Here is a 111005-nt window from a genome sequence, read left to right as displayed (position 1 = left end):
CCACTCGGTGTCGGCCAGTTCCGAGCCACCTCGGGGCAGGCGCGCCGCGACCGCCACCTGACGACTCAGGCGCTGGCGCCGTGCCCCGCCGAGCCGGGCGATGCAACTGGCCTTGCCGGTGGCATCCACCACGAAACGTGCCTGCCCGCGCCAGGGGTGTTCACCTCGCCGACCGCCCAGGGTAATGCTGTCGTCGGCAAAATCGGCATGGGTCACCCGCACGTCGTCTTCACGGGTGATCCCAAGCGCCGCCGCCCTTTCCCGCAGCCGGGCGTCGAACACCCGTCGTTCCAGGAACGCGCCATGGGCGGCGCGCTCGCAGAAGTAGTCGCGAAATACCGGCTCGCTGGTCAGCCAGATCGACTGCACGCCGCAGCAGCGTCGCGCCACGGTGCTGTCGTCGAGCAGGTCGGCGTGCCCCAGTGCGGCAAGTGCAGGCAACGCCTCGGGGGACAGGCACTCGCCGGGGCGCAGCGCAGCCTCGGGTTCACGCTCCACCAGCCCCACCTGCAACCCGGCCTGCGCCAGGCGGATGGCCAGCGCCGTGCCGGCCGGCCCGGCGCCCACCACCAGCACGTCGTGCACGGGGTTCAAATTTCGTCCCTGCGCAGCCGACGACGTGGCCGTACCTTCTGCCTGGGTGGCTCCAGTTCGGTCTCGCCCAGCAACGGTGGCGGCGAATCCAGGGCCTCGATCACCGCCAGCAGGTCGAGCTTGGCATTGGAGCCGGTGACCCGCTCGGGCCGCCCGCTTTCGATCCAGGCCCGCGCCGGCAACCCCAGTGCGGTCGCCTCGGGGGTGGCGTCGTGGGCCAGCAGAATGCCCAACTCCCACCAGTGGCTCACCATCAGGTTGATGCGCGTGAAGTAGCTGCCCTTCAGGTCGCGCAGCCAGTCCTCGCGGTAGGAAAAGTGCTTGAGCTGCTGCGCCGGCGTAGTGCGTCTTGCGCCCACACGCTCCCACGCCTCGCTGCTCAGTACCTGGTTGGGCACGCGGGCCCCCCAGTAGCTGGGGAACGACAGGTAGGTACTGGGCTCGTACTCGGCATCCGACAGGCACGAGGCCTCGTCGGTCTGCCACGGCACGCCCAGCGCGCGGGTCAGCGAACCCGGGCCCACGCCGTCCAGCGGGCCCTGGGGTGCCAGGCACACCTGTGGCGTGAGTTCGTCACCGAAATCCTGGCGCACCGCCTGCCCCTGGGGCAGTACCGCCAGGCGATAAGGGCTGCGCCACACGCTGGGCACACGCATGAACCAGGTCAGTTCGATGCCCGGGTGGAACGGGCCGCCCAGGCATTCATGCAGGCCGGCGCGGTCCAGCGCCTGGGCCTGGGCGCGCGGTTCGAGCGTGTCGAAGTCTGCCGGCACCGGCGCGCCCTGCCAGTCGGCGACGAATTCGCCTTGCACCCACTGGCTCAAGGCCTGGTACATCAGCGGGGTGACCGCGAGCCCGACCGCGGATGGCGGCTGGGGGTCGAGGTCATAGTCGCCGTAATAGTCGCCGTACAGGGGCAACAGCGCCGGGGCGAACTCGGCGGTGCTGGCGGGGTCGCGAAACAGCGCGAAGACCTTGCGCCGAAAGTCCGCACTGGCCTCACCGGGGTCGGCCAGCCGGGCCACCACGTCGGGGTTCTGGGTATCGAGTGGCGAACCGTGGCCGCTGAGCATGAACAGGCCCTGGTTGGTCCACTGCATGTGGGTCATGCGCTCGAAGATCGGCCAGATATCGCGGGTGAACGAACAGCTCGGCTCGGCCGGCAGCTGACCCTGGCGCACGAACAGGTCGCGCACCACCTCTTCCATGGTGACTACGCCGAACAGCCCTGGCGCGTAGTTGGGGGGCGTCACCACCAGGTAGCCGGGCTCGGCATCCAGGCGCTGGCCGTTGTTGAACGTCACCCGTGCGTACACCGGGCCGTCCGACACGTCGTCGTGCCAGTCGTCGTTGTTGGCGAAGGTTGTCGGTGGGGTCTTGTCCACCCGCGGTGCGCTGTGGCCGTGCCCGCCGAGGGCGATCAGGCGCCCGGCCTCGTCGGTGCGCAGTTCGCCCAGGTACACGGGTTTGCCGTGGAAGGTGCCGGTGTCGAAATGGAAGGGCTTGCCTTGCTGGCGGCGGCCGCTGATGGTCCTGGGGCCGGGGCGGATGTCCAGGGCCTGGCGCTGCGCACCGGTCACGAGCGGGTTGCGTCGTTTTTCGGCGATGGCGTACTGGCCAGGCAGGTCCATGGCGTTTTCGAAGGCGTACCAGCCGGCCTTGAGGTTGGCGACTTCCACGGTCCATTCGATCTGCACGCCGTCGTCCAGGCTCAGCTCCTGTACGGTGCCGTCGTGCAGTTCGGCATAGAGGCGAAAGCGCACGGCCTGGCGCCGCACCTGGCCCCTGGCATCGCGAAATTGCCCGTCGGCGCTGCTGGCCAGTGCCCCTGGCACCTGCGCGGCGAGTACGTACTCCTCATCGCCATCGGCGTTGCCGACACGGGCAACGCCGAGCCCTGGGTGCACACGAATGGATTTGATCGATGCCGGGCTGATCATGGCCGTCTAGCCTCCTTGCCAGTGGGGTCTGCGCGAATGCGCAATTTCGCGCTCAACGCTAGATGGCGAATGGAGGGGTGTCAAATGGCCATGTCAGCCAGCAATCCGAAGCTCAATTTGCGCCGTTGAGTCAGCCGTTGCGAGAGGCCGCGTTGTTGTTGATCGCCTTGGGCCCCGCCACGCCCCACACGATCAGGCCGACCAGCGGCACGAACACCACCAGCACGATCCACAACATCTTGCGGTCGGCCTTGCTCTTGCTGCCGATGATGCTCTTGATGGCCCACAGTTCCACCAGGGCCAGGATTACCGCCAATGTGATCCAGATATAACCGTTGTTTTGCATGCGTCATCTCCCGAATGGTATTGCGTTAGGTCAGGCGACGCCGCGATGGTTCAGTGAATCTGCGCCCAAAGGCGCCAGGCAGACACCTCACTGCACCGGCAGAAAGTTCATCAGCAACAGGCTCTGCGCATAGTTCAGGCCGATGCGCCGGTAGCGCTCGTCGAGCATCTGGGTCAGCAGGTCCAGGCGCGCGACGATCTTGCCGAACTCCACGGCAAAGCTCAGGTTGCTGCCCGCCTCGGAGATTTCGTTGGAGAACAGCAACAGCACGCCATTGGCATCCTGGCGCTGGCTCAGCAGCCAGGTGGCCTTCTCGATGTTGCGCGCTGCGTTGCTGACGAACTGCGGGTCGATGGTGTCGGTGATGAAGAATTCGGTACGCCCGCCATGGGCGGTCACCAGCATGCTGCCGATGGCGTAGATGAACGCGCCAACGCGATCGCCCCTGAACTCCGGGCTCAGGGCATAGCTCAGTGCCGCCAGGTCGCGGCGCTCGCCCAGCTGCGGCAAGGCCTGGCGCTGCTCGATGGCCTGGCGGATCTGCCGCTCGGCACTGGCAGCATCGAGAAAGCCCGATTCGCGCCACTGGTTGGGGTTGCGCAGGTACAGCTTGCTCATCAACAGGTACAGGCTCTGCAGGTTGTCCTGCATCGACAGTGTGGCCATGCGATCGACGCTGGTCTGGAACAGTTCCTGGGGCCGGCCGTTGCCCAGCTGGGTGGCGATATCGCGCCCCTGCTGCTGGGTACAGCCAGCGGCGCAGGCCATCAGCGTACCCGCCAGCAACAGCCGGCGCAGCACGCGCTGGGGTGGAACGCAAAGCGGATAAACCATCGGCACCGGGGTCTGGATTCACGGGCCGCGTTGGGGATCGACGCGGCCTGGCGATGAATAGAGCCGAAAAAACGCAAAAAGTGCGATAACCGCCAGACCGCAGTGGCGCCACGCCGCACTATTGGAGCACCGCGCCCCGCTCCTCCAGCAGTTTCACGAACATCGCCAGGCTGCGCGATACCGTGCCGCTGCGCCATACCAGCCAGGTGCGCAGGTAGCGAAAACGTTGCGACATCGGCCACACGCTGACCGTGGCGCACCCCGGCATGCTCTCGAGCATGCTGCGTGGCATCAGCGCCAGCCCCGCCCCTGCGCTCACGCAGGCGAGCATGCCGTGGTAGCTCTCCAGTTCGAAGATCTTGCCCGGCACGGCGGCATCCTGGGTGAACCAGCGCTCGAAATGATGGCGGTACGAACAGTTGGCCCGGAACGCATAGATGCTCTGCCCGTTGACGTCCTGGCCACGGTGGATCGGCGCATGGTTGAGCGGCGCGATGATGACCATCTCCTCCTCGAACACCGGCACGCCCTCCAGCGAGGGGTGCAGCACCGGGCCGTCGACGAAGGCCGCCGCCAGGCGTCCCGACAGCACGCCCTCGATCATGGTGCCCGACGGCCCGGTGGAGAGGTCCAGCTCGACCTTGGCGTACTGCTGGTTGTAGGCCGCCAGCAACGCGGGGATGCGCACCGCTGCGGTACTTTCCAGCGAGCCCAGCGAGAACGCCCCCTGGGGTTCCTCCCCCGCCACGGTCAGTCGGGCCTCCTGCACCAAGGCCAGGATGCGCTTGGCGTACTCCAGGAAGGTCCAGCCGGCCGGCGAGAGGCGCAGGCGCAGCTTTTCACGAATGAACAGCTCCACCCCCAGGTCGGCTTCCAGCTGCTTGATCCGCGTGGTCAGGTTCGACGGCACGCGGTGGATGTGCTGGGCGGCTGCGCTGATGCTGCCGTGCTCGGCCACGGCGGTGAAAATCTCAAGCTGTACCAGGTCCAAAAACATTCTCCAAACGTGAAAGAAACCGTTTTTATTATTCAGTTTTCGAAAGATTAGCACGGCATTACGCTGGGCCCCTGTTTCCCTTCTGACAGGAACGCCCGCCATGACCGACATAACCAGCCATACCCATGCCCTCTCGATCAACCCGGCCACCGGTGAACGCATCGGCCACTACGCCTATGAAACCGACGCACTGATGGACGCCGCCCTGGGCCGCGCCGCTGCCGGGTTTGCCGGCTGGCGGCGTACCCCGCTGGCCACCCGCTCGGCCCTGCTGGTGAAACTCGCCGGCGTGCTGCGCGACAACGCCCAGGCCATGGCGCGGATGATTACCCTGGAAATGGGCAAGCCTGCGGCCCAGGCCCGCGGCGAAGTGGAAAAGTGCGCCCAGCTGTGCGAGTGGTACGCCGAGAACGGGCCGGCCATGCTGGCCCCCGAGCCGACCCAGGTACCCGACGCCAAGGCCCACATCGAATACCGCCCACTGGGCCCGATCCTCGCAGTGATGCCGTGGAACTTCCCGCTGTGGCAAGTGCTGCGCGGTGCGGTACCCGCGCTGATCGCCGGCAACACCTACGTGCTCAAGCACGCGCCCAATGTGATGGGCTCGGCCTACCTGCTGCGCGATGCGTTCCAGCAGGCCGAATTCCCCGAAGGCGTGTTCGAGGTGCTCAACGTGACGCCTGAGGGCGTATCCAGGGCCATCGTCGACCCGCGCATCGTCGCCGTGACCCTTACCGGCAGCGTGCGTGCCGGTGCCGCCATCGGTGCCCAGGCCGGTGCCGCGCTGAAAAAATGCGTACTGGAACTGGGCGGCTCCGACCCGTTCATCGTGTTGAACGATGCCGACCTGGATGCCGCCGTGCAGGCTGCCGTGATCGGCCGCTACCAGAACACCGGCCAGGTGTGCGCGGCAGCCAAGCGGCTGATCGTCGAAGCCGGCGTGGTCGAGGCATTCACCCGCAAGTTCGTCGAGAAAACCCGCGCGCTGGTGATGGGCGACCCGTTGCTGGCCGACACCTACCTGGGGCCGATGGCGCGTCATGACCTGCGCGACGAGCTCGACCAGCAGGTCCAGGCCACCCTGGCCGAAGGCGCCACGCTGCTGCTGGGCGGGCACAAGGTCGAAGGCCCGGGCAACTACTACGCGCCCACGGTACTGGCCGACGTCACCGACCAGATGACCTCGTTCCGCCAGGAGCTGTTCGGCCCGGTGGCCTCGATCATCACTGCCCGGGATGCGCGCCACGCCCTGCAACTGGCCAACGACAGCGAATTCGGCCTGACCTCGACCGTGTACACCCGCGATGCGGCACTGGCCCGACAACTGGCCGACGAACTGGAGTGCGGCGGCGTGTTCATCAACGGCTACAGCGCCAGTGATCCGCGCGTGACCTTCGGTGGGGTGAAGAAGAGCGGCTTTGGCCGCGAACTCTCGCACTTCGGCGTTCGCGAATTCTGCAACGCGCAGACCGTATGGTTCGATCGCCACTAAAGTACGAAGCACATTCCTATAAAGCGCAGGATAAAAAAATAGGCTTATCCTGCGTTTAATAGATACCCATGGCAGCGCTTATCCATTAGCCTCAACTCACTCTCAAACACAGCAGGCACCTTGCCACTATAAAAATCAGCACCTTTCATCTATTTTGCGCCCGCTTGCAACTGCCAAACATAACTCGAAATAACAGTCTTGATTGGAGCGTTCGAATGTCGAAAAAACTCTTCACCCTCACCGTGCTCGGTGGCCTGATGCTGGCCAACAGTGCCTTTGCCGACAAGCTCACGGTGATCTCCTATGGTGGCGCGAGCAAGGCCGCGCAGGTCACCGCGTTCTACAAGCCCTACGAAGAAAAGACCAAGACCCAGGTGATCGCTGGCGAGTGGAACGGTGAAATCTCCAAGCTCATCGCCATGAACGACACCAAGACCGTGACCTGGGACGTGCTCGATACCGAAGACACCGACCGTGCCCGTGGCTGTGAAGAAGGTCTGTTCGAAAAACTCGACTACGAACGCCTCGGCACGCCGGGCGACTGGATCGAAGGCACCAAGAGTGACGACGGCTGTGGCGTCGGTATCTTCGTGTGGTCCAACGTGCTGGCCTACAACGCCGACAAACTGAAGGTCGCCCCTACCGGCTGGGCCGACTTCTGGGACGTGAAGAAATTCCCGGGCAAGCGCAGCCTGCGCAAGTCTGCCCGTGGCTCGCTGGAATTCGCCCTGATGGCCGACGGCGTGCCGCCTGCCGAAGTCTACAAGCTGCTCAGCACCAAAGAAGGTGTGGACCGCGCCTTCAAGAAACTGGACGAGATCAAGCCGTACATTCAGTGGTGGGAAGCCGGTGCACAGCCGCCGCAGTACCTGGTGGCTGGCGATGTGGTGATGGCGTCCTCGTACAACGGCCGCATCCACGCTGCACAGCAGAGCGGCAGCAACCTGAAGATCGTCTGGAACCAGAACCTGTACCAGTTCGACGAGTGGGCCATCCCACGCGGCACCAAGAACCTGGACAAGGCCTACGACTTCATCAAGTTCGCCATGCAGCCTGAGCAGCAGAAGCTCTACACCGAGCAGATGGCCTACGGCCCGTCCAACACCAAGGCCGCCGAAATGCTCGACAAGTCGCTGGCTGACGACCTGCCCACCGCGGCAGAGAACCAGAAGAATGCACTGCGGGTAAACGTCGAGTTCTGGCTCGAGAACGCAGAAACGCTTGAACAGAAGTTCAACGCCTGGGCTAGCAAGTCCTGATTTCCCCTCCCTGTGCGCCTCATGGATGATCAGCGCACAGGTTCTATTCTCCTGTCCAGGGCCCTCCCCGCAGCCATGTCCAGTCCGCTAGACTGCGATCCTCTATCGTGTCTGGATCGTGGATTGCACATGAAACTCGCCACAGCCCTGGAACAGACCTCCCTCAGCCAGGCCACCGTGGTCGCGGGCAGGCAATGCCTGGACCGCGACCTGGCGTGGGTGCATATCGTCGATCACCCCGACATCTTCAACTGGCTGAAAAAGGGCGACCTGCTGCTGACCACCGGCTACAACTGGCCGCAAGACCCGCAAAAATGCCGCGACATGGTTCGCCGCCTGGCCGAGCTGGGCCTGGCCGGGGTCGTGATGGCAGTCCCGCACTTTCACGAACACTTCCCCCAGGCGGCCATCGAAGAGGCCGACCGCTGCTGTTTCCCTTTGCTGGAACTGCCCTGGGAAGTCGCCTTCAGCGACATCACCCAGCAGGTTCTCGAACAGATCATCAACTTCCAGACCCGCATCATCCGTCGCTCCGACCTTATCCACCGCATGCTCACCCGCGCTGCCATCGAGGCCGACAACCTGCAGAGCCTGGCCAGCGCCCTCACCAGCGCCCTGGAACTGCCGGCGCTGATCGTGGCCAGCTCCGGCAGTGTGCTGGGGGCCAGCGAGCCGGCCAATGACGCCGTGGAGCTTGCCGTGATGCGCCACCTGAACGAGCAGGCCAACCTGCTGCAGGGGGTCGAGCCGCAGGTGCTGGAGCTGGACGCCGATGCCGGCGCATTTCGCCTGGGCTGCCCCATCCGCCTGCAGGGCGAGCGGGTCGGGGTGGTGTGGCTCAAGGGCCAGCGGGACAGCTTCGAGGAGCTGCACTGCCGCGCAGTGGAACATGCTGCGCTGATCGCCGCCTTGCAGCTGTCCCATCAACGCGAATTGCTGGACCAGGAAAACCGCCTCGGCCATGCCCTGGTGGCAGGGCTGCTGGAAGGCAAGTTCCCCGAAACGCCACGCGCCATCGAACGTGCGCTGGTGTCCGGCTGGTGTCATACCCGCGACTACCGCGTGTGCCTGGTGTTGCTGGACGAGCCGATTCCCCTCAGCCGCGAGGGCTTCCAGCGGCGCAAGGAACAGGCCGAGCGCATCACCGAGATCATGCAGGGGTTGGGTATCGCGCCCCTGCTGTCGGTGTCGTTGAACCAGATCAGCCTGATCGTGCCGGCCGATGTGGTGCCCGAGTCGATCTGGAAGCATATTCGACTGGACGGCGGCGCCATGGCCGCCAGCCGCGTGCACCGGGGCGTGGCAGGTATGGCCCAGGGCGCCGGAGATGTGGCCACCCTGCTGCCGCTGCTGCGCCCGGGCAAGCTGCATGGGTTTGACGAAGTGCTGTTTCCGCGGGCGCTGATGGGCGACGACGATGCACGGCGCATGCTGCTGGAGCGCCTGGTGACCCCGCTGACCCGGCACAAGAACGGCGCCATGCTCATGGAAACCCTGTGCACCCTGGCCAGCGAAGGCTTTCAGCTGGCCAGCAGCGCCCGCTGCCTGGACATCCACATCAGCACATTACGCTACCGCGTGGAGCGCATCGAGGAGCTGCTGCAGCTGTCGATGGAGAACCCGCAGGCGCGCTTTCAGCTGCAGGTGGCGACCGAGATGTACCGCCTGCAGAACGACGCCTGACAAACAATCTGCTGCCTGTACCGCCCGTGGCGGGCCAGGCCCGCTCCAGCAGGCCGTCAGTGGCCTTGCGGGAGCGGGCTTGACCGGCGCTGGAGACACCTCGACCACCCCCGCAGCATAGTGTGCTGCCAACCCCCTCAATACGGCATTTATGCCTGGCCCAAGCGGCCATCTCGGCATCGGTCACTGCGTGCCTGTTCTTACAATCGTGCCATTCACCGGACCCGTAGAAGGCACCCTCTCCATGTTGAAAAGCACACTGCGTGACCCCTCGCTGCTTGTCGAACGCGCTTACGTCAATGGCAGCTGGATCGATGCCGACAACGGCGAAACGATTGCCGTGATCAACCCCGCCGACGGCAGCGAAATCGCCCGGGTCCCGGCCCTCGGCGCCGCCGAGACGCGACGCGCCATCGAGGCCGCCCAGGCCCGTTTCGAAAGCTGGCGCGAAGTCCCCGCCGCCACCCGCGCACGTCACCTGGAAGCCTGGTACAGCCTGATCCTGGAAAACCAGGAAGACCTGGCGCTGATCATGACCGCCGAACAAGGCAAGCCCCTGAGCGAGTCGCGCGGCGAAATCGGCTACGGCGCCAGCTTCGTCAAATGGTTTGCCGAAGAGGCCCGTCGCATCTACGGCGACACCATCCCCGCGCCCACCAACGACCGCCGCATCCTGGTGCTCAAGCAGCCGATCGGCGTGGTGGCGGCCATCACCCCGTGGAACTTCCCCAACGCGATGATCACGCGCAAATGCGCGCCGGCCCTGGCCGCAGGCTGCACCGTGCTGGTCAAGCCCTCCGAGATGACCCCGCTGTCGGCCCTGGCCCTGGCGGTACTGGCAGATCGTGCCGGCATCCCGGCCGGGGTGTTCAACGTGCTCACCGGCCTGCCTGCCGGCATCGGCAGCGAAGTGACCGCCAACCAGGCCGTGCGCAAGTTGTCGTTCACCGGCTCCACGCGCATCGGCAAGCTGCTGATGAGCCAGTGCGCCGACACCCTCAAGCGCCTGAGCCTGGAGCTGGGTGGCAACGCGCCGTTCATCGTGTTCGACGACGCCGACCTCGACCTGGCGATTGCCGGGGTGATGCTGAGCAAGTTCCGCAACGCCGGGCAGACCTGCGTGTGCGCCAACCGCATTCTGGTGCAGGACGGCATCTACGACCGCTTCGCCGAGCGCCTGCGGGCTGCGGTGGCCGAGCTGAAGGTGGGTGATGGCCTGGGCGAGAACGTGACCATCGGCCCGCTGATCAACGCCGCCGCCGTCGCAAAAGTCGCCAGCCACATCGGCGATGCGGTGGAAAAAGGCGCCAGCATCTCGATTGGCGGCATGCCTGACGACACCGGCCTGTTCGTGCAGCCGACCGTGCTGCTGGACGCCACCACCGACATGCTGCTGGCCACCGAAGAGACCTTCGGCCCGGTTGCCCCGCTGTTCCGTTTCAAGGACGAAGCCGAGGCCCTGGCCATCGCCAACGCTACCCCGTTCGGCCTGGGCGCCTACTACTTCACCCAGGACATGCGCCGCGCCTGGCGTGTGGGCGAGCGCCTGGAGTTCGGCATGGTCGGCCTGAACACCGGGATCATCTCCATGGAAGTGGCCCCGTTCGGCGGCATGAAACAGTCCGGTACCGGCCGTGAAGGCTCCAAGTACGGCCTGGACGAGTTCCTCGAAATCAAGGCCTGGCACATGGGCGGCCTCGACTGAATACCTGCGTTCCCGAACCCCTGACACCATCGTTAGTTAATGGAGCTGCACCATGAATTCTGCACTGACTGAAAATCAACGCCTGCTGGCCCTGCGCGAGCAGCACGTACCCCGCGGCATCGCCACCGCCCACCCGATCGTGGTCAGCCACGCCCAGGGTTCGGAGCTGTGGGACGTGGACGGCAAGCGCTACCTGGACTTCGTCGGCGGCATCGGCGTGCTCAACGTCGGCCACAACCACCCGCGTGTGGTCGAGGCCGTGCGCCGCCAGGTGGGCGAGATCTCCCATGCCAGCTTCCAGGTGGTGGCCTATGCGTCGTACATCGACGTGGCAGCGCGCCTGAACGCCATGGTCGGTGGCGGCGAAGCCTACAAGAGCGTGCTGTTCACCTCCGGCGCCGAAGCGGTGGAGAACGCCATCAAGATCGCCCGTGGCTACACCAACCGCCCGGCGGTGATCTCGTTCCGCGGCGGCTTCCACGGGCGCACCCTGCTGGGCGTCACCCTGACCGGCATGAGCCAGCCATACAAGCAGAACTTCGGCCCGTTCCCGGCCGAGATCTACCACGCCACCTACCCCAACGAATACCGCGGCGTGAGCAGTGACGACGCCCTGGCCGAACTCGACCACCTGTTCGCCACCGACGTGGCCCCCGACCGCGTGGCGGCCATCCTGATCGAGCCGGTGCAAGGCGATGGCGGCTTCCTGCGCGCCCCCGATGCCTTCCTGCGTGCCCTGCGCGAACGCTGCACGCGCCACGGCATCGTGCTGATCCTGGACGAGATCCAGGCAGGCTTCGGGCGTACCGGCAAGCCGTTCGGCTTCCAGCATTCGGGCATCCAGCCTGACCTGGTGACAGTGGCCAAGAGCCTGGCCGGCGGCATGCCGCTGTCGGGTGTGGTGGGGCGTGCCGAGATCATGGACGCGCCGACCCCGGGCGGCCTGGGCGGCACCTACGGCGGCAACGCCGTGGCCTGCGCGGCTGCACTGGCGGTGATGGACCTGTTCGAGGAAGAAGACCTGCTGGCCCAGGGCGAGCAGCGTGCGGTGCAACTGCGTGAAGGCCTGCTGGCCCTGCAGAACCGCTACCCGTGCATCGGCGACGTGCGTGGCCTGGGCTTCATGCAGGCCATCGAGATCGTGGCCGACGACGCCGCGCAGACCCCGGACGCGAACCTGGCCCAGGCCATCATCGACCAGGCCCGTGAAGCCGGCCTGCTGGTGATCAAGTGCGGCGTGTACCGCAACGTGGTGCGCTTCCTGGCACCGCTGGTGACCACCGAGGCGCAGATTTCCGAAGCGCTGCGCATGCTCGACCAGGCGTTGACCCGCGCTACGGCCTAATCCGCCCCTCTGCGGCGCCACCTTCGCTGGCAATGCCGGCTCCCGCCGGGAGCGGCCTTGCCAGCGAAGGCCCCGTGGGTGAAAGTGTGTTTTTTTGTCATCCCGCATTTCAGGAGTTAGGAATGGAAGCGGCAACCAAGCTCGATCGGATCGATATCAACATCCTGGTCCAGTTGCAGAAAGACGGCCGCATGACCAACGTCAGCCTGGCCGAAGCCGTGGGGCTATCGCCCAGCCCGTGCCTGCAACGGGTCAAGCGACTCGAGGCGGCAGGCTATATCAGCGGCTACGAAGCCCACCTGAACCTGGCCAAGTTCGCCAACTCGGTAACCATCTTCACCGAAGTCACACTGAGCGACCACAAACGCTCCGACTTTCAGAAATTCGAATCGAGCATCCGCAACATCGACGAAGTGCTCGAATGCCACCTGATCAGCGGTGGCTACGACTACCTGGTGCGCTTTCTGACCAGCAGCATCCAGCATTACCAGGAGCTGATGGAAACCATCCTCGACCAGAACATCGGCATCGAGAAGTACTTCAGCTACATCGTGATCAAGTCGCCGGTGATGAAGAACAAGGTGCCCCTGCGCAGCCTGCTCGCCGCCGTCTAGCGCCTGGCCTCGGCCTGCTGTTCATGCAGGCTGTCGAACAACGCCTGGGCCGCAGCCGACAGTTCGTGGCCCGGCTTGCTCAGCACCCCGATGGCACGTTCCACCGGGTCGCGCAGGGTGATGCAGCGCGCGCCCAGCTCGTGCATCTGGCCGGCGCACAGGGCCGGCACCGCGCTGACCCCAAGCCCGCTGGCCACCATGCGACCCACTGTCACCAGTTGATGGCTCTCGAACTCCACCGCCAGCTTCATGCCGCGCGCCTTGAGGTGTTCTTCGAGCATCACGCGCACGTTCGAGGGCCGTTGCAAGGTAATGAACGGCTGCTGCAGCAAGGTCTGCCAGTCGATTTCATCCAGCGCGGCCAGGGGCGAATCCAGCGGCACCACGGCAGTGAACCGGTCGACGTACAGGGGCGAGAACACCAGCGATGAGCCTTCGAACGGCTCGAACGCCACCCCCAGCTCCACCTGGCGGTCACGCACCATCTCCAGTACCTGTTCGTTGATCACGTCGTTTACCGTGACCCCGATGTTCGGGTAGCGGGTGCGAAAGTTCTTCAGGATGGGCGGCAGCAGGTTGCCGGCGAACGACGGCATCGCCGCAATGGTCACGCGCCCGCGCTGCAGGGTGAAGCGCTGGCGGATCTCGTCCTCGGCGTTGTCCCAGTCGGCAAGCAGGCGGCGCGCCAGGGGCAGCAGCGATTCGCCTTCCGGGGTCAGCGTGACGTTGCGCGTGGTGCGCGTGAACAGCCGCCCGCCCAGGCCCTCCTCCAGCGACTTGATGGTCAGGCTCAGTGCCGACTGCGACAGGTGCAGACGCTCGCAGGCCACCGCAAAACTCAGGCTCTGGGCCACTGCCCAGAAGGCACGCAGCTGCTTGACGGTCATGCTGACTCCGGCAAAACGGGGAATTGTTGAGGTTTATCGATCAATCCATCTCAAAAATCAACTTAACAAATATATGTAATGGCGCAACACTCACGCCACTGGACCACTAACAAGGAGAACATTCCATGCAAGACGTCGTCATTGTCGCGGCCACTCGTACCGCCATCGGCAGTTTCCAGGGTTCGCTGGCCGCCATCCCGGCCCCGGAGCTGGGCGCAGCGGTGATCCGCCGCCTGCTGGAGCAGACCGGGCTGGCCGGCAGCGAAGTGGATGAGGTGATTCTGGGCCAGGTGCTCACCGCCGGCAGCGGCCAGAACCCGGCGCGCCAGGCCGCGATCAAGGCCGGCCTGCCCCATGCGGTACCGGCCCTGACCCTGAACAAGGTCTGCGGCTCGGGCCTCAAGGCCCTGCACCTGGGCGCCCAGGCAATCCGCTGTGGCGACGCCGAGGTGATCATCGCCGGCGGCATGGAGAACATGAGCCTGGCCCCCTACGTGCTGCCTGCCGCGCGTACCGGCCTGCGCATGGGCCATGCCAGCATGATCGACAGCATGATCAGCGACGGCCTGTGGGATGCCTTCAACGACTACCACATGGGCATCACCGCCGAGAACCTGGTGGACAAGTACGCCATCACCCGTGAGGCCCAGGACGCCTTTGCCGCCGCCTCGCAGCAAAAGGCCTGCGCGGCCATCGAAGCCGGCCGATTTGCCGACGAGATCACCCCGATCCAGATCCCGCAGCGCAAGGGTGAGCCGCTGGTGTTCGCCACCGACGAACAGCCCCGCGCCGGCACCACCGCCGAGTCGCTGGCCAAGCTCAAGCCGGCGTTCAAGAAGGACGGCAGCGTGACGGCGGGCAACGCCTCGAGCCTCAACGACGGCGCAGCGGCGGTGCTGCTGATGAGCGCGGCCAAGGCCAAGGCCCTGGGCCTGCCGGTACTGGCGCGCATTGCGGCCTATGCCAATGCGGGCGTGGACCCGGCGATCATGGGTATCGGCCCGGTCAGCGCGACCCGTCGCTGCCTGCAGAAGGCCGACTGGTCGCTGGATCAGCTGGACCTGATCGAAGCCAACGAAGCCTTCGCGGCCCAGGCGTTGTCGGTGGGCCAGGAGCTGGGCTGGGACGCGAGCAAGGTCAACGTCAACGGCGGCGCGATTGCCCTGGGCCACCCGATCGGTGCCTCGGGTTGCCGGGTGCTGGTGTCGTTGCTGCACGAGATGATCAAGCGTGATGCGAAGAAGGGCCTGGCGACCCTGTGCATCGGTGGTGGGCAGGGTGTGGCGTTGGCCATCGAGCGCGCCTGACCCTCGATCTGCAGCGCCTCGTCGCGGGTCAAGCCCGCTCCCACAGGATTGCCGTGGCCCCTGTGGGAGCGGGCTTGACCCGCGATAGCGTCGACACCTTGCATCGCCTGGCTACTGCACCTGCACCATCAGTTCCACCTGCACCTTGGCCAGCATGTGCTCCATCCCCCCGCCCCGGCGCATTCCGCGCACCGGGCACGCATCCAGGTAATCCAGCCCCACCGCCAGCTTCAGGTGGCGCTCGGGCCTGGCCAGCCGATTGGTGATATCGAAACTGTACCAGCCCTCCCCCAGCCAGGCTTCGGCCCAGGCATGGCTGGCCAGGTGCGTGGCGTCCTCGGTGCACAGGTAGCCCGACACATAGCGCGCCGGGATACCCAGGCTGCGCACACAGGCCAGAAACGCATGGGTATGGTCCTGGCAAACCCCCGCCTGCCTGGCGAACGACTCGGCCGCGGTAGTGCCCACCTCGGTCGCGCCGGGGCTGTAGGGCATGTGCTCGGCCAGCGCATTCATCAGCTCGATCAGCGCCGCCCTGTCGCGCCGCTCGCCGCAATGCTGCGCGGCAAACGCCAGCAGCGCCTCGTCGGCGGCGGTCAGCGGGCTGCTGCGCAGAAACGGCAGCGGCGACTGCAGGTCCGGCTCCACCTCGCGGGTGGGGTCGATTTCCACCTGGCCGTGGGCGCACAGCACGATCTCGCCGTGGGGCTCGTCCAGGGTCAGTACATGCAGCACGTTGCCATAGGGGTCGAGCTGGCTGCGCACCTTGCGCGGCATGTCCACCTGCCAGTCGATGACCCGCTGGCGCTCGCTGTCCTGGGGCGTGAGGCGCAGGAACTGGATGCTGGTGCACACCTCGTTGGCATAGCTGTAGGTGGTGTCGTGGCGAATGGACAGTTTCATACCACCTCCAGGTAGGCGTCGTGAATGGCCTGGCCCAGGTCGCGGACCTGATCGATGAACTCGATCAGCCAGGCGTGCAGGCCTGCATCGAGGATCTCGTCGATGCCGGTGTAGCGCAGGCGAGCGTTGAGGCCGGCGGCCAGGCGCTGCGCCGGGCGGCCGTTGATGCCGGGCAGGTTGGACAGTTCAAGGTCCAGCTCCTGGATGCAGGCATGCAGCGAGCGCGGCACCTCGGCGCGCAACAGCAGCATTTCCGAAACCTGCTCGGCGTTCGGTGCGTTGCGGTAGATCTCGTTGAAAGCCTCGAACGACGACAGGGCGCGCAGCAAGGCGCTCCACTGGTAGTAGCCACGGGCCGACTTGTCGCTGACCTCCTCCGACTCCTCGCCAAACATCTCGTAGCGCGCATCCAGCAGACGCAAGGTGTTGTCGGCGCGCTCTATGAAGGTGCCCAGGCGAATGAAGCCATAGGCCTCGTTGCGCATGATGGTGCCCGAGGTGGCCCCGCGAAACAGGTGCGAACGCTCCCGCACCCATTCGCAGAACTGGCTGATGCCGTAGCGGCCCAGGCCGTTGCCGGCAATGGCGCGCATCTCCAGCCAGGTGGCATTGATGTTCTCCCACATGTCGGCGGTGATGCGCCCGCGCACGGCGTTGGCATTGCTGCGCGCCGCACGCAGGCAGCAGTAGATGCTGCCGGGGTTGGCCTCGTCCAGGGCAAAGAAGTGCAGCATGTGCTCGGTGTCGAGCGCGCCGTGGCGGGCCTTGTAGTCTTCCAGCGTGCCGGCCGCCAGCAGCGACATGGCCAGCTCCGCGTGGCCGTCGCTGCGCCCGGCCTGGGGCATCAGCGACAGCGAATAGCTCACTTCGAGCATGCGCGCGAGGTTTTCCGCGCGCTCCAGGTAACGCGACATCCAGTAGAGGTCTGCAGCGGTTCTTGAAAGCATGGTTCAGTCCTCCACCACCCAGGTGTCCTTGGTACCGCCGCCCTGCGACGAGTTGACCACCAGCGAGCCTTCGCGCAGCGCCACCCGCGTGAGGCCGCCGGGCACCAGGCGGGTCTGGCTGCCCGACAGCACGAACGGGCGCAGGTCGATATGGCGCGGGGCAATGCCGCTTTCGACAAAGGTCGGGCAGGTGGACAGGCACAAGGTGGGCTGGGCGATGTAGTCCTGCGGCCGGGCCTTGAGGCGCAGGCGGAATGCTTCGATCTGCGCTGCCGTCGACGCCGGCCCCACCAGCATGCCGTAGCCCCCGGAGCCCTGGGTTTCCTTGACCACCAGGTGCTCCAGGTTGGCCAGCACATGGGACAGCTCGGCCGGCTTGCGGCACTGCCAGGTGGGCACGTTCTTCAGAATCGGCGCTTCGTCCAGGTAGAAGCGGATCATCTCGCCCACGTAGGGGTAGATCGACTTGTCGTCCGCCACACCGGTGCCGACCGCATTGGCCAGCACCACGTTGCCCAGGCGGTAGGCGGCAATCAGGCCGGGCACCCCGAGCATCGACTCGGGGTTGAAGGTCAGCGGGTCGAGGAAGGCGTCATCCAGCCGGCGGTAGATCACGTCCACCGGCTGCGGGCCGCAGGTGGTGCGCATGAACACGCGGTCGTCACGCACGAACAGGTCGGCGCCTTCCACCAGTTCCACCCCCATTTCGCGGGCCAGGAACGCATGCTCGAAGTACGCACTGTTGAAGCGCCCCGGGGTCAGCACCACCACCGTGGGGTTGTCCAGCGGGCTGGCGCTCCTGAGCGTGTCGAGCAGCAGGTTGGGGTAATGGTCGATGGGCGCGATGCGCTGGGCGGCGAACAGCTCGGGGAACAGGCGCATCATCATCTTGCGGTCTTCGAGCATGTAGCTCACGCCGCTGGGGGTGCGCAGGTTGTCCTCGAGCACGTAGTAGCTGCCGTCGCCATCGCGCACCAGATCCACCCCCGCGATATGCGCATAGAGGCCCCGGTGCAGCCCCAGGCCACGCATGGCCACCTGGTAGCCCTCGTTGGCCAGCACCTGCTCGGCCGGGATGATGCCGGCCTTGAGGATGCGCTGTTCATGGTAGATATCGGCCAGGAACATGTTCAGTGCCTGCACCCGCTGGATGCAGCCACGCTCGATGACCTGCCATTCGCTGGCCTTGATGCTGCGCGGAATGATGTCGAACGGGATCAGGCGTTCGGTGCCCTGCTCGTCACCGTAGAGCGTGAAGGTGATGCCTGCGCGGTGGAACAGCAGGTCGGCTTCGCGGCGGCGTTGCGCCAGCAGTTCCAGCGGCGTGCCCGCCAGCCAGCGGGCAAACTCGCGGTAATGCGGGCGACACTGGCCCCCTGCGGCATACATTTCGTCAAAAAAAGCTCCGGACATACCCCACTCCTCGCCGTGTTCGTAACGGCTTCTTCTAATTGGCTGCTGTCTTCCAGTACCCGGGCCTTTCAACAGACTTTAGCAAGGGCTGTGCCCAACGCCCGGGAATCGCTCTGCCACGCCCCTTGAGCGCGGCGGGCGACCCGAGCGGTGCATGCATTTGCCCCATAACGGTGCGCGCAACCTCCCCGGTGCACGCTGCGCACCTTTTCGTAAAGACTTGTATCTACGGGGCCTCCCCAGCAGCACATGGCGATCTGGTGGCCTAGAATGCCGACACCTCTTTTCTGCGAGTTGCTGCCATGACCGCTTCGCCATTGCTGACCGCCTTCCTGCCCGTTGCGCTGGGCATCATCATGTTCGGCCTGGGGCTTTCGCTGACCCTGGCCGACTTCGCCCGGGTGGTGAAATACCCCAAGCCGGTGGTCATCGGCCTGGTGTGCCAGATCCTGCTGCTGCCCTTCATCTGCTTTCTGATTGCCAACGGTTTTGGCCTGGCACCGGCCCTGGCGGTCGGCCTGATGCTGCTGGCGGCCTCGCCCGGCGGCACCACCGCCAACCTGTTCAGCCACCTGGCGCACGGTGACGTGGCGCTCAACATCACGCTGACGGCGGTGAACTCGCTGATCGCGATCCTGACCATGCCGCTGCTGGTCAACCTGTCGCTGAGCTACTTCATGAGCGCCGACCAGGCCATCCCGCTGCAGTTCGCCAAGGTGCTGCAGGTGTTTGCCATCGTGCTGGTGCCGGTGGCGCTGGGCATGCTGGTGCGGCGCCTGACCCCGGCCTTCGCGGCGCGCATGGAGAAGCCGATGAAGCTGGTGGCGGCGCTGTTCCTGGCCGGCACGGTGATGCTGGCGCTGATGAAAGACTGGGCCACCGTGGTCGAGTACGCGCCCCTGGTAGGCGCAGCCGCGCTGTTGTTCAACCTGGTGAGTCTGGGGCTGGGCTACTATGTGCCGCGGATGCTGAAGATTCCGAAGCGCCAGGCCATCGCCATCGGCATGGAGATCGGCATCCACAACGGTACGCTGGCGATTGCACTGGCGCTGAGCCCGACCCTGCTCAACAACTCGACCATGGCCATTCCGGCGGCGCTGTACAGCCTGATCATGTTCTTTACCGCCGCCGGGTTTGGCTGGTGGGTGAGCCGCAACCCGGAACCGGTGGCAGTGCTCGACTGACTGCACGGCAAGGCCGGCTGCTACGGGGTTCTGTGAACGGCGCAACCCCCTGTAGGCGCCGGCCTTGCCGGCGAAGCAAGCCAACACCGTTCAATTGCGTTGCTCCAATCGCCGCTGCCGTCTGCCCAGCCAGCCCCCGGTAGCCGCCCACCCCAGCGCAATCCCCGCCCCGATCAGCATCGCCAGTTGCGGGTGCTCACCCAGCACATCCAGCCCGCGCTTGACCCAGCCACTGAGCGCATCGCCACCGCGATAGACCACCGTGTCGATGAAGTTCTTGGCGCGGTACTTCTGCTCGGCCGGCAGCACGGTGTACAGCATCTCGCGCCCCGGCCGCACCAGCGCATACTCCCCCGCACGGCGCACCACCATCACCACCACGAACACCGCAAACACCGGGGCCAGGGCCAGCCACAGGAAGCCGGCCACCATCACCAGCGGCACCGCCACCAGCAACACGCCCACCCCCATGCGCCGCGCGATGCGCCCTGTGAAAAACAACTGGGTGAGGATCGCCAGCGCCTGCACCACGGTGTCGATCAGGCCGAACACCTGGGTCTGGCGGGTGCGATCGGTAAAGGTCTGTGCCACCAGCCGCGCCTGCTCGAAGTACAGGAAGGTACTGATGCTGGCCAGCAGCACCACGAACAGCGCCAGCATCAAGAGGTAGGGCGAGCGCAGCACCTCGCCGGCCCCGGCGAACGGGTTGCCGCCCAGCGGCCGGGAGCGCGGGTGTTCGGCCTCCGCCGGCAAGGGCGCACGGTCGCGCCAGCGCTGCAGGTAGGTTGCCGCGCCGATGCTGCCCAGCAGAAACAGCGTGGCCAGCAACACCAGCCCGGCATGCCCGACCACGCCCACCAGCAGGGTACCCAGTATCGGCCCCACCAGCCCGCCCAGGCTCGCACCGGCTGCGAGCAACCCGAACAGGCGCTTGGCCTGCTCGTTGCTGAACAGGTCGGCCAGTACGCTCCAGGCCAGCGAGATGCTCAGCAGGTTGAACACCGACAGCCAGATGTAGAACGCCCGGGCCACCCACAGGTTGTCGGGCTGCACCGCGAACACCAGGGCGAAGGCCAGCAGGTTGCTTGCCAGAAAGCCGTAGGTCCAGGGCAGGATCCTGCGCCGACGGGCCCGCGCCACCACCCAGCCGAACAGCGGCAATGCCAGCAAGGTGACGATGAAAGTGCCGGTGAACAGCCATTGCAGGTTGTCGACGCCGCCGGCCACCCCCATGGTCTCGCGTACCGGTCGCAGCATGAAATAGCCGGCGAACAAAAGGAAGAACAGCGCAAGGCCGCCCACCACCGCCGGGGTTTCGTCGTCGTGAAAGGTGAACAGCCGGCCCAGCAGGCGCATCAGCCGAACATCTTGATCAGCGCCTGCTGCCGGGCCGTGTCGAGCAACGCGCCACTGCCGGCCTTGAGCTGGTCGCGTTGACGGTCCGGGCGGCTGGTGGCCGGGATCACGGTCGTCACTGCCGGGTGACTGAGGGCAAATTTGAGAAACAGCTGCGCCCAGCTGCCGATGCCGGCTTCGCTGGCCCAGCCCGGCAACGGCTGGCCCTTGACCCTGGCAAACAGCCTGCCATCGTCGAAGGCGCGGTTGATCAGTACCGCCACGCCCTTGTCCTGCGCCAGCGGCAGCACCGTGCGCGCGGCGCCAGGCGCATTCACCGAATAGTGGATCTGGATGAAGTCCAGCGGCTCGCGGCGCAGGATGCGCTCCAGTTCGTCCAGCCCGCCATCGGTGTAATGGGTAACGCCCACGTAACGGGTCTTGCCCTGGGCCTTGAGTTCACGGGCGTAGGGCAGTTGGCGCTGCCAGTCGCGCAGGTTGTGCACCTGCAGCAGATCGACCTTGTCGGTGCGCAGGCTGCGCAGCGTCTGGGCCCATTGCGGCTGCGCCGCAGCCTGGCTGTCGGCGGCGATCTTGGTGGCCAGGAAGGTGCGCTCGCGCCAACCGCCCTCCTCCAGCAACTGGCCCAGTATCGCGTCGGCGCCGCCATAGTTGGGCGAGGTATCGATGACCCGGCCGCCACCGTCGAAGAACACCTGCAGCACCGCTTTGAGCTGCTGGTACTCGGGGGAACCCGCCGTCACCTCGAAACTGCCCGAGGTGCCGGCGCCGATCACCGGCAAGGCCTCGCCGGTGGACGGCACCTTGCGCTCGAGCAGCGCCGTGTGGGGCTGCGCCAGGGCGTGCGGGCGGCTCAGCAGCAGCCCCAGGCCAGCGGCCAGGGCAGCACTGGTGGCGAGAAAACGGCGACGCGTAGGCATGCGCAGGCCTCCTGCAAAGCGGCGTTGGAAGGGGTCAAAGGGTCAAGCATAGACCATGGCCCAACGGCGCCGATTTGCTCAATTGCCATGCGCTTCTATATTGAGCTAGTCCCTGTTGCGAGTGCCAAGCGTGGCCAGCACCGATCGGTTGATCATCTGCGAACACTGCGACTGCGTGTATGAACGGGTCGAGCTCGCCAAACACCAGAAAGCGCTATGCCTGCGTTGCGGCGCCGTGCTGCAGCGCCATAACGGCCTGGATGTACAGCAGCGCCTGGCGCTGAGCCTCACTGCAGCGATCCTGTGGATGTTCGCCAACTTCTACCCGGTGATGAGCATCAGCCTGCAAGGCCTGCACAACAGCGCCACGTTATGGGACTCGGTGCGCGCCCTGGCCACCGGGCCGATCACCTTCATCGCCCTGGTGGCCGCCATCGCGATCATCATCGCGCCGATGTTCCAGCTGTTGCTGCTGCTGTGGGTGCTGGTGCATGCCCTGGGCCGACGCCGCTCGCCGGCCTTCAGCCTGTGCATGCGCTGGCTGGAAACCCTGCGCCCGTGGAGCATGCTGGAGGTGTGCCTGCTGGGGTCGATGGTGGCGGTGTTCAAGCTGGCCGGGCTGCTCGATGTGCTGCCAGGCCTGGGGTTGATCGCCCTGGCCGCCCTGAGCCTGCTGATGATCCGCCTGGCCGGGCGCGATATCCGCGACCTGTGGGTGTACCTGTCTTGAACGCGCCGCCGCTGGCCAGCGAGCTGGGCCTGGTGCTGTGCCATGCCTGCGGGCTGGCCTGCGACAACCGCGACCACCCCACCCAGTGCCCTCGCTGCGCAGCGCCGCTGCATGAGCGCAAGCCCGAGTCGCTGACCCGAACCTGGGCGTACCTGATCGCCGCCCTGGTGTTCTACATTCCGGCCAACCTGCTGCCGGTGATGAACACCAAGCTGTTCGGTGCCGGCGACGACAGCACCATCATGAGCGGCGTGCTCGAGTTCTGGGCCCATGGCTCATGGGACATCGCACTGATCATCTTCATCGCCAGCATCGCGGTGCCGGCCACCAAGTTCGTCGCCCTGGGCCTGCTGCTGGTGACGGTGCAGCGCGGCAGTACCTGGGCCCAGCGCCAGCGTTCGAAGCTGTTCCGCTTCGTCGAGCTGATCGGCTACTGGTCGATGCTCGATGTGATCGTGGTGGCGCTGGTTGCCGCACTGGTCAAGTTCCAGGCCCTGGGCGACATCGAGCCGCGCCTGGGCATTCTGTTTTTCGGCATGGTGGTGGTGTTCACCATGCTCGCGGCCATGAGCTTCGACCCCCGCCTGATCTGGCAACCGCCCAACGGCAAGGAACCCGCGCATGAGTGAAGACAGCAACCACAGCGCGGCACAACCGGCTCGCCCGGCGGTGCAGACCCGGCGCTTCAGCGTGTCGCTGGTGTGGATCGTGCCGATCGTGGCAGTGCTGGTGGGCATCTCGCTGGTGGTGCACAACTGGCTGCAGGAAGGCCCCAGTATCCAGGTCACCTTCAAGACCGGCCAGGGGCTGGAGGCCAACAAGACAGCAGTGAAGTACCGCAACGTGGTGATCGGCCAGGTCAGCGAAGTGGAGCTCAGCCAGGACCAGAAGAGCGTCACCGCCACCATCAAGCTGGTCAAGCAGGCCGAGAACTTCACCCGCCAGGACTCGCTGTTCTGGGTGGTGCGCCCGCGCATCGGTGCGGGCGGCGTAACGGGTATCGACACGCTGTTCTCCGGTGACTTCATCGGCGCCGATGCCGGGCAGTCGGACACCCGCGCCAAGACCTTCACCGGCCTGGAGACACCACCGCCAATCACCTACGGCGAACCCGGCAAGCGCTTCAACCTGCATGCCTCCGACCTCGGCTCGCTGGGCGTCGGCTCGCCGGTGTACTACCGCAAGATCCAGGTCGGCCAGGTGGTGTCGTACGCGCTGGACGCCAACGGCAAAGGGGTCAATGTCGAAGTGTTCGTGCACGCCCCCAACGATGCCTTCGTCACCGACAACACGCGGTTCTGGAACGCCAGCGGCGTGGATGTCGAGGTGGGTGCCAACGGCTTTGCCCTGCGCACCGAGTCGCTGTCGTCGCTGATGGTCGGTGGCGTGGCCTTCAGGGCCCCGGACTACAGCCCCGACGACCAGCCGGCGGCCGAAGACAAGACCTTCGAGCTGTTCGATGACCGCCCCTCCGCCCTCGCCCCGCCAGCGGGCAAGGCGCAATACCTGGCGCTGCGCTTCGACCAGTCGCTGCGCGGGCTCAAGGTGGGCGCACCGGTGGAGTTCCTGGGCATGGAGTTCGGCCGGGTAGTCGCCATCAACCTCGACTTCGACGCCAAGACCCGCACTTTTCCGGTGAATGTGGGCATCGTGATCTACCCGCAACGCCTGGGCCAGGCGCATACCAAGATGCTCAAGGTGCTCAATCACAACCCTGACGATGAACAGGCCGGCGTCCGCCTGATGGGCACCTTCATCGACAACGGCCTGCGCGCCCAGGCCCGCAGCGGCAACCTGCTGACCGGGCAGTTGTACATCGCCCTGGATTTCTACCCCAAGGCGCCCAAGGTGACCTTCGACCCGAGCGCGCGCCCCATCACCATCCCGACCATCCCCAGCAGCCTGGAGCAACTGCAGGAGCAGTTCCAGGCCATGGTCGAGAAGATCAACAAGCTGCCCATCGAACGCATCGCCGGCAACCTGGACGCCAACCTGGTGGAGCTGCGCAAGGCGCTCAAGCAGTTCAACGGCAAGACCCTGCCCGGCATCGAGGGCACGCTGCAGGACATGAGCACCACGCTCAAGAGTGCCAATGCGACCCTGGCCGACGACTCACCACAGCGCGAGCAGCTGTCGCAGACCCTGGACGACCTGGGCCGCATGACGCGCTCGATGCGCGAGCTGGCCGACTACCTCAAGCGCAACCCCGAGTCGCTGCTGCGCGGGCGGCCCGACAATGCCCCTGCTGATGCCTTGCAACCTTCCTCGCGCCAATGAGCACTGGAGCCCGCCCCATGACCTATCTGCTCAAACCTTCGCTGCTTGGCATCGCGCTGTTGCTGGCGGCCTGTCGCAGCGAGCCGGTGCACTACCACACCCTGGTGCCTGCGCAGCTGCAGGCCGGGGCGACCCGTGCGGTAGACGTACGCATAGAGTCCATCAGCGTGCCGCCCCAGGTCGACCGCGAGCAGATCGTCGTGCGTCACGGCGACAGCGGCCTGGCGGTGCTCGACAGTGAATGGTGGGGCGCCAGCCTGGTGGATGAACTGCGCAGCGCCTTGAGTGGCCAGCTCAACAGCAATGCACCGCGCACCCTGGGCCTGCGCCTGGAGGTGCAGCGCTTCGACTCGGTACCCGGGCAATACGCCCTGCTGGAGGCGCGCTGGCGCCTGCGTACGCTGGGCGGCGATGCCAACCGCCCCGCCCTGCGCTGCCACAGCCTGGTACGCAGTGCGGCGGGCACCGGGATTGCCGAGCTGGTAGCAGCCCAGCAACGCAACGTGGCGCGCCTTGCAGGGCTCATAGCCCAGGCGGCCGATGACACCCGGGCCGGGTGCCCGGCCTCCGGTTCCTGAGGCATCGGGCCGGTCAGCTTACTGGGCCGAGCCCACCGGCATGCCCTGCGGCCCCGGTGTGACCACCACGTCCAGGTCGATATGCTTGAACTCGGGCTTGGCACCAAGGCGTGCATTGAAGCGGTAGTTGAAACTGAACGGATCGTTGGTCGGCACGTTGAGCGCGTGTCCGTAGATCGGCTCGACCGCCGCGGCGTCATACCCCAGCAACTGCAGCAGCGTGGGGAAGATGTTGTAGTGGCTTGAGCGGTCCTTGTTGGTCGCCAGTTGCGCCTGCCAGTCCAGGGTCTTCAGGCCCTGGCCCTGGATCACCACCAGCGGCACCAGGCCCTCTTCCTCAACCGGGTTCTCGCCACAGTGGGTGTTGAGCCCCGGGTTGCCGCGTTCATGCAGGTCCTGGCCATGGTCGGAGGTGTAGATGATCACCGCCTGGCTCAGGTCGGCCTGGGCAAACAGGCGCTTGAAGAATTCGCCCACGCTCCACAGCACGCTGTTCTTGTACGAGTTGCGATACAGCACCCAGTCCTGCGGGGTACCACTGAACCCATCGCGCTGACCGGTATCGGCGATGTCGGCATAGTGGCCCCGCGGCAACGCCGGCGTGTAGGTCATGAACGCATCCGGGTACTTGTCGTGCACCGGAAAATGCACCCCCACCTTGTTGATCACGATCAGTTGCGGCTTGCCATCGCCCAGCAGCTCCACGAGCTTTTGCAGTGCGGCCATGTCGCGGTCGCGCACCGGGGTGGTGTCGAACTGGATGAACTGGTCGATGTCGCGCTTTTCGGTGGCATCCATCAGGTTCTGCAGGTTGCCGCCGGTGCGCTGGCTGTCGATGTAGACGGTGCCAAGCCCGGCCTGTTTGGCGTACTGCCAGATCGACGGCAGGGTCGAGTTGATGCGCAGGTAATCGCTGCGGGTGCCGCCGTAGCGCAGCGTGACGTTGGTGTCGGCGCTGCAATTGGCGATGGAGGCGGCATAGCCGTAGTTGAAGATGCTGGCACCCGGCTGGGGGTGGGTGAGGTTGCTGGTGACCCCGTTGGGGGTATTGAGGTCCAGGTAGTTGCCCGAAACGCTCTCGTCGATGATCAGCACGATATCGCGCGCCAATGGCGGGCCGCTGCGCGCCAGCGTCACTGGCTGGCGCGGGCCCACGCTGTCGTGCAGCGATTCGTAGAGGAACAGGTTCAGGTAGGCCAGCGGCGTGTACATCACCGGCAGGCCGCGTGCGCCCTCGCCGGCACGCACGAACAGGATGCCGGTCAACAGCGCCAGGCCCAGCAGCGGTGCGGCCCACGCCAGGGTGCCGGGCAGCCGCTGCACCGGGTCCGGGCGCAGGCCCAGCCCCAGCAGCAACAGCAGCCCCTTGGCCGCGACCCCCAGGATCACGCTGTGGTACTGCTCAAGCGCCTCGCCGATGAACCCACCCGAATACACCATCGAAACGAAGGCGCTGTAGGTGAGGTACTCGGCGGTAATGCGCGTATAGGCGTCGAAAAACACCGCGCTGGCACAGAACCCCACTGCAAACAGCCAGCGCACCAGGCCCTGGCGTATGTTCGCGCACAGCCACAGGGCAGCCACCAGCAGCACGAATACACCGGCATACAACACCAGTGCCACCCCCAGCCCGATCGCCTCGAGACGCTCGAGGTAGTACGCATGGAAACTCAGAAGGTAGACCAGCAGCAACAGTCCCTTGATGTAAACGCGCATGACTTCCCCGCCAGAAATGTTTCCCCCCAGCCCACTGAGGTTTCCCACACGGTAGCAGGATGCCGACAAAGCGCAAACCACAGTTTGTCAAAAAAATGACGAAATGCAGGGCGCCGATTATGACGCTTTTCAAGCGGGAATCTGATGCATTCGCGAAACAACCCACATTCCACGAGCCACGTTTTACGCGGGCTACGACCGTTCATCGCATTGACAACCGGCCAAGTGCCAGCCCATTTCGACGCTAAGGTACGGATTGGAAAAGGGTTGATGGCAAAACAGTGGAACTCCTACCACCTGTAACTCTACAGATACATGCCATAGGTTTGACACAAACCGGCTCAGCTGGTCTATACCGAATTCACACCCGCTGTTTCACTTTCATTACTCCATACGAGGCACGCCAGCATGGATGTGAGCGTATTTGGCACCGGTTATGTCGGACTTGTGCAAGCTGCCGCTTTGGCTGACGTAGGTCACCGGGTACTTTGTGTCGATGTAGACGCCCATAAAATCAGTCAGTTGCGACAAAGTGTTCCACCTATTCATGAGCCTGGCCTGTCGGGCATGCTCGAGGAAAACATCAAGGAAGGTCGGCTGTCGTTCAGTACCCAGGCCAGCGATGCCGTCGCCCACGCCGAGCTGATCTTCATTGCGGTCGGCACCCCACCGGACGAAGACGGCTCGGCCGACCTTTCCCACGTGCTGGGCGTCACCCGGCAGATCGCCGGCCTGATGGCGGCGCACCGCACCCTGATCATCAAGTCCACCGTGCCGGTGGGCACCGCCGACAAGGTGGCCGCGCTCGCCCGCGAGGAGCTCGACCGGCTGGGCAAGCATCAACTGCAGGTGCGGGTGGTCTCCAACCCCGAGTTTCTCAAGGAAGGCAGCGCCCTGGCCGACTGCATGCGCCCGGATCGGATCATCGTCGGTACCGCCGATGACCAGGCCCAGCAGCAGTTGTCCGAGCTGTACGCGCCGTTCTGCCGCAATCATGAAAAGCTGATGTTCATGGACAACCGCAGCGCCGAGCTGACCAAGTACGCAGCCAACGCCATGCTCGCCACGCGCATCAGCTTCATGAACGAACTGGCCAACCTCAGCGAGTTCCTCGGTGCCGACATCGAATCGGTGCGCAAGGGCATCGGCTCGGACCCACGCATCGGCTACCACTTCATCTACCCGGGCTGTGGCTTTGGCGGGTCGTGCTTCCCCAAGGACCTGCGTGCGCTGCTGCATACCGCCGAACACAGCGGCATGCCGCTGCGCCTGCTGCAGAGCGTGAGCGAAATCAACGACAGCCAGCGCCAGATCCTGTTCAGCAAGCTCAAGCGCAGCTTCCCCGGCAGCCTGAAGGGCAAATCCATCGCCCTGTGGGGCCTGGCCTTCAAACCCAATACCGACGACATGCGCGAAGCCCCCAGCCGCTACCTGATGGAGGCGCTGTGGGCCGAGGGCGCCACGGTGCGCGCCTTCGACCCCGAAGCCATGGCCGAATGCCGGCGCCTGTATGGCTACCGCGACGACCTGCAACTGTGCGCCACCCGTGACGACACCCTGGAGGATGCCGATGCGTTGGTGATCTGCACCGAGTGGAAGACCTTCCGCGTGGTGGATTTCAACCTGCTGGCGCAAAAGCTGCGCCAACGCCTGATCATCGACGGACGCAACCTCTACAGCCCCGAACAGGTGGCAACCTTCGGCCTGACCTACAGCGGCATCGGCCTGCGCCAGGTACAACCGCAGGTATCGGCGCCATGAGAATACTGGTCACCGGTGCGGCCGGCTTCGTCGGCGCACACTGCACACTGCGCCTGTTGCGCGACGGCCATCAGGTCGTGGGCCTGGACAATTTCAACGACTACTACGACCCCGCGCTCAAGCAAGACCGCGTGCGCTGGGTCCAGGCCCAGGCCGGCGATTTCGACCTGCGCCGCCTGGACCTGGCCGACGGCCCAGGCATCGAGGCGCTGTTCGCCGAGTTCGCACCCGAGGTGGTGATCCACCTGGCCGCCCAGGCCGGGGTGCGCTATTCGCTGGACAACCCGCGCGCCTACGTGGACAGCAACCTGGTGGGTTTCCTCAACATGCTCGAGGCCTGCCGCCGCCATCCGGTGCAGCACCTGCTGTATGCCTCCTCAAGCTCGGTGTACGGCAGCAACCAGCGCACACCCTATGCTGTGCAGGACGCAGTGGACCATCCGCTGTCGCTGTACGCCGCGAGCAAGAAGGCCAACGAACTGATGGCCCACAGCTACAGCCACCTGTTCGCCATCCCCACCACCGGGCTGCGCTTTTTCACCGTGTACGGCCCCTGGGGGCGCCCGGACATGTCGCCCATCCAGTTCGCCCAGGCCATCAGCCAGGGCCACCCTCTCAAGCTGTTCAACTACGGCCAGCACCAGCGCGACTTCACCTACATCGACGACATCGTCGAAAGCCTGGTGCGCCTGATCCCGCTGGCCCCGGTCAGCGACCCGGCCTGGGACCGCCTGGCCAGCGACCCGGCCAGCAGCCACGCGCCCTGGCGCATCTACAACATCGGTGGGCAACGGCCGGTGGCCCTGACCGACTACGTGGCGCTGCTGGAAAAACACCTGCAGCGCACCGCCCAGGTCGAGTTGCTGCCCCTGCAGCCCGGTGACGTGCTGGATACCTGCGCCGATGCCAGTGCCCTGGCCCAGGCCACCGGCTTCACCCCGTGCATCTCGCTGGACGAAGGGCTGCGCCGCTTCGTCGCCTGGTTCGTCGATTATTACGCGCACACGCCCGACGACGCTGTGCGGTCCATCGGGCAAACGCCGGTTGCCGCGCCCGAGCATCAACGGAGGGTGGTATGACAGGCCAACAGAAAAGTGCTGAAACCCAGGCCCTGCGCCAGGACAAACGCATGGACCCCAATCACCGCATGCGCATCGATGCGGCGATTCACATGCAGGGCCGTGGCTGGATGACCGGGCGCGCCGGCGGGCGGCCGTGGACGCTGTCGCGCACCAACCGCGTGCTGTCGTTCATCGGCGCGCTGATGATCGTGTTGTTGATTTCACCGCTGCTGCTGGTGCTGGCCGTGCTGGTCAAGCTGAGCAGCCCCGGCCCGGTGTTCTTCGTGCAGCAGCGCACCGGCTACCGCGGGCGCAGCTTCGGCATGTACAAGTTCCGCACCATGGTCGCCAACGCCGAGGACCTCAAGGAGTCGGTGCGCCACCTGAACAAGCACGGCGCCGACGCCATCGACTTCAAGATCGACAAGGACCCGCGCGTAACCCGCATCGGCAGCTTCCTGCGGCGCAGCAGCCTGGACGAGCTGCCCAACCTGTTCAACGTGATCCGCGGCGAAATGCGCCTGGTGGGCCCTCGCCCGACCTCCTTCAACGCCTATCGCTACAAGGACAGCCACCTGGCGCGCCTGAGCATCTACCCCGGCATGACCGGCCTGTGGCAGATCTCGGGGCGCAGCAACATCGACTTCGACCAGCGTGTCGAGCTTGACCTGAGTTACATCGCCGAACAGAGCTTGAGCCTGGACCTGAAGATCCTGCTCAAGACCCCCTTCAAAGTCTTCAGCGGCCACGGAGCAAGTTGAATGGACGGTTCTACTTCGAGAAGTCTGACCATCGCCACCCCCAGCGAAACCAACCTGACGTCCACCGTGCTGGACCAGGAGCAGCGCGTGCTGCTGCTGACCGCGGCCAATACCGGCAGCGGTACCAGCACCAGTGCGCTGGCCTTCGCCAAGCAGCTGACGCTGATGAGCGGCGGACCGGTACTGCTGGTGGACAGCAGCCCTACCAGCAACAGCCTGACCCAGCAGATGGGCCTGCAGAAGCTGCCCGGCTTTCGCGACCTGCTGTTCGAGCAGGACACCCCGCCCGTGCTGCAGGACTGCCTGGTGCGGGTGTCAGACCAGCCTTTCGACATGTTGCCGTGCGGCCAGTACCGGCGTGGCAACGAACGCCTCAACCCGGACCGCCTGCGTGCCCTGCTGAGCCAGCTCAGCGCGCACTACCGCTTCGTGGTCATCGACGGCGAGGCGGTGTACTCCAGCGTCGACAGCCTGGTGATCGGCACCCTGGTCGATGGCGTGATCCTGGTGGTCACCGCCGAGGACACCCGCTGGGAGGTCGCCCAGGCCGCCGCCCAGCGCCTGACCCAGGCCGGCGCCAAGCTGATCGGCAGCGTGTTCAACCGACGCCGCTACTACATGCCCAAATGGCTTTACAACAATCTCTGAGCAGCCAGGCTAAGGATGACGCTATGAATGTGAAACTGTTCGCCCTGCTGGCGCTGCTGCCTCTGGCAGCCTGCACCAGCCAGGAGCCACGCCAGATGCCGGTGCAGATCATGACTGCCAACGCGGCCAACGCCCAGGACACCGAGCTGCCACGCGGCGAGCAGGCGCTGCGCCCGGGGGACGTGCTCGATGTGATCTTCCATATCAGCACCAGCGGCTCGCAGGCCTATCGCATCCAGCCCGGTGACACCGTCGGCCTGGGCTTCCTTGCGGCCAGCTCGCTCAACGGCAACCAGCTGGTGCTGCCCGATGGCACCATCGAACTGCCACGGGCCAACACCTCGGTGAACGTCGCCGGGATGACCCCGGACGAAGCGCGCCAGGCCATCCAGCAGGCCTACCGCAACAAGCGCCTGTTCCAGCCCAACCGCGACCAGATGACCGTGCAGGTGATCAGCCCGCTGACCAACGAACAGAACCTCAAGAGCGCACTCAACCACCCCGCCACCGGCATGAGCCGCGAGATCACCGTGGGCACCGATGGCCAGGCCAGCTTTCCGGAGGTGGGCGCCGTGCCGCTGCAGGGCATGACCGTCACCCAGCTGCAGACCTTCCTCAACAAGCGCTACGCCGACCTGCCCGGGCGCATGACGGTGGACGTGATGCTCAAGTCCACTGCGGTCAACGAGATCTATGTGCTCGGTGAGGTGGCCCAGCCCGGCGCCTATCCGATCCGGCGCCCGGTATCGGTGCTCGAAGCCCTGACCCTGGCCCGCGGGCCCAGCCTCAAGGCCCGGCTCGACTCGGTGGTGATCATGCGGCGCAACGGCAACCAGGTGCAGGCCGTGCCCTACAACGTCGACAAGGCCCTGGACGCCAGCGCCGCGCAGGTGGCCTACCTGCAGCCCGACGACATGCTCTACGTGCCCAAGACCAAGCTGGCCAGCGCCGGCGAACTGGCCCGGCAACTGGCCGACGTGGTGCTGTTCCAGGGGGTGGGCTTCAGCTTCTCCTACCGCGTCGACAACAAAGACAGCGATAACTAAACCCAGGCAGGTGCACGCGCATGACTACCAAAGAAAACTACCTGCATGAATTCTTCAGGATCCTCTTCGCCAACCGTCAGTTGGTGAAGCGGGTATTCCTGGTGTTCGCAGTGATTGCCCTGTTGCTGCCGCTGGTGCTCAAGCAGAGCTTCGACATCACGGCCGAAGTGATCGTGCAGTCGAAAAAGCTCTCCCAGAGCGATACCAACACCGCCCTGGCCCAGGAGACCGACAAGTTCATTCCGCCTTCGCTGGCCGACATGGAGACCGAGAGCAACATCCTGCGTTCACCCACGCTGATCCGCCAGACCATCACCCAGCTGCGCGACGAGGGCCTGTATGACGTGCCCCCCGGCCTGCTGCAGCGCCTGGTGTTCGGGCCGATCCGCAGCCTGATCGTCAACCCGCTGCGCGAGTATGTGGTCAACCCGGTGCGCAGCCTGTTCGGGCTGGAGGTCGACCCGGTACGCGATACCCAGCTCGACACCCTGACCGACGACGCGATCAAGGACCTGAAGATCGAGACCCTGCCCGGCTCCAACGTGGTATCGATCACCTACAGCTTCCCCGACCCCAAGGTCGGTACGCTGTTCGTCAGCCGTCTGCTCGACAACTACCTGCGCAACCGCCAGAACCTGCAGTCCAACGAACTGCCGCAGGAGTTCTACGAGCAGAAGAAGATGCAGTACCAGGTGCGCATGGATGACCTGGAAAGCAAGCGCCTGGGCATGCTCGAAGGCATCGGCTCGTCCGACCCCAAGGAAGAGATCACCTTCCGCCTCAATGCCATCAACACCGAGGAACAGGCACTCAACCAGTACCGCGATCGCCTGCTGCAGAGCCAGCAGTGGCTGGAGTACCTCAAGACCAGCCTGGCTGCGGCCAGCAACGCCAACATGCGCGACTTCGCCTTCCCCTTCACCTTCACCCAGACCGTCGACAACGTGGCCTTCGAGGACCGCGAGATCAAGCAACTGGGCGAGCAGCTGACCACCCAGGTACTGACCTACGTCAGCGACCTGGCAGTGTTCCAGCCCGGCAGCGAGCAGATGCTGCTGCAGCGCGAGCAGATCGCCAAGACCCGTCAGCAGTTTCTCAAGATCGTCGCCAACCGTATCCAGGAGCGCGAGAAGGACCTGGCCGTGGTGCAGAACGTGATCGCGCAGAAAACCCAGCGCATCGCCGACTACAAGAGCCGCGTGCACCAGTTGCAGGAAACCCAGAGCAAGGCGCGTCAGCTGGACACCGAGATCGATGCCCTGCACAAGGCGTTCTTCACCTACACCCAGCGCTACGAGGAAGCCCGTGGCGAGCGCCTGCTGTCGGGTGACGTGTCCAACGCACGGATTCTCAGTGCGCCCTATGAGCCCGCCGAGCCGGCCTTTCCCAAGCCGATGCTGATCATTCCGTTCGGCATGCTGACCGGCCTGCTGCTGGGCATCGCCCTGGTGTACGTGCGCGAGTTCTTCGACCATCGCTTCAAGCACCCGGCGCAGATCACCCAGCAGCTGGGCTTGCCGGTACTGCTGGTGATCAACGACCAGACCCCGGAAACGCACAACCCGCACAAGGGCTGGTCGCTGCCACGGCTGGTGCACTGGGTGCGCAATTGAACGCAGCCATGAGCCCGCAGCGGCCGATCATCCACCTGCTGGGCAGTGGCGGCTTCTATGGCGCCGAACGGATGTTGCTGGACCACTGCCAGGCCACCCCGGGACAGCACGTGGTGCTGTTTCTGGGCGCGCCGCAGACGCTGGTGGCGCGTTTTGCCGCCGCCGGCGTGGACTGTCGCACCTGCAACGGGCTGGGCGAGGTGCTGCGGGCGCTGGACCAGTACCGCAGCCAGCAGCCGCTGATCAACAGCCACAACTTCAAGGGCCTGCTGTTCGGCTGGGTGGGCGCCACCCTGTGGCGCCTGCCGATGGTCGCCACCCAGCACGGCTTCACCCCCAGCAGCCGCAAGCAGCGGCTGTACACCTGGCTGAGCCTGCAACTGTGCCGCACCGCCACCATCGGCAAGGTGGTGTGCGTGGCCGAGAGCATCCGCCGGATCCACCTGCGTGCCGGCGTGGCGCAGCGCAAGCTCGATGTCATCCCCAACGGCCTGCCGGATGCTGGCGCCCTGCCCGCCCATGCCCACGGCCACGAACGCTGGCTGGCCGGCTACGTGGGGCGCCTGAGCAGCGAAAAGGGCCCTGACCTGTTCCTCGATACGCTGATCCCGCTGTGCCAGCGCCACCCGCATCTGGACGCGGTGATGCTCGGCGACGGCCCGGAACGCGAAGCCCTGCAGGCCCGCGTCGATGCCGCCGGGCTGCACGAGCGCATCCGCCTGCCAGGCTTTCAGGAAGACATGCGCCAATGGATGGCGCGCCTGGATGCGCTGGTGATCAGCTCGCGCACCGAAGGCACCCCGATGATCCTGCTCGAAGCCATGCAGGATGGCGTGCCGGTGGTGGCCTTTGGTGTCGGCGGCATCCCCGACGTGATCGAGCACGGGCGCAGCGGGCTGCTAGCACCACCCCTGGCGGTGGACGAACTGGCCGCCCAGCTCGAAGCGCTGATGCTCGACCCGGCCCAGGCCGGCGAGCTGATCGCCCAGGCACGACGCACCCAACGTGAACGTTATCACCTGCCGACGCTGGCGCAACGCTGGGCCCAGGTCTATCGCGGCACGGCAGGTGCGGCCAAGGAGACCTGCGCATGATCATTCCCCTGTCCCTGATCGGCCTGCTGGCGATCGTCAGCGTGGTACTGCTGGCCAGCCCCTACCCGTTCCTGGCCCCCGGCGCGGTGATCGGCCTGGCCGGCGTGCTGGTGCTGTACCGCCGCCCGGCGTGGGGCCTGCTGGCCATCATCACCCTGGTGCCGCTGGAGGGCCTGTTCAAGGACAGCGAGCTGACCGCCTCGAAATTCATCGGCGCCGCGCTGGCCATGGTGCTGCTGCTGCAACTGGCCGTGGGGCAGCTGCCGGGCGAACGCCTGCGCAGCTCCATGTGGCGCCTGCTGCTGGCCTTTATGGCGCTGTACCTGCTGAGCTTTCTGGCCAGTGAAAGCAGCGAGATGTCCATGGGGCACTTTCGCGAACTGGCGGTGGGCCTGGTGCTGTTCGTGCTCACCCTGCTGATCGGGCGCGAACTCAACCTGCCGATGATGTACCGCCTGGTGACCCTGAGCGTGGGCGTCACCTGTGCCATGGCGATGTTCTCGGCCAAGTACCAGGACGAAGGCCGCGCCTCGGGCCTGCTCGAAGACCCCAACGTGTTCGCCATGCTCATCGCCATCGCGGTGCCCATGGCCCTGTGGCTGGTGTTCAGCAGCCCCAACCGCCTGCAGCGGCTGTTCTGGCTGGCCTGCGTGGTGCTGTTGCTGGCCGGCATGACCAAGACCAACTCACGCTCCGGGCTGGTGGTGCTGGCCATCAGCCTGGTGATCGGCCTGGTGCACTACCGCGAAAAACTCACGCACCTGCGCCCGCGTCACCTGGGCTTCGCCATGCTCGGCCTGGCCATCGTGCTGCCTGTGGCGGTCGCGGTGATGCCGGCCAGCTACATCGAGCGTATCCAGTCGCTGGCCTTGCTCAAGTCCGGGGTCAATGCCTACAAGGACGACTCCCTGGGCCGGCGTTCGTCCTACATCGTGGTGGGCAGCAAGATGATCCGCGAACATCCGCTGCTGGGCACCGGCCCCGGCACCTTCCCGCTGGAATACGCCACCACCGGCTACGCCAAGGCGTTCTCGGCCAACCGCAAGGTCGGCGACCTGTACCGCCGTGCCCACAACACCTACCTGGAAATCTTCAGCGAAGTCGGCGTACCGGCGGGCCTGGCATTCGTCGGCATGGTCATGCTGGCCCTGTACAACCTCTGGCATGCACGGCGCCTGTGGCTGCAAAAGGGTGATCAGGGGCAGGCCGACATGCTCACGCACCTGTCCACCAGCATGCTTGCCATCGGCCTGTTCCTGATGTTCCTCAGTGCGCCGAACCACAAGTACCTGTGGATTCTGCTGGCGCTTTCCAGCGTGCTGCGCCTCAAGGCCGAACAGGCGCGCCCCGTGCAGGTGGCCGGATGAAGATCAGTATCGTGATGCCGATGTTCAACGAGGCACGCCATATTGCCCGCACCCTCCACTCGGCGCGTCGGGCCGCCGACCTTGCCGGCCTGGACTGCGAGCTGATCGTGGTGGACAACGGCTCCAGCGACGATGGCCCGCAGATTGCCCGTAACCTCAGCGCCAAGGTGCTCGACCTGCCGGGGCTGACCATCGGCGCCTTGCGCAACCGGGGCGTGCAGGCCAGCTCCGGGGAATGGGTGGCGTTTCTGGATGCCGACATCGAGGTGCCGGAGCAGTGGCTGAGCCTGCTGCTGGACCTGCACGCCCAGGGCCGTGGCGATGTATTCGCGCTGGACTGCGACACCCCGCGCCAGGCGCCCTGGTTCGCCCGCGCCTGGCAGCGACGCACACTGCGCGCCGGCCGGCCGGCGCTGCACAGCATGCAATGGCTGCCCACCCCCAACCTGCTGATGCGCCGCGACTGGTTCGACCGGGTGGGCGGTTTCAACGAAACCCTGCGCACCGGCGAAGACAAGGACTTCACCTGGCGCCTGGCCCAGGCCGGTGCCCGCCTGCTGGCCCTGCGCGCACCGGTGGTGCTGCACTGGGGCTACGAGGGCAGCTGGAGCGAATGGCTGGGCAAGGAGCTGTGGCGCCAGGGCAGCAACCTGCAACTGCTGCGCAGCAATGGCGCGAGCCTGCGCCTGCTGCGCTTCCCGTTGCTGTCCCTCGGGGCCTGGGTGCTCGATGCGCTGGCATTGTCCGCGCTGCTCGACGGCTTTCCGCATCTGGCAATGCTGCTGCTGTTCTTCACCAGCCTGCCGGCGCTGGCGCTGAGCCTGCGCCAGAGTCTCAAACACCGCGACCCGGTGTTCACCCTGCAACTGTGGGGCCTGCACTGGGTTCGCCTGCACCTGGCTGGAGCGGCCTTCGTGCTCAGCCTGTTCAACTGGAACGCAAGGAGGCCCGCACGTGGCTGAGTTCATTTTCTGGCTTTGCCTGCTGTTGCCTTTCTATGCCTGGCTGGGCTACCCGCTGCTGCTCACGCTGGTGGGGCCGTTGTTCCCGCGGCACACCCCGCCGCCGCTGCCGCCGCAACGGGTCAGCGTGGTGGTTGCGGCGCACAATGAGGCGCGCAACATCGAGAACAAGCTGCGCAACCTGCTGGAGCAGGACTGCCCGCTCGCCAGCCTGCAGATCGTGGTGGCCAGCGACGGCTCCAGTGACCAGACCGTGGCCCTGGCGCGCACCTTCGACGATCCGCGCATCCTGGTGCTGGACCTGCCACGGATGGGCAAGAACCGCGTGCTCAATGCCGCCGTCGAGCACTGCAGCGGCGACATCCTGGTGTTCACCGATGCCGACGTGCACTGGGTGGAGGGCACCTTCGCCGCACTGCTCGCGCCCTTCGCCGACCCCGAGGTGGGCGGCACCGTGGGCAACATGACCATCCCGGTGGCGGGCAAGGGCCTGAGCCTGGGCGAGAGCCTGTACCGCCACTACGAAGCCTGGCTGCGCCGGGTCGAAAGCCGCACCGGCTGCACGGTGTCGGCCGACGGTGCGCTGCAGGCCCTGCGCCGCGAGCTGTACCAGCCGATCCCGGACCGGGTCAACGACGACTTCTTCATCAATACCTGCGCCCCGGTGGCACACAAGCGCGTGGTCTACGTCGACCAGGCCAGGGTGCTGGACTACGGCGTGGACGAGGCCGAGCGCCAGTTCAGTCGCCGCCAGCGCGTCACCGTCGGCGGGCTGATCAGCCTGGCGGCCCGGCGCGAACTGCTCAACCCGCTGCGCCACGGGCTCTACGCCATCGCCCTGATCAGCCACAAGCTGGTACGCCGCCTGGCCCCCGTGCTGCTGGTGCCCCTGCTGCTGGCCAACCTGTGGCTGCTCGACGGCCACGGTTTCTATCGCCTGACCCTGGCCGCCCAGCTGCTGGGTTATGCCATCGCCGTGGTCGGCCTGCTGGACAAGGGCCACCGCCTGCCCAAGCCGTTTCGCCTGGCCGCCTTCGTGCTGGTGACCCTGGCCGGCATGAGCGTGGGCCTGTGGCAGTTCCTGCGCGGGCACAGCTACAACCAATGGAACCCCGACCAGACCCGATGAGTGCCTTCATGCCGATCAAGACCAGTCTCAAGCGCGCCAGCGGTTGGTTGTACCTGCACTCCCCGAAGGGCCGCAGCCAGCTGCGCGGCGCCGGGGTCATCCTGATGCTGCACCGGGTGCTGGCCGACGACGCCAGCGCGGCCCTGCCCCATCGCAACGAACTGTGCGTGGGCCCGCAGGCCTTCGAGCGCCTGCTGCGCTGGCTACGCCAGCACTTCGATTGCGTGCACCTGATGGACCTGCTCAAGGACCATCAGCAGCCCAGGGGCGACAGCCGCCCCAAGGTTGCCCTGACCTTCGACGACGGCTGGCGCGACAACGCGCTCAATGCGTTCCCGTTGCTGCAGCAGTACCAGGTACCGGCCAGCATCTTCCTGTCCACCGACTACATCGGCAGCCGCCAGCGCTTCTGGTGGGAAAGCCTGGGCGAAACCCTGTGGGGCAGCCATGGCGAAGGCCCGCGCCACACCCTGATCGAGGCGTTGCGCAAGATCGGCCGGCCGCTGCCGGCTGCCTACTTCATGAACCAGCGGCCCAACGCCCGCAGCCAGGCGCTGGCCGGCTACCTGCAAAGCCTCAAGACCCTGAGCCCGGCCGCCCTGCACCAACTGACAGACGCCTGCCCGGCCGAATCCCTGCCCCAGGCCCTGGACTGGCAGCAGGTGCGCGAACTGGAAGGCTCCGGGCTGATCAGCTTCGGCCCGCACGGGGCCAGTCACGCGCTGCTGCCGGGGCTGGACAACCAGCGCCTGGATGAAGAACTCAGCCGCAGCCACCACGCCTTGCAGCAAGGCTGCCAGCAGCCGCTGCCGGTGTACTGCTACCCCAACGGCGACCATGACGCCCGGGTACGCGCGCGCCTGGCCGCCCATCGCTACCCCTTCGCCCTGAGCACCCGCGCCGGGATCTGCCAGGGTCATGACGACCCACTGGCGTTGCCGCGCATCGGCGTGAGCCAGCGCAACGCCAGCCGCCCCTCGCTGCTGGCCTGGCGCATCAGCCGCGGAGGCCGCTCATGAGTCGAGGCAACTACCTGCGCCACCTGCTGCTGAGCATGGGCACACGCCTGGCGATGATCGCCCTGCGCCTGGCGCGCAACGTGCTGCTGGCGCGCATCCTGGGGCCCAGCGAGCGCGGCCTGTTCGCCCTGCTCAGCACCCTGCCCGACCTGATCAGTGCCGCCACCAGCGGCGGGCTGAACACCGCGGTGGGCTATCAGGCGGCGCAGCAACGCTCGATGGGCCTGCTGCTGAGCCAGGTGCTGATCTACGGGTGCCTGCTGGCCGGGGTGCTGACCCTGATCTGCGTGGCGCTGATGCGCGAATTCGGCACTGAACTGGAAGTGACCCTGCAACTGGGCCTGCTGGCCTGGCTGTTGCTGCTGGCGGTGCCGCTGACGGTGCTCAAGAGCGGCCTGCTCACCCTGCACAACGCCACCGGCGGGGTGGGCGCATTCAACGCACTGCGCCTGACCGAATCGCTGGTGCCGCTGCTGCTGTTCGTGGGCATGTTCTGGATGTGGCAGCACGCCGCGCTGGAGGCCGCGCTGATCAGCTGGCTGCTGGGCCTGGGGCTGGTCGCGCTGCTGGGCCTGGTGTGGCTGGGCCGCCAGCACGACATCACGCTGTGCTGGAACCGCGGCGGGCAGCGCGAGCTGCTGGCCTACAGTGCGCGCAGCCACCCGGACGTGCTGTTCCAGCAGGTCATACTGCGCTCGGACTACCTGTTCATCAGTGCCTTCCTGGGCAGCGCCGCCCTGGGGCACTACGCCATGGCCAGCGCCGCCGCCGAACTGCTGCTGATCATCCCCGAGGCCGTCACCACCCCGCTGATGAAGCGCCTGCTGCAGCAGGATGCCGGCATGGACAAGCTCACCCCGCTGGCCCTGCGCCTGACTGCCACCGTGATGCTGGGGGCCTGCCTGAGCATGGCCCTGGTGGGCGAATGGCTGATCGTCACCCTGTTCGGCGCGGCCTACCAGCCGGCCTACCCGGCCCTGCTGGCACTGCTTCCCGGCTTGTTCGGCCTGTGCTACGCAAGCATCCTGCGCCTGGACCTGCTGGGCAAGAATCGCCCCGGCGCGGTCTCGCTGATGATGGGGGTGGGCGCGGCGGCAAACCTGATTCTCAACGTGGTCCTGATTCCCCGTTTTGGCATCGCGGGTGCGGCCCTGGCCTCCTCCATCGCCTACCTTGGGGTGACGGTGGCCATGCTCGTGCTGTACTGCAGGCTGAGCGGCGTACCGTTGCTGCGGACCTTGTTTGTGTTGCCTGGCGATCTGTTGCCTTTGCGCCAGATGCTGCAACGGAGAACGGTATGAAACGTACATGGATGTTGTTACCCGGCCTGCTGCTGGCCGCCACTGCCCACGCCGCCACCCTGCGCTGGCCGGACATTCGCGACGGCAGCCTGTACCTGGCGCCGCAGCGCAGCGCCCCGCTGCAACTGAGCTGGGTGCCGGCCTGGCAGGCCGATGCCAACCAGGAACAGGTGTACCTGCTCGACGCCACCGGCAAGCTCGATGCGCAACGCATCATTGCCCCCCATGAAGGCCGCGGCCAGCTGAGCTGGCCACTTACCGCCGGCACCGGCACCTACCAGGTGGCCATCCCCGGCTACAGTTTCAGGCGCTACCGCCTCGAATACGACGACACCACCGGCGCCCAGTTCGCCCCCGCCAAGGTGCACTTCAGCCTCGAACTAGACCGCGCCACCACCCTGTACTTTCGCGTGAAAGCCGGTGAAACGGCGGTGCTTGCCGGCAAGTATCACGACGGCGTGCGCAACCTGACCCTGGAGCGCGTGGACGATGGCAAGCGCCTCAGGCTGGCGCTGCTCGAACACCGGGCCTATTGGCAGTTCGATCAGGTGAATCTGCCCGCAAGCGCCCAGGACCAGACATGGCGCCTGAACTTCGAAGGCACCGGCAAGGTGGCCTTCTGGCTGGACGGCAGCGCCAACCTGTTCGCCCTGCGCCCCCAGGACCTCGCCCCACTGGTGCACCGCGACGGCCAGGTAAGCCTGCGCAGCAGTGCCAAGGTACTGGGCCCCACGCCCAGGCTGGGCAACAACCTGCCCTACGTGATGCCGCCACCGTCCAGCCATGCGGTGATCGATGCGCTGCAACTGCAGGCCGCCGGCTACTACACCTTTGCCGACGTGCTGGCACGCAAGCCGCGCTACGAACTGCCGTTTCGCCAGCTGTACCAGGAGCGCTTCGGCATTCACCACGACATCACCCTGATGGCCGCCACCGGGCGCAAGTCCGACCTGATGCGCAGCCGCGCCAACGATGGCGCGCTGGACGACTGGCTGGCCACCAGCGTCGCCCTGGGCGGCAAGGGCCTGCATTACATCGCCTTTGCCGACGAACCCAACCTCAACTACGCCGACTACGCCACCTACCGCACCTTCTTCGCGGCCATGGCCCAGCGTGTGCGCGCCTACCCCGGCGCCCATGAAGCCGGCGTGCGCATCGCCATGCCGGCCAGCTCGCGGCTGGTCAACGGCCCGTTGCGCGGCGATGCGGCGCAGCGCGTCGGCCTGGACTGGGCACGGCGCCTGCTCAAGGAATTCGAACCGCAGATCGACGCCATGGCCTGGCACGAGTGGATGGTCCGCGACCTGCTCGCCACCCGCACCTACCGCGACTCGGTACGCCGCGCCGCCGAACTGGTGGGGCTGGACGCCAACGGTCGCCCGCGCAAGGCGCTGCTGCTCGACCAGACCAACCTGTCCAGTGGCTCGACCCTGAGCCTGTACGAGCAGAACACCCACTATGCCGGCGTATGGTGGGCCTCGGTGGTCATCAATGCCTCCCAGGACGGCCTGCTGGACATGCTCAACTGGTTCCACATCGCCGACGAGCCCGAATGGCCCAAGGGCATGGTCAAGGTGCTGGGCAACAACCGCTTCGAGCTCAAGCCGGTGGGCCTGGCCCAGCAGTTCATCGCCCAGCACTGGCTCGACCAGGTGCTGCACCTGGACAACGACGCCTTCGAGGTCGATGCACTGGCCATGGCACGCGGCGCACAGCGCAGCCTGCTGGGCGTCAACAAGGGTGAACGCCTGCAACACGTCAGCTTCGCCACCCCGGCCAGCCGATGCCCGCAGGCCGCTGCCACGCTCACCCTGTTCGGGCCGGACAACCAGCCGCGCGCCGCGGCACTGGATTGCCAGCACGGCCAGGTACGTTTCGAACTGCCCGGGCAGACCCTGTTTGCCCTGCGATGGAGCGCCTCATGAACACAGTGCCGAAGATCTCTTCCCCTGCCGGATACGGGAGCCACCATGAATATCGTCAGCAAGTTCAGCCAGCGCGTACACCAGAAAGGCCTGCGCGCCACCCTTCGCAGCGCGTACAAGCGCTACGTGTTCTTTCACTGGGAGCTGCTGTGGATGGAGCGCGACCTGGTCAGCCCGGTGCCGCCGCATACCCTCAAGCCCTATGCGCCGCTACGCGTGGAGCGCATCACGGTGCACAACGTGCAAGGCTTTGCCAAGCACTTCGGCGACCGAGTCGAAACCATGCGTGAACTGGCCGCCGAAGGGCATACCGGGCTGATGTTCCTGGACGAAGACAGCCACGTGGTGGCGTTCATCTGGGGCAGCCCGCGTCACTACCACGACCGTCATTACTATGGCTGCTGGTTCCCGGTCGAGCCGGGCGAGTTCTTCGAGTTCGGCGGTGAACTGGCGCGCCAGTACTGGGGTACGTCGCTGTCGGTCGACCTGCAACTGGCCCTGTGGCGCGCCATGGCCGAACAGGGCTGCGACAAGGTGGTCGACGTGTGCGAGACCCACAACATTCCGGCGCTCAAGCTGCACCTGCGCATGGGCTACGTCGAGCAGGGCCGTGTGATGCACGTGTACTGCCTGTTCGGTCGCTGGAAATTCTTCCGCGAAACGCGCTACAGCGGCTCGCGCCTGGATGCCTTGCGCAAACCGGCGCCGCGCAGCACTACTGCCACGGTGTCCTGAACCGATGACCCTGACCTTTACCTGGCACGCCTCGTTGCGTGCCGACGACTTCCCCGCCGACGCCTACGAGCAGTTGCGCGAGCGGCTGCCCGATGCCACCCCCTTCAACAGCCTGGCCTGGCTGCGCGCCGCCGAGGCTGCCTTGCCGGCCAGCCAGCACCTGCAGGTACTGCTGGGACACGCACAAGGACGCCTGGTGCTGTGCCTGCCGTTGATCCGCACCCTTGAGCGCCACGGGCCGCTGGACTTTGCCGTGGTGCACCACCTGGGCTACCCCATGAGCGACCGCATCGGCCTGCTCATCGACCTGCCGACCAGTGCCGCCGGCCAGGTACTGGCAGCCATTCGCACGCGCCTGCCCCATGCCCTGCTGCAACTCAACGAGGTAACGGGCGATTCGCCCTGGCTGCAGCAGTGGGCACGCCGTAGTTCCACCCACCAACAGCGCACCGCCTGCCGTGCGCCGGTGCACCAGATAAGCGAGGCCGACCGCCAGGAAGTCAGTGGCGACCCGCGCTACAAGTTGCGCCGCGCGCGCAAGCGCATCGCCGCCTGCGGTGCACAGGTGCGCCGAGTAACCCCCGATGCCGCCAACGCAGCTTCCTGGCTGGAAGCCGTCAGCGCGGTCGAGGCCGTGAGCTGGAAAGGCGACGACGGGGTCGGCATCTTCTCGGTGCCCGCACAGCGCCAGTGGATGTTCCAGGCCTTCACCGCGCTGGCGGCCGATGGCCGTCTGCGCCTGGTGGTGCTGGAACTGGACGGGCGCTGCATCAGCTACCGCCTGGGCCTGCTCGAACGGGGCCGCCTGTACGACTACAACCTCGCCTTCGTGCCGCAGTATGCCGACCTTGGCAGCGGCCGGGTGCTGCTGCAGGAATGGATCGACTGGGGGCTGGACGAAGGCTGGACGTGGATCGACGCTTCAAGGGTGAGCCTGGAGAACTCCAGCCACCAGCTGCATGAGCGCATGACCGGCCAGGTCGAGCACCTGCGCCACAGTTTCTACAGCTGGCGCCCGTCGGGCCTGTGCCTGGGCATGGCGCTGCGCCTGTGGCAACGCATCAAGCCCTGGATCAAACGCCGCCAACAGCAGCCCGTGCCGGCACCTGCCACTTCCCCCACTGCCACACCCACAGCACAGGAGCGCCCGGATGCCGTCCCAAGTCATAGTCAACGCTGACGATTTTGGCCTCAACGAACACACCAACGCGGTGATTCTGCGCGCGTTCCAGTGCGGCCTGATCAGCTCTGCCACCGCCATGGCCAGCATGCCGGCATTCAAGGCCGCCTGCGCGCTGGCCCAGCAACCGGCCCTGCGCGGGCGCGTGGGCCTGCATTTCAACCTGACCTACGGGCGCCCGCTGAGCGAGCCGATCCGCGCGCTGGCGCAGTTCTGCAATGCCGAGGGCGAGTTCGACCTGGGCCTGTCGCGCAAGCGCCTGTGGCTGGGGCGCGCGGCCCGCCAGGCGGTGCACGAGGAACTGGCCGCGCAATGGCAGCGCTGCCTGGACCATGGGCTGACCCCCAGCCACCTGGACTCCCACCAGCACGTGCACAACCTGTGGCCCATCGGCGAAATCGTCGCCCGCTTCGCCGCCCGCGAAGGGGTGCCGATACGCCTGGCCCGCAACGTGGGGCACAACATCGGCCCGGCAAAACGCCTGTTCAAGACGTTGCTCAACCAGCGCCTGCGCCAGTTGGCCAGGCTGACCGCCGACCATGTGTGTACCCCGGTCGACCTGCGTGACGGTCTGGCCCCACGCCATGGCGTGCTCGAAGTGGTGGCGCACCCCAGTGCCCTGGGCAGCCACGACTTCGGCGATGCCTACCTGGGCAGTGGCGAGTCCTTGCAGGCCTTGCTCGACCAGCGCCTGGCGGGCGTGCCCAGGGTCGGCTACGCGTCGCTGCGCGAGGCGCGCCAGAGCACCCTGGGCACTGCCTCCAACAGATAACTACCACCGCTTCGCCCGGCTGTTCGGTTGTGCTGTCGGTCCACCGACCGGAGCACGACCATGCCTACCTCCCCTTCACGCATTCCCCACTCACCGTTCATCGTCCAGCGCCTGCCCACCTGGCTGAAACACACCAGCGCCCAGGACGCCGAAGACATTCGGCGCCATCTGGCCCTGACCCATGTCATCCCCGATGCCGAACCGGACTGGCTGGCCAACGGCCTGCCCGATCAGCGTGACGCCGTGCGTGCAGCCAGGCGTCGCTATCGGCGGGCCAGCCAGACACTGGCAGGCACCCTCAAGGCCTGCCAGGGGTTGCTGGCATTTGCCGAGCCGCTGCTGCAGGCGCGCCTTGACGCCGAACTTGGCGAAACCCTGAACCTGCACACCACCGACCTAGTGCAGTTTCACGAAGAGGCCGACCTCTGGCAGCTCGCCACACGTACCACCTACCAGAAGCAGAGCCTGCTGCAGGCAGCGCTGCAGAACTTCGGTGACGACGTGACCTTCCTCGGCAAGAGTGCGATCACCCTGCAAGGCCATTTCCACCTCGACCTGACCGACGCCGGCCTTGCCTACCGCTATACCCGCCATCGCCTGTCACCCGCCGTGTTCGCCCGCCTGTGCCGCGAACTGGACCTGGGCGCCCGCTACCAGCAGCACCTGCAGGCAGTCTTCGAAACACCTGCCACGCAAGACAGGGTGCGTCGCGACTCGATCGATGCCAATCGCCAGTTGCTGCGCCTGGAGGTCACCGTGGCGAAAGCGCGCCAGCGCATCGGGCCAACCGCCTGCCGCCGGTTGCTGGCGCTGCTGGACGCGCCCGCCGCAGCAGGCGCCGAGGCCCCGCCAGTGCAGGCGAGCCTGCTGAGCATGAGCGGCGTACCGTTGCACGACATCCTGCTGTTTGCCCTGGCATCTGAGCAGCAGGCAGACAGCCTGCTGCTGTACTTGCCCGGCGACCCGGACGATGCCCTCACCGAGCATGCGTCGATGCCGGCGCTGGAGCGCTACCTCAAAGGGCGCCTCAACCACCCCGGGTTTCGCAGGCTGTTTCAGCGCTACGTACCGCTGCAACAGCAGCAACACCTGTTCGATGTGCTCGGACACAACCTGGCCCGGCAGGTGGTCGACAAGGACGGACCGTGGCACTCGCAGGAGCAGGACAGCCTGTACCTGAGCCTTGCCCCGGTTGCCGGCGAGCTGTTCGGCGTGCTGCAGGACCGCCACCTGCAACGCCTGAAGGATGAAGCACGGGTACTGATGGTGCCCACCGCTGAAGCCGACGAGAAAGCGCGCAAGGCCCGCCTGGAACAATGGGAGACACGCGCGCTGAACGTGCTCAATGCCGCGGCGATGTTCGTTCCCGCGTTGGGCCCGGTCATGCTGGCGGTCACTGCGGTACAGCTGATCAAGGAGGTGTATGAAGGCGTGGAGGACTGGCAGGACGGCGACGTCGAGGGCGCCATGGCGCACCTGCAGTCGGTGGCGATCACTGCCGGCATGCTGGCCGGTTCGGTGCTGGCGCTCAAGGCAGCACCAGCGCTGGTCGATGCGTTGATCGAAGTGCCACTGCCCGATGGCAGTACGCGCCTGTACCTGCCCGACCTGGCACCCTACCGGTTGGACACGTCGCTACCCGCCGAGGTGACAGCCAACGACCAGGGCCAGTACCGGCACGCGGACCGGCACTACATCAGGCTCGGCGCCGACCTGTACGAGCAGCAGTTCGATGCGCACCAGCAGCAATGGCAACTGCGCCACCCCGAGCGTGAAGACGCCTATCGCCCCGCACTGGAGCACAACGGCCAGGGTGCCTGGCGCAGCGTGCATGAACAGCCTCTGAGCTGGTCGCGAGCCACCCTGCTGCGCCGTCTGGGCCCGCTTGCGCAAGGCCTGAGCGATGCAGAACTCGAACAGGCCTGCCAGGTCAGCGGCATCCGCGAAGACGCGCTGCGTCGGTTGTACGCCGCCAATCTGGGCCTGCCACCCTTGCTGGCCGATACGCTGCAACGGCTCAGGATCGTCCGGCAACTGCGCGCCGAAAACGTCACGGGCAGCGTCGGCAAGGCCCTGTTCGAGCAGCGTTACCTGGCCCTGGTGCCCCCGCAGCCGCACATCACGGCCCTGTGCGCACGCTTGCCCGGGTTGAGCCCGGTGCTGGCCCGCAGCCTGCTGGACACAGTCGGCCCGGCCCGGCTGGCACGCTGGGTGCCACCGGCAGCCATCCCCACCAAATTGCTGGAAGAGGCCGCCACGCTGGCCGCCCGTGTTCCCCTGGTACGCGCGACCGAAGGCCTGTACTGGCCAACCCTGGCAACGCCGCAAAGCACGCGCCTGGCGCTGTTGTGCCTGGAGCACGCCCCCGGCTGGGACACCTCGGTGGTGCTGGAAGCACGCACGGGTGGCCCGCGCGGCCCCCTGCTGCAGCGCGTGGGTCGTGCCACCCAGGCGCAGCGCAGGGTTCTGGTGCACGGTGCAGAAGGCTACCAGACCTTCAAGGACGACCTCCCGCTGCACGCGCCCGGCGACGACCTGTTCGCGGCCCTGCATGACAGCATCGCTCCCCGCTATCGCCAGGTGCTGGGCCTGGACACCAGGGCGGCGCTGCAGCAACGCGTGCTGTCGATGCTCGAACGCCCCCGCGGCGAACTTGCCACCTGGCTGTGGTCGGGCGAGGTCCGCGGCTGGGCCAGCGAAGCACGCCTGCTGGGGGGCAGTGATCGCCCCGGCTACCCGCCGGTGTCGGCTGCCAGCTCCTCACAGGAGGCCCGCTACCGCACGCTCTACCCGCATGCCAGCGGCGAAGAGGCGCGTGCCACACTGGCGGCCTGGGAGGCCAGCGAGATTCCGGCACAGGCGCGGCTGCGCACGCTCGAACAAACCCTGCAACGCCTGAAAAGCGCGTTGACCCTGTGGGCCCTGCCCAATACAGCCCGGCAATCGGCGCGGGAGGAAATCATCGCCGCCTGGCAGCGCGTGTCGGTGCGCGAGGTCGCCGACGGCGAAGCCATCATTCAACTGAACCTGGACTTTCTAGACCTGACCGACGGCGACCTGGAAAGCTTCCCTGTGCTGGAGGCCAACTTCGATCACGTGAATGAGCTGTCGCTGGAGCAGAACTCCCTGACCCGGGTGCCTGACGCCTTCCTGCGCCACTTCACCCAGCTGCAGCGCGTCAGCCTGAACGGCTGCGAACTCACCAGCCTGCCCACCGGGCTGGGTGATCGGCTCAGCGTGCTGGACCTGGCCAACAACCGCCTGGTCTGGGACGAGCACCTGCAGCACGCCCTCGAAGGTTACCCGCAGTTGCGCGACCTGAGCCTGGCGAACAACCCGCTGGCCACCCCGCCCGACTTCGCCCGCCTGAACCGGCTGCAGGGCGTGGACCTGTACAACTGCAGCCTGGCGACCTATCCGGCAGGGCTCGATCAGCTGGACGCGCCGAACCTGGTGGACCTGTCCGGCAACCAGCTGCAGGAGCTGCCACCGACCGCCATCCTCTCACCTCCGCTGGCCCGGGCGCTGCGCCTGGAACACAATCCGCTGAGCGATGCTGCCCTGCAGGCGGCCGATGCCTACTACACCACCCACCGTATCGACCTGCTGGTGGCCGAGATCGATTACAACGAACTGCTCGACGACGCCACGCCACAACAGCGGGCCAGCTGGCAACGACTGCAGCAGAGCCTGCCGTCGGGGTTCTTCCGGGACCTGCGTGCCATGTTCGACAGCCCGCCCTACATCGTCGCCCCCCTGACCTACCGGCGCCGCCTGTGGCGCCTGCTGACCTGGATGGACGCCAATGCGCCTCTGCGTGAGCAGATTCTCGCCCGCACAGGCGGCACCCTGCTCGACCTCGAACAGTTGGGCGAGGTGTCACAGGCCCTGGCCATCCCGGACCTGGCAACCCGCTCGCGCACCCTGCTGGCGACCATCGTCAACCACGTGCGTCTCAGAAAGCTCGGCTTCGGCGTGCTGAGCCTTTCTTTCAACATGTCCGAAGACAGCTACGCGACGCTCTACCAGTGGGCGCTCAAACGTATCACCCGCCTGCCGGGCCTGGACCTGGCCCAGGCGGCGCGTGCCGACGAGCCGGTGATCATCGACGCACTGGTCGATGTGATGCCGCTGCCGGGCGAAGCCTGGATAGAACAGCAGCGCAACCTGCTGCTGGCGGTCGACCCGACCACCTCCCACGGCCTGGACGAAGTACTGGCCATGAACCATGAAGAGGAACCGGTCTACCCTGCATGGGAGCACCACTTGCGCGAACGCTTCGCCGCACAGTTCGCCGCCTCGCGGGCAGCGCTGGACGACAGCCTGGAGCAGGCAGCCGAAACGCTGAGCGAAGGTGAACTGCTGGTGGAGGCGCAGCGCTTGCGGCAGGTGTACGAACAACGCCTCGTCGACCTGCGCAGAACCCTGACCGAGGGAGTGGCGCGAGGCACCATCGACTGACAGGCGGGCGCCGGCCCGGAGCGCACCCGGGCCAGGCTGGCTTTTGTGCCGGGGCCGGCGTTATGCTCGGCTGAACCGTTTCATTCACCATGGAAAAGAGGTATTGCGTCATGGATCGTCTGGACTCGCTGTTTCCCGCTGCCACGGATATCCCCGAGGCCTATCGCCTGGGCGACCCGCTCGAGCAGCGCGACTACCTGGTGGATGGGCAGCTGCACCGCTGGGAAGGCCCGCTGGCCACGGTGCGCAGCCCGGTGTGGCTCAAGACCGACGACGGTGAGCAGCAGGTGATACTCGGCAGCGCCCCGCTGCTGGACGCCGATACCGCCCTCACCGCCCTGGACGCCGCCGTGCGTGCCTACGACAAGGGCCGCGGCGTGTGGCCGAACATGCGCGTGGCCGAGCGCATCCAGCATGTCGAGGCGTTCCTGGCCCGCATGCGCGAGCAGCGCGCGGTGGTGGTCAAGTGGCTGATGTGGGAAATCGGCAAGAACCTCAAGGACTCCGAGAAGGAGTTCGACCGCACCTGCGACTACATCGTCGAGACCATCGGCGCCCTCAAGGAACTCGACCGGCGCTCCAGTCGCTTCGAACTGGAGCAGGACACCCTCGGCCAGATCCGTCGCGCGCCCCTGGGCGTGGCGCTGTGCATGGGCCCCTACAACTACCCGCTCAACGAGACCTTCACCACCTTGATCCCGGCGCTGATCATGGGCAACACCGTGGTGTTCAAGCCGGCCAAGTTCGGCGTGCTGCTGATTCGCCCGTTGCTGGAGGCGTTTCGCGACAGCTTCCCGGCCGGGGTGATCAACGTCATCTACGGGCGCGGCCGCGAGACCGTCAGCGCGCTGATGGCCAGCGGCAAGGTCGACGTGTTCGCCTTCATCGGCACCAACAAGGCCGCCAGCGACCTGAAGAAGCTTCACCCGCGCCCGCACCGCCTGCGCGCCGCGCTGGGGCTGGACGCCAAGAACCCGGGCATCGTGCTGCCCGAGGTCGACCTGGACAACGCGGTCAACGAGGCGGTCACCGGCGCCCTCTCGTTCAACGGCCAGCGCTGCACGGCGCTGAAGATCCTGTTCGTGCACGAGCAGGTGGTGGACGCCTTTCTCGACAAGTTCCAGCGCAAGCTGGCCGACCTCAAGCCCGGCATGCCATGGGACCCGGGCGTCAGCCTGACCCCGTTGCCCGAAGCAGGCAAGGTCGACTACCTGGGCGGCCTGGTAACCGATGCAGTAGGCCACGGTGCCAAGGTGATCAACCAGGGCGGCGGCCAGAGCCGCGGTTCGTTCTTCTACCCGGCGCTGCTGTACCCGGTGAACCCACAGATGCGCGTGTACCACGAAGAGCAGTTCGGGCCGGTGATCCCGGTGGTGCCCTACCGCGACCTGCAGACAGTGATCGACTACGTGCTGGATTCGGATTTCGGTCAGCAGTTGAGCATTTTCGGCACCGATTCGGCCACCGTGGGCCGGCTGGTCGACACCTTCGCCAACCAGGTCGGGCGCATCAACCTCAACGCCCAGTGCCAGCGCGGGCCGGACACCTACCCCTTCAACGGGCGCAAGAACTCGGCCGAAGGCACCCTGTCGGTGCATGACGCATTGCGCGTGTTCTCGATCCGCACCCTGGTGGCCACCAAGTTCCAGGAGGCCAACAAACAGCTGATCAGCCAGATCATCCGCAACCGCGAGTCAAGTTTCCTGACGACTGACTACATCTTCTGATTGCGTGGTGGGCAAAACGGTACAAGCATAGGCTTGGATCGCGGCGCACCTATCGCGGGTCAAGCCCGCTCCCACAAAGGCAGTGATGAACACGTGGGAGCGGGCTTGACCCGCGATAGGGCCCGTGTAGGCAACACACTTTTTGCGTACCAATGGAGGAAAAAATGGCCACCCAACCCATCCCCGACGGTCAGCACAGCATCACCCCCTACCTGGGCATCAAGGACGCTGCCAGGGCCATCGACTTCTACAAGGCCGCCTTTGGCGCCACCGAAATGTTCCGCCTCGACGCCCCCGATGGCCGTATCGGCCATGCCGAGCTGAAAATCGGCGATTCCTCGCTGATGCTGGCCGACCCCTGCGACCAGGCCGGCGGGCTCACCAGCAGCCAATCCCTGCAGGGCAGCGCCATCGGCCTGCACCTGTACGTCGAAGATGTCGACGCTACCTTCGCCCAGGCGCTGAAGGCCGGCGCCACCCAGGTCAACGCCGTGCAGAACCAGTTCTACGGCGACCGCAGCGGCACCCTCAAGGACCCTTTCGGCAACCTCTGGTTCGTCGCCACCCACGTCGAAGACGTGTCGGTCGAGGAAATCCGCGCCCGCGCGGCAAAAATGTTCAGCCCGCAATGAACGCCACCTGCACGCGGCGATGGTCGCGTGCAGGGCTTTGAATTAAGGTGGCAGGCACAGGAAAGCTGGCCAGGATCGTCCATGCGAATCATCGAGAAAAACGCCGCGCTGGTGCGCACCCTTACCCCCGCCGAAGAGGAACTGCTGCGCGGGTTCGTGCTGGGCGCCCTGGAGGGCCCGCGGCTGCTGCAGGCCAACCAGTTGCTGATGAAGGTACGCGCCGCCGGGCAGTGGCTGGCCTGCGACTGCCAGCCCAAAAGCATGCCGGTACTCAACGTCAACCTCAACGGCAGCACCGGCACGCTGTTTCTCAAGAACAACCCCGGCACCGCCGAACATGCGCCGGGCTGTGCCTTCACCAAGGACGAACGCGACACCGACGCCAGCCACAACGAGGCCGACACCCCGCCGGCGGCCTGGCTGGCACCGGACGCGCCGTTGCGCCTGATCGGCGATTTCCAGCGTGCCGCTGCCGGCAGTGGCGACGGCAGCGGCAGCGGCGACAGGCGCGAACAGCATCGCCTGCTCTCGCTGCTGCTGACCCTGATCGAAGCCAGCGGCCTGAACGTCTATGCCACCCACCTCAAAAAGGACCTGACTGCCCAGTTCGCCGAACTGCGCAGCGTCGCCACCCGCTACCCGCTGATCGACCGCGTGCCCGCCAGCAACTACCTGGAAACCCGCCTGGACATGAAGCACATGATGATGCTCAAGGCACGTCTGCGCGACGCCACGGTGTTCGGCACACATCGGCGCCATGGCCTGCTGCTGGACTGCGTCAGCCAGATCAAGGCGCGCAAGGTGCTCACCGAACGCAGCGAAGACGGGTTCGACTTCCAGGGCCACCACCTGCTGTGGGGCGGTAGCCGCACCCCCGGCCCGCTGCTGGCGCTGGCCATCTATTCCCCCGCCACCGCCGGCAGCCACTTCTACGAGCTGATCCATGTGGCCAGCGTGCCGGTGCTGTCGCGCGCTCACCTGTTCCCGGTGTACCGCGACGAAGAGCGCGAACCGCTGAAGATGCTCGTCTCGCTGATCGACTGGATGGCCGGCAAGGGTGTGAAGGTGGTGATGCGCCGGCCGGTGATCGGCGGTCGAGTGATGGACGAACTGGTGCTCAGCTCCGACCAGGACCGGGTGCTGTCCGTGTCGCTGACCGAACAGCCGCTGGGCCCGGAGCCCGAAACGGAAAACTTCAGGCGCTTTGCCGATTTCAAAGGCCTGGACACCTTCCGCAAGTACGTGGCGGGCTTCTTCATGCGGGGTCGCGACTAGACCGTCCGTCGCTCACGCCGCACCCTCGGCGCATGACGACGGACCAATGTCAGGTAGCCCACATGAAAGGAGTTCGACCATGACCCGCACCCCGATCACCGCTCTGCTGTTCGCCGCGCTGCTGGGCGCCCAGGCCACCGTGGCCCTGGCCGCAGGTACCGGCCCGACCAACCCTGCCCCCGGCAACGGCGTGCCCAACTCCACCCTCCCTGGGGCCGGGGTGGATGTACCGGCCCCGTCCAACGAGCCGTCGATGCCCAACGGCACCGACCCACGTACCCAGGGCAACGACGACGGCCGCCAGGGCGGCATGAACACCGATGACACCCGTGGGCAGATGCCCGAGGGCACCGGTTCCGAGAGAAATGGCCACGAAGGCTCCGAAAGCAACAACAGCGGCGGTGTCAGCGGCCCGGCCGGCAGTTGACCGCTGCGCCCGCAAGCTGGCTCCTACCGGCGATACACACCCTGTAGGAGCCGGCCTTGCCGGCAAAGGCCCAAGCACTGCAACCGCTTGAGTGCCGCCCCTGCTGCCCCTATCATCCCCAGCCTCTTCCACCTGGGGCTACCCGTGTCTGACCCTCGCCTGAAACGCCTTGGCGCTTGCCTGCTGGCAATCCTTGGCAGCGCCTACCTGGCGCAGAACATCGTGCCGTGGCGCCAATTGATGGCCGATGAACGCACCGGGCCGGCCCAGACACGCCTGCTGCAATTGAGCGATGGCAGCCAGCTTGCGCTCAACCACGCCACCCATGTGGACATCCGCTTCACCGCGCAGCAGCGACGCCTGGTGCTGCACGACGGCGAAGTGCTGGTGCAGGCCAGCAGCGACCCGCGCCCGCTGATCGTCGAAACCCCGAGCGGTGAAGTCCGCGCACAGTCCGGGACGTTCAGTGTCGATCATCTGCACAGGGGCTCCCAGGTCAACGCCTACGCGGCTGACGTACAGGTCCTGCCACGGCTGGGCACCCCCAGCCTGCTGCCCAGCGGCAGCGGGCTATGGCTGCGCCGCGCCGGCAGCAGCTGGCAATGGCCAGCCCGGCCCAGCCGAATCAACACCCGGGCCTGGCCCGCCGGTAGCTAGCAGTCGAAGCGGTCCACCGCGCGGCGCCGCTCGTTGTCGTCGCGCATGTCGTAGTTGGCCGTGGTCTGGATGTTGCTGTGATGCGCCAGCTTCTGCGCTATCGACAGGTCGTGCTCCTCGATCACCCGGGTGATGAACGAACGGCGAAAATCGTGGGGCATGATCTTTACGCCCACCTGGGTTCCGCGTTGGCGGGCGATGTAGTAGATCGCGTGCTTGGTGATGCGCTCGCGGGTGATATGGCTGCCGCGGCGGATGCGGTTGAACAGGAAGGTATCGTCGGCCTGGCCCTCGGGCAGCTGCGAGCGGCGAAACTCCAGCCAGGCATTGAGCTTGTCGAAGGCCCACACCGGGGCGTACTTGATCAGCTGCTTGTTGCCCTTGCCCAGCACCTGCAGGCTGCGCTCGGCAAAGTCGATCTGCTTGAGGTCGAGGTTGACCGACTCGCTCTTGCGCATGCCGGTGCCGTACAGCAAGGCGATCACCGCCGCGTCGCGCAGCCCCTGCGGGCGCGGGTCGGCAGCGCAGGCCTCCATCAGTTCGCGGATCAGCGTGCGCTTGAGGTTGCGCCCCACCGGCAGGCGCGTGCCCTGGGCGGCCTTGACCGTGCGCATGCGCAGCAGCTGGTCCTGGCTGATCAGGCCCAGGCGCCAGGCTTCGTTCATCACCCCGCGAATCGCGTTGACGTACAGCGACGTGGTGTTGGGCGCATAGCCGTCGGCGCGCAACGCCGCCACCAGCGCAGTGACATGCCCCGGTTCGAGCAAGTGCCAGGGCACCTCCTTGATGTCGATGTCCTCGAAGTCCAGACGGTCGGCGGCGTCCTGCAGGATGTACTTCATGGTCAACTGGCTCGACGGGGCCAGTCGGGCGAGGTATTGCAGCAGGGGGTTGTGGAGCGATGCGTGCAGTGAATCAGGCAAACCGTGGGGTTCCTCTAGCGCAGTAGGGCAAATTCAGCCGGGGATGATACCCCTAGTCCACCAGGTAAAGCTTGATGGTTTCCCGGGTCAGCGAGATCACCTCGTGGGTGTAGCCCTCGGCATCGCTGGTGCCGTATTCCAGATACCCGTCCTTGCGCTGGATCACGTAGGCCACGCGTGGCAGCGGCCTGCCGGTTTCGCTGTCGGTGATGGGCAGGCGTGCACTGTAGAGCGGCGCCTCGACCTGCCTGGCGAAGGGTGCCAGCGGCGTGGCGTCGTCCAGCGTCGGCGCGGCCCACACAAAAGGTGGTATGTACGGGCTGTAGTCGTGCTTGTTCACTTCGGCCAGCAGCACCGAAACCGGGATACGCATCACCAGTGAAAAGTACGCGTGATACGGGAACGCGGTGATGTACAGCTTGCACGGGATTGTGGTTCTGTTCTCGAGCAGGCGCTGGATGGTTTCGCGGGTCAGTTCAGTGCTGCTGGAGCGGCTCGGCAGGGTCTTGTCGAAGCTCATCTGCGCCAGGTAGTTGAAACTGCCATCGGGCGCGCGGCTTTCGAACTCGGGCGAGCCGGACAGGTTGTAGGTGATGACGTGCTCGAGGTCGAAGTTCTCGTCGCCGTCCAGCGCGCACACCAGCCGCTCGCTGATCTGGCCATTGCCGGTGTGGCGTTCGAACAGGCTGAGCAGGTCTTCGTCGGCCTGAAAACGCAGGTCGTAGCGATACGGGTTGTCGCTGAACGACACAAAGCGCAGGGGCAACGGGTCGATGCCGTGGTCCTTGACGCAGCCACTGCTCAACAGTGCACCGGCGGCCAGCGTGAAGCCGAGGGCGAAGCGGTGAAACACAGGCATGCGCCCTTCTTCCATGAGTGTGGCGGGCGCGCAGGATGCCCTAGCAGGCACTCTGCGGCAAGTGTCACGGCGCTTTGTGCGATGCCTCGTGAACCGCTGGCGCAGCGTGACCAACTGGTGTATCAAGGCGCCCTCCCGCCCCCATGGATGACACATGCGCCTGCTTCCACTGATCGTACTTGGCCTGCTGGCTGCCCAGCTCAGTGCCTGTTCACTGTTCATCCCGCGCGCCAAGGCCACGGTCGAACCGATTTCCCTGCAAAAGCAGCTCGACAGCAACCACAGTGTGTACACCCTGACCTTCGCGGCAGATGTGGATGTGCTCGACGCCTTCCGGGGCAAGACCAGCCAGTTGGGCACGCGCATCGAATGCTCGATCACCGAGGATGAGAACCTCGCCTATGACCACCGCATGACGTATTCGCTGATCGGTGAGATCGAACGCGATGACCGACCGCCCCGTGATGGCCTGTTCACCTCGAAACTGAGCTTTCAGAAAAAAGACCAGTACCGCGACCTGAGCGACGCAGCGGCCCTCGACATGCTGGCAAGAAAGCCGGTACTGCCATGCACCATGAAGGCGTCCGGCTTCTTTGTGGGCTACTACTATTCGAAGCCGTTCACCTTGCAGGCCAGCGACCTGATCCGACTGATCAAGGGGCCGGTGCCTTCGCAGCGCCTATTTCTCAAACACTACTGAAGAACGTGCGGCGCCCTTGAAAACAGGTGCTTGACCTCAACCTAACTTGAGGTTTTACCCTTGCGCCTCCCTTGAGTGGAGTCGCCCCATGAGCACCAGCCAACCCGCTGTATTTGCATTGTCCAACCCCGAAGGCCTGTACGACCCCAGCGCCAATGCCTATTCACACGTGGCCGAGGTCAGCACCGCCGCCAAGCTGCTGTACATCGCCGGCCAGGGGGGTGAAGACCCTGCCGGTACGCTGTCGCCCGACTTTGCCGAACAGGCGCGCCAGGCGCTGCTCAACCTGCGCACCGCGCTGGAATCCAGAGGTGCGAGCCTGGCCGATGTATTCAAGCTGACCCTGCTGATCGTGGACCATAGCGAAGCCAGGCTGGCGCTGTGGGTGGCGGCTGCCAACGCCGCCTGGGGCCAGCTCAGCAAACCGACCTGCACCCTGATACCCGTGCCGCGCCTGGCACTGGACGGCATGCAGATCGAAGTCGATGCCGTGGCGGCCCTGCCCGCCACGAGCTGATGGCCCCTAGCGCAGCGTGCACTGCGTCTGCACGATCGAGCGGTTGATGCGGTCCAGCTCGCTCTCGGCAACGACCCTGTTGTGGACGTTGAAGGCCATTTCATAGGCCTGGTTGGCAAACGCGGTGCAGTTGGGCCGTTCGAGAATCACCGCATCCATGCGCAACGCGTAGATGACCAGGGCGTCCGCCGACTGACCGGCGCGTTCGCGGTAGGCATAGCGTTGCTGGCGGGCCTGCTCGAAGTTGGCCTGCACTGCCTTTTCATAGTTGGCCTTTTGCGTGCGCTGCACAGTGGCCACCGGCACAGTGAGCAATTGATACACCGCCTGCTCGTAGGTCTTGGGGAAGCGGACTTCGTTGGTTTCGTGCAGCAACGTCTGGTTCATCACGTACAAGGTGGTGGTCGGACAGTAGTCGAAGCGCCCGCAGGCCTTGCTTGCCTTGGCTTGCAGGGCATCTGGCTGAAACCGCTGCGCCGACCAGCCCAAGGCCAGGTTGTACTGCTTGAGCGCCGTGTAATCGGCCTTCAACGCCTTGTTGAACGCCGCGAAGCACGCCGTGGTCTGCGCCGTCTGCGCATCGCCACAGCCTTTCACGCCAGAGATGTCGTCCAGCGAGTCGCCGCTGTAGTCGAGGGTCAGCGCTGGCCGTGCAGGCGTTGTCGACACCGCCACACCCTGGGTCTTGAGTGCACTGTAGCGGGCCGTCATTGCTTGCAACCTGGCACCGTCGGCTTTCTGCACGGCGGCGATTTCCAGCAGTTGCTTGACCGCGTCGAGGTCCTGGGGCTTGAGGTCCTTGTTGCCGGTCAGTGCCTCCAGCAGGTCCAGCGTGGCATTGGCATCACCGGCTTCGGAGTCCATGCGCAGCGCGCTCAAGGTCGACGCATAGCGGCTCTGTTGCACGAACTCGCCAAGGTTCATTTCTTCAAGGCTTGCGTACTTGAGCGGCTGTGCAATCTGCTGGCTCATGTCCTGGGCACACGCCAGCGAGGCGTACAGCAGGGTGATGGCAAGGGTAAGGCTGGTCTTCATGGACGTCCTGACAAGGCAACGCCACCGCAATGGTCGCGGTGGCCCACACCTGCATCGGCACGGCTGGCGCTTCCTTTAACTCAGTACACGGCCCCCACCGGGTACACGAATGCATTCACGTCATAGAAGGGCGTGCGCTGGTAAAACCAGTGCAGGCGCGCACTCGGGCTGTCGGCGAACGCCTTGTCGTCCTTGAGGCGGGCCTCGAACTCGGCCTTGAGTGCCGGGCTCTCGGCCAGCATCTTGCGCGCCATCGGCTCCATCACGTATTCCTCTGGCTCCTCCGCCGCCACCAGGGTCGCGTTGAAGAAACCCCAGGCCCAGAACGAGTCGGGGCTTTGCGGGTGCAACAGGTTGATCGCCAGCACGCCCAGCGGCTGGTCGACGTCGATCAGCACCGAACCCGCCGCAAAGGTCTGCATACGCTCCAGCGGGTTGGCCACGCCACTGACCAGCAGATGCCCTTCATAGCCCGGAATCTCGTTGGCTGCCGCACGGTCCGGCTCGAAGCCACCGGCCACCTTCACCTCATCCATGCGGTACAGCGTCACCGCCATCGCCGTGGGCTGCTCGAGGGTGCGCATGCGGATGCCATGCGCCTTGAGCCGCGCGATCACCTCGGCCCACTGCGCCGGCACCACGTACTGGCGTGGGCGCTTGACCACCAGGTCGGGCTCGGTGTTGCCAGTGACCGGCACCGTCAGCGGCTTGGGCACGTTGCTCCACACGATCGTCCTGACACCGGTGATCGGCGACTGTTCGTAGCGGTAGTCGCCCACCTTGAAATCCACCTGCTCCTCCTTGCCTGGCTTCCAGGTCAGCACCACCTCGCGCTGGGCCGCGAGCCGGGCACGGTCACTGGCAATGGCCTGCTGCAGCGAAGCGGCCTGCTCGCCGATCACCTGGAACATCGTCTTGAGCATCACGTAGTTGCCCAGCACCTGGGTCTGGTACGGGTGCAGTGCATGCTGCTCGATCAGAATCGACGGCACGTTGCGGATATCGCCGTACTGGTTGGAGAAGCGCGCCAGGTCGGTGCGGTACGGGTAGTAGCCCTGGGTCGGGTCCTGGTTGTCGTTCATGCTGATGCACTCGTGCACCACATGCCCCTCGCCCTCCAGCGCCTGGTACACCGGCGCACGCATCACCGTGTCCATCCACGCGCTGCTGGCCGGCGACCAGCCATTGCCGTTATGGCAGTACGAGCTGTCGTAGGGGTACATCGCGCCATCGGTGGAGTGGGTGTCGGCGAAGAAGCTCAGCTCGTAGGTGTTGAACACCCAGGCCACGTTGCGGATCTCGGCGCTGTCGAGCTTGGTGAAATCGCGGTTCAGGTTGAGGTTGCGCCCGTTCACGCGCCAGCCACTCTGGCGGGGGCCGTTCTGGTTGATTCGGCCATAGGCGCTGCGGCGGATATCGCCGTCCACGTTGACACTGGGGATGAACAGGATGTTGACCTTCTGCAGCAGGCCGGCCAGCGGCTTGCTGCCGGTGGTCATGTCGCGCAGCAGCATGAACATCGCGTCCTTGCCGTTGGACTCGCCGGGGTGGATACCGGCCTCGATAAAGAGCGTCGGCTTGCCCGAACGCTTGAGCGCGGCGGGTGACTTGTCGGCCTCCAGCGAGGCCACCACCAGCAGCATCGGGTGGCCCTCGGCGCTTTTCTCCGGCAGCTCGCTGAGCACGATGGCGCCATTGGCGGCGGATGCCAGTTGCTGAAGGTAATCGCGGGTTTGCGCGTAGGTGCTGGTGTCGGCAAAGCCGGTGGCTTCGGCCACGGTGGTCAGGGGATTGCCGGCGGGCGCGATATAGCGGGTACTGGTGAGGGTCTGCTCGAACATTGCCGGCAGAATGCGTTGCTTGGCGGCCTCGGGGTAGCCGCTGTCATCGATATAGGCCGGGGCGCCGGGCAAGGCCGCAAGGGCGGGCAGACTGCCGAGCAGCAGCAAGGTGGCCAGCAGTGGCTGCGGGTGCAGGTCGTTCATGATGGGTCCTTATCATGCGTAAGCAGGCAACCTTAGCTGATAAGGGGCAATGTCACCGCGATGGGATGCCGGCGAAGCGCCGCGCGAGCGGCGCTCGGTGCCAGGAGCGCCGTTGCGCCACGCCCTTCTACCGCGCCGCCAACCCCATCTGCCAGAAATCCGCCTCCAGCCGCGACGCCTGGGCAAAGATCGCCACCAGCTCGGTGAAGCGCTGCTCGGTCATGCTGCGCGCCGCCAGTTCGTCCAGGTGCAGGCGCGCTGCAGCAGCCACGCCCTGATACCCCTCCCCGGCATACTCGCCAATCCACTCGCGGTACGGATGATCACCCAGCGCCGCCACCCCGTCGGGGCTCAGCGCCCGGCCGATCTCGGCGTAGCCGATCACACAGGGCGACAGCGCCACATGCAGGTCCAGCAAGTCGCCCGCCGCGCCGCAATCGAGCACGAAGCGCGTATAGGCCACGGTGGCCTGGTGCTCCGGCGCGGCCTCGATGTCAGCCTTGGACAAGCCCCAGCGCGCGCACAGGCGTACATGCAGGTCGGTCTCGTCCAGAATCGCGGCAAGCCCCGCCTGGGCGGCACGAATGTCCGAAGGCCGGCGGCTCTTGTACGCGGCCAGCGCCCAGGCCCGCGCGAACTGGATCAGGAACAGGTAATCCTGCACCAGGTAGGTACGAAAGGCCGTTTCGGGCAAGCTGCCCTGGCCCATCTGGCGCACGAAGCTGTGGTCCACGTAACTGGCCCACTCGGTCGGTGCAGCAGCTTTCAAACGGTCGAAAATATCCATCCTTCACTCCCCCTGTGGGTACACGGCATCGAAAAACTCAAGCTCCAGCGCCACGGCACGCAAGAAGAAATCGGTGCTCAGCGCCTCTTCCTGGGGGCCCACACGGTCGAGTTCGGCGCCCAGGAACGCAACGAAGTCGGCGAAGGCCGGGTTGTCGTGCAAGGTGATCCACTCGGCGTGCACGAAGTTTTCCGGCAGCGGCCTGGGCGCCTTGAGCGCCCAGTCCAGGTACAGGCCCTCGGCCACGTTGAGCACCGCCAGCACTGCCGCATAGGATCGGGTGGCCGCCGCCTGGCGCATGATCGCCTTGAAGCCGGCCGTGGGCTGTGTGTCGGCCGGCGCGGTGCGTTGCGCCTCGCTCACGCCCAGTGCCTCAAAGGCGCGCAGGAAATAGGTGTTTTCATCGCTGGCGATCATGCCGGCGAAACGCGCCAGGCGCAGGCGCGCATCGAAGGTGTCGGCGGTGGCAATGGCCGCGCCGAGCAGGGTCAGGAAGCTGTCGATGAAGCGATGGTCCTGCACCAGGTAACGCACCATCACCGGGTCCGGCAGGCTGCCGTCGCACAGCTGGGTGACGAAACGGTGGCCGACGGCGGCCGACCAGGTGGGTTCGCTTTGTTTGCGCAGGTGTTCGGTGAAACGTGGGGCAGTCATGGAGCGGCCTCGCAGTGAGACCGGCAAAGAAGGCAGGCGCTAGATCCCATCCCTTCGCCGGCATGATCCGGATCAGGTTCGAAGGGTCACCGCGCTGCAGATGCCAGCGGTTTCTCAGCCCGTTGCCGGGGCTCCCCTTGGTGCGCACACTGTATACAACCGTGGGCTTGAAGTGTCCAGCCTGGCCGCTTCGCCGGCAAGGCCGGCTCCTACAGTCAGCGCAGGGCCCGTAGGAGCCGGCGTTGCCGGCGAAGCCTTCAACCCAGACGCGGCCTGAGCATCCCCCGCTCGACAATGAACCCGATCACCGCCTGCAAACCCTGCCCCGTCTTCAGGTTGCTGAACGTCCACGGCCGCTCGGGCCGCATGCGCCGGGTGTCCTTTTCCATCACCTCCAGCGACGCACCCACATAGGGCGCCAGGTCGATCTTGTTGATCACCAGAAAATCCGACTTGGTGATCCCCGGCCCGCCCTTGCGCGGGATCTTCTCGCCTTCGGCCACGTCGATCACGTAGATCGTCAGGTCGGCCAGCTCCGGGCTGAAGGTGGCACTCAGGTTGTCACCGCCACTCTCGACGAAGATCACTTCCAGGTTGCCGAACTTGCGCGCCAGATCCTCCACCGCCGCCAGGTTCATCGAGGCATCTTCACGGATCGCGGTATGCGGGCAGCCGCCGGTCTCCACGCCGACGATACGCTCGGGTTCGAGCGCGCCGGCTTCGGTAAGGATGCGCTGGTCTTCCTTGGTGTAGATGTCGTTGGTGACCACGGCGATCTGGTAGTCATCGCGCATGGCCTTGCACAGCGCTTCGAGCAGCGCGGTCTTGCCGGAGCCGACCGGGCCGCCGACACCGACGCGCAGGGGTTGCTGGTAGCTTTGCATGGCAGTTTCCTCAGGATCGGAACAATCGGGTGTATTGGGTTTCATGGCGGGCAGAGGCAATCGCCAGCAACGGCAGGCCGCCGCCCAGGTGTTCATCAGGTACGTCCAGCGCCCACTCCAGTACCGCAGGCAGCTCCTCGCACAACTCGCGCAGCAGGGTCTGGGCTGCCTGCTGACCGAACGGCACCAGCTTGACCCCGGCCATCACCGCCCCTTCCAGCCAGGCAAAACCATGCCCCAGGGCCAGCTCACGCAGCGGGATCTGCCAGTGCACGGCCAGCCAGGCCATGCCGCCCAGCTGGCTCAGTTCGACGCTGCTGCGCCAGGCCGGCGCCTGACACAGCTGCCAGCCATCGAGCAGGCGCGCCAGGGCCTTGCCACGCTGGCGTTCCTCCAGGCGCAGCTCGGCGGTTTCGCGGTTGGCCAGCAAAAAGCTGCTCCAGTGGGCGAACGCATCGGCATCTTGCGCGCGGCACGAGCTGTACAGCCGTTGCAGCAGCGGCCAGTCGAGGTGGCCGAGGGTGTCGTGCAACTGCTCGCGCTGCCAGGCGCCAAAGCCGTCGGCCCCGGTCACCCAGCCCGCCTCCACCGCCCACTCCAACCCCTGGGAATAGGTGAAGCCCCCCACCGGCAGGTTGGCGCTGACCAGTTGCAGCAGGCGCAGCAACTGCAGGTTGGCGCTCATCAGCCGGCCAGCACCAGGGCGGCACCGGCCAGCAGGCCGCCGCCACAGGCCTTCTGCAGCCCGGGGTGACGGCGCAACAGGCGTCCGGCGCCATAGCCTGCCAGCAGCAACAGGCCGCTGACCGCGACAAAGCCTGCGCTGAACACCCAGAACGCGCCCGGGCTGGCTTCGACGCCGTGGGCCCAGCCGTGAAACAGCGCGAACACCGGCATGACCAGCGCCAGCAGCACCTGGCGGCTGGGCAGCAGCAGCGCCGCGGCGGCCACCAGCAGCGAGCCGATGATCATGCTCTCCATGCCGATCACGCCCCCGAACAGATGGCCCATCAGCGCGCCGCCGAACATCGCCGCCAGCGTGGCCAGCGGCAGCGCCAGGGTGCGCCCGGTCAGGGCGGCCAGCACCCCGGTGCCCAGCAGCATCAGCAGGTGGTCAAGCCCGGTGAGCGGGTGCAGCAACCCGTCCTGCAGGGGGTTGCTGTCGTGGCCGGGGTGGGCGAACGCAGGGACGGCGATCAGCAGCAAGGCAAACGCGAGGGTCTTTTTCATCGTGCAACTCCATGTCGAAATCAGTGGGCGTGGCCAGGCACGCGAACAAAGGGGTGATCGTTGTGGCTGTGGCTGTGCGGCGCGCTCTGGTAGGCGCCGGCCTCGGGCTCGAACGGCGCCTGTTCCACCGCCACCTCAAGGCCGAAGCCACGCACCATGTCGTCCAGCACATGGTCGTGCTGGTACCGCACGAAATCGCGCTCGATCTGCAACGGCACATGCCGATTGCCCAGGTGATAGGCGGCGCGGGCCAGCGCCAGCGGGTCGGCGCAGCGCACCGTCGAAACCTGCTCCGGCGCCGCCAGCACGCGAATCACCTCACGCCCCTGGGCGTCGGCCAGCAGCTCGCCGCCGCGAATCAGCTGGCCGCGTTCGAGCATCAGCCCGGCCTCGCGCCCGTCATCCAGGGTGATGCGCACGCGGCTCTTGATGCGCGTATCCAGGCTCAGGGTGGCAGTGGCGCCGATGTGTGCGGCCTGGTTCAGGCGTTGCGTCAACAGGATCATGCTCGCTCCTCAAAACAGAAAATAACGCTGCGCCATCGGCAGCACGCTGGCCGGTTCGCACACCAGCAGCTCGCCGTCGGCGCGTACCTCATAGGTTTGTGAATCCACTTCGATGGTGGGCATCAGCCCGTTGTGCAGCATGTCGGCCTTGCGCACCGTGCGACAGCCCCGGGCCACGCCGATCAGGCTGCGCAGGCGCAGTTCATGGTGAACGCCACGCTCCACCGCGGCCTGGGACAGGAACGTCATGCGCGTGGCGTTGCGCGCCTGGCCCAGGGCGCCGAACATCGGCCGGTAGTGCACCGGCTGCGGCGTGGGGATCGAGCCGTTGATGTCGCCCATCGGCGCCATCACGATCATCCCGCCCTTGAGCACCAGTGCGGGCTTGACCCCGAAGAACGCCGGCGACCACAGCACCAGGTCGGCCAGCTTGCCGGCCTCCAGCGAACCGACTTCATGGGCGATGCCATGGGTCAGCGCCGGGTTGATGGTGTACTTGGCGATGTAGCGCTTGACCCGGAAGTTGTCGCTGCGCGCGGTGTCAGGCGCCAGCGGGCCGCGGCGCAGTTTCATCTGGTGCGCCACCTGCCAGGTGCGCAGCACCACCTCGCCCACCCGGCCCATGGCCTGGGAGTCGGACGAGGTCATCGAGAACGCGCCGATGTCGTGCAGGATGTCTTCGGCGGCAATCGTCTCGCGGCGGATGCGCGACTCGGCGAAGGCCACGTCCTCGGGGATGCTGGTGTCCAGGTGGTGGCACACCATCAGCATGTCCAGGTGCTCGTCCGCGGTGTTGACGGTGTACGGCAGGGTCGGGTTGGTGGAGGACGGCAGCACGTTGGCGTAGCCCGCCGCACGGATGATGTCCGGCGCATGCCCGCCGCCCGCACCCTCGGTATGGAAGGTGTGGATGGTGCGGTCGCCGATGGCGGCCAGGGTGTCTTCGATGCAGCCGCTTTCGTTGAGGGTGTCACTGTGCAGCGCCACCTGCACGTCCATCGCCTCGGCCACGCCCAGGCAACAGTCGATGGCCGCCGGGGTCGAGCCCCAGTCTTCGTGCAGCTTGAGCCCCACCGCCCCGGCCTCGATCTGCTCGCGCAGGGCCTGGGGCTGCGAGGCATTGCCCTTGCCCAGCAGGCCGATGTTGATCGGCAGTTCGTCGGCGGCCTGGAGCATGCGCGCCAGGTACCAGGTGCCCGAGGTGCAGGTGGTGGCGTTGGTGCCGGTGGCCGGCCCGGTGCCGCCGCCGATGAAGGTGGTGATGCCCGACACCAGCGCCTCGTCGACCTGCTGCGGGCAGATGAAGTGAATGTGCGAGTCGATGCCGCCGGCGGTGACGATCTTGCCCTCGGCGGCGATCACCTCGGTGCCCGGCCCCACCGCCAGGGTCACGCCGGGCTGCACGTCGGGGTTGCCGGCCTTGCCGATGCCGAAGATGCGCCCGTTCTTCACGCCGATATCGGCCTTGACGATGCCCCAGTGGTCGATGATCAGGGCGTTGGTCAGCACCAGGTCCATGGCCTCGGCGGCCAGCATCTGGCCCTGGCCCATGCCGTCGCGGATCACCTTGCCGCCGCCGAACTTGACCTCTTCACCGTAGACTGTGAAGTCCTGCTCGACCTCCACCCACAGCTCGGTGTCGGCCAGGCGCACGCGGTCGCCCACGGTGGGGCCGAACATGTCGGCATAGGCACGCCGGGAAATACGGCTCATGCCACGGCCTCCAGCTTGCCCATCACCCGGCCCTGGAAGCCATACACCTCGCGCTTGCCGGCATAGGCCACCAGGTTGACGGTGCGCGCCTGGCCGGGTTCGAAGCGCACGGCAGTGCCGGCGGCGATGTCCAGGCGAAAGCCGCGGGTGGCCTCGCGCTCGAACACCAGAAAGGCGTTGACCTCGTAGAAGTGATAGTGCGAGCCGACCTGGATCGGCCGGTCGCCATGGTTGGCCACGCTGACGCTGATCGTGGCGCGACCGGCGTTGAGTTCGATGTCGCCGTCGGCGACCTGGATTTCTCCGGGAATCATGGGCTGCTCCTGGGCAGGTCAGACGATAGGGTCGTGGACGGTGACCAGCTTGGTCCCGTCGGGAAAGGTCGCTTCCACCTGCACGTCGTGGATCATCTCGCTGACACCTTCCATCACCTGGTCACGCCCGAGCACTTCGCGGCCCAGGCTCATCAGCTCGGCCACCGTGCGCCCGTCGCGGGCACCTTCCATCACGCTGGCACTGATCAGCGCCACCGCCTCGGGGTAGTTGAGCTTCAGCCCACGGGCCAGGCGGCGCTCGGCGAGCAACGCGGCGGTGAACAGCAGCAGTTTGTCTTTCTCTCTCGGGGTCAGCTCCATGGTGCGGTCTCTCAAGTGGCCCAGATGCGCGGCGGGCATGGCGGCAAGCCGACGACGGTCGGTCGCAGGGCGCGCCACAGCCGCTGCAGGGTGGATTGCAGGCGTTGGTTGTCGTGGTCGAGCAGGCGCACCACCAGCAGCTGGCCAAGCAGCGTGGCGCCGGCGGGCACCGGCAGCGGGTGGATCAGTTCGCGTACCTGTTCAAGCAGTTGCTCGTTGGCCGGGGCGGCGCAGAAGGTGGCCAGCAGCGGGTGGCCGCCCAGCTTGTGCAGGTGCCCACCCTGCAGGCGCAGGCGCTCGTGCAGGCCGGGGTCGTCGAGCATGTCCACCTGCAGCCGGCTGTCCACGGCGCCATGGCTGAAGGCCTCGCCCATTACCGGGCGGCCCAGGCACAGGGTTTCCCAGGCCAGCAGGCGCGCGCCGGGGGCCAGGCTGAAATGGCTGTGCAGCGATACCCGCGCGCCGGGGAAGCAGATGCTGTCCTGGGGCAGCCACTCCAGGGCGCTGCCCTCGGCCAGGTGAAAGCGCTGGCGCAGCACCGAGGTGGGCCCGGCGCTGCGGTAGAACTTGGTGGCGCCGGGCATGGTCAGCAGCGCATGGCTGCCCGGCTCCAGGTGCAGGTTCAGGGCCAGGCGATCACCCCCCACCACCCCGCCCGGGGGGTGCAGCACATACACATGGCAAGGGGCGCCTTCGGGGTAGAACGGGCGTTGCACCAGAAGTGGGCCGAAATGCTGGCGTGCACCAATTCGGGTCCGCCCCTGACCTGCGACGAAGCGCAGGTTCAGTTCGGCGTTCCAGCCGGCCGGATCAACCGGCGCGGGGATAAATCGTTGAGCTAGCGTCATGCACGGCGGCCCTGGGCAATGGAGTGGCGACACGGCAAGGCCGGTGTCTGACCAATCGATCAGCTATCGATGCCTGGGGCAATGCAGGTTGCGAGCCAATGTTGTGCATTGGCGTGGTCACGGCGTAGGAAACGCCCTGCGATGGTTACTGCTGGCCAAACAGGTCATGGGCGTCGAGCAGCCGGTAGGCGATCTCGGGACGTTTTTCGAGGGCGCGGCGGATGGCCGCCGGTATGCTCTGGCGGGTCTTGCGGCACAACCCTGGCGGGCCCTCGACCTCGATACGGATACCGCGCATGGTGCGCACTTCATTGGGGCCGGGGGCGATGTGCACCTGGATGCCAAGCTGATCGAACAGGCGGCGCTGCAGGTGTTCGAGGTCGGGCAGGCTCTGCAGGTTTTCCAGGCGTTGGAGCAGGCGGTTTTCTTCCTGGCGGGTCAGGCGCAGAATGCGCAGGTCGGCGCCCGGCGTTTCGAGCAGGCGTTCGCGCTCGCAGATGCAGGCACCGGGTGGGCAGGGTTGGCGCAGCGGTATGATGGGCTCCATGAGGCCCAAGCATAGTCACCGGCCCCTGCGCCGGCAACGCCGGCTCCTGCCCGGTTTGCGTCGCCTGCAGGCGCCGGCGTTGCCGGCGAAGGCGTCACTGGAGATCCTTGCATGAAACAACCCGAACTCGACCTGTTCGGCCCACCCGCCCTCGGCGCCCCCGAATGGATCGGCAAGCAGACGCTGCTGCTGCCAGGCTTTGCCCTGGACCTCGTCGAGCCCCTGCTGCCGGCCCTGCGCACGGTGCTGCGCGCCGCACCGTTTCGCAACCAGCTCACCCCCGGCGGGCGCACCATCGAAGTGGCGGTCACCAATTGCGGGCCGCTGGGCTGGGTCAGCGACCGCCTGGGCTACCGCTACAGCCCCTTCGACCCGCTCACCGGCAAGCCCTGGCCTGCCCTGCCCACGCTGCTCGCCGAGCTGGCCGCTGCCGCCGCAGAGGCCGCCGGCTTCGCCCATTTCAGGCCCGACGCCTGCCTGATCAACCACTACCAGCCCGGCAACCGCCTGACCCTGCACCAGGACCGCAACGAACGCGACTTCAGCCAGCCCATCGTGTCGATCTCGCTGGGCCTGCCGGCGGTGTTCCTGTTCGGCGGGCACACCCGCAGCGAGCCCACCCGCAAGGTCGGCCTGCAGCACGGCGACGTGATGGTCTGGGGCGGCGAGGATCGCCTGCGCTTTCACGGGGTCAACCCGCTCAAGGACGGCGAGCACCCACTGCTGGGCGCCCGCCGCATCAACCTGACCCTGCGCAAGGCCGGTCAACCCGATTGAACTCCCGCCGGTCTGCGCCCCTCCCACTTCATAGGGTTTGTATGAACGATGGAGCACGGCAATGGCCAAGCCACTGCAGGAATACCAGCGCAAGCGCAACTTCGACGCCACCCCGGAGCCGGCCGGCAAGGCCCGCCGCGGTGCGCGCGCGCAGGCATTGCAGTTCTGCATCCAGAAGCACGACGCCAGCCACCTGCATTACGACTTTCGCCTTGAGCTGAACGGCACCCTCAAGAGCTGGGCCATCCCCAAGGGCCCGTCACTGGACCCGAAGGTCAAGCGCCTGGCCGTCCACGTCGAAGACCACCCGCTGGACTACGCCAGCTTCGAGGGCAGCATCCCCGCAGGCCATTACGGTGCGGGCGAAGTGATCGTGTGGGACCGCGGCGTGTGGCTGCCCGAGGGCGACCCGGCCCAGGGCTATGCCAGCGGCAAGCTGCGCTTTCGCCTGCAGGGCGAAAAGCTGAACGGCACCTGGCATCTGTTTCGCACCCGCCTTGGCGGCAAGAAGGAACAGTGGATGCTGGTCAAGTCCGACGACGAGGCTGCCCGCGCCGAGGCCGACTACGACGTGCTGCAGGCCCAGCCCGACAGCGTGCTCAGCGAGCGCAGCCTGATCCCGCGCACCAAGGGCAAAGACAAGGACAAAGACAAGCCCAAGGCCGCACCCCCGCCTCGCCGCCCAGCCAGGGCCGGCACACTGAGTGCGGCCAGGAAGGCCACCCTGCCCGCCGCCCTCACGCCGCAACTGGCCACCCTGGTGGAAACCCCGCCACAAGGCGACTGGCGCTACGAGGTCAAGTTCGACGGCTACCGCATCCTGGCGCGCATCGACGGCGACGACGTGCGCCTGTTCACCCGCAACGGCCACGACTGGATCGCGCGCATGCCGCTGCAGGCCAAGGCCCTGGCCAGCCTGGGGCTGAGCTCGGCCTGGCTGGATGGCGAAGTGGTGGTGGCCAACGCCGAGGGTATCGCCGACTTCCAGGCCCTGCAGAACGCCTTCGACAGCGACACCGATGCCAACATCGTCTACTACCTGTTCGACCTGCCCTACCTCAATGGCATGGACCTGCGCCAATGCCCGTTGCAGGAGCGGCGCGCCGCCCTGGCGGCCGTGCTTGAACCGGCCGACGAACAACGCCTGCGTTTGAGTGCCGACTTCGACGAAGCCCCCGAGTCCCTGCTGGCCAGCGCCTGCCAGATGCAGATGGAGGGCCTGATCGGCAAACGTGCCGACAGCCTCTATGTATCGCGGCGCAGTCACGACTGGATCAAGCTCAAGTGCAAGCAGCGCCAGGAATTCGTGATCGTCGGCTTCACCGAACCCAAGGGCAGCCGCGCCGCGTTCGGCGCCCTGCTGCTGGGGGTGCACGACGCCGACAGCGGCCAGCTGCGCTACGCCGGCAAGGTCGGCACCGGCTTCAATACCGCCACCCTGCAGAGCCTGCTCCAGCGCCTCACCCCGCTCGAGGTGAAAAAGCCCGCGGTCGCCAACCCACCCACCGGCGCCGAAGCCCGCGGCGTGCACTGGCTCAGGCCACAGCTGCTGGCCGAGGTGGCCTACGCCCAGATGACCCGCGAAGGGGTGGTACGCCATTCGGTGTTCCATGGCCTGCGCGAAGACAAGCCGGCCCGCGCCATCGGCCTGGAGAAACCCGTGAAAGCGCCTACCCGCAAAGCCTCCGACAACACCCTGCGCATCACCCACCCCGACCGGGTGATCGATGCCAGCAGCGGCACCGACAAACGCCAGGTGGCCGAGTACTACGCCCAGGTCGCCGAATGGATCCTGCCGCACCTCAAGCGTCGCCCCGTGGCGCTGGTGCGCGCACCGGAGGGCCTGAGCGGCGAGCTGTTCTTCCAGAAGAACGCCGCCCAGCTGAACATCCCGGGCCTGGAGAGTCACGACAAGGCCGAGGCCGGCCAGGCAGTGATGATCATCGACCGCGCCGACACCCTGCTGGGCGCGGTACAGATGAACACCCTGGAACTGCACACCTGGAACGCCACCGCCAGGGACTTCGACAAACCCGACCGTTTCGTGCTCGACCTCGACCCCGACCCGGCATTGCCCTGGAAGGCCATGGTCGAAGCGACCCAGCTGACCCTGGCGCTGCTCGACGAACTGGGCCTGCAGGCGTTTCTGAAAACCAGTGGCGGCAAGGGCATGCACGTGGTGGTGCCGCTGACCCGGCGTGCCGGCTGGGACGAAGTCAAGGCGTTCAGCCATGCCATCGTCACCCACATGGCCGGGTTGTTCCCCGACCGGCTGTCCGCCGTTTCGGGGCCGAAGAACCGCGTGGGGCGCATCTTCATCGACTACCTGCGCAACGCCCGTGGCGCCACTACCGTGTGCGCCTATTCGCTGCGCGCCCGCGAAGGGCTGCCGGTGTCGGTACCGATCCGCCGCGAAGAGCTCACCGAACTCAAGGGCGCCAACCAGTGGAACCTGCACAACCTGGGCGAGCGCCTGGCCAATGGCGACGACCCCTGGGCCGACTACGACAAGACCCGCCAGTCGCTCACCGTGGCGCTGCGCAAGCGCATGGGCGTGGCATGAAGGGCCTGGACTGGATCGACCTGCTGCAGTGGCCGGCCATGCTGCTCACCCTGGTGGCAGCCTGGTGGATCGGCTCGCGTCAGCCGCGTCGGCGGCGCATCGGCTTCTGCTGCTTCATGGCCAGCAACCTGCTGTGGGTGGTGTGGGGCTGGCAGACCGAGGCCTGGGCATTGATCGTGCTGCAGTTCTGCCTGTGCGCCATGAACCTGCGCGGCCTGAAAAAGAATACCTCGACCCACGCTGCGTGCCCCAAGGAGTCCGCCTCATGAGCATTGTTCAAACCTTCGACCTGGGCCGCCTGGACACCCTGCTGCGCCAGTTCGCCGAACGCCCGCAACCGCTGAACCTGGACAGCCAGCTGCTCGAACTGATGCAGGCCCTGCAGGCGGCCGGCCTGGAACGCCTGCCGTTGCCCGGCCAGGGCCAGACGCTGCAGCGCTGGCAGACCCTGGCGCGGGTGGCCGGCGCCGACCTGGCCCTGGCCAAGCTGTATGAAGGGCATACCGATGCCCTGGCGATACTCGCCGAATGCGCCGGGGCGCACCTGGCCGGCAACGGGATCTGGGGCGTATGGGCGGCCGAGCCGCCCAGCGCACGGGTGCGCATCGTGGCTCGCGACAACCAGCGGGTGTACCTGCAGGGGCGCAAGGCCTGGTGCTCCGGCGCGCTGCAGATCGACCACGGCCTGCTCACCGCCTGGGACGAAGACGAACAGCCGCAACTGGTGGCGCTGGACCTTGCCGAGACGGGTCTGCACCGGGTGGCAGACGGCTGGCAGGCGGTGGGCATGGGCATTACCGCCAGCGTCGAGCTGGAACTGGAACATACGCCGGCGCACCTGGTGGGTGGCCCTGGCCAGTACCTCAGTCGCCCCGGCTTCTGGCACGGCGGCGCCGGCATCGCCGCCTGCTGGTACGGCGCCGCCGAGGCCCTGGCCGACTACCTGCGCGAACACTGCCGCCAGCCACGCCCCGACCCCCACGCCGACGCCCACCTGGGCGCGGTGGACGCTGCCCTGTGCGGCGCCGCTGCAGCCCTGCGCGAGTGCGCCGCACAGATCGACGCACAGCCCCAGGCCGATGCCCAGTTCGCCGTACGCCGGGTGCGCGCCCAGGTCGAATACGCCGCCACCCTGGTGCTGACCCACGTGGGCCGCGCCCTGGGTGCCACCCCGTTCTGCCGCAACAGCCACTTCGCCCGGCTCAGCGCCGATCTGCCGGTGTTCCTGCGCCAGAGCCACGCCGAGCGCGACCTGGCCGAACTGGGCCGGCAACTGGCCGGGCGTGAAGCCGGCGGGTGGCAGCTATGAGCGTCGACAACCCGATCAAGGCAGCCGGCAGTGGCACGCCATTGTCGCTGTGGCAGGCGTCCAGCGCCCTGGCCCAGGTCGCCACGGTGCAGGCCGATGAGCTGCTGCCCCCCGGTGCGCGCCTGGTGGTGGTGGCGCCCCACCCGGATGACGAGGTGCTCGGTTGCGGTGGCCTGCTGTCGACCTTCTGCGGCCGTGAGCAGGCGTTGCTGCTGGTGTCGGTGACCGATGGCGAAGGCAGCCACCCCGGCTCGCTCGCCTGGCCAGGCGAGCGCCTGCGCGTGCAGCGCCCCCTGGAAAGCCGCGCAGCCCTGGCCGCGCTGGGGCTGGACGTCGACCGGGTGGCCTGGCAGCGCCTGCACCTGGCCGACAGTGGCGTGGCCGCGCACGAAGCGCAGCTGGCCCATGCGCTGGTGCGTTGCCTGCGCCCCGACGACCGGGTGCTGAGCACCTGGCGCCTGGACGGCCACTGCGACCACGAGGCCGTGGGCCGTGCCAGCGCACAGGCGGCGCAGACCGTGGGCGCGCAACTGATCGAGGTGCCGATCTGGGCCTGGCACTGGGCCCGGCCGGACGACCCGCGCCTGCCGTGGCGCCGTGCGCGCAAGCTGGCGCTCAGCCCGCAGCAACTTGCGCGCAAGCGCGCCGCCATCGCCGCGCATGCCAGCCAGCTCCATGCCGATGGCGAGCAGCCACCGGTGTTGAGCCAGACCACCCTGCAACGCCTTCTGCAACCTTTCGAACTGCTGTTTCTATGACGGGTGTTTCCATGAGCGTATCGCCGCAGTATTTCGAACAGCTGTTCGAGCACGATGAAGACCCCTGGGCCTTTCGGACCCGCTGGTACGAGAAGCGCAAGCGCGACCTGACCCTGGCCTGCCTGCCGCGCCAGTACTACACGCGCATCTTCGAGCCCGCCTGCGCCAACGGCGAGCTCAGTGCAGCGCTGGCCGAGCGCACCGAGGCCCTGCTGTGCCAGGACCTCAATGCCACTGCCGTGGAGCTTGCGCGCCGGCGCCTGGCAGCCTGCCCCCAGGCCAGTGTGAGCCAGGGCCACCTGCCCGGCGACTGGCCGGGGGGCGAGTTCGACCTGATCGTGCTCAGCGAGATCGGCTACTACCTCGACCCCGCGCAGTGGCTGCAGGTGATCGAACAGGCCGTGGCCAGCCTGAGCCCTGGCGGTGCGCTGCTGGCCTGCCACTGGCTGCACCCCATCGACGGCTGCCCGCAGGATGGCCGCCAGGTACACGCCCTGCTCGATCAGCGCCTGCCGCTGTACCGCGCCGTGCGCCACGAAGAAGCCGACTTCCTGCTCGAATACTGGTGTTGCCAGCCGTGTGCCATTGACCTGCAGGAGCCTTGCCTATGATCGGCGTGATCGTCCCCGCGCATAACGAAGAACAGTACCTGCCGGCCTGCCTGCGCGCCCTCGGGCAGGCGGCGGCGCAGGCCGAGGCCCTTGGCGAGCGCGTAGAGATCGTGGTGGTGCTCGACCAGTGCAGCGATGCCAGCCAAGCCATTGCCCTGGCGCACGGCGTGCACACCCTGCAGGTCACTGCGCGCAACGTGGGCTACGCCCGGCGTGCCGGCGCCAGCTGGATGCTCGAGCGCGGCGCGCGCTGGCTGGCCTGCACCGACGCCGACAGCTGCGTGCCGGCCGACTGGCTGGTGTGCCAGCTGGACTGCGCCGCCGACGCCGTGTGCGGCACGGTGCACGTGGAGCAATGGCAGGCGCACCAGGATGCGGCGTTGCAGGCGCGTTACCTGGCCCACTACCAGGCCCGCGAGGACCACCGGCACATCCATGGCGCCAACCTGGGCATCTGCGCCAGGGCCTACCAGCGGGTCGGCGGGTTCCGGCCCGTGCCGCTGGACGAAGACGTGCAACTGATCAGCGACCTTGAGCTGAGCGGCGCGCGCATCGTGTGGACGGCACGCAACAGCGTGTCCACCAGCAGCCGTGGCGACTGCCGGGCGCGGGGCGGCTTCGGCGACTTCCTCACCACCCTGGCGGCTACCCCGTGAGCCGTGGCGCGGCGCAGGTGCATATCGGCATCTCGGGCTGGCGCTATGTGCCGTGGCGGGGCGACTTCTACCCCGAGGGCCTGCGCCAGAAGGACGAGCTGCACTTCGCCTCGCGGGCGGTCAACAGCATCGAGATCAACGGCACCTTCTATGCGCTGCAACGTCCCGAGCGTTTCGCCGGCTGGGCGGCCGAAACGCCGCCAGGCTTCGTGTTCAGCGTCAAGGCGCCGCGCTTCATCACCCACGTGAAGCGCCTGCGCGAGATCGACGAACCGCTGGCCAACTTCTATGCTTCCGGCCCCCTGTCGCTGGGCAGCAAGCTGGGGCCGACCTTGTGGCAGTTCCCGCCGAACATGCGTTTTGACGAGGGGTTGTTCGATGCGTTTCTGGCGCGCCTGCCGCACACCGGCAAGCAGGCCAAGGCCCTGGCCGCGCAGTGTGCCGAGCGGATGCAGCGTGCGGGTTACCTGGAGGGCGCCGACCGGCAGGTGGTGCGCCATGCAGTGGAGGTGCGTCACGAGAGCTTTCTGGACCCGGCGTTCGTGGCGTTGCTGCGCAAGTACCGGGTAGCGCTGGTGGTGGCCGACACGGCGAAGAAGTGGCCGCATGTGGAGGACTTGACCAGCGACTTCGTGTACATGCGCCTGCATGGGGATGTGGCGCTGTACAGCAGCGGTTATTCAGAGGCGGCCTTGCGCGGCTGGCAAAAGCGTATCCAGGCGTGGAAACGCGGGGCGCAGCCTGGGGATGCGCGGTTGATCGATGCGGCGAGTGCGGCGCCGAAGGCGGCGCATCGCGATGTGTACTGCTACTTCGACAACGACATCAAGGTGCGCGCGCCCTATGACGCCAGACGGTTGCTGGAGCTGCTGAAGCTGGACAAGGGCCTGGAAGCGACACCGGGTGCTGCGCTGTAGGAGCCAGCCAGGCTGGCGAACCGGACACCGCGAAACACCGGCCAACGCAGCGCGCCCTTCGCCGGCAACGCCGGCGCCTACATGCCGTTCACATACCCCTTGAGAAAGTCGATCCAGGCCCGCACCTTGCGCGGCACGTGGTTGCTGGCCGGGTACAGCGCGTACACGCTCTGCTCGGCAAAGCGATACCCCGGCAATGCATCCAGCAGACGCCCGGTACGCAGGTCGTCCTCGATCAACCAGGCCGGCAGCAGCGCCACGCCCAGCCCCTGCAAGGCGAACGAACGCAGGATCGAGGCATTGTCCGCCACCATCACCGCCCGGCCCGATGGCTCGTACACCGCCGCCTCCCCCCTCTGATCGAGCAACGCCCAACCGGCCTGGCGCTCGAAACGCCCATGCACCAGCCTGGGCAAGGCGTTCACCTGGGCAAGCGTCGCCCCTGGCACGCCCACGCCCGGCGCCATCACCAGGTGCACTGCATAGGTCTCCAGGCACACCCCGCGGTAGCCTGAGTCCTGCGCCTGACCCAACCGGATGGCCACGTCGAAGCGCTCCTGAACCAGGTCCGCATGGCTGGTGTGGGTTTCCAGCCGCACGTTGAGCAACGGGTGCTCGCGCATGAACAGCTGCAAGGCCGGCGCCACCACGCGCAAACCGTACTCCACCGTGGAGGTGACCCGCAGGCTGCCCTGCAACCCGCCATGCTCGGCACGCGCCTGCTCGATGGCCAACCGCGCCTGCTCCAGCACCAGCAGGCACTGACGGTAGAAGCCCTCGCCGGCATCGGTCAACGCCACCCGGCGCGTGGTGCGGATCAGCAGGGTCACGCCCAGCTGCGCCTCCAGCTGCTTGATACCGAAGCTGACCGCGGCGCGGGTCTGGCACAGGCGTGTGGCCGCCGCCGTGAACGACCCCGCCTCCACCACGGCGCAAAACAGCTCGAAACGGTCCAGGCTGACCATGCAAAGGCCCCTTGATTGTCAAAATAATTCGACCAATCTGGCAGTATTGCGGGGCTTATTCAATCATAAGCACCGCCCTACACTGCGCCCATCGTTCTCCAGCGGCGCCCCGTCATGCCTTTTCGCAGCAAAGTCAGCCTGATCTTCCTGATGGGTTTTGCCCTCGACCTGCTCAACCTGTTCGTGCTCAACAGCGCCTACCCCGCCCTGCAGCGCCAGCTCGGCGCCTCGGTCACGCAACTGGGCTGGGTCGGCAACGCCTACATGCTCGGCCTGACCCTGATCATCCCGCTGGGTAACGGGCTGGCGCAGCGCATCGGCGAGCGCGCCACCCTGCTGCTGTCGCTGGCCCTGTTCGGCCTGGGCTGTGCCCTGGCAGGCTCGGCCCGGAGCATCGAGGCACTGATCGGCTGGCGCCTGCTGCAGGGCCTGGGTGGCGGCCTGCTGATCCCGGTGGGCCAGGCGCTGGCCTACCGCGCCTGCCCCGCCAGCGAGCGCGCCGGCCTCACCTCGCGGGTGATGATGGTGGCCCTGCTGGTGCCGGCGCTGTCGCCGGCGCTGGGCGGGCTGATGGCCGACCAGGGCGACTGGCGCTGGGTGTTCTTCGCCCTGCTTGCGCCCACCCTGGCGTGCGCCGCGCTGGTGCTGGCCTGGCTGCCCGGCGGTCGGCCCCAGCCCAGCGCACGGCCGGCCCTGGACCTGCGCCTGTTGCGCCAGCCTCTGCTGCACACCGCCATGCTCATCTACCTGTGCGTACCGGGCGTGTTCATGGGGATCAACCTGGTGGCGGCGCTGTACCTGCAAGGCACGCTGGGCCTGAGCGCCACTGCCACCGGCGGGCTGATGCTGCCGTGGGCCGCCGGTGCGCTGGCGGCGATCGCCCTGAGCCGGTGGCGCTTCAACGCACTGGGCCCACGCCCGCTGCTGCTGGCCGGCATGGGCATTCAAAGCCTGGCGGTGCTGGCGTTGGCCAGCCCCTGGCTGGTCGCCCACCCCGGTTGGCTGGTGCTGCTGTATGCGTTGCTGGGCCTGGGCAGCAGCCTGTGCAGCAGCACCGCGCAGACGGCGGCGTTCGTGGCGATCCCCGAGGCGGCCATGGGCGCGGCCAGTGCGCTGTGGAGCCTGAACCGGCAGTTGAGTTTCTTTTTCGGGGTGGCGTTGCTCGGCGCAGTGCTCGACTGGCGATTGCCGGGGCCTACAGCCTACGCGCAAGCGCTGGCGCTGGGCGCCGCGCTGACCTTGCTGCCCTTGCCCTGGGTGCTGCGCCTGCCGGGCGCCGGGGCCGTGTTTGTTCAACCTGTGGAGTGAATGCAATGCCAGAGCGTAATGCGGGGTTTGAAGAGGTGCTGGAGGCGCATGTGCAGATCCGCCAGTGGCTGGCCGGCGAGGCACGGCCGCCGTTGCTGGAGCGCTTTGCCGAGGGGTTCTCGATGTTCACGCTCAAGGGCACGGTGCTCGACAAGGCGCAGCTGGAGGGTTTTTTTGCCCAGGCCTATGGCTCGCGGCCTGGCCTGCGCATCGAGATCGATGAGATGCACGACGTGGCGCCGGGGGTGGTGACCTATCGCGAGCATCAGCAGGATGACAGCGGCCAGACCACGCTGCGCTGGTCGACGGTGGTGTTCGATGGGCAGGGCAAGTGGCTGCATTTGCAGGAGACCGCGGTAACGCCGCAGCCTGTGTAGGAGCCAGCCTTGCTGGCGAAGCGAATACCGCAAAAGCCCGACAGACCGCGGTGTGGCCTTCGCCGGCAACGCCGGCTCCTACCGCGAAGGCGCTGCCTTCCTGGCCGGCGCCTTCTTGCCCCCACCCAGGCTGCGCTTGAGCAGCTCGGTGAGGTCGATGATGTCCGCACCCTTGCCCGCTGCCTGGTCTTCGGGTGCCTCCACGGTGGCGATCTTGCCCTGGCTGGCCTTCTCCTCCACCAGCGCCATGATGGTGTCCTTGAAGTCGTTGTGGTACTCCTGCGGCGTCCAGTGCCCGGCCATGTCCTCCACCAGACGCTTGGCCATCTGCAGCTCCTTCTTGTCCACCGTGGCCGCGCTCACGCTCTTGTCCAGCTCCAGCCCTTCGAGCCCGCGGACCTCATCGGGCCAGCGCAGGGTGATCATCACCAGGGCGTCCTCCAGCGGGCGCAGCAGCGCCAGGTGCTGCTGGGTATGCAGCACCACCTTGGCCAGCGCCACCTTGCCGGTGCTCTCCAGGGTCTGGCGCAGCAGCGCATAGACCTTGCCACCGCGCTTGTCCGGCGCCAGGTAGTACGGCGTGTCGAAGTGCTGCAGCGGGATCTCGTCACTGCCCACGAACGAGAAGATATCGATGGTCTGGGTGGCCTCGGGCCGCGCCTTGCGGATCTCGTCCTCGCTGATCACCACATAGCGGCCCTTCTCGAACGCCACGCCCTTGACGATATGCTCCTTGTCGATCTCCTTGCCGGTGACCTTGTTCACCCGCTTGTAGCCCACCGGGTCCATGCTGCGCTTGTCGAGCCAGTCGAAATCGACCCGGTCGCTGCTGACCGCCGTGGTCAGCGACACCGGGATATGCACCAGCCCGAAACTGATCGCGCCCTTCCAGATCGCCCTGCTGGCCATGCTCGTCTCCTCGCCTAAGGCAATGGGTTGCCACCGGTCACGCCAAACACTTCACCGGTGATGTAACTGGATTCCTGCGACGCCAGCAGCACGTACAGCGGCGCACACTCGGCCGGCTGGCCGGGGCGCTTCATCGGCGTGTGCCCGCCGAAGTCGGGGATCTTCTCCGGCGGCTGCCCGCCGCTGGGCTGCAGCACCGTCCAGATCGGCCCCGGTGCCACCGCGTTGACGCGGATGCCGCGCTCGATCACCTGCTTGGCCAGGGCCTTGGTAAAGGCCACGATCGCCGCCTTGGTGGTGGCGTAGTCGAGCAGGGTCGCCGACGGCTGGTACGACTGGATCGATGCGGTATTGATGATGGTGGCCCCGGCCGGCATCAGCGGCACGGCCGCCTGGCACAGCCAGAACAGCGCGTACACGTTGGTCTTCATGGTGGCGTCGAACTGCTCGCTGCTGACCTGGCCCACCTGCTTGCGCGCCACCTGCTTGCCTGCCACGTTGACCAGGATGTCCAGCCCACCCAACTGGTCGTGGGCCTGGCTGACCAGTTCGCGGCAAAAGGCCTCGTCCTTGAGGTCGCCCGGCAAGGCGATGGCACGCCGGCCCTCGGCCTCGATCAACTGGATGACTTCCTTGGCATCGCTGTGCTCGATGGGCAGGTAGTTGAGCACGATGTCCGCACCCTCGCGGGCAAAGGCGATGGCCACCGCACGGCCGATCCCGGAGTCGGCGCCCGTGATCAGCGCCTTGCGCCCCTGGAGCCGGCCAAAGCCCTGGTAGCTGTGCTCACCGTGGTCCGGCTTGGGTTGCATGCCGCTGTCCAGCCCAGGCGCCGATTGGCCCTGGGCCGGAAACGGCGGTTGCGGGTACTGGGTCAGCGGGTTGCGCATGCTGTACTGGTTGCTGGGTTTTGGCGTCGACATCGGGATCCTCCGGTACGGTTCAGTGCCTCAGTGCGTGGGGGCCTGCCTGGCGCAGCCGCAGCCACTGGCAGAACAGGGTTTGCCGGCCGGGTGATGATCGGCGCAGGCCTGACAGCAATAAGACTTGCCTTCGCGTTGCACGGGGTTGTCGCCGACCTTGCAGTTGCAGTCCGGGCAGGCACAGGTCTGTTGGTCCATGGTCTTGACTCCTGAAGGTGATGGTCGTCATCGGTGGCGCCGTTTGGCGCCCCTGCAAGAAGTGACCGGCCCGCGCGCGCAATGGTTCAAGGCAGTTGGTCCGCTTGCGGCAAAGCCGATGAAACCCTGGCCGCTTTGTGACCTCCACAGAACACGAGGGGCCCTTTCGCCCCGGTACCGGAGACCGCCATGACAAGCCACCTGGTCAAGCTGTTCACCCAACCCAACTCGGCGTGGGCCGACATTCGCCACGACGAGGAAGCCCACCCGCGTCACTACCTGTCACACCTGCTGTTGCTGGCACTGATCCCCACCGTATGCCTGTTCATCGGGATCACCTCGGTGGGCTGGAGCCTGGCCGAAAACGAGAACGTGCGCCTGAGTGCCAGCAGCGCGTTGCAGCTGTGCATCCTGCTGTTTCTGGCGATCATGGCGGGCACGGTGCTGATGGGGGCATTCATCCGCTGGATGTCGCGTACCTTCGATGCACGCCCCACCCTCAACCAGTGCATCGGTTTTGCTGCCTACACTGCCACACCGTATTTCGTAGCCGGGCTGGCCGGGCTGTACCCGAGCCGTTGGCTGGCGGTCACGATACTGGGCGCGGCCACGGTGTACGCGACCTTTCTGCTGTTCACCGGTCTGCCGACCTTCATGCGCATCCGCAAGGAAGACGGCCTGCTGTACTCGGCCAGCGTGTGGGGGGTGGGGTTGCTGGTGCAGGTGACCATCCTGGTGTCGATGATCCTGTTCTGGTTCAACACCCTGCAACCGGAATACCTGCGCCCGGCCGGCCTGGGCTAGCCGGGCGCATGGGGGTCAGGCGCGGTACAGCCTGCGCGGCTGCAGGCCCATGGTGCGGCGCTCTTCGCGGATCTGACCCACCAGGTCCGCGATGGCCCGCACGTCGGGCAAGGCGCTCAGCTGGATACCCGTGACCGTAAGCTCGGCATACTCGGCATCGGCCGGCAGGTGGATGGTCAGCGCCAATCCGTCGCTGCACGCCACTTCACAGCGCCATGGCAGAAAGGCGCCTTCTATCAGGCGACGCAGTTCCAGATCACACACTCCGTTCATTGGCATGATGCAACCCTCGATGTCTCAGGTGTAACCACTAGTAAGGGCCCCCCGGGCCCGACATTCAAATCGAAAACTCCAATACAGCCCACGGCATCTGATTGACCGGGGCAATGAAACCGCACCGGCATGTTCAACCGTTGCGCGTCACCGTCAGCCCCACCGCTGCAATGCGCTCGACCTGCTCGTAGCCAGGTTCGAGCAGTTGCTCGCCAAACACGTCAGGGTCCAGCTCCTGGTAGTGCCACGACCATTGCGGGGCGGTGAGCTGGGCACGGATGGCGGCCAGGAACGGGTCGTGCCCGTCGACCATCGCCACCCCGGTGTACAGCAGCAGCGTGCCGCCCTGGCTCAGGCGCCCGATTGCCTCGTTGACGATGCGCAGCGACAGGTCGGCGCCCAGGCTGCCGCCACCGTGCCGATAGGCGCGGCGGCCGGCATCGAGCATGTACGGCGGGTTGGCGACGATCAGGTCGAAGTTGCCGGTAATGCCCTGCAGTACATCGCTGTGCGCCACCGACACATTGGCCAGCCCGGCCAGGGCCACGTTGATCGCGCTCAGGCGCAGGGCGTCGGGGTTGATGTCCAGCGCGGTGACCTGGGCGTGCCGGCGTGCACGGCCGATCAGTATCGCCCCTACCCCGGCCCCGCAGCCGATATCCACCGCGTGGTTGATTTCGCTGAAGCGGCCCTGCAAGTGGCTGGCAATGAAGTGTGCGAAACGGTAGCTGTCGGGCCCGAAGAACACCGCATCGGCCTGCGTGGTGGGAAAGCCCGAATGCACGAACAGCAGGTCCTCCAGGCTCGACCAGCGCACCCGGCTGCGCCAGCAGTCGCCGTCTTCGTCGAGAATCTGTGCCACGCGCATCTGCGCCAGTTCGTCGGCCGACAGCAGCGAAGCGGTGAACGGACGGTTCCAGCCAAAAATGTCGCGCAGGGTGCGCGCCCGCGCCGCGCTCTGGCGCTCGTTGTTGCGCTGCTGGGTCAGCGGGGTGACGCAGGTGAAGCGGTAGCCGTCGGCCTGCAGGCGCCGGCCCAGTTGCAGCAGGGCCTTGTCCGCTTCAGGCTGGCAGGTGTTCAGCAGCATGGTGCACTCCTTCAGTTTAGGCCGGTGAGCTGGCGGTACATCCGCGTGGCCTGCAGGCCGCGCGGCAGTGCATGGCGGTTGCCGGCCATGGCGTCGATCAGGCGTTCGATACGGCACTGTGCGGGCAGCGCCTGCAGCTCGATGTCGAGCGCGGTGTCGTCCGAAGGCATCGAGGGTTGCAGGGCGCTGCCCTGGGTACGTTCGGGGTTGCCGGCCGGCTGCCAGTCGCCAGCGATCCAGTCATGCAGCAGCTGCTTTTCATACACGCTGAACACCCCGAACATCGCCGCGCCCGGCCCCTCGATCACCTGCCAGAAGCGGCTGAGCTGTGGGTCCTGCCCGCGTTTGATCCAGCCCTTCTGTTCCAGCACGCCAAGAAAGCCAGGCATGCTGCCCGGATCGGCCAGCCATTGATTGACGGTGCGCCCCTGGAAGCGGCAGTAGTCCGAATGCATGTGCTGGCCGAAGGCGCGCTTGCGTTCGAGCAGCGCCACCACCTCGGCCTCCAGGTCAAAGCCTGCGATGATCGCCGCCGAGCCCTGGCCCAGGTCGTTGAGCCGGTAGCCGGCGACCACGCGCTGGTAGAAACGCCCGTCGTCCTGCTCCGGGCGCAACTGCTGCAGGGCCTGCACGGCCTTGCGTGCATGGCCGCTGCTGGCGTTGTCGATGGTGACGTGCAGGCGAAAGTACTGGGCATCCAGGCCCAGTTCGTCGAGCTCGTAGGCGCTGATCAGCAGGTGCAACGGCAGCTGCTCATAACCCAGGTTGTAGCCGATCACCTCGGGCAGGAACATGTCGCTGTTGGCCCCCAGCGCCAGCTGCAGGCAGCCCTGCAGGTAACGCTCGTCGGGCAGCGGCACCGGCTCGTGGCAACCGGCCTCGGCCAGCAGGCGGCGATAGATCAGCACATGGTTGCAGGCCGGGTCGCCATCGCCCAGCTCTTCGAGGTAGATACGGATCAGCCCGTGATAGCGCGGGTCGGCCCAGTGTCGCAGCAGCCCGTGCAGCCAGGCGCCGTCCACCGCCTTGGTGGGGGCCACATGGTGCAGAAAGTACAGCGCGTGAGCGCGAGTGCTGAAATAGCGCCGGGGCGCGCCGGCCTTGCGCCCGGCCAGGTACTCGGCGTATTCGCCGGCAACTGCGGCGGTGCGCCGGTCGGTCCACGCGTCCAGTTCGCCCGGGGTTGCCGGCAGGTCGTCCTGCAGACCCTGGGTGCGCAGCAGTTGCTCGGCCAGCCAGGCGGCACTGCCCACCAGGTCACCGCGCAGCAGCGCCTGGTAGCGGTCGAGCAGGTCGCCGGCCTGAACCTGCGCCAGGTCGGCAGTCGGGCGGGTTGCGTTCATCACGGTCATGGCCGTTGTCCTCTTGGCTGCCCCTTGCAGTCGATATGCAAGGGAATGGGCGCTGCGCTGCAAAGTTCCACAGCCCCGCCAAGCGGATGAAAAAGTCGTGCGGGCTTACCGTTCGTCTCATGCACGCAAAGATTTTAAAACTTTGCCCCGTGGCCTATCTCCACACCTATGTGAGGTCCACAAGGCTTCGCATCCCAATGACATGAGGATCAGCATCATGGACAAGAAAGAAAACTCGGGAAACTTTGCCAACGACAAGAACAAGGCGTCGGAAGCCGGCAAAAAAGGTGGGCAGGCCTCCGGAGGCGGCGCTGGCAGCCAGGGCAACAAGAAGCCTGACGCCACCAAGTCTGACACCCGCAAACCAAGTGGTGGTGGTCGTAGCTGACGCTCGAGCGACCGGCGCACCGAGGGTGCGTCGGTCTTGAGGACTCTTGATGAAGCAGTACGTCATCCACTTTCATTGCCCGATCGATCAGGGCACCACCGAGCGCTTTCGCGACCGTTGCCTGCAGGCGATCGACGAAGGGGCCAGCGCCCTGCTGCTCAACCTGTCGACCATCGGCGGCAGCACCCACCTGGGGTTCTCGATCTACAGCTTCCTCAAGTCGCTGCCGGTGCCGGTCAGCGCGGTGAATGCGGGCAACATCGAATCCATGGGCATCGTGATGTACCTGGCCGCCAGCGAACGCCTGGCCGTGCCCCACTCGCGGTTTCTGATCCACCCCATGACCTGGCACTTCAGCCAGAGCGCGGTGGACCACTCGCGCCTGCGTGAATACCTGTCGAGCCTGAACAACGACCTGGAGCGCTATGCGCGGATCTTCGAACTGGAGACCGCCCATGCCGAGCGCAAACTGGACATCATCCACTGCCTGTCGGCCGAGGAACGGGTGATCCCTGCCTACGATTCGCTGGCCTGCGGCATGGCCCACCGGCTGGAACAGGTAGTGTTCGACACCGATGCCCGCCACCTCACCGTCAGCGCCGAACACTGATGTCGAACAATCAGACTGAATTATTTGGTGGCTGGAAGGTACTTAGTTAGGCGGTATGAGTGAACACGCATCGGTCACCACGTTGAAAGGATTTTCAGGGAACCATGAACAACGCAAAACTCTTCGTCATCGACTATCAATTGCACGGCAAACAGAAGTCCTTCGTGATTCGTGCCGAGGCGATGGACAACGCCGAAGCCTGGCACTGGGCCAGCTGTGACGCCGGGGTGGGGCATATTCCGCGCTATGGGCGCGAGAAGGTAAAGAAGGTCAGCAAGCCACTGGCCGAGCGGTACGGAATCACCGAGGTGACGTGGCGCCAGAGCCACTGAGACGGCGCTGCGTTCAGCGCGGGCCAGGCCCGCGCTGAACGCAGCACAACCCGGTCAACCCGGAATCAGCAAGCCACGCTGCACCGCCGGCCGCGCCAGAAACGCCTCCAGCACGCGGCGAACCTCTACGAACTCTTCGATCCGCACCAGATCCCCCGCTTCGTAGAAACCGATCAGGTTGCGCACCCACGGCAGCGTGGCGATGTCCGCGATGCCGTACTCGCCCATGATCCAGTCGCGCCCGTGCAGGCGCCGGTCCAGCACGCCCAGTAGGCGCCGCGCCTCGTCCACGTAGCGCTGCAGCGGGCGCTTGTCTTCATAGGCCTTGCCGGCGAACTTGTTGAAGAAGCCCACCTGGCCGAACATCGGGCCGATGCCGCCCATCTGGAACATCAGCCACTGGATCGTCTCGTAGCGCGCAGCCGGGTCTTCAGGCAGCAGCTGGCCGGTCTTCTCGGCCAGGTACAGCAGGATCGCCCCCGACTCGAACAGCCCCAGCGGCTTGCCCCCCGGCCCGTGCGGGTCGAGGATCGCGGGGATCTTGTTGTTGGCACTGAGCGAGATGAACTCGGCGCTCAGTTGATCCTCGGTGGCAAAGTCCACCTTGTGCGCCTCGTAGGCCAGGCCCGTCTCTTCGAGCATGATCGACACCTTCACCCCGTTGGGCGTGGGCAGCGAATACAGTTGCAGGCGCTCGGGGTGGCGGGCAGGCCATTTGCGGGTGATTGGGTAGGCAGAAAGATCAGTCATCGGCAGCCTCTGGTTCGGCAGTGGCGCAGGCGCGCACCATCACCCAGTCACGGTGACGTTCCGGCCCGCAGACAAAAATGGCCTCGCCCACCTGGCGGAAGCCATTGCGTTGGTAAAAGCGGATCGCCCGGCTGTTGTGTTCGTTGACCGTCAGGCGGATCGCCCCACCCACCTGGGCCAGGGTGTCCTCGAGCAGGCGCTGCGCCGCGCCCTGGCCATGGTGCTCGGGCAGCACGTAGCAGCGGCTCAGTTCCGGCAGGCCGTCGGCCGCCTCGATACCCAGCGCCTGCGCCGCCTTGTCGATCAGGGTGTAGCCCACCACCACGCCGTCATGCTCCAGCACGCGCAATTGCTTGGCGCGGCTGATCAGGTGCAGGCAGAAGTGTTCGGGCTGAAGATGGCCTCGGATATAGGCGGCAAGCGCCTTGGCCGACGAATCGGCGGGGCTTGCCAGGGCGAAGGTCTGGCTGGCGATGTCGCTGAGGGCTTCAGCATCGGCCGGCCGGGCAGTACGGGTACTGAAAAGCATGCTGCAACATCCTGTCCAACGGGCGAACCTGCATGGTAGCCCGTTCCATCACCGGCGCGACAGCACCCTACGCACTCAACGTCGCCGAAACAGCGGCCTGGGCTCGATCACCGAACGCCCGTAGAGCACGCTCATGCCCTGCAGGCCCTTGAGCGCGTCGGCTGCCGACTTGTCCTCGCGCACGGCAAAACTGTCGAAACCGCACTGGCGCATGTGGCTCAGCTGGTCGCGCAGCACATCGCCGACAGCACGCAATTCGCCCTGCCAGCCCAGCCGCGTGCGCAGCAGGTAGGCCTGGCTGTAGCCACGGCCATCGCGAAACGAGGGGAAGTCGATGGCGATCAGCGGCAGCACGCCCAGCCACAGCTGCAGCGACTCGACATCGTCATCCGGCCCCAGCCACAGCCCGTGATAACCACTGGGCTGCGCCAGCCAGCGGTGCAGCGGCAAAATCAGCGCGCCCGTCGGCAGCGGCGCCTCCTGCTCGCGCAGCAACTGCCAGCTGTCGCCCTCCACAAGCTGCGCCTGCCCTTGGCGTATCGCGATCACATTGCGCATGTGGACACCTCCGGCTGCCTGGCATAGACGCGCTCCTTGAACGGCTCCAGCCCCACCCGCGCCACGGTGTCGACGAAGGGCTCGTCGAGTTCGCGGTAGGCGCAGTAGGTGGCCACGATCTGCTCGATCACGCGGGGGATCTCGGCGGCGCTGAACGACGGGCCGATCACCTTGCCCAGTGCGCTGGCCTTGCCCTGCGCCCCGCCCAGGGTCACCTGGTACCACTCGCTGCCGTTCTTGTCGACGCCCAGGATGCCGATGTTGCCGATGTGGTGGTGGCCACAGGCGTTGATGCAGCCCGAGATGTTCAGGCTCAGCTCGCCCAGGTCGTGCAGGTAGTCGAGGTCGTCGAAGCGGCTCTGGATGGCCTGGGCGATGGGGATCGACTTGGCGTTGGCCAGCGCGCAGAAGTCGCCACCCGGGCAGGCGATGATATCGGTCAGCAGGCCGATGTTGGCGGTGCCCAGGCCCTGCTCGCAGGCCAGACGCCACAGCGGGTACAGGTCGGCCTTGCGGACATCGGGCAGGATCAGGTTCTGCTCGTGGGCGATGCGGATTTCACCGAAACCGAAGTGCTCCGACCAGTCGGCCACGTTGTCCATCTGCTCGGCGGTGAGGTCGCCGGGGGGCGCCGCCGGGCCGGGCTTGGTCGACAGCACCACGCTGGCATAGCCGGCCACCTTGTGCGGCTGCACGTTGCGCGAGACCCAGCGGGCGAAGGAGCGGTCCATGGCCAGGTGGGTGCCGTAGTCCAGGTCGCCGTCGGGCTGCGCGGCGTAGCGTGGCGGCGCGAAGCCTTCGGCTACCCGCTGGAACTCGGCTTCGGTGAGCTGCGCCGGGCCGTCCTTGATGTGTTGCCATTCCTGTTCGACTTCACGGGCAAAGGCCTCGATGCCCAGTGCCTTGACCAGGATCTTGATGCGCGCCTTGTACTTGTTGTCGCGCCGGCCATGGCGGTTGTACACCCGCAGGATGGCCTCGACGTACGACAGCAGGTGCTCCCACGGCAGGCCCTCGCGGATCTGCAGGCCCAGGATCGGCGTGCGCCCCAGGCCGCCGCCGACCATCACCCGCAGGCGCATCTGCTGGCGCCCGTCGCGGTAAAGGTACAGGCCGATGTCGTGCATCATGATCGCTGCGCGGTCCTGGCGGGCCGAGCAGATGGCGATCTTGAACTTGCGCGGCAGGAACAGGAACTCGGGGTTGATGGTCGACCACTGGCGCAGGATCTCGGCCAGCGGGCGCGGGTCGATGATCTCGTCGGCGGCGACGCCGGCGAAGGCCTCGGTGGTGATGTTGCGCACGCAGTTGCCGGAGGTCTGGATCGCATGCATGTCGACCTCGGCCAGGCGCTGCAGGATATCCGGCACCTGGGCCAGCTCGACCCAGTTGAACTGGATGTTCTGGCGCGTGGTGAAGTGGCCGTAGCCGCGGTCGTAGTCGCGCGCGATGCTGGCCAGGGTGCGCATCTGGCGGGCGCCGAGGGTGCCGTAGGGGATGGCCACGCGCAGCATGTAGGCATGCTTTTGCAGGTACAGGCCATTTTGCAGGCGCAGTGGCAGGAATTCTTCTTCGCTCAGTTCACCGGCAGTGAAGCGCTGCACCTGGTCGCGGAACTGGGCTACGCGCTCGAACACCAGTGCACGATCGTATTCGTCGTAGTGATACATGGTCGGACCTCATCAGGGAGGCCGCTACTATGGCTTCGAGGTGTACTGGGTTACAGATTCAGGTTGGGGGGATTAATGCGGATCAGTTGACCCGGTGGCGCCTGTATCGCGGGTCAAGCCCGCTCCCACAGAACGTTCACAGCCCCTCAAGTCGGTGCACAACCTGTGGACCCGCGAAGGGCCCTTACAGGCCGACAGTATCGCTACGCTTGAGCTCGCCGATCTTCTCCAGCCGCGCCCGCACGATGTTGCGGCTGATGTTGAGCAGGCGCCCGGTCTGCAGCTGGTTGCCGTGGCAATAGCGGTACGCGGTGCGAAACACCGTCTCTTCGATATGCTCGTACAAATCCTCGACGTTCTGCTCGAACAGCGCCGTCAGCGCCGCCTCCAGGCTCGGCGCCTCGGGCGTCTGCAGGCGCAGCGGCTGGGCGCTCTCCTCCTGGCGGAGACCCACCGAACGCATGTCCACCAGGTGCAGGTCGGCCGGCTGCACCACCTGCTGGCGGCACACCAGCAAGGCATGGTGAATGGCATTCTCCAGCTCGCGGATGTTGCCTGGCCAGCTGTGCCCCAGCAGTTTGCGCTCGCTCTCCAGGCTCAGGCTGGCGCGGCTGTAGCCCAGGCGCTGGCAATGCTCCTCGAGAAAGAACTCGGCCAGCGGCAGGATGTCGCCGGGGCGCTCGCGCAGCGGCGGCAGGCGGATGGTCGCCACGTGCAGGCGGTAGAACAGGTCTTCGCGAAAGTGCCCCGCCACCACCGCATCGGCCAGGTTGACGTTGGTGGCCGCCACCAGGCGCACGTTGATCGGGATCGGCGTGCGCGACCCCAGCCGCACCACTTCGCGTTCCTGCAGCACACGCAGCAGCTTGACCTGCATGTTCAACGGCAGGTCGCCGATCTCGTCGAGAAACAGCGTGCCGCCATTGGCCGCCTCGAACCAGCCCGCCTTGCTGTTGGTGGCCCCGGTGAATGCGCCCTTTTCATGGCCGAACAACTCGCTCTCCACCAGGGTTTCGGCAAAGGCGCCGCAGTTGACTGCCACGAACGGTTCGCGACCGCGCCGGCTCAACTGGTGAATATGCCGCGCCACCAGTTCCTTGCCGGTGCCGGTCTCGCCGATGATCAGGGTGTTGGCCTCGCTCGGCGCCAGGCGCTCGATACGGGCCAGCAGTTCCTGGGAGCGAGGGTCCTTGAACACCAGCACGGTGGCACGAACGGATTTAGTCAGTTCCCGGGCATGGGGATGGGTAATCAGCGACATGGTGCATTCCTGGCATTGATAGCGCCGGCCCATAGTGCACGAAACAAATTAGAACAAATAATTATTAATTCATCTTTGTATATTCCAATTTCACCTATCAGAAACCACCTGCTGAGGCGCTGCTGCCACAGCAGCAATCCGGCCCAGGGGGTTGCTTGCAAATCAGCAGCGCGGTGCTGGGCAGCGTCTGTATGAAACCAGGAAAACCCTTCTGATTCAGCAGGTTGCGTGAATATTTCAGCATCTGGCACGGCTTTCGCTCTGCACCCGGCATCGTTGTTTCGCCCAAGGAAGCCCCTGATGAAATTCCCGCACTCCGTGGCCTTCGGCCTGAGCCTGCTCGCCCTCTCCTGCGCCGCCATGGCCGCCGACACCTACGCCCCCACGCCCGACCCGCTGCAGGGCGACGGGCGCGTTTCGGCGTTCTACCACTGGGAACAGGCGATCCCGGCCACCCCCGGCACGTTGCTGCGCAGCGAGCCGCTGGAGCAGACCCTCAGCCTGCCCGGTGCGGCCAGCCAGTTGCGCATTCTCTACAGCTCCACCGACGGCATCGACGGCAAGACCCCGATCGCGGTCTCCGGCGCGCTGTTCATTCCCCAGGGCAAGGCCCCGGCCGGCGGCTGGCCGGTGGTCACCTGGGGGCATGGCACCGTCGGCGTGGCCGACATCTGCGCGCCGTCCTGGTCGGGCCGCTCGTACCGCGACGTGCAGTACCTGGCGCGCTGGCTGAACGAGGGCTATGCCATCGTCGCCACCGACTACCAGGGCCTGGGCGTGCCCGGCGGCCACCCGCTGCTGAACAACCGCATGGCCGCCTACGGCATCCTCGATGCGGCCCGCGCCGTGGTCAGCGGGGTGCCGGGCCTGGCCAACAAGGTGCTGGTGGTCGGCCAGTCCCAGGGCGGCGCCGGGGCCTTCGCCTCTGCCGCCTATGCCCCCACCTACGCCCCGGACCTGGGCCTGAAGGGCAGCGTCGGCACCGGGGTGATCTACACCGTGGGCGCCAGCAACGTGGGTGAGCAGGACCCGAACAAGGTCGACGCGTCACTGGCCTACGGTTTCTACACCCTGCTGGCTGCGCAGCAATACGACCCGAGCATCGACCCGCGCGACTTCTACACCGACAAGGCCCTGCCACTGTTCGAACAGGCTCGCACCACCTGCCTGGCGTCGCTCACCGCCGATGTGATCGGCACCGGGCTGACCCCGGCCAACACGCGCAAGGCCAACGACGGCGCACAACTCAAGCCGTGGCTGGCGCAGGTCTCCTACCCGACGCTCAAGCTTGCGCAGCCGATCTTCATCGGCACCGGCGCCGAGGACAAGACCCCCGCTGCCGTCACCCAGGTCAGCCTGATGAAGGACGCGTGCGCTGCCGGCTCGGTGGTCGAGGGCCACCTGTACAAGGGCCTGGGCCACAGCGAGACGGTCAATGCCTCGCTCAAGGACTCGCTGCCCTTCGCGCGCAAGGTGTTCAGCGACCAGCCCGTCACCCCTATCTGCAACCCCAGCGTGCAATAAGCCAGGAGCCTGCCCATGAGCATCGAATTCTTTACCCGCCTGCCGCTGCACGGTGAAACCCAGTTCCTGCCCGGCGACCCGCGCAACCGCGGCGACTGGCATGCCGGCGGCGCCAGCACCGGCGCGGTGTCGGGGTTTGCGGTCGGTGACCACTTCACCTACATCGACTACCTGGGGCAGATTGCCCGGGCCGCCGAAATCAACGGCTTCGGCGGTGCGCTGATGGTCAATGCGCCGTCCGGCGAAGAGCCCTGGACGGTGTGCTCGCTGCTGGCCCGCGAAACCCGCACGCTGAAGTTCCTCACCGCGTTCCAGCCCTACCACTACACCCCGTGGGTGGCGGTGCAGCAGGCCGCCACCTACCAGCGCGCCAGCGGCAACCGGCTGGTGTGGAACATCATCAACGGCGGCTCGGACGCCCTCCAGCGCCAGGTCGGCGACCTGGCCGAGCACGACGAGCGCTACGCCCGCGCCACCGAGTTCATGGATGTGGTCAAGGGCTACTGGCACTCGGAGCACTTCCACTACGACGGGCGCTTCTACAAGGCCGAAGGCGGCGGCCTGCGCGGGCCGCAGAAAAAGGCCGAGCTGCCGCTGATCTGCACGGCCGGCTCGTCGATTGCCGCCCGCGAGTTCGCTGCAAAGCATGCCGACTTCTACCTGATGCGCGCCGAGCACCCCGACGAGATCGCCGCGCTGATCGCCGACATCCGCCAGCGTGCGCTAACGTTCGGCCGCAGCGACATCCGCTTCGGCCTGTCGATCGACGTGATCGCCCGCGAGACCGAGGCACTGGCGCTGGCCGAAGCCAAGCGCTTTTTCGACGAGGGCGTGGCCAGGGGAGCCGCCAAGGCCAAGGCGGCCCACGAAGGGCTGCGTACCGCGCGCAAGCTCAGCTACGAGGAGGACTACCGGCCCGAGCACGACGAGCATGCCTTCGACGATTTCTTCATCTACCCCAACGTGTGGTCGGGCTTCAGCCACATCGGCATCCCGCCGGGCCTGGCGCTGGTGGGCAGCTACGCCAACGTGGTGGCGCGCATTCGCGAGTACAACGCGCTGGGCATCGACCTGTTCTTCCTGGCCGGCTACCCGCACCTGGAAGAAGCCTACCGCCTGGGCGAGCACGTCCTGCCGCACTTTCGCGGTGAACGGCAGGCGCTGAGCCGGCCCGTGCAGGCCACCGCGCAGTTGCGCGCGGCAGGAGCCTGAGCCATGAACCCCAACCACTACAGCCGGCGCCAGTTCATCGGCCAGGGCCTGGCCATGGGCGGCGGCCTGCTGCTGGGCACCAGCCTGCTCAGCGGCTGCGGCCCGGATGAGGCCCCCGCCCCCGCCGCCGGGGTTGCCCAGCCGCGGCACGGCGGGCGCCTGCGCCTGGGCATCCTGGACGGCGGCCAGACCGGCAACCTCGACGTCCACAAGCCCATCGGCAGCGGCATCGTGCGCGGCTTTGCGCTGTACAGCAAACTGTGGGAATGGGACGAGCAGATGCAGCCGCGCCTGGCCCTGGCCGAGTTCGCCGAGGCCAGCAGCGACGCGCGCAGCTGGACCCTGCGCCTGCGCCAGGGCCTGGAATTCCACAACGCCAAGACCATCGATGCCGACGACCTGATCTTCTCGATCCGCCGCCTCACCGACCCGCAGCTGGCTTCGCCCTACGCCGCCTTGCTGCACTGGGTGGACCGCGACAACCTGGTCAAGCTCGACAACCGCACGGTGCGCCTGAGTTTCAAGGACGGCCGCAGCTTCCTGCCACTGCCGGAAACCTGGGTGAATTTCGGTGGCATCGTGCCGGTGGACTATCACCCGGTCATCAACCCGGTCGGCGCAGGGCCCTACCGGTTCAAGAGTTTCACCCCCGGCCAGCGCTCGGTGTTCAGCCGCTTCGAGAACTACTACAAGGCCGGCAGGCCGTATGCCGATGAACTGGAGATCATCGACTTCAAGGACCAGGTCTCGCGCCTGGCCGCGCTGCGTGCCGGGCAGATCGACATGGCCAACGGCATGCCCAGCGAGCAGTTGCAGGTGCTCGAGCGCGACCCGCGGCTGAACCTGGTGACGTCGATCAGCGGCAACTGGCTGTCGTTCGAAATGAACACCAGCAAGCCGCCATTCAACGACCCGCGGGTGCGCGAGGCACTGCGCCTGCTGGCCGACCGCGACGAGCTGGTGCGCCGCGCCCTCAACGGCCAGGGCCGCGTGGCCAACGACCTGTACGCCCCGTTCGACCCCACCTTCAACCACGCCCTGCCCCCGCGTTCCCATGACCCGCAGCGCGCCGCGCAACTGCTGCGCGAGGCTGGCCAGGAACACCTGCGGGTGGAACTGGTGACCACCGCCGGGCCGGCGCTGGCCTCGGCGCTGGTGCTGGCCGAGCAGGCCAGGCGCATCGGCGTGACCCTCGATGTGCGCCAGGTCGACAGCGCCACCTTCAACGGCCCGCAGCAGGACCAGTGGCTGCTGAGCACCGGCGGCACCATCGGCGCGCCGTTCCTGGCCAGCGCCATGCACACCGACGCGCCGTTCGCGGTGGCCAACAAGACCCACTTCGACGACCCGCAGTTCACCCAGCTGTTTCTGCAGGCCATGGCCCAGCCGGACCTGGCCAGGCGCACCGCACTGGTCCACCAGGCGCAGCAGATCCAGTACGACAAGGGCGGCCTGCTGATCTGGGGCTATGCCAACCTGCTCGATGCGTTTTCACGCAAGGTCGGCGGCGCGGCGCCGGAGCAGACGTTGTTCAGCACCTGGCGTTTTGAAAACCTGTGGTTGAACAACGCCGCCTGAGCGCTCTGAAAAGTACAAGCGCACCCCTGTAAAAGGCATTTTTCCGTTACACCGCTACCGCCATCATGGCGGCAGCGGCGCTTGCCGCGCCTAACAACAAAAACGGAAAAATGCCATGTCAGCGCACGCCCGCCTGCCGTTGGCGGTACTCGCCCGGCGTCACCTGCGCATAGCGCAGGAAAAACCGGCTGAAGTACGCCGGGTCCTTGAAGCCCAGGCTGTAACAGATCTCGTTGGCCGAACTGCCGGTGAACAGCAGCAGGCGCTTGGCTTCCTGCATCAGGCGCTCCAGGATCAGGCGCTTGGACGGCAGGTCGGCGATACGCCGGCACACGTCATTGAGCCGCGCCTCGGTCACCCCCACCCCCAGCGCATAGCGCGACAGCGGCCAGTGCTCCAGGTAATGCGCCTCGATCAGCTCGTTGAAGCGGTGGAACACCTGCAGGTCCTCATGCCGGGTCTGGCGCGCCGGCAGCGAGCGCGCGCACAGGCGCAGCAGGCTGAGCATGATCAGCCGGGTCAGGCTGTCCAGCGCCGGGCCACGGCCCACCTGCGCGGCATTGATCTCGCGGTGCAGCTCGTCGAACAGCAGCACCAGGCGCCGCGCCTCGTCGGCAAACCGTCCCTCCAGCCCGCTCAGCGCCACGCACGCCGGCGCCACCTGCGGCCCAGGCGCCAGCGCAGGGTCGGCTTCGAGCAGTTGCCATACCAGTTGCTGGCGCACGGTCAGCACGTGGCCATCGGCGTCGGGCTCGGTGACGAACGAGTGCGGGATGGTCGGCGGGGTAAGGAAGAACATCGGCCCCGACTCCACGTACTGCTGGTCGTCCAGGTACACCCGCACCGTGCCGCTCTTGACGTAATGCACCTGAAAGTAGCGGTCGTGGCGGTGCACCGGCATGTTGCGGCCGAAAAAGCCGGCCAGGTTGCCGAGCTTGTCGTAATGCACCTCGGCATCGCTGTACCGCTGGTCGTAGACCTGCCCGATGTTGATGTTGGGAATCGGCGTGCGTTCGTTCATGACGGGGTTTCCTGCTGTGTTCTTGTTCTGCCGGCAGCTTAACGCCTGACACGCGCCGCTTGCCTTTCGTTAACATCTTAATTATAACGTTAACACATTAACGATTTGTCCCGCAGGGCGCTTGCCGCCCTGCCCTTGCCAGGAGAAGAGCATGAGCCGTGCCCTGCACGACGTTGCCACCGGCACCCTGTTCGGCGTTGCGCTGAACTACCAGGGGTTGCTGAACCAGCGTCTCGCCGAATTCGAACAGGCGCCGTACCAGAAGCCCCCGGTCAAGCCGGTGCTGTTCATCAAGACCCCCAACACGCGCAACCGCCATGGCGCCCCGGTGGTGTACCCGCAAGGTGTCGAACGCCTGCAGCCGGGCCCGGCGCTGGGCGTGGTGATCGGCAAGCGCGCCAGCCGCGTGAGCGTCGAACAGGCCCTGGAGCACGTGGCCGGCTACACCATCGTCAACGAGTTCAGCCTGCCCGAAGACAGCTACTACCGCCCGGCGGTCAAGGCCAAGTGCCGCGATGGTTTCTGCGTACTCGGCCCTGAGCTGGTGCCGACCGCGCAGGTGGCCGACCCGCATCAGCTGGCCATCGAGCTGTTCGTCAATGGCGAACTGCGCCAGCACAACAGCACCGCCAACCTGGTGCGCAACATCCCGCAGCTGATCGCCGAGATCAGCGAGTTCATGACCCTGCACGCAGGCGACGTGCTGATTACCGGCACCCCCGAAGGTCGCGTGGACGTGCTGCCAGGCGATCAGGTCGAGGTCCGGATCAGCGGCCTGGGCCGCCTGGCCAACCCGATCGTGGCCGAACAGGAGCAACGCTGATGAAACACGCCCGTATCCGTTACCAGGGCCAGGACCACGCCGTGACCGTGGAAGATGGCAACAACGTGCGCCTGGCCGATGGCCGCCTGCTCGCCGAGCACGAGGTGCAGTGGTTGCCGCCGGCCACCGGCAGCATGTTCGCGCTGGGCCTGAACTACGCCGACCACGCCGCCGAACTGGCCTTTGCCGCACCCACCGAGCCGCTGGCCTTCGTCAAGTCGCCCGGTACCTACACCGGCCACAACCAGGTCACCTGGCGCCCGGACGACGTCAAGTACATGCACTACGAGTGCGAGCTGGTGGCGGTGATCGGCAAGCCGGCGCGCAACGTCAGGCGCGAGGACGCGCTGCAGTACCTGGCCGGCTACACGGTATGCAACGACTACGCGATCCGCGACTACCTGGAGAACTACTACCGCCCCAACCTGCGGGTGAAGAACCGCGACGCCACCACCCCGGTGGGCCCGTGGATGGTCGATGTGGCCGATGTGCCGGATGCGTCCAACCTCACCCTGCGCACCTGGATCAACGGTGAGCTCAAGCAGCAGGGCAGCACCCGCGACATGATCTTCGACATCCCCTACCTGATCGAATACCTGTCCAGCTTCATGACCCTGCAACCGGGCGACATGATCGCCACCGGCACCCCCGAAGGCCTGGCCGACGTGGTGCCGGGTGATGAAGTGGTGGTGGAAGTGGAAGGTGTCGGCCGCCTGGTCAACCGCATTGTCAGCGAAGCCGAGTTCTTCGCGCTGAACCCGCAAGAGGCATGAACCCGATGATCAAGCACTGGATCAATGGCCGTGAGGTCGAAAGCAAGGACGTCTTCGTCAACTACAACCCGGCCACCGGCGAGGCCATCGGCGAAGTCGCCAGCGGCGGCGCCGAAGAAGTCGCCCAGGCAGTTGCAGCAGCCCGGGAGGCGTTCCCCAAATGGGCCGGCACCCCGGCCAGGGAGCGTGCGCGGCTGATGCGCAGGCTGGGCGAGCTGATCGAGCAGAACGTGCCCCGGCTGGCCGAGCTGGAAACCCTGGATACCGGCCTGCCGATTCACCAGACCAAGAACGTGCTGATCCCGCGGGCCTCGCACAACTTCGACTTCTTCGCCGAAGTGTGCACGCGCATGGATGGCCACACCTACCCGGTCGACGACCAGATGCTCAACTACACCCTGTACCAGCCGGTCGGCGTGTGTGCGCTGGTGTCGCCGTGGAACGTGCCGTTCATGACCGCCACCTGGAAGACCGCGCCCTGCCTGGCCCTGGGCAACACGGCGGTGCTGAAGATGAGCGAACTGTCGCCGCTGACCGCCAACGAACTGGGCCGCCTGGCGGTCGAGGCCGGCATCCCCAACGGAGTGCTCAACGTGATCCAGGGCTACGGCGCCACCGCAGGCGATGCCCTGGTGCGACACCCGGACGTACGCGCCATTTCGTTCACCGGCGGCACCGCCACCGGCAAGAAGATCATGCAGACTGCGGGCCTGAAGAAGTACTCGATGGAACTGGGCGGCAAGTCGCCGGTGCTGATCTTCGAGGACGCCGACCTCGAGCGCGCGCTGGACGCGGCGCTGTTCACCATCTTCTCGCTCAACGGCGAGCGCTGCACCGCCGGCAGCCGCATCTTCATTCAAGAGAGCGTGTACCCGCAGTTCGTGGCCGAGTTCGCGGCGCGGGCCAGGCGCCTGATCGTGGGCGACCCGCAAGACCCCAGGACCCAGGTCGGCTCGATGATCACCCAGGCCCACTACGACAAGGTGACCGGCTATATCCGCATCGGCATCGAGGAAGGCGCCACCCTGCTGGCCGGTGGCCTGGAGCGCCCGGCCAACCTGCCGGCGCACCTGGCGCGCGGGCAGTTCATCCAGCCCACGGTGTTTGCCGATGTGAGCAACAGCATGCGCATCGCCCAGGAGGAGATCTTCGGCCCGGTGGTGTGCCTGATCCCGTTCAAGGACGAGGCCGAGGCACTGAAGCTGGCCAACGACACCGAGTACGGGCTGGCCTCGTACATCTGGACCCAGGACATCGGCAAGGCGCATCGCCTGGCCCATGGCATCGAGGCCGGCATGGTGTTCATCAACAGCCAGAACGTGCGTGACCTGCGCCAGCCGTTCGGCGGGGTGAAGGGCTCCGGTACCGGTCGCGAAGGTGGCCAGTACAGCTTCGAGGTGTTTGCCGAGATCAAGAACGTGTGCGTGTCGATGGGCAGCCACGCCATTCCGCGCTGGGGCCTCTGAGGGCTTCGCCGGCAAGGCCGGCTCCTACAGACGGCACAACCCCTGTAGGAGCCGGCCTTGCCGGCGAAAGCACCCGCCCTGACCCACCACAAGAACAACAGATCCAGGAGTACACCACCATGGGCGAAGTCGTCCTCGCAGCCAAAGTCTGCCACGTCCCCTCGATGTACCTGTCCGAACTGCCCGGCAAGCACCACGGTTGCCGCGAGGCCGCCATCGCCGGCCACAAGGAGATCGGCCGCCGCGCCCGCGAACTGGGCGCCGACACCGCCGTGGTGTTCGATGTGCACTGGCTGGTCAACAGCGGCTACCACATCAACTGCGGCGAGCACTTCAAGGGCACCTACACCAGCAACGAACTGCCGCACTTCATCAAGAACATGGACTTCGAGTACCCCGGCCTGCCGGCACTGGGCGAGTTGATCGCACAGGAGGCCAATGCCGCCGACGTGCGCACCCTGGCCCACAACATCCCGAGCCTGGAGCTGGAATACGGCACCCTGGTACCGATGCGCTACATGCACATGGACGTGCCCGCCGCCGACAGACTCAAGGTGGTGTCCATCGCCGCCTGGTGCGCCTGGCACCGCCTGGAAGACAGCTTCACGTTCGGCGCCGCCGTGCGCCGGGCCATCGAGAAGAGCGACCGCAAGGTGCTGGTGCTGGCCTCCGGCTCGCTCTCGCACCGCTTCTCGGACGACCGCAACGCCGAGGCCAACATCCACAACTGGACCCGCGAATTCGACAAGCAGATGGACCTGCGCGTGGTGGAACTGTGGAAGCAGGGCCGCTTCAGGGAGTTCTGCGCGATGCTGCCCGACTACGCCAGCCACTGCTACGGCGAAGGTGGCATGCACGACACCGCGATGCTGCTGGGCCTGCTTGGCGGCGCCGACTACGACAGGCCGGTGGAGGTGCTGACCGAGCCGTTCGGCAGCTCCGGCACCGGTCAGATCAACGCCATCTTCCCCGTCTGACCCCGCCAAGGAGCCCAGGATGCCCCACTTCATCGCCGAGTACACCGACAACCTCCAAGCCCAGGCCGACCTGCCCGGCCTGTTCGAAAAGGTTCACCACTGCCTGGGCGCCACGGGCGTGTTCCCGCTGGGCGGCATCCGCAGCCGTGCGGTGCGCCTGGACACCTGGCGCATGGCCGACGGGCAGCACGACTACGCCTTCGTGCACATGACCCTCAAGGTCGGCCACGGGCGCGACCTGGCCACCCGCGAACAGGTGGCCAAGGCCCTGTTCGCGGTGATCACCGAGCACTTTGCCGACCTGCAGAGCCAGCGCCTGCTGGCCCTGTCGTTCGAAATGATCGAGCTGCACCCGCAACTGAACTTCAAGCAGAACAACGTGCACGCGTTTCTGAACCAGCAGCAGCCGGGCTGAACCCAGCCCTGCGCTCCCCCATCGGCCCTCTGACCAAAAAGAACAAGATCATGAGCACAGCCAATACCGCCGCATCGGCCAGCCTTGCCCAGCACGACTCCACCCACGGCACCGTCACCTGGCGGCTGATGCCGCTTCTGCTGGTCTGCTACCTGTTTGCCCACCTGGACCGCATCAACATCGGCTTCGCCAAGATGCAGATGAGCAGCGACCTGCACTTCAGCGACACGGTGTACGGCTTCGGTGCCGGCCTGTTCTTCATCGCCTACGCGCTGTTCGGCGTACCCAGCAACATGGCCCTGGACCGGGTCGGCCCGCGGCGCTGGATCGCTACCCTGATGATCGTGTGGGGCGCGCTGTCCACCGGCATGCTGTGGGTCGAGTCGGCCTCGGGTTTCTACGTGCTGCGCTTTCTGCTGGGCGTGGCCGAGGCCGGGTTCTTCCCCGGCATCCTGGTGTACCTCAACCGCTGGTACCCGGCCCGGCGCCGTGGCCAGATCACCGCGCTTTTCGCGATTGCCATGCCGATGGCCGGGGTGATCGGCGGGCCGCTGTCGGGCGGCATCCTGGAACTGTTTCACGACGCCGCCGGCCTGCGCGGCTGGCAGTGGATGTTCCTGATCGAAGGGGCCCCGGTGATGCTGCTGGGCCTGGTGGTGCTCAAGCGCCTGCCCGACAGCTTCGAGCACGTCAGCTGGCTGGACGCCGGCCAGAAGCAGCACCTGCGCGAGCAGTTGGCCAGCGAAGAGCAACGCAAGTCGATCACCTCGTTCGGCGGCATCCTGCGCAACCGTCAGGTATGGCTGCTGGTGGCGGTGTACTTCGCGGTGATGCTGGCGGTCAACACCCTGGCCTTCTGGATGCCGACCCTGATCCACGGCGCCGGTATCGGCAGCGACGGCCGCGTGGGCCTGCTCAGCGCCATCCCTTACCTGGCCGGCTGCCTGTTCATGATCGCCTGCGGGCGCTCGTCCGACCGCCAGCGCGAGCGGCGCTGGCACCTGTGCGTGCCGCTGCTGATGTCGGCACTCGGCATCGCCGTGGCCGGGCTGGCCCCGGGCAACCCGCTGATGGTACTGGGCGGCCTGATCGTCGCCGGCATGGGCGCCAGCGCCGCCCTGCCGATGTTCTGGCAGCTGCCGCCGGCGTTTCTGTCCAACACCACGCAGGCGGCCGGTATCGCGCTGATCAGCTCGTTCGGCAGCATCGCCTCGTTCCTTGCGCCCTACCTGATCGGCTGGATGCGCGACACCACCCACAGCGCCAGCCTTGCGCTGTACGTGCTGGCCCTGTTCATCGCCCTGGGTGGCCTGCTGGTGCTGCGCACCCGGGCTGCCATCGTCAACCCCCAGTAAGAGATGCCGAACATGCTCGACCCTAGCCAGATCCTTCAAGCCGCCGCCCAGCTCGACCGCGCCGAGCGCAGCCGCGAGCAGGTGCGCCAGTTTTCCCTCGACCACCCGGCCATCGGCATCGAGGACGCCTACGCCATCCAGCGCGCCTGGGTGGCGCAGAAGATCAAGGACGGGCGCAAGCTGGTCGGGCACAAGATCGGCCTGACCTCGCGCGCCATGCAGGTGTCGTCCAACATCACCGAGCCGGACTTCGGCGCGCTGCTCGACGACATGTTTTTCGACGAAGGCAGCGACATCCCCTTCGAACGCTTCATCGTGCCGCGGGTGGAGGTGGAGCTGGCGTTCATCCTCGGCAAACCCCTCAAGGGGCCCAATGTGACCCTGTTCGATGTACTGGATGCCACCGAATGGGTGATCCCGGCGCTGGAGATCATCGATGCGCGCATCCAGCAGGTGGACCCGCACAGTGGCGCCACGCGCAAGGTGTTCGACACCATCTCCGACAACGCCGCCAATGCCGGGGTGGTGATGGGTGGGCGCGCGGTGCGCCCGGGCGACATCGACCTGCGCAAGGTGCCGGCGGTGCTGTACCGCAACGGCGTGATCGAGGAATCCGGGGTGTCGGCGGCGGTGCTCAACCACCCGGCCAAGGGCGTGGCGTGGCTGGCCAACAAGCTGGCGCCGTATGACGTGGCGCTGGAGGCCGGCCAGGTGATCCTGGGCGGTTCGTTCACCCGGCCGGTGGCCGCCAACCCCGGCGACACCTTCCATGTCGACTACGACATGCTCGGTTCCATCGCCTGCCGTTTTGTCTGACCTTCGGAGACTGCCATGCACCTGCCTGTGAACCGTTTCAAACAACGCCTGGCCAGTGGCGAGCCGCAGATCGGCCTGTGGCTGGGGCTGGCCAGCGCATATTGCGCGGAGCTGGCGGCCAATGCCGGCTTCGACTGGCTGCTGATCGATGGCGAGCATGCGCCCAACGACCTGCGCGGCATGCTCGCGCAGCTGCAGGCGGTGGCGCCCTACCCTGGCGAGGCGATCATCCGCCCGGTGATCGGCGACACCGCGCTGATCAAGCAGGTGCTGGACATCGGTGTGCAGACGCTGCTGGTGCCGATGGTGGAAAGCGCGGCCCAGGCCGGCGAGCTGGTGCGCGCCATGCGCTACCCGCCGCTGGGCGTGCGCGGGGTGGGCAGTGCACTGGCGCGGGCGTCGCGCTGGAACAGCATCCCCGGCTACCTGGACCAGGCCGATGCGCAGATGTGCCTGCTGGTGCAGATCGAGAGCGCCGAGGGGCTGGCGCAGCTGGACCGGATTGCGGCCGTGGAGGGGGTGGACGGGGTGTTCATCGGCCCGGCCGACCTGAGTGCGTCGATGGGGCACCGGGGCAATCCGGGGCACCCTGACGTGCAGGCGGCAATCGAAGACGCGATCGTGCGGATTCAGCGTGCGGGCAAGGCGGCCGGGATTCTCAGCGCCGATGAAGCGCTGGCGCGCCGCTACATCGAACTGGGCGCGGCGTTCGTGGCGGTGGGGGTGGATACCACGGTGCTGATGCGCGGGTTGCAGGGGTTGGTGGGCAAGTTCAAGGGTGAGGCGGCACCTGTCGACAAGGCTGGCGGGGTGTATTGATCTGACGGGCCGCTTCGCCGGCAAGGCCGGCTCCTACACAGGCTGCGGTGTCTGCAGGAGCCGGCCTTGCCGGCGAATGAGTTAGCGCCGTACTTGCTTCAGTTCTTCCAGCAACCCCAGCAACTGCTGCAGCTTCTGTTCACCGAACTGGTCCTGCAGCTGCTGGTAGTTGGCCTCCATGCTCTGGCTCATGGAGTCGAAACACGCCACGCCCTTGTCCGCCAGCTTGACCAGCACCCGCCGCTGGTCCTGCTCGGCCTTGCGCCGGCACACCAGCCCCGCCGCCTCCATGCGCACCAGCACACCGGTCATGCTCGGCTTGAGGATGCACGCCTGTTCGGCCAGCCGGTAGATCTCCAGCTCGCCCTGCTGGCTGAGGATACGAATGACCCGCCACTGCTGCTCGGTCAGGCCATGCTGGTTGAGCGAGGGGCGGAAGAAGCTCATTGCCGCCTCGCGGGCTTGCAACAAGGTAAGAGTCAGCGAAACACGAGGTTTGGACATGGAAGGCTACGGTCATCAGGTTATTTGTTAACACTTTAACAAAGAAGCCGGCGGCCACCTACCCGCCTGCGCAGCGCTGGCACCCGCGGTCAAGGCATGCGGCACGCAGGGTCAAGACACGCCACCCCGCCAAGCCCCCTAATAGGCCTCGAAAGCTCCTCCACTTTTCAGGCTGCGCCATGATCACGATCGAAACGCCGACCTACTACACGGCAACCAAGAAATACAACCTGAGCTTCCCGACCCTGGAACACGATGAAGACGCGGACGTGGTCATCATCGGCGGCGGTTTTTCCGGCATCAACACGGCGCTGGAGCTGGCCGAAAAGGGCATCACCAACATCGTCGTGCTCGAGGCCCGCTACCTGGGCTTTGGCGGCACCGGGCGCAACGGCGGGCAGATCATGGCCGGCATCGGCCACGACCTTGAAAAGATCAAATCAGCCGTGGGCGAAGATGGCCTGCGCCAGATCTTCGAGATCAGCGACCTGGGCGCCGACATCATCAAGCAGCGCATCGCCCGGTACGCCATCGATGCCGACTTCTGCCACGGCTATGGCTACATGGGCTTCAATGCCCGCCAGGAGAAAACCCTGCGCGCCTGGGAGAAAGACTTCAAGTCGGTGAATTCCCAGCACGAGATCCGCTTTCTGGGCGGCAGCGAGGTCAGCCAGATCATCGGTTCCAACGCCTACGGCAGCGCCCTGCTGCACATGGGCGGCGGGCATGTGCACTCGCTCAACCTGCTGCTGGGCGAGGCCAAGGCCGTGGCCGGGCATGGCGTGCGCATCTTCGAGAACAGCCCGGCGCTGCAGGTGCAGTACGGCGAGCGCATCACCGTGCGCACCGGCCGCGGCTCGGTACGCGCCAGCAAGCTGCTGTGGGCCTGCGACAGCTTTCTCAACAGGCTTGAACCCGAACTGCACCGCTCCACCATCAACACCTACGCCTTCCAGATGATGACCGAGCCGCTGCCAGAGGAGCTGATCCGGCGCATCAGCCCGATTCGCGGCGCCTACAGCGACATCCGCCCGGTGATCGACTACTACCGCGTGACCAACGAGAACCGTCTGCTGTTCGGCGCCGCGACGCCGCTGGTGGAGCATATCCCCCGCGACCTCAAGGCCTGGAACCGGGCATTGATGCTGAAGATCTTCCCGTACCTGAAGGACGTGAAGATCGACCTGGCCTGGGGTGGCCCGATGGCCTGCAGCCCCAACCTGTTCCCGCAGGTCGGCACCCTGCCCGGGCGCAGCAATGCGTTCTACGTGCAGGGCTACTCCGGGTTCGGCGTGACGCCCAGCCACATCATCTGCAAGGTGCTGGCCGAAGGCATGAGCGAAGGCTCGGCCCGCTATGACCTGGTCAGTTCGATCCCGCGCCCGACGATTGTCGGCAAGGACCATATCCGCCCGCTGCTGCTCACGGCCGGCAAATCCTGGCACCAGCTGTCGGGGTACTGGAATGGCCGGCGCTGACCCCCCTTTTTTCCACTGTTCAAGGAACACTGCCATGACCCTGACTGCACTCAAGCACAACATCCAGCTCGGCGAACTCGACGCCTGGGGCACCGTTGCCGACCTGGGCTCGGAGATTCTCGAAGGCGAGGTGCGTGCCTTCGGCAAGATGACCTTCGGCGCGCCGACCGACGCGCTCAGCAGCGCCTACTTCGGTACCACCCAGGGCAGGTTCCGCATGGTCTACCCGTTCAACGAGCAGGCCACGGTGATGACCGGCCAAGTGCGCCTGACCGATGAAAGCACCGGGCAGAGCACGCTGTACAAGGTGGGCGACAGCTGGTTCGTGACCAAGGGCACGCCGGTGCTGTGGGAGGTGCTGAGCGAGAGCTTCGTGAAGCATTACCTGGCGGTGGCCTGACGGGCCTCTTCGCGGGTCAAGCCCGCTCCCACAGGTTGTTGTGATCCTGTGGGAGCGGGCTTGACCCGCGATGAGGGCACCACGATTTATCCGGCTGCGTTCAAAGCATCCCCGAACACCACCCACATCGCCCGCAACCGCCGCGCGTACGCCTGCTGCCCGGCATAGATCAGCTCTACATTCAGGCTGTCCACCACCCCCAGGTACGCGTCCACATACACCCCCCGCCGCGCCACCGGCACCTGCGGCAGGCACGTGCCCAGCGCCTGCTCGAACACCTCGCCCAGCCGCGCCAGGTACCCCTCGAAGCCTGCCGAGATGATCGGCCGCAGCGCCGCCGGCGGAAAGAACGCGGTACGCAGCAGAAACCGCAGGTGCGCCGACTGCTGATAGCGCTCACCCAGGCAGTGGGCATAGCCGGCCCCCGGCAACGCGTCGTCGCACTGCGCAAAGCACTGCTCCACATACAGCCGCTCGGCCTCCACCGCACGCTCGAACACCGCCTCGAACAGGTCGTCCTTGCTGCTGAAGTGCGCATACAGCGACGGCTTGCGCATGCCGGCCGCCGCCGCGATGTCGTTGAGCGAGGCGGCATCGTAGCCATGCTCGGCAAACTGCTCGACCGCGATCGCGCAGACCTTCTGCGCCGAAGGCGTGAGGGTTCTCATGCAGGGTTCTCCCGTATCAATGCCCGGCCAGGCTGCTCGCCTCGACCGGCGCGTGCCGGGTGCAGGCGCGCACCAGCAGCGCCACGACAACACCCGAAATCACCAGCAGCGACGCCCAGTGCGCCGCGCCCAAAGGCGCCATGATGCCCGACAACGGCGTGGCGAACGACGAAATGATCAACTGGAAGGCGCCCAGCAACGCCGCCGTGGAGCCCAGCGCACGGCTTTGCGAAGACATCACCAGCGACATCAGCGTGGCCTCGAGAATGCCCAGGCCGAACATCGCCAGCGCCATGCCGGCAACGATGCCGGCCAGCCCCGCCGCGCTCAGGGCCCCTGCCAGTACCACCAGGGAACCGATCAGCAGGCACCCCGCACCAGCCTTGGCCAGGCGCAGCAGGCCCTTGCGCGCCACCAGCCGACCCGCCGCGATGGCGCCGAGCAGAATTGCCACCCCGGTGGCGCCGAACAGCGTGCCGAAGGCTTGCACCGACAGGCCGAAGTGGGTCTGGTAGACGAACGCCGCACCGCCGATGTAGGCAAACAGAAAGAAGAACACCGCCGCCAGCGCCAGCGCCGGGCGCAGGAACTGGCCATCGCTGCCGATGCGCAGGTAGGTACGCAGGATGTCCCGCGGCTGCCAGGGCTGGCGCTTGTCGGCGGCCAGGGTTTCCTTGAGCACCCAGGCCGAGTTCAACAGCACCAGCACGCCGAGCCCGGCCAGGGTGAACATGATCGCGCGCCAGCCAAGGTGCGCCCCCACAAAACCGCCCACCGCCGGTGCGAGCACCGGCGCCAGGCCCTCCACGGTCATTAGCAGGGCGAAGATCTGCGCGGCGCGCGCCCCTTCGGCCTCATCGCGGACCATGCTCATGATCACCACCAGGGTCAGCGCACTGCCCAGGCCCTGGACAAAGCGCGCCGCCAGCAGGGTTTCGAGGCTGGGCGCCTGGGCCGCGGCCAGCGAACTGAGCACGAACACCAGCAGCCCGGCCAGCAGCGGCCGGCGCCGGCCCAGGGTGTCGACCAGCGGGCCGAACAGCAATTGACCGGCGCCCATGGCCAGCAGAAACACCGTCAGCGTCAGTTGCACCCCGGCATAGGTCGCGCCGTACTCGGCGGCGATGCTCGGCATGCTGGCCAGGTACATGTCGATGGCCGACGGCCCCAGGGCGCCGATCAGCGCCAGGGACACGGCAAATTTCACGTGGGGGGACTGCGGGGTGTGCATAGCTCGAATCCACAAAAAGGTCACAGGTCTGGCTGCCGAATGCCTAACCTACCGACCGGTAGGTAGCCAGAGCGTGCGAGCCTATACACTGTGCCCCGCAGGGTCAAGCCAGTGGTTTATCAGGCCGGGCCGGCCAGGCTATGGGAGCGGTAGTCCTTGGGCGAGCGTTCGAACTGTTTCTTGAACGAGCGGCTGAAGTGCGCCGAATCGGTGAAGCCCCATTTGTAGGCGATGGTGGTGATCGACTCGGTCTTGAGGATCGGGTTGGCCAGGTCGTCGGCGCTGCGTTGCAGGCGCGTGCGCTGGATGTAGCGGCACACGCTGTCGCCCTGCTCTTCGAACAGGCGGTAGAGGTGGCGCACCGAAATGTTCAGGCGGTTGGCCAGGTTCACCGGCGACAGGCCGGGCTGGCCCAGGGACTCGTCGATCACCTTCTGCACATAGCTGCGCAGGTTGGCGCCATGCAGCGCCGCGCCCGGCTGCACCTGGTCATCGCCGCCCTCCAGGGCCGACCCCAGCAGCGACAGAAATGCACTGTGCAGGGCCTGGCCCTCGGCCAGCTCGCCCTCCCCCGGAGCGCTTTCCTTGCACAGCTGATCCATCAGCACATGCAGCATGCGCCCGCAGGCCTTGGTCTGGGAGATCTTGCCGAAGGTACGCGCATCGCCCCCCAGCTGCCGGCACACCGCCTCGCGCGAGAGCGACAGCGAGGCGTGTTCGATCAGGCCGAACGGCATGATTTCACAGGCCCCGACCGCGTCCATCAGCAGCATCTCGCCCGGTGCCAGCTGCACACTGACCCCGTTCTGGGTGACCTGGGAGAAACCGGTGCGCTGGCTGACCAGAAAGCAGTGCTGGTCGTTGTCGCGGTCGGGCTTGATGCCGTCGCGGCGGATCAGCCCGGCGTTGGTGCGCAGGTTGGCCAGGGCCAGGCCGCCGCGTGACCAGGTGGAAATCTCGCCGATGAACAGCGAGCGATTGAACGCAAGTTCGGTCTCGAAATGCCCGCAAATGTGCTGCATGTCGGCATTCCAGCGGTCCAGCGCAGTGCCGGCGAGCTGATGAGTTCTCATGGGTACCTCCACGATGGCATCTTGTTTTTGTTGGGCAATAGTTAACATGTTAGCTATATGCACGCAACACGTTCGTCGTCGCCAGGGTGGAAGCAGTTTTGGTGCCAGTCTGCGGGTTCAGAGGTCTTCGACAAGCCGCGCCAGACCTTTCAACGCGGCCAGCAGCAGGTCACGCTGTGCGGGGTTCAGGCTGATGTAGCGACGAAACGCCGGCATGCGGTTGACCACCTCGCTGCCGCCCATGTGCTCCAGGGTCAGGGTCCAGCAGCCGCCTGCCAGGTCCAGGTGCAGGCGCTTGAAATCCAGCGGCATCAGCGCCTGTTGCAGGGCCGGGTCGTGGGCCAGGGCCTGTTCCAGCCGCGCCTGCCAGGACTGCTCGCCACGCAGCCGGCGCCAGCGCAGGCCGCTGCGCCGCAGTGCACCGGTATGCTGCAACGCCAGCCGCGCCGTGCCCTGTTGCGGGCAGGGCACCTGCAGGCGGAACTCGCACAGCACCAGGTGCATCAGCAACTGCGACTCGGTGCGCTCGCGCACCTCGAACGCCAGGCTGCCATCGGCCAGGGCGTAGCGTGCACTGCCCGGCCCCAGCACCTCGCAACCGGCCAGGCCGAGGTTGCGCTGCAGGTGCGCCAGCGTCACCCCGGGGCGGTAGCCCGAGGGCGCGCGGTCAAACAGCCTTTGCCACAGTGTGGGCAGGGTATGCGCCATGCTCGACTCCCGGTTGGTGGGCAAATTCGCGCGCCAGCACCTCTTCGACCGAGGCCGGCTTGAACGGGTTGACCTTCTGCACCACCAGGGTCCAGAACAGCGCGTACACCGCCGTGGCGCCGAGCATCCAGGCGAATGGCACGTACACCTGGGCCGGGTTCATGCCCGGCGGGGTGATGAACCACATGCCCAGGCCGATGCCGACGCTCGACAGCAATTGCGGCAGCGGGAACAGCGGCGAGCGGTAGGCCCGTGGCAGGTCGGGCCGGCGAATGCGCAGGATCACCACCGACAGCGTCACCAGCAGGTAGGCGGTGCTCCAGGCACACACCGCCGCCAGTACCAGGTGCAGGATGGTGTCGGTGTTGCCGCCCAGCCACCAGGCGTGCAGGCACGGGATCAGCATCGCCACCAGAATGCACACGATGGGGGTCTTGAAGCGTGGGTGCAGGTAGGTGAACACCCGGGGCAATGCGCCATCCACCGCCATGCCATAGAGGATGCGCGGCACCCCGGCCATCAGGGTGTTGATGGTGGCGGCGCCGGCGAACAGAAAGCCGATGCCCAGCCACAACGGGCCGATGTCGCCCATCACCTGTTGGGCAAAATGCGGAATGGCCATGGGCGTGTCCAGCAGGTGCGTGCCGCTGGCGGCGTCGAGCAGCACGTTGTCGACCTGGCGCTTCATCGCCGCGCCATAGATGAACATGCACGAGGCCACGCCGAACAGCCCCAGCGCCATGGCCCTGGGCAGGGTGCGCGCCGACTGGCGCAGGTCGGGTGCCAGCGGGGTGACGAACTCGCAGCCGACGAACATGAACATCGCCATGCCCACCAGCGACAGCACGGTGATCAGGTCGGTGCCCACCAGCGACGCGCCGAACCAGCCGTCCAGTTGCACCGCCGGGGCGGCGATCAGGCCGAGCACGCCGAACACCATCAGCGTGGTCCACATGCCGAAGGTGAGGATGATCTCGGCCTTGCTGAACACACTGATGCCGAACGCATTGAGGATGCCGAACACCACCACGAAGCCCACCCCCAGCAGCCACGAGCCACCGGCGGATTCGGCCAGGGTGTTGAGGTGTTCGAAGTTCACCAGCGCCATCACCCCGGCCAGGATGGTTTCGGCGGTGCCGGCGAACACGTGCACGATCAGGTAGGCCGACAGCGTGCCGGTGATGGCGAAGAAGCGCCCCATGCCGCAGTTGATGTAGTCGTACACCGAGCCGGTGGTGGGCAGGATGGCGGCGGCTTCGGCGAAGGTGGTCGACTGGGCGAGCATCATCAGCATGGCGATCAGCATGGCCACGGCGAACGCACCGCCGCCGATGCCGAAACCGGTGGTGGCGGTGAGGATCACCGGGCTGGCCATGATCAGGCCGATGGTGCTGGCCAGCGCGGTGGGGAACCCGACCGTGCCACGGTTCAGGTGCACGCTGAGGGTGTGGTTGAGCGACATGATGAGCGACCTCGAATGCCGTTGTTGTGGTTATGCGCCACTGTGCGCTGGCGGTTGACTGGCGTCTTGCCCGTGGCTGCCTGGGGTTTTGTTGCAGCCTGCCAGGGCACTTCTGGCCGTAGCCGGTTTGCCTGACACACCCTGCACTCAGGTTTTACGACCGCTTCGCGCTCGATCGTCGGCCAAGCCAACTCCCACGCCCTGCGGGCAGAAGCCAACCTCACAGCCCCAAACAACCTGCTTCTGGCCGCAAGGCCGTGGGAGCGGGCTTGCCCCGCGATCTGGCGCAAAGCGGCAGCAAAACCTGCGCGCACGGTTTGCCTGACACACCCTGCGGGCAGAAGCCAACCTCACAGCCCCAAACAACCTGCTTCTGGCCGCAAGGCCGTGGGAGCGGGCTTGCCCCGCGATCTG

Annotated in this window: 109 protein-coding genes and 1 riboswitch (1 of these 110 running past the window's edge); of the genes, 63 read left to right on the top strand and 46 right to left on the bottom strand. The window is 66.4% G+C overall.

What is annotated here, in order from left to right; translation table 11 throughout:
• From NJH59_RS08625 to NJH59_RS08605, 5 genes are all read right to left on the bottom strand, one after another.
• Nucleotides 1-585: the 5' portion of an NAD(P)/FAD-dependent oxidoreductase gene (locus tag NJH59_RS08625; RefSeq protein ID WP_253086705.1), read on the bottom strand. Its footprint begins 474 nt before the window's first position; the window shows 585 of its 1059 coding nt (coding positions 1-585); its start codon is at nt 583-585; the stop codon falls past the left edge of the window.
• Nucleotides 586-590: 5 nt separating this feature from the next.
• Complete coding sequence (locus NJH59_RS08620) at nt 591-2534, bottom strand: LodA/GoxA family CTQ-dependent oxidase (RefSeq protein WP_253086647.1); 1944 nt, start codon at nt 2532-2534, stop codon at nt 591-593.
• 130 nt (nt 2535-2664) lie between these two features.
• Nucleotides 2665-2880: a PLD nuclease N-terminal domain-containing protein gene (locus NJH59_RS08615; protein ID WP_043861225.1), complete on the bottom strand. Its 216-nt coding sequence runs from the start codon at nt 2878-2880 to the stop codon at nt 2665-2667.
• A gap of 87 nt (nt 2881-2967) precedes the next feature.
• A complete protein-coding gene (locus NJH59_RS08610) occupies nt 2968-3714 on the bottom strand; it encodes a hypothetical protein (RefSeq protein WP_043861224.1) in 747 nt (248 codons plus the stop codon).
• A 118-nt stretch (nt 3715-3832) separates the two neighbouring features.
• Nucleotides 3833-4705, bottom strand: a complete 873-nt coding sequence (locus NJH59_RS08605) for a LysR family transcriptional regulator (RefSeq protein WP_043861265.1) — start codon at nt 4703-4705, stop codon at nt 3833-3835.
• Nucleotides 4706-4811: 106 nt separating this feature from the next.
• On the opposite strand from NJH59_RS08605, the gene NJH59_RS08600 reads away from it, so the two are divergent.
• The 6 genes from NJH59_RS08600 (at nt 4812) to NJH59_RS08575 (ending at nt 12809) form a co-directional block, all read left to right on the top strand.
• Nucleotides 4812-6203: an aldehyde dehydrogenase family protein gene (locus NJH59_RS08600; protein WP_054914471.1), complete on the top strand. Its 1392-nt coding sequence runs from the start codon at nt 4812-4814 to the stop codon at nt 6201-6203.
• Nucleotides 6204-6460: 257 nt separating this feature from the next.
• Nucleotides 6461-7462 carry a polyamine ABC transporter substrate-binding protein gene (locus NJH59_RS08595; RefSeq protein ID WP_229590265.1) on the top strand — a complete coding sequence of 334 codons (1002 nt, stop codon included), beginning with the start codon at nt 6461-6463 and terminating at the stop codon, nt 7460-7462.
• A 129-nt stretch (nt 7463-7591) separates the two neighbouring features.
• Nucleotides 7592-9145 (top strand): PucR family transcriptional regulator, encoded by a 1554-nt coding sequence (locus NJH59_RS08590; RefSeq protein WP_100632735.1) that lies wholly within the window; start codon nt 7592-7594, stop codon nt 9143-9145.
• Nucleotides 9146-9389: 244 nt separating this feature from the next.
• Nucleotides 9390-10850 (top strand): NAD-dependent succinate-semialdehyde dehydrogenase, encoded by a 1461-nt coding sequence (locus NJH59_RS08585; protein WP_054914469.1) that lies wholly within the window; start codon nt 9390-9392, stop codon nt 10848-10850.
• 52 nt (nt 10851-10902) lie between these two features.
• Nucleotides 10903-12195, top strand: coding sequence for a 4-aminobutyrate--2-oxoglutarate transaminase (gene gabT, locus NJH59_RS08580; protein WP_043861219.1), 1293 nt, complete (start codon nt 10903-10905; stop codon nt 12193-12195).
• Nucleotides 12196-12317: 122 nt separating this feature from the next.
• A complete protein-coding gene (locus NJH59_RS08575; RefSeq protein ID WP_043861218.1) occupies nt 12318-12809 on the top strand; it encodes a winged helix-turn-helix transcriptional regulator in 492 nt (163 codons plus the stop codon).
• On the opposite strand, the gene NJH59_RS08570 is transcribed toward NJH59_RS08575, so the two are convergent.
• Entirely contained in the window at nt 12806-13696 is an 891-nt protein-coding gene (locus tag NJH59_RS08570; protein ID WP_043861217.1) for a LysR family transcriptional regulator, read from the bottom strand. The genes NJH59_RS08575 and NJH59_RS08570 overlap by 4 nt on opposite strands.
• 125 nt (nt 13697-13821) lie before the next feature.
• Here NJH59_RS08570 and NJH59_RS08565 point away from each other — a divergent pair, with 125 nt between their 5' ends.
• Nucleotides 13822-15003: an acetyl-CoA C-acetyltransferase gene (locus NJH59_RS08565; RefSeq protein WP_043861216.1), complete on the top strand. Its 1182-nt coding sequence runs from the start codon at nt 13822-13824 to the stop codon at nt 15001-15003.
• A 111-nt stretch (nt 15004-15114) separates the two neighbouring features.
• On the opposite strand, the gene NJH59_RS08560 is transcribed toward NJH59_RS08565, so the two are convergent.
• The 3 genes from NJH59_RS08560 to NJH59_RS08550 are packed head-to-tail and all read right to left on the bottom strand — an operon-like array spanning nt 15115 to nt 18266.
• Entirely contained in the window at nt 15115-15906 is a 792-nt protein-coding gene (locus NJH59_RS08560) for a transglutaminase family protein (RefSeq protein ID WP_054914468.1), read from the bottom strand.
• Nucleotides 15903-16853, bottom strand: a complete 951-nt coding sequence (locus tag NJH59_RS08555) for an alpha-E domain-containing protein (protein WP_253086646.1) — start codon at nt 16851-16853, stop codon at nt 15903-15905. Before NJH59_RS08555 ends, NJH59_RS08560 begins: the two co-directional genes overlap by 4 nt.
• A 3-nt stretch (nt 16854-16856) precedes the next feature.
• Nucleotides 16857-18266: a circularly permuted type 2 ATP-grasp protein gene (locus tag NJH59_RS08550; RefSeq protein ID WP_123753058.1), complete on the bottom strand. Its 1410-nt coding sequence runs from the start codon at nt 18264-18266 to the stop codon at nt 16857-16859.
• Nucleotides 18267-18568: 302 nt separating this feature from the next.
• Between NJH59_RS08550 and NJH59_RS08545 the strand changes: the two genes are divergently transcribed.
• Nucleotides 18569-19450 (top strand): bile acid:sodium symporter family protein, encoded by an 882-nt coding sequence (locus NJH59_RS08545; protein WP_043861212.1) that lies wholly within the window; start codon nt 18569-18571, stop codon nt 19448-19450.
• Nucleotides 19451-19540: 90 nt separating this feature from the next.
• On the opposite strand, the gene NJH59_RS08540 is transcribed toward NJH59_RS08545, so the two are convergent.
• Both NJH59_RS08540 and NJH59_RS08535 read right to left on the bottom strand, forming a co-directional pair.
• Complete coding sequence (locus NJH59_RS08540) at nt 19541-20806, bottom strand: NTP/NDP exchange transporter (protein ID WP_054914466.1); 1266 nt, start codon at nt 20804-20806, stop codon at nt 19541-19543.
• Nucleotides 20806-21726: an aldo/keto reductase gene (locus tag NJH59_RS08535; RefSeq protein ID WP_253086645.1), complete on the bottom strand. Its 921-nt coding sequence runs from the start codon at nt 21724-21726 to the stop codon at nt 20806-20808. Before NJH59_RS08535 ends, NJH59_RS08540 begins: the two co-directional genes overlap by 1 nt.
• Nucleotides 21727-21856: 130 nt before the next feature.
• Here NJH59_RS08535 and NJH59_RS08530 point away from each other — a divergent pair, with 130 nt between their 5' ends.
• From NJH59_RS08530 to NJH59_RS08515, 4 genes are read left to right on the top strand one after another with little or no spacing between them, the layout of a single operon-like run.
• Complete coding sequence (locus tag NJH59_RS08530) at nt 21857-22456, top strand: paraquat-inducible protein A (RefSeq protein ID WP_043860615.1); 600 nt, start codon at nt 21857-21859, stop codon at nt 22454-22456.
• A complete protein-coding gene (locus tag NJH59_RS08525; RefSeq protein WP_043860614.1) occupies nt 22453-23085 on the top strand; it encodes a paraquat-inducible protein A in 633 nt (210 codons plus the stop codon). The genes NJH59_RS08530 and NJH59_RS08525 overlap by 4 nt, the downstream gene beginning before the upstream one ends.
• Nucleotides 23078-24733 carry an MlaD family protein gene (locus tag NJH59_RS08520; protein WP_043860613.1) on the top strand — a complete coding sequence of 552 codons (1656 nt, stop codon included), beginning with the start codon at nt 23078-23080 and terminating at the stop codon, nt 24731-24733. The genes NJH59_RS08525 and NJH59_RS08520 overlap by 8 nt, the downstream gene beginning before the upstream one ends.
• Before the next feature lie 17 nt (nt 24734-24750).
• Entirely contained in the window at nt 24751-25311 is a 561-nt protein-coding gene (locus NJH59_RS08515; RefSeq protein WP_088515056.1) for a membrane integrity-associated transporter subunit PqiC, read from the top strand.
• A gap of 18 nt (nt 25312-25329) precedes the next feature.
• On the opposite strand, the gene NJH59_RS08510 is transcribed toward NJH59_RS08515, so the two are convergent.
• The gene (locus NJH59_RS08510; protein WP_104572482.1) at nt 25330-27027 is read right to left on the bottom strand and encodes a sulfatase-like hydrolase/transferase; all 1698 of its coding nucleotides are present in this window, start codon (nt 27025-27027) and stop codon (nt 25330-25332) included.
• A gap of 408 nt (nt 27028-27435) precedes the next feature.
• Between NJH59_RS08510 and NJH59_RS08505 the strand changes: the two genes are divergently transcribed.
• The 22 genes from NJH59_RS08505 to NJH59_RS08400 all read left to right on the top strand — a co-directional run bounded on the left by NJH59_RS08505 (nt 27436) and on the right by NJH59_RS08400 (nt 54580).
• Entirely contained in the window at nt 27436-28788 is a 1353-nt protein-coding gene (locus NJH59_RS08505) for a UDP-glucose/GDP-mannose dehydrogenase family protein (protein WP_253086644.1), read from the top strand.
• Nucleotides 28785-29867, top strand: a complete 1083-nt coding sequence (locus NJH59_RS08500; RefSeq protein ID WP_043860609.1) for an NAD-dependent epimerase — start codon at nt 28785-28787, stop codon at nt 29865-29867. The genes NJH59_RS08505 and NJH59_RS08500 overlap by 4 nt, the downstream gene beginning before the upstream one ends.
• A complete protein-coding gene (locus NJH59_RS08495; protein ID WP_043860608.1) occupies nt 29864-30610 on the top strand; it encodes a sugar transferase in 747 nt (248 codons plus the stop codon). The genes NJH59_RS08500 and NJH59_RS08495 overlap by 4 nt, the downstream gene beginning before the upstream one ends.
• Nucleotides 30611-31258 (top strand): CpsD/CapB family tyrosine-protein kinase, encoded by a 648-nt coding sequence (locus tag NJH59_RS08490; RefSeq protein ID WP_043860607.1) that lies wholly within the window; start codon nt 30611-30613, stop codon nt 31256-31258.
• A 23-nt stretch (nt 31259-31281) separates the two neighbouring features.
• Complete coding sequence (locus NJH59_RS08485; RefSeq protein WP_043860606.1) at nt 31282-32304, top strand: polysaccharide biosynthesis/export family protein; 1023 nt, start codon at nt 31282-31284, stop codon at nt 32302-32304.
• 20 nt (nt 32305-32324) lie between these two features.
• Nucleotides 32325-33917, top strand: a complete 1593-nt coding sequence (locus tag NJH59_RS08480) for a GNVR domain-containing protein (RefSeq protein WP_043860605.1) — start codon at nt 32325-32327, stop codon at nt 33915-33917.
• A gap of 8 nt (nt 33918-33925) precedes the next feature.
• On the top strand, nt 33926-35011 hold the full coding sequence (locus NJH59_RS08475) for a glycosyltransferase family 4 protein (protein ID WP_043860604.1): 1086 nt from the start codon (nt 33926-33928) through the stop codon (nt 35009-35011).
• Nucleotides 35008-36378 (top strand): O-antigen ligase, encoded by a 1371-nt coding sequence (locus NJH59_RS08470; RefSeq protein ID WP_054914458.1) that lies wholly within the window; start codon nt 35008-35010, stop codon nt 36376-36378. Before NJH59_RS08475 ends, NJH59_RS08470 begins: the two co-directional genes overlap by 4 nt.
• Nucleotides 36375-37340 carry a glycosyltransferase gene (locus NJH59_RS08465; RefSeq protein WP_078481199.1) on the top strand — a complete coding sequence of 322 codons (966 nt, stop codon included), beginning with the start codon at nt 36375-36377 and terminating at the stop codon, nt 37338-37340. Before NJH59_RS08470 ends, NJH59_RS08465 begins: the two co-directional genes overlap by 4 nt.
• A complete protein-coding gene (locus NJH59_RS08460) occupies nt 37333-38469 on the top strand; it encodes a glycosyltransferase (RefSeq protein ID WP_043860601.1) in 1137 nt (378 codons plus the stop codon). The genes NJH59_RS08465 and NJH59_RS08460 overlap by 8 nt, the downstream gene beginning before the upstream one ends.
• 8 nt (nt 38470-38477) lie before the next feature.
• A complete protein-coding gene (locus NJH59_RS08455) occupies nt 38478-39488 on the top strand; it encodes a polysaccharide deacetylase family protein (protein WP_043860619.1) in 1011 nt (336 codons plus the stop codon).
• The gene (locus NJH59_RS08450; RefSeq protein ID WP_043860600.1) at nt 39485-40789 is read left to right on the top strand and encodes an oligosaccharide flippase family protein; all 1305 of its coding nucleotides are present in this window, start codon (nt 39485-39487) and stop codon (nt 40787-40789) included. The genes NJH59_RS08455 and NJH59_RS08450 overlap by 4 nt, the downstream gene beginning before the upstream one ends.
• The gene (locus tag NJH59_RS08445) at nt 40786-42714 is read left to right on the top strand and encodes a hypothetical protein (RefSeq protein ID WP_236176233.1); all 1929 of its coding nucleotides are present in this window, start codon (nt 40786-40788) and stop codon (nt 42712-42714) included. The genes NJH59_RS08450 and NJH59_RS08445 overlap by 4 nt, the downstream gene beginning before the upstream one ends.
• A 45-nt stretch (nt 42715-42759) precedes the next feature.
• A complete protein-coding gene (locus NJH59_RS08440; protein WP_043860598.1) occupies nt 42760-43449 on the top strand; it encodes a GNAT family protein in 690 nt (229 codons plus the stop codon).
• Between the two features lie 4 nt (nt 43450-43453).
• Nucleotides 43454-44629, top strand: a complete 1176-nt coding sequence (locus NJH59_RS08435; RefSeq protein WP_253086643.1) for a GNAT family N-acetyltransferase — start codon at nt 43454-43456, stop codon at nt 44627-44629.
• Complete coding sequence (locus tag NJH59_RS08430; protein WP_078481267.1) at nt 44601-45401, top strand: carbohydrate deacetylase; 801 nt, start codon at nt 44601-44603, stop codon at nt 45399-45401. The genes NJH59_RS08435 and NJH59_RS08430 overlap by 29 nt, the downstream gene beginning before the upstream one ends.
• Before the next feature lie 60 nt (nt 45402-45461).
• The gene (locus tag NJH59_RS08425; protein WP_253086642.1) at nt 45462-49862 is read left to right on the top strand and encodes a leucine-rich repeat domain-containing protein; all 4401 of its coding nucleotides are present in this window, start codon (nt 45462-45464) and stop codon (nt 49860-49862) included.
• 110 nt (nt 49863-49972) lie between these two features.
• A complete protein-coding gene (locus tag NJH59_RS08420; protein ID WP_253086641.1) occupies nt 49973-51589 on the top strand; it encodes an NADP-dependent glyceraldehyde-3-phosphate dehydrogenase in 1617 nt (538 codons plus the stop codon).
• 164 nt (nt 51590-51753) lie between these two features.
• Nucleotides 51754-52221 carry a VOC family protein gene (locus tag NJH59_RS08415; protein ID WP_043860593.1) on the top strand — a complete coding sequence of 156 codons (468 nt, stop codon included), beginning with the start codon at nt 51754-51756 and terminating at the stop codon, nt 52219-52221.
• A gap of 81 nt (nt 52222-52302) precedes the next feature.
• The gene (locus NJH59_RS08410; protein ID WP_043860592.1) at nt 52303-53496 is read left to right on the top strand and encodes a hypothetical protein; all 1194 of its coding nucleotides are present in this window, start codon (nt 52303-52305) and stop codon (nt 53494-53496) included.
• 79 nt (nt 53497-53575) lie between these two features.
• Complete coding sequence (locus NJH59_RS08405; RefSeq protein ID WP_043860591.1) at nt 53576-53923, top strand: hypothetical protein; 348 nt, start codon at nt 53576-53578, stop codon at nt 53921-53923.
• A gap of 144 nt (nt 53924-54067) precedes the next feature.
• The gene (locus NJH59_RS08400) at nt 54068-54580 is read left to right on the top strand and encodes a FecR family protein (protein WP_104572489.1); all 513 of its coding nucleotides are present in this window, start codon (nt 54068-54070) and stop codon (nt 54578-54580) included.
• Here the strand turns inward: NJH59_RS08400 and xerC are convergent.
• Complete coding sequence (gene xerC, locus NJH59_RS08395; RefSeq protein WP_229590266.1) at nt 54577-55422, bottom strand: tyrosine-type recombinase/integrase; 846 nt, start codon at nt 55420-55422, stop codon at nt 54577-54579. The genes NJH59_RS08400 and xerC overlap by 4 nt on opposite strands.
• Nucleotides 55423-55555: 133 nt before the next feature.
• The gene (locus tag NJH59_RS08390; protein ID WP_043860589.1) at nt 55556-56362 is read right to left on the bottom strand and encodes a hypothetical protein; all 807 of its coding nucleotides are present in this window, start codon (nt 56360-56362) and stop codon (nt 55556-55558) included.
• A 154-nt stretch (nt 56363-56516) separates the two neighbouring features.
• On the opposite strand from NJH59_RS08390, the gene NJH59_RS08385 reads away from it, so the two are divergent.
• Both NJH59_RS08385 and NJH59_RS08380 read left to right on the top strand, forming a co-directional pair.
• Nucleotides 56517-57062, top strand: coding sequence for a hypothetical protein (locus NJH59_RS08385; protein WP_043860588.1), 546 nt, complete (start codon nt 56517-56519; stop codon nt 57060-57062).
• Between the two features lie 88 nt (nt 57063-57150).
• Nucleotides 57151-57579, top strand: coding sequence for a RidA family protein (locus NJH59_RS08380; RefSeq protein ID WP_043860587.1), 429 nt, complete (start codon nt 57151-57153; stop codon nt 57577-57579).
• Nucleotides 57580-57585: 6 nt separating this feature from the next.
• On the opposite strand, the gene NJH59_RS08375 is transcribed toward NJH59_RS08380, so the two are convergent.
• From NJH59_RS08375 to NJH59_RS08315, 13 genes are all read right to left on the bottom strand, one after another.
• A complete protein-coding gene (locus NJH59_RS08375) occupies nt 57586-58614 on the bottom strand; it encodes a hypothetical protein (RefSeq protein ID WP_058540233.1) in 1029 nt (342 codons plus the stop codon).
• Nucleotides 58615-58694: 80 nt separating this feature from the next.
• Nucleotides 58695-60599, bottom strand: coding sequence for a M14 family metallopeptidase (locus NJH59_RS08370; RefSeq protein ID WP_253086640.1), 1905 nt, complete (start codon nt 60597-60599; stop codon nt 58695-58697).
• Between the two features lie 127 nt (nt 60600-60726).
• Nucleotides 60727-61386 (bottom strand): TenA family protein, encoded by a 660-nt coding sequence (locus tag NJH59_RS08365; protein ID WP_043860584.1) that lies wholly within the window; start codon nt 61384-61386, stop codon nt 60727-60729.
• A 3-nt stretch (nt 61387-61389) separates the two neighbouring features.
• Nucleotides 61390-62040: a TenA family protein gene (locus NJH59_RS08360; protein ID WP_123753066.1), complete on the bottom strand. Its 651-nt coding sequence runs from the start codon at nt 62038-62040 to the stop codon at nt 61390-61392.
• A gap of 32 nt (nt 62041-62072) precedes the next feature.
• A riboswitch (TPP riboswitch) is annotated at nt 62073-62188 on the bottom strand.
• 109 nt (nt 62189-62297) lie between these two features.
• A complete protein-coding gene (ureG, locus tag NJH59_RS08355) occupies nt 62298-62924 on the bottom strand; it encodes an urease accessory protein UreG (protein WP_058540236.1) in 627 nt (208 codons plus the stop codon).
• Nucleotides 62925-62934: 10 nt separating this feature from the next.
• Entirely contained in the window at nt 62935-63609 is a 675-nt protein-coding gene (locus tag NJH59_RS08350; RefSeq protein WP_253086639.1) for an urease accessory protein UreF, read from the bottom strand.
• Nucleotides 63609-64154, bottom strand: coding sequence for a HupE/UreJ family protein (locus NJH59_RS08345; RefSeq protein WP_058540237.1), 546 nt, complete (start codon nt 64152-64154; stop codon nt 63609-63611). Before NJH59_RS08345 ends, NJH59_RS08350 begins: the two co-directional genes overlap by 1 nt.
• Before the next feature lie 20 nt (nt 64155-64174).
• Nucleotides 64175-64660, bottom strand: coding sequence for an urease accessory protein UreE (gene ureE, locus NJH59_RS08340; RefSeq protein ID WP_123753068.1), 486 nt, complete (start codon nt 64658-64660; stop codon nt 64175-64177).
• Between the two features lie 9 nt (nt 64661-64669).
• The gene (gene ureC, locus NJH59_RS08335) at nt 64670-66373 is read right to left on the bottom strand and encodes an urease subunit alpha (protein WP_253086638.1); all 1704 of its coding nucleotides are present in this window, start codon (nt 66371-66373) and stop codon (nt 64670-64672) included.
• Nucleotides 66370-66687: an urease subunit beta gene (locus NJH59_RS08330; protein WP_054914443.1), complete on the bottom strand. Its 318-nt coding sequence runs from the start codon at nt 66685-66687 to the stop codon at nt 66370-66372. Before NJH59_RS08330 ends, ureC begins: the two co-directional genes overlap by 4 nt.
• A gap of 18 nt (nt 66688-66705) precedes the next feature.
• The gene (locus NJH59_RS08325; protein ID WP_043859641.1) at nt 66706-67008 is read right to left on the bottom strand and encodes an urease subunit gamma; all 303 of its coding nucleotides are present in this window, start codon (nt 67006-67008) and stop codon (nt 66706-66708) included.
• 11 nt (nt 67009-67019) lie between these two features.
• Complete coding sequence (locus NJH59_RS08320; protein WP_253086637.1) at nt 67020-67856, bottom strand: urease accessory protein UreD; 837 nt, start codon at nt 67854-67856, stop codon at nt 67020-67022.
• A gap of 145 nt (nt 67857-68001) precedes the next feature.
• A complete protein-coding gene (locus NJH59_RS08315) occupies nt 68002-68403 on the bottom strand; it encodes a hypothetical protein (protein ID WP_054914649.1) in 402 nt (133 codons plus the stop codon).
• 111 nt (nt 68404-68514) lie between these two features.
• Between NJH59_RS08315 and alkB the strand changes: the two genes are divergently transcribed.
• The 8 genes from alkB (at nt 68515) to NJH59_RS08275 (ending at nt 75994) form a co-directional block, all read left to right on the top strand.
• The gene (gene alkB / locus NJH59_RS08310; protein WP_054914441.1) at nt 68515-69180 is read left to right on the top strand and encodes a DNA oxidative demethylase AlkB; all 666 of its coding nucleotides are present in this window, start codon (nt 68515-68517) and stop codon (nt 69178-69180) included.
• A 61-nt stretch (nt 69181-69241) separates the two neighbouring features.
• On the top strand, nt 69242-71743 hold the full coding sequence (gene ligD, locus NJH59_RS08305; protein WP_253086636.1) for a DNA ligase D: 2502 nt from the start codon (nt 69242-69244) through the stop codon (nt 71741-71743).
• A complete protein-coding gene (locus tag NJH59_RS08300; protein ID WP_078481216.1) occupies nt 71740-72012 on the top strand; it encodes a hypothetical protein in 273 nt (90 codons plus the stop codon). Before ligD ends, NJH59_RS08300 begins: the two co-directional genes overlap by 4 nt.
• On the top strand, nt 72009-73052 hold the full coding sequence (locus NJH59_RS08295) for a hypothetical protein (protein WP_054914439.1): 1044 nt from the start codon (nt 72009-72011) through the stop codon (nt 73050-73052). Before NJH59_RS08300 ends, NJH59_RS08295 begins: the two co-directional genes overlap by 4 nt.
• Nucleotides 73049-73810: a PIG-L deacetylase family protein gene (locus tag NJH59_RS08290; RefSeq protein WP_088515078.1), complete on the top strand. Its 762-nt coding sequence runs from the start codon at nt 73049-73051 to the stop codon at nt 73808-73810. Before NJH59_RS08295 ends, NJH59_RS08290 begins: the two co-directional genes overlap by 4 nt.
• A gap of 11 nt (nt 73811-73821) precedes the next feature.
• Entirely contained in the window at nt 73822-74421 is a 600-nt protein-coding gene (locus tag NJH59_RS08285) for a trans-aconitate 2-methyltransferase (RefSeq protein WP_054914437.1), read from the top strand.
• Nucleotides 74418-75077 (top strand): glycosyltransferase, encoded by a 660-nt coding sequence (locus tag NJH59_RS08280; RefSeq protein WP_043860031.1) that lies wholly within the window; start codon nt 74418-74420, stop codon nt 75075-75077. Before NJH59_RS08285 ends, NJH59_RS08280 begins: the two co-directional genes overlap by 4 nt.
• A complete protein-coding gene (locus tag NJH59_RS08275) occupies nt 75074-75994 on the top strand; it encodes a DUF72 domain-containing protein (protein ID WP_043860032.1) in 921 nt (306 codons plus the stop codon). The genes NJH59_RS08280 and NJH59_RS08275 overlap by 4 nt, the downstream gene beginning before the upstream one ends.
• 77 nt (nt 75995-76071) lie before the next feature.
• On the opposite strand, the gene NJH59_RS08270 is transcribed toward NJH59_RS08275, so the two are convergent.
• Nucleotides 76072-76959, bottom strand: coding sequence for a LysR family transcriptional regulator (locus NJH59_RS08270; RefSeq protein ID WP_088515079.1), 888 nt, complete (start codon nt 76957-76959; stop codon nt 76072-76074).
• Between the two features lie 114 nt (nt 76960-77073).
• On the opposite strand from NJH59_RS08270, the gene NJH59_RS08265 reads away from it, so the two are divergent.
• Both NJH59_RS08265 and NJH59_RS08260 read left to right on the top strand, forming a co-directional pair.
• Nucleotides 77074-78267, top strand: a complete 1194-nt coding sequence (locus NJH59_RS08265; RefSeq protein ID WP_253086635.1) for an MFS transporter — start codon at nt 77074-77076, stop codon at nt 78265-78267.
• 5 nt (nt 78268-78272) lie between these two features.
• Complete coding sequence (locus NJH59_RS08260) at nt 78273-78644, top strand: hypothetical protein (protein WP_058540247.1); 372 nt, start codon at nt 78273-78275, stop codon at nt 78642-78644.
• A gap of 78 nt (nt 78645-78722) precedes the next feature.
• Here NJH59_RS08260 and NJH59_RS08255 read toward each other — a convergent pair whose 3' ends face one another.
• Genes NJH59_RS08255 through NJH59_RS08245 form a run of 3 tightly spaced genes read right to left on the bottom strand, consistent with a single transcriptional unit; the run spans nt 78723 to nt 80674 of the window.
• Nucleotides 78723-79553, bottom strand: a complete 831-nt coding sequence (locus NJH59_RS08255; protein ID WP_058540248.1) for a Ku protein — start codon at nt 79551-79553, stop codon at nt 78723-78725.
• 14 nt (nt 79554-79567) lie between these two features.
• Nucleotides 79568-80476, bottom strand: a complete 909-nt coding sequence (locus NJH59_RS08250; RefSeq protein ID WP_043860037.1) for an SDR family oxidoreductase — start codon at nt 80474-80476, stop codon at nt 79568-79570.
• Nucleotides 80477-80503: 27 nt separating this feature from the next.
• On the bottom strand, nt 80504-80674 hold the full coding sequence (locus NJH59_RS08245) for a metallothionein (RefSeq protein ID WP_043860038.1): 171 nt from the start codon (nt 80672-80674) through the stop codon (nt 80504-80506).
• 189 nt (nt 80675-80863) lie between these two features.
• Here NJH59_RS08245 and NJH59_RS08240 point away from each other — a divergent pair, with 189 nt between their 5' ends.
• The gene (locus NJH59_RS08240; protein ID WP_054914434.1) at nt 80864-81478 is read left to right on the top strand and encodes a Yip1 family protein; all 615 of its coding nucleotides are present in this window, start codon (nt 80864-80866) and stop codon (nt 81476-81478) included.
• Nucleotides 81479-81493: 15 nt separating this feature from the next.
• Here the strand turns inward: NJH59_RS08240 and NJH59_RS08235 are convergent, their stop codons facing one another.
• The 3 genes from NJH59_RS08235 to NJH59_RS08225 form a co-directional block, all read right to left on the bottom strand.
• Nucleotides 81494-81757, bottom strand: coding sequence for a DUF1652 domain-containing protein (locus tag NJH59_RS08235; protein ID WP_043860040.1), 264 nt, complete (start codon nt 81755-81757; stop codon nt 81494-81496).
• A gap of 127 nt (nt 81758-81884) precedes the next feature.
• Nucleotides 81885-82838 carry a class I SAM-dependent methyltransferase gene (locus NJH59_RS08230; RefSeq protein ID WP_043860041.1) on the bottom strand — a complete coding sequence of 318 codons (954 nt, stop codon included), beginning with the start codon at nt 82836-82838 and terminating at the stop codon, nt 81885-81887.
• Nucleotides 82839-82849: 11 nt separating this feature from the next.
• Nucleotides 82850-84190, bottom strand: coding sequence for an iron-containing redox enzyme family protein (locus tag NJH59_RS08225; RefSeq protein ID WP_253086634.1), 1341 nt, complete (start codon nt 84188-84190; stop codon nt 82850-82852).
• 217 nt (nt 84191-84407) lie between these two features.
• On the opposite strand from NJH59_RS08225, the gene NJH59_RS08220 reads away from it, so the two are divergent.
• The 3 genes from NJH59_RS08220 to NJH59_RS08210 all read left to right on the top strand — a co-directional run bounded on the left by NJH59_RS08220 (nt 84408) and on the right by NJH59_RS08210 (nt 85520).
• On the top strand, nt 84408-84578 hold the full coding sequence (locus NJH59_RS08220) for a KGG domain-containing protein (protein WP_078481227.1): 171 nt from the start codon (nt 84408-84410) through the stop codon (nt 84576-84578).
• Between the two features lie 49 nt (nt 84579-84627).
• Nucleotides 84628-85188 carry an ATP-dependent Clp protease proteolytic subunit gene (locus tag NJH59_RS08215; RefSeq protein WP_043860043.1) on the top strand — a complete coding sequence of 187 codons (561 nt, stop codon included), beginning with the start codon at nt 84628-84630 and terminating at the stop codon, nt 85186-85188.
• A 104-nt stretch (nt 85189-85292) separates the two neighbouring features.
• Nucleotides 85293-85520 carry a DUF6555 family protein gene (locus tag NJH59_RS08210; RefSeq protein WP_043860044.1) on the top strand — a complete coding sequence of 76 codons (228 nt, stop codon included), beginning with the start codon at nt 85293-85295 and terminating at the stop codon, nt 85518-85520.
• A 54-nt stretch (nt 85521-85574) separates the two neighbouring features.
• Here NJH59_RS08210 and NJH59_RS08205 read toward each other — a convergent pair whose 3' ends face one another.
• From NJH59_RS08205 to NJH59_RS08185, 5 genes are all read right to left on the bottom strand, one after another.
• Nucleotides 85575-86270: a glutathione S-transferase N-terminal domain-containing protein gene (locus NJH59_RS08205; RefSeq protein ID WP_043860045.1), complete on the bottom strand. Its 696-nt coding sequence runs from the start codon at nt 86268-86270 to the stop codon at nt 85575-85577.
• A complete protein-coding gene (locus NJH59_RS08200) occupies nt 86263-86799 on the bottom strand; it encodes a GNAT family N-acetyltransferase (RefSeq protein WP_043860046.1) in 537 nt (178 codons plus the stop codon). Before NJH59_RS08200 ends, NJH59_RS08205 begins: the two co-directional genes overlap by 8 nt.
• A 75-nt stretch (nt 86800-86874) precedes the next feature.
• Entirely contained in the window at nt 86875-87357 is a 483-nt protein-coding gene (locus NJH59_RS08195) for a DUF934 domain-containing protein (RefSeq protein WP_043860047.1), read from the bottom strand.
• Nucleotides 87345-89027 carry a nitrite/sulfite reductase gene (locus tag NJH59_RS08190; protein ID WP_100632707.1) on the bottom strand — a complete coding sequence of 561 codons (1683 nt, stop codon included), beginning with the start codon at nt 89025-89027 and terminating at the stop codon, nt 87345-87347. The genes NJH59_RS08195 and NJH59_RS08190 overlap by 13 nt, the downstream gene beginning before the upstream one ends.
• 184 nt (nt 89028-89211) lie before the next feature.
• Nucleotides 89212-90288 carry a sigma-54-dependent Fis family transcriptional regulator gene (locus tag NJH59_RS08185; RefSeq protein ID WP_253086633.1) on the bottom strand — a complete coding sequence of 359 codons (1077 nt, stop codon included), beginning with the start codon at nt 90286-90288 and terminating at the stop codon, nt 89212-89214.
• 300 nt (nt 90289-90588) lie between these two features.
• Between NJH59_RS08185 and NJH59_RS08180 the strand changes: the two genes are divergently transcribed.
• Genes NJH59_RS08180 through NJH59_RS08170 form a run of 3 tightly spaced genes read left to right on the top strand, consistent with a single transcriptional unit; the run spans nt 90589 to nt 94602 of the window.
• Nucleotides 90589-91812, top strand: coding sequence for a lipase family protein (locus NJH59_RS08180; protein ID WP_236176215.1), 1224 nt, complete (start codon nt 90589-90591; stop codon nt 91810-91812).
• Between the two features lie 15 nt (nt 91813-91827).
• Nucleotides 91828-93024, top strand: a complete 1197-nt coding sequence (locus NJH59_RS08175) for an LLM class flavin-dependent oxidoreductase (protein ID WP_253086632.1) — start codon at nt 91828-91830, stop codon at nt 93022-93024.
• A gap of 3 nt (nt 93025-93027) precedes the next feature.
• Nucleotides 93028-94602: an ABC transporter substrate-binding protein gene (locus tag NJH59_RS08170; RefSeq protein ID WP_253086631.1), complete on the top strand. Its 1575-nt coding sequence runs from the start codon at nt 93028-93030 to the stop codon at nt 94600-94602.
• Between the two features lie 118 nt (nt 94603-94720).
• Here the strand turns inward: NJH59_RS08170 and hpaA are convergent, their stop codons facing one another.
• Nucleotides 94721-95623, bottom strand: a complete 903-nt coding sequence (gene hpaA / locus NJH59_RS08165) for a 4-hydroxyphenylacetate catabolism regulatory protein HpaA (protein WP_043860076.1) — start codon at nt 95621-95623, stop codon at nt 94721-94723.
• A gap of 151 nt (nt 95624-95774) precedes the next feature.
• Between hpaA and NJH59_RS08160 the strand changes: the two genes are divergently transcribed.
• The 8 genes from NJH59_RS08160 (at nt 95775) to hpaI (ending at nt 103067) form a co-directional block, all read left to right on the top strand.
• On the top strand, nt 95775-96446 hold the full coding sequence (locus tag NJH59_RS08160) for a fumarylacetoacetate hydrolase family protein (protein WP_043860075.1): 672 nt from the start codon (nt 95775-95777) through the stop codon (nt 96444-96446).
• The gene (locus NJH59_RS08155) at nt 96446-97219 is read left to right on the top strand and encodes a fumarylacetoacetate hydrolase family protein (RefSeq protein WP_253086630.1); all 774 of its coding nucleotides are present in this window, start codon (nt 96446-96448) and stop codon (nt 97217-97219) included. The genes NJH59_RS08160 and NJH59_RS08155 overlap by 1 nt, the downstream gene beginning before the upstream one ends.
• 5 nt (nt 97220-97224) lie before the next feature.
• A complete protein-coding gene (gene hpaE / locus NJH59_RS08150; protein ID WP_043860079.1) occupies nt 97225-98685 on the top strand; it encodes a 5-carboxymethyl-2-hydroxymuconate semialdehyde dehydrogenase in 1461 nt (486 codons plus the stop codon).
• 119 nt (nt 98686-98804) lie between these two features.
• Nucleotides 98805-99662, top strand: coding sequence for a 3,4-dihydroxyphenylacetate 2,3-dioxygenase (gene hpaD / locus NJH59_RS08145; protein WP_043860073.1), 858 nt, complete (start codon nt 98805-98807; stop codon nt 99660-99662).
• Nucleotides 99663-99681: 19 nt separating this feature from the next.
• Complete coding sequence (locus tag NJH59_RS08140) at nt 99682-100077, top strand: 5-carboxymethyl-2-hydroxymuconate Delta-isomerase (protein WP_043860072.1); 396 nt, start codon at nt 99682-99684, stop codon at nt 100075-100077.
• A 50-nt stretch (nt 100078-100127) separates the two neighbouring features.
• Nucleotides 100128-101432: an MFS transporter gene (locus NJH59_RS08135; RefSeq protein WP_253086629.1), complete on the top strand. Its 1305-nt coding sequence runs from the start codon at nt 100128-100130 to the stop codon at nt 101430-101432.
• Nucleotides 101433-101444: 12 nt separating this feature from the next.
• A complete protein-coding gene (hpaH, locus tag NJH59_RS08130; protein ID WP_043860070.1) occupies nt 101445-102248 on the top strand; it encodes a 2-oxo-hept-4-ene-1,7-dioate hydratase in 804 nt (267 codons plus the stop codon).
• 15 nt (nt 102249-102263) lie between these two features.
• On the top strand, nt 102264-103067 hold the full coding sequence (hpaI, locus tag NJH59_RS08125) for a 4-hydroxy-2-oxoheptanedioate aldolase (protein ID WP_058540257.1): 804 nt from the start codon (nt 102264-102266) through the stop codon (nt 103065-103067).
• An 81-nt stretch (nt 103068-103148) separates the two neighbouring features.
• Here the strand turns inward: hpaI and hpaR are convergent, their stop codons facing one another.
• A complete protein-coding gene (gene hpaR, locus NJH59_RS08120) occupies nt 103149-103571 on the bottom strand; it encodes a homoprotocatechuate degradation operon regulator HpaR (protein WP_043860068.1) in 423 nt (140 codons plus the stop codon).
• A 179-nt stretch (nt 103572-103750) separates the two neighbouring features.
• On the opposite strand from hpaR, the gene NJH59_RS08115 reads away from it, so the two are divergent.
• Together NJH59_RS08115 and NJH59_RS08110 are read left to right on the top strand one after the other, a co-directional pair.
• On the top strand, nt 103751-105049 hold the full coding sequence (locus tag NJH59_RS08115) for an FAD-binding oxidoreductase (RefSeq protein WP_043860067.1): 1299 nt from the start codon (nt 103751-103753) through the stop codon (nt 105047-105049).
• A 34-nt stretch (nt 105050-105083) separates the two neighbouring features.
• Nucleotides 105084-105449 (top strand): cupin domain-containing protein, encoded by a 366-nt coding sequence (locus NJH59_RS08110; RefSeq protein ID WP_100632703.1) that lies wholly within the window; start codon nt 105084-105086, stop codon nt 105447-105449.
• Nucleotides 105450-105535: 86 nt separating this feature from the next.
• Here the strand turns inward: NJH59_RS08110 and NJH59_RS08105 are convergent, their stop codons facing one another.
• The 5 genes from NJH59_RS08105 to NJH59_RS08085 all read right to left on the bottom strand — a co-directional run bounded on the left by NJH59_RS08105 (nt 105536) and on the right by NJH59_RS08085 (nt 110591).
• Entirely contained in the window at nt 105536-106117 is a 582-nt protein-coding gene (locus tag NJH59_RS08105) for a TetR/AcrR family transcriptional regulator (protein WP_058540259.1), read from the bottom strand.
• Between the two features lie 16 nt (nt 106118-106133).
• Entirely contained in the window at nt 106134-107348 is a 1215-nt protein-coding gene (locus NJH59_RS08100; RefSeq protein ID WP_253086628.1) for a multidrug effflux MFS transporter, read from the bottom strand.
• A 119-nt stretch (nt 107349-107467) separates the two neighbouring features.
• Entirely contained in the window at nt 107468-108421 is a 954-nt protein-coding gene (gene feaR, locus NJH59_RS08095; protein ID WP_253086627.1) for a transcriptional regulator FeaR, read from the bottom strand.
• A 117-nt stretch (nt 108422-108538) separates the two neighbouring features.
• A complete protein-coding gene (locus NJH59_RS08090; RefSeq protein ID WP_253086626.1) occupies nt 108539-109129 on the bottom strand; it encodes a DUF3156 family protein in 591 nt (196 codons plus the stop codon).
• Complete coding sequence (locus NJH59_RS08085; protein WP_043860061.1) at nt 109089-110591, bottom strand: APC family permease; 1503 nt, start codon at nt 110589-110591, stop codon at nt 109089-109091. The genes NJH59_RS08090 and NJH59_RS08085 overlap by 41 nt, the downstream gene beginning before the upstream one ends.
• Between the last annotated feature and the right edge of the window lie 414 nt (nt 110592-111005).

The sequence above is a fragment of the Pseudomonas sp. VE 267-6A genome (assembly GCF_024126555.1).
GTDB lineage: Bacteria > Pseudomonadota > Gammaproteobacteria > Pseudomonadales > Pseudomonadaceae > Aquipseudomonas > Aquipseudomonas palmensis.
This window is presented reverse-complemented; position numbering and strand designations above follow the sequence as displayed.

What these genes read in the sequence shown, in the direction of transcription:
- NJH59_RS08620 (WP_253086647.1), bottom strand. Translation starts at nt 2,534, where the DNA reads ATGATCAGCCCGGCATCGATCAAATCCATTCGTGTGCACCCAGGGCTC.
- NJH59_RS08615 (WP_043861225.1), bottom strand. Translation starts at nt 2,880, where the DNA reads ATGCAAAACAACGGTTATATCTGGATCACATTGGCGGTAATCCTGGCC.
- NJH59_RS08610 (WP_043861224.1), bottom strand. Translation starts at nt 3,714, where the DNA reads ATGGTTTATCCGCTTTGCGTTCCACCCCAGCGCGTGCTGCGCCGGCTG.
- NJH59_RS08600 (WP_054914471.1), top strand. Translation starts at nt 4,812, where the DNA reads ATGACCGACATAACCAGCCATACCCATGCCCTCTCGATCAACCCGGCC.
- NJH59_RS08595 (WP_229590265.1), top strand. Translation starts at nt 6,461, where the DNA reads ATGCTGGCCAACAGTGCCTTTGCCGACAAGCTCACGGTGATCTCCTAT.
- NJH59_RS08590 (WP_100632735.1), top strand. Translation starts at nt 7,592, where the DNA reads ATGAAACTCGCCACAGCCCTGGAACAGACCTCCCTCAGCCAGGCCACC.
- NJH59_RS08585 (WP_054914469.1), top strand. Translation starts at nt 9,390, where the DNA reads ATGTTGAAAAGCACACTGCGTGACCCCTCGCTGCTTGTCGAACGCGCT.
- gabT (WP_043861219.1), top strand. Translation starts at nt 10,903, where the DNA reads ATGAATTCTGCACTGACTGAAAATCAACGCCTGCTGGCCCTGCGCGAG.
- NJH59_RS08575 (WP_043861218.1), top strand. Translation starts at nt 12,318, where the DNA reads ATGGAAGCGGCAACCAAGCTCGATCGGATCGATATCAACATCCTGGTC.
- NJH59_RS08570 (WP_043861217.1), bottom strand. Translation starts at nt 13,696, where the DNA reads ATGACCGTCAAGCAGCTGCGTGCCTTCTGGGCAGTGGCCCAGAGCCTG.
- NJH59_RS08565 (WP_043861216.1), top strand. Translation starts at nt 13,822, where the DNA reads ATGCAAGACGTCGTCATTGTCGCGGCCACTCGTACCGCCATCGGCAGT.
- NJH59_RS08560 (WP_054914468.1), bottom strand. Translation starts at nt 15,906, where the DNA reads ATGAAACTGTCCATTCGCCACGACACCACCTACAGCTATGCCAACGAG.
- NJH59_RS08555 (WP_253086646.1), bottom strand. Translation starts at nt 16,853, where the DNA reads ATGCTTTCAAGAACCGCTGCAGACCTCTACTGGATGTCGCGTTACCTG.
- NJH59_RS08550 (WP_123753058.1), bottom strand. Translation starts at nt 18,266, where the DNA reads ATGTCCGGAGCTTTTTTTGACGAAATGTATGCCGCAGGGGGCCAGTGT.
- NJH59_RS08545 (WP_043861212.1), top strand. Translation starts at nt 18,569, where the DNA reads ATGACCGCTTCGCCATTGCTGACCGCCTTCCTGCCCGTTGCGCTGGGC.
- NJH59_RS08540 (WP_054914466.1), bottom strand. Translation starts at nt 20,806, where the DNA reads ATGCGCCTGCTGGGCCGGCTGTTCACCTTTCACGACGACGAAACCCCG.
- NJH59_RS08535 (WP_253086645.1), bottom strand. Translation starts at nt 21,726, where the DNA reads ATGCCTACGCGTCGCCGTTTTCTCGCCACCAGTGCTGCCCTGGCCGCT.
- NJH59_RS08520 (WP_043860613.1), top strand. Translation starts at nt 23,078, where the DNA reads ATGAGTGAAGACAGCAACCACAGCGCGGCACAACCGGCTCGCCCGGCG.
- NJH59_RS08515 (WP_088515056.1), top strand. Translation starts at nt 24,751, where the DNA reads ATGACCTATCTGCTCAAACCTTCGCTGCTTGGCATCGCGCTGTTGCTG.
- NJH59_RS08510 (WP_104572482.1), bottom strand. Translation starts at nt 27,027, where the DNA reads ATGCGCGTTTACATCAAGGGACTGTTGCTGCTGGTCTACCTTCTGAGT.
- NJH59_RS08505 (WP_253086644.1), top strand. Translation starts at nt 27,436, where the DNA reads ATGGATGTGAGCGTATTTGGCACCGGTTATGTCGGACTTGTGCAAGCT.
- NJH59_RS08500 (WP_043860609.1), top strand. Translation starts at nt 28,785, where the DNA reads ATGAGAATACTGGTCACCGGTGCGGCCGGCTTCGTCGGCGCACACTGC.
- NJH59_RS08495 (WP_043860608.1), top strand. Translation starts at nt 29,864, where the DNA reads ATGACAGGCCAACAGAAAAGTGCTGAAACCCAGGCCCTGCGCCAGGAC.
- NJH59_RS08490 (WP_043860607.1), top strand. Translation starts at nt 30,611, where the DNA reads ATGGACGGTTCTACTTCGAGAAGTCTGACCATCGCCACCCCCAGCGAA.
- NJH59_RS08485 (WP_043860606.1), top strand. Translation starts at nt 31,282, where the DNA reads ATGAATGTGAAACTGTTCGCCCTGCTGGCGCTGCTGCCTCTGGCAGCC.
- NJH59_RS08480 (WP_043860605.1), top strand. Translation starts at nt 32,325, where the DNA reads ATGACTACCAAAGAAAACTACCTGCATGAATTCTTCAGGATCCTCTTC.
- NJH59_RS08475 (WP_043860604.1), top strand. Translation starts at nt 33,926, where the DNA reads ATGAGCCCGCAGCGGCCGATCATCCACCTGCTGGGCAGTGGCGGCTTC.
- NJH59_RS08470 (WP_054914458.1), top strand. Translation starts at nt 35,008, where the DNA reads ATGATCATTCCCCTGTCCCTGATCGGCCTGCTGGCGATCGTCAGCGTG.
- NJH59_RS08465 (WP_078481199.1), top strand. Translation starts at nt 36,375, where the DNA reads ATGAAGATCAGTATCGTGATGCCGATGTTCAACGAGGCACGCCATATT.
- NJH59_RS08455 (WP_043860619.1), top strand. Translation starts at nt 38,478, where the DNA reads ATGCCGATCAAGACCAGTCTCAAGCGCGCCAGCGGTTGGTTGTACCTG.
- NJH59_RS08450 (WP_043860600.1), top strand. Translation starts at nt 39,485, where the DNA reads ATGAGTCGAGGCAACTACCTGCGCCACCTGCTGCTGAGCATGGGCACA.
- NJH59_RS08445 (WP_236176233.1), top strand. Translation starts at nt 40,786, where the DNA reads ATGAAACGTACATGGATGTTGTTACCCGGCCTGCTGCTGGCCGCCACT.
- NJH59_RS08440 (WP_043860598.1), top strand. Translation starts at nt 42,760, where the DNA reads ATGAATATCGTCAGCAAGTTCAGCCAGCGCGTACACCAGAAAGGCCTG.
- NJH59_RS08435 (WP_253086643.1), top strand. Translation starts at nt 43,454, where the DNA reads ATGACCCTGACCTTTACCTGGCACGCCTCGTTGCGTGCCGACGACTTC.
- NJH59_RS08430 (WP_078481267.1), top strand. Translation starts at nt 44,601, where the DNA reads ATGCCGTCCCAAGTCATAGTCAACGCTGACGATTTTGGCCTCAACGAA.
- NJH59_RS08425 (WP_253086642.1), top strand. Translation starts at nt 45,462, where the DNA reads ATGCCTACCTCCCCTTCACGCATTCCCCACTCACCGTTCATCGTCCAG.
- NJH59_RS08420 (WP_253086641.1), top strand. Translation starts at nt 49,973, where the DNA reads ATGGATCGTCTGGACTCGCTGTTTCCCGCTGCCACGGATATCCCCGAG.
- NJH59_RS08415 (WP_043860593.1), top strand. Translation starts at nt 51,754, where the DNA reads ATGGCCACCCAACCCATCCCCGACGGTCAGCACAGCATCACCCCCTAC.
- NJH59_RS08410 (WP_043860592.1), top strand. Translation starts at nt 52,303, where the DNA reads ATGCGAATCATCGAGAAAAACGCCGCGCTGGTGCGCACCCTTACCCCC.
- NJH59_RS08405 (WP_043860591.1), top strand. Translation starts at nt 53,576, where the DNA reads ATGACCCGCACCCCGATCACCGCTCTGCTGTTCGCCGCGCTGCTGGGC.
- xerC (WP_229590266.1), bottom strand. Translation starts at nt 55,422, where the DNA reads ATGAAGTACATCCTGCAGGACGCCGCCGACCGTCTGGACTTCGAGGAC.
- NJH59_RS08390 (WP_043860589.1), bottom strand. Translation starts at nt 56,362, where the DNA reads ATGCCTGTGTTTCACCGCTTCGCCCTCGGCTTCACGCTGGCCGCCGGT.
- NJH59_RS08385 (WP_043860588.1), top strand. Translation starts at nt 56,517, where the DNA reads ATGCGCCTGCTTCCACTGATCGTACTTGGCCTGCTGGCTGCCCAGCTC.
- NJH59_RS08380 (WP_043860587.1), top strand. Translation starts at nt 57,151, where the DNA reads ATGAGCACCAGCCAACCCGCTGTATTTGCATTGTCCAACCCCGAAGGC.
- NJH59_RS08375 (WP_058540233.1), bottom strand. Translation starts at nt 58,614, where the DNA reads ATGAAGACCAGCCTTACCCTTGCCATCACCCTGCTGTACGCCTCGCTG.
- NJH59_RS08370 (WP_253086640.1), bottom strand. Translation starts at nt 60,599, where the DNA reads ATGAACGACCTGCACCCGCAGCCACTGCTGGCCACCTTGCTGCTGCTC.
- NJH59_RS08365 (WP_043860584.1), bottom strand. Translation starts at nt 61,386, where the DNA reads ATGGATATTTTCGACCGTTTGAAAGCTGCTGCACCGACCGAGTGGGCC.
- NJH59_RS08360 (WP_123753066.1), bottom strand. Translation starts at nt 62,040, where the DNA reads ATGACTGCCCCACGTTTCACCGAACACCTGCGCAAACAAAGCGAACCC.
- ureG (WP_058540236.1), bottom strand. Translation starts at nt 62,924, where the DNA reads ATGCAAAGCTACCAGCAACCCCTGCGCGTCGGTGTCGGCGGCCCGGTC.
- NJH59_RS08350 (WP_253086639.1), bottom strand. Translation starts at nt 63,609, where the DNA reads ATGAGCGCCAACCTGCAGTTGCTGCGCCTGCTGCAACTGGTCAGCGCC.
- NJH59_RS08345 (WP_058540237.1), bottom strand. Translation starts at nt 64,154, where the DNA reads ATGAAAAAGACCCTCGCGTTTGCCTTGCTGCTGATCGCCGTCCCTGCG.
- ureE (WP_123753068.1), bottom strand. Translation starts at nt 64,660, where the DNA reads ATGATCCTGTTGACGCAACGCCTGAACCAGGCCGCACACATCGGCGCC.
- ureC (WP_253086638.1), bottom strand. Translation starts at nt 66,373, where the DNA reads ATGAGCCGTATTTCCCGGCGTGCCTATGCCGACATGTTCGGCCCCACC.
- NJH59_RS08330 (WP_054914443.1), bottom strand. Translation starts at nt 66,687, where the DNA reads ATGATTCCCGGAGAAATCCAGGTCGCCGACGGCGACATCGAACTCAAC.
- NJH59_RS08325 (WP_043859641.1), bottom strand. Translation starts at nt 67,008, where the DNA reads ATGGAGCTGACCCCGAGAGAGAAAGACAAACTGCTGCTGTTCACCGCC.
- NJH59_RS08320 (WP_253086637.1), bottom strand. Translation starts at nt 67,856, where the DNA reads ATGACGCTAGCTCAACGATTTATCCCCGCGCCGGTTGATCCGGCCGGC.
- NJH59_RS08315 (WP_054914649.1), bottom strand. Translation starts at nt 68,403, where the DNA reads ATGGAGCCCATCATACCGCTGCGCCAACCCTGCCCACCCGGTGCCTGC.
- alkB (WP_054914441.1), top strand. Translation starts at nt 68,515, where the DNA reads ATGAAACAACCCGAACTCGACCTGTTCGGCCCACCCGCCCTCGGCGCC.
- ligD (WP_253086636.1), top strand. Translation starts at nt 69,242, where the DNA reads ATGGCCAAGCCACTGCAGGAATACCAGCGCAAGCGCAACTTCGACGCC.
- NJH59_RS08300 (WP_078481216.1), top strand. Translation starts at nt 71,740, where the DNA reads ATGAAGGGCCTGGACTGGATCGACCTGCTGCAGTGGCCGGCCATGCTG.
- NJH59_RS08295 (WP_054914439.1), top strand. Translation starts at nt 72,009, where the DNA reads ATGAGCATTGTTCAAACCTTCGACCTGGGCCGCCTGGACACCCTGCTG.
- NJH59_RS08290 (WP_088515078.1), top strand. Translation starts at nt 73,049, where the DNA reads ATGAGCGTCGACAACCCGATCAAGGCAGCCGGCAGTGGCACGCCATTG.
- NJH59_RS08285 (WP_054914437.1), top strand. Translation starts at nt 73,822, where the DNA reads ATGAGCGTATCGCCGCAGTATTTCGAACAGCTGTTCGAGCACGATGAA.
- NJH59_RS08280 (WP_043860031.1), top strand. Translation starts at nt 74,418, where the DNA reads ATGATCGGCGTGATCGTCCCCGCGCATAACGAAGAACAGTACCTGCCG.
- NJH59_RS08270 (WP_088515079.1), bottom strand. Translation starts at nt 76,959, where the DNA reads ATGGTCAGCCTGGACCGTTTCGAGCTGTTTTGCGCCGTGGTGGAGGCG.
- NJH59_RS08265 (WP_253086635.1), top strand. Translation starts at nt 77,074, where the DNA reads ATGCCTTTTCGCAGCAAAGTCAGCCTGATCTTCCTGATGGGTTTTGCC.
- NJH59_RS08260 (WP_058540247.1), top strand. Translation starts at nt 78,273, where the DNA reads ATGCCAGAGCGTAATGCGGGGTTTGAAGAGGTGCTGGAGGCGCATGTG.
- NJH59_RS08255 (WP_058540248.1), bottom strand. Translation starts at nt 79,553, where the DNA reads ATGGCCAGCAGGGCGATCTGGAAGGGCGCGATCAGTTTCGGGCTGGTG.
- NJH59_RS08250 (WP_043860037.1), bottom strand. Translation starts at nt 80,476, where the DNA reads ATGTCGACGCCAAAACCCAGCAACCAGTACAGCATGCGCAACCCGCTG.
- NJH59_RS08245 (WP_043860038.1), bottom strand. Translation starts at nt 80,674, where the DNA reads ATGGACCAACAGACCTGTGCCTGCCCGGACTGCAACTGCAAGGTCGGC.
- NJH59_RS08240 (WP_054914434.1), top strand. Translation starts at nt 80,864, where the DNA reads ATGACAAGCCACCTGGTCAAGCTGTTCACCCAACCCAACTCGGCGTGG.
- NJH59_RS08235 (WP_043860040.1), bottom strand. Translation starts at nt 81,757, where the DNA reads ATGCCAATGAACGGAGTGTGTGATCTGGAACTGCGTCGCCTGATAGAA.
- NJH59_RS08230 (WP_043860041.1), bottom strand. Translation starts at nt 82,838, where the DNA reads ATGCTGCTGAACACCTGCCAGCCTGAAGCGGACAAGGCCCTGCTGCAA.
- NJH59_RS08225 (WP_253086634.1), bottom strand. Translation starts at nt 84,190, where the DNA reads ATGACCGTGATGAACGCAACCCGCCCGACTGCCGACCTGGCGCAGGTT.
- NJH59_RS08220 (WP_078481227.1), top strand. Translation starts at nt 84,408, where the DNA reads ATGGACAAGAAAGAAAACTCGGGAAACTTTGCCAACGACAAGAACAAG.
- NJH59_RS08215 (WP_043860043.1), top strand. Translation starts at nt 84,628, where the DNA reads ATGAAGCAGTACGTCATCCACTTTCATTGCCCGATCGATCAGGGCACC.
- NJH59_RS08210 (WP_043860044.1), top strand. Translation starts at nt 85,293, where the DNA reads ATGAACAACGCAAAACTCTTCGTCATCGACTATCAATTGCACGGCAAA.
- NJH59_RS08205 (WP_043860045.1), bottom strand. Translation starts at nt 86,270, where the DNA reads ATGACTGATCTTTCTGCCTACCCAATCACCCGCAAATGGCCTGCCCGC.
- NJH59_RS08200 (WP_043860046.1), bottom strand. Translation starts at nt 86,799, where the DNA reads ATGCTTTTCAGTACCCGTACTGCCCGGCCGGCCGATGCTGAAGCCCTC.
- NJH59_RS08195 (WP_043860047.1), bottom strand. Translation starts at nt 87,357, where the DNA reads ATGCGCAATGTGATCGCGATACGCCAAGGGCAGGCGCAGCTTGTGGAG.
- NJH59_RS08190 (WP_100632707.1), bottom strand. Translation starts at nt 89,027, where the DNA reads ATGTATCACTACGACGAATACGATCGTGCACTGGTGTTCGAGCGCGTA.
- NJH59_RS08185 (WP_253086633.1), bottom strand. Translation starts at nt 90,288, where the DNA reads ATGTCGCTGATTACCCATCCCCATGCCCGGGAACTGACTAAATCCGTT.
- NJH59_RS08180 (WP_236176215.1), top strand. Translation starts at nt 90,589, where the DNA reads ATGAAATTCCCGCACTCCGTGGCCTTCGGCCTGAGCCTGCTCGCCCTC.
- NJH59_RS08175 (WP_253086632.1), top strand. Translation starts at nt 91,828, where the DNA reads ATGAGCATCGAATTCTTTACCCGCCTGCCGCTGCACGGTGAAACCCAG.
- NJH59_RS08170 (WP_253086631.1), top strand. Translation starts at nt 93,028, where the DNA reads ATGAACCCCAACCACTACAGCCGGCGCCAGTTCATCGGCCAGGGCCTG.
- hpaA (WP_043860076.1), bottom strand. Translation starts at nt 95,623, where the DNA reads ATGAACGAACGCACGCCGATTCCCAACATCAACATCGGGCAGGTCTAC.
- NJH59_RS08160 (WP_043860075.1), top strand. Translation starts at nt 95,775, where the DNA reads ATGAGCCGTGCCCTGCACGACGTTGCCACCGGCACCCTGTTCGGCGTT.
- NJH59_RS08155 (WP_253086630.1), top strand. Translation starts at nt 96,446, where the DNA reads ATGAAACACGCCCGTATCCGTTACCAGGGCCAGGACCACGCCGTGACC.
- hpaE (WP_043860079.1), top strand. Translation starts at nt 97,225, where the DNA reads ATGATCAAGCACTGGATCAATGGCCGTGAGGTCGAAAGCAAGGACGTC.
- hpaD (WP_043860073.1), top strand. Translation starts at nt 98,805, where the DNA reads ATGGGCGAAGTCGTCCTCGCAGCCAAAGTCTGCCACGTCCCCTCGATG.
- NJH59_RS08140 (WP_043860072.1), top strand. Translation starts at nt 99,682, where the DNA reads ATGCCCCACTTCATCGCCGAGTACACCGACAACCTCCAAGCCCAGGCC.
- NJH59_RS08135 (WP_253086629.1), top strand. Translation starts at nt 100,128, where the DNA reads ATGAGCACAGCCAATACCGCCGCATCGGCCAGCCTTGCCCAGCACGAC.
- hpaH (WP_043860070.1), top strand. Translation starts at nt 101,445, where the DNA reads ATGCTCGACCCTAGCCAGATCCTTCAAGCCGCCGCCCAGCTCGACCGC.
- hpaI (WP_058540257.1), top strand. Translation starts at nt 102,264, where the DNA reads ATGCACCTGCCTGTGAACCGTTTCAAACAACGCCTGGCCAGTGGCGAG.
- hpaR (WP_043860068.1), bottom strand. Translation starts at nt 103,571, where the DNA reads ATGTCCAAACCTCGTGTTTCGCTGACTCTTACCTTGTTGCAAGCCCGC.
- NJH59_RS08115 (WP_043860067.1), top strand. Translation starts at nt 103,751, where the DNA reads ATGATCACGATCGAAACGCCGACCTACTACACGGCAACCAAGAAATAC.
- NJH59_RS08110 (WP_100632703.1), top strand. Translation starts at nt 105,084, where the DNA reads ATGACCCTGACTGCACTCAAGCACAACATCCAGCTCGGCGAACTCGAC.
- NJH59_RS08105 (WP_058540259.1), bottom strand. Translation starts at nt 106,117, where the DNA reads ATGAGAACCCTCACGCCTTCGGCGCAGAAGGTCTGCGCGATCGCGGTC.
- NJH59_RS08100 (WP_253086628.1), bottom strand. Translation starts at nt 107,348, where the DNA reads ATGCACACCCCGCAGTCCCCCCACGTGAAATTTGCCGTGTCCCTGGCG.
- feaR (WP_253086627.1), bottom strand. Translation starts at nt 108,421, where the DNA reads ATGAGAACTCATCAGCTCGCCGGCACTGCGCTGGACCGCTGGAATGCC.
- NJH59_RS08090 (WP_253086626.1), bottom strand. Translation starts at nt 109,129, where the DNA reads ATGGCGCATACCCTGCCCACACTGTGGCAAAGGCTGTTTGACCGCGCG.
- NJH59_RS08085 (WP_043860061.1), bottom strand. Translation starts at nt 110,591, where the DNA reads ATGTCGCTCAACCACACCCTCAGCGTGCACCTGAACCGTGGCACGGTC.